At 39.0% G+C, this 115343-nt stretch carries 107 protein-coding genes, 1 pseudogene and 3 other annotated features (1 of these 111 running past the window's edge); of the genes and pseudogenes, 23 read left to right on the top strand and 85 right to left on the bottom strand.

Going from position 1 to position 115343, the window contains the following annotated elements:
- The 5 genes from ACERJO_RS10490 to ACERJO_RS10470 form a co-directional block, all read right to left on the bottom strand.
- On the bottom strand, positions 1–130 hold the beginning of the coding sequence (locus ACERJO_RS10490) for a CvpA family protein (RefSeq protein ID WP_247104778.1). The gene continues 410 nt to the left of window position 1, outside the view; 130 of the gene's 540 nt are visible here — the first part of the coding sequence; its start codon is at positions 128–130; the stop codon falls past the left edge of the window.
- Between the two features lies 1 nt (position 131).
- Positions 132–407 carry a cell division protein ZapA gene (gene zapA, locus ACERJO_RS10485; protein ID WP_035342554.1) on the bottom strand — a complete coding sequence of 92 codons (276 nt, stop codon included), beginning with the start codon at positions 405–407 and terminating at the stop codon, positions 132–134.
- A 542-nt stretch (positions 408–949) separates the two neighbouring features.
- Positions 950–3376: a phenylalanine--tRNA ligase subunit beta gene (gene pheT / locus ACERJO_RS10480; protein ID WP_373647407.1), complete on the bottom strand. Its 2427-nt coding sequence runs from the start codon at positions 3374–3376 to the stop codon at positions 950–952.
- A gap of 13 nt (positions 3377–3389) precedes the next feature.
- Positions 3390–4424, bottom strand: a complete 1035-nt coding sequence (gene pheS / locus ACERJO_RS10475; RefSeq protein WP_247104775.1) for a phenylalanine--tRNA ligase subunit alpha — start codon at positions 4422–4424, stop codon at positions 3390–3392.
- 60 nt (positions 4425–4484) lie between these two features.
- Positions 4485–4695, bottom strand: a binding site (T-box leader).
- A gap of 58 nt (positions 4696–4753) precedes the next feature.
- Entirely contained in the window at positions 4754–5509 is a 756-nt protein-coding gene (locus ACERJO_RS10470) for a TrmH family RNA methyltransferase (protein WP_247104773.1), read from the bottom strand.
- Positions 5510–5629: 120 nt separating this feature from the next.
- Between ACERJO_RS10470 and sspI the strand changes: the two genes are divergently transcribed.
- A complete protein-coding gene (sspI, locus tag ACERJO_RS10465) occupies positions 5630–5836 on the top strand; it encodes a small acid-soluble spore protein SspI (RefSeq protein ID WP_247104771.1) in 207 nt (68 codons plus the stop codon).
- A gap of 342 nt (positions 5837–6178) precedes the next feature.
- On the opposite strand, the gene ACERJO_RS10460 is transcribed toward sspI, so the two are convergent.
- A complete protein-coding gene (locus ACERJO_RS10460; protein ID WP_247104769.1) occupies positions 6179–7258 on the bottom strand; it encodes a M42 family metallopeptidase in 1080 nt (359 codons plus the stop codon).
- A gap of 76 nt (positions 7259–7334) precedes the next feature.
- Entirely contained in the window at positions 7335–7826 is a 492-nt protein-coding gene (locus ACERJO_RS10455; protein ID WP_247104767.1) for a dUTP diphosphatase, read from the bottom strand.
- Between the two features lie 123 nt (positions 7827–7949).
- On the opposite strand from ACERJO_RS10455, the gene ACERJO_RS10450 reads away from it, so the two are divergent.
- The gene (locus tag ACERJO_RS10450) at positions 7950–8327 is read left to right on the top strand and encodes a sigma-w pathway protein ysdB (protein WP_247104766.1); all 378 of its coding nucleotides are present in this window, start codon (positions 7950–7952) and stop codon (positions 8325–8327) included.
- A gap of 117 nt (positions 8328–8444) precedes the next feature.
- Here the strand turns inward: ACERJO_RS10450 and ACERJO_RS10445 are convergent, their stop codons facing one another.
- The 34 genes and pseudogenes from ACERJO_RS10445 to dnaE all read right to left on the bottom strand — a co-directional run bounded on the left by ACERJO_RS10445 (position 8445) and on the right by dnaE (position 46052).
- Positions 8445–9014, bottom strand: coding sequence for a TVP38/TMEM64 family protein (locus tag ACERJO_RS10445; protein WP_247104764.1), 570 nt, complete (start codon positions 9012–9014; stop codon positions 8445–8447).
- A 21-nt stretch (positions 9015–9035) separates the two neighbouring features.
- Complete coding sequence (locus ACERJO_RS10440; RefSeq protein ID WP_247104763.1) at positions 9036–9308, bottom strand: DUF1294 domain-containing protein; 273 nt, start codon at positions 9306–9308, stop codon at positions 9036–9038.
- A gap of 210 nt (positions 9309–9518) precedes the next feature.
- Positions 9519–9878: a 50S ribosomal protein L20 gene (gene rplT, locus ACERJO_RS10435; protein ID WP_247104762.1), complete on the bottom strand. Its 360-nt coding sequence runs from the start codon at positions 9876–9878 to the stop codon at positions 9519–9521.
- A 38-nt stretch (positions 9879–9916) separates the two neighbouring features.
- A complete protein-coding gene (gene rpmI, locus ACERJO_RS10430) occupies positions 9917–10117 on the bottom strand; it encodes a 50S ribosomal protein L35 (RefSeq protein WP_035342523.1) in 201 nt (66 codons plus the stop codon).
- Between the two features lie 35 nt (positions 10118–10152).
- The gene (gene infC / locus ACERJO_RS10425) at positions 10153–10659 is read right to left on the bottom strand and encodes a translation initiation factor IF-3 (protein ID WP_247104800.1); all 507 of its coding nucleotides are present in this window, start codon (positions 10657–10659) and stop codon (positions 10153–10155) included.
- A gap of 78 nt (positions 10660–10737) precedes the next feature.
- Positions 10738–10852, bottom strand: a sequence feature (ribosomal protein L20 leader region).
- 114 nt (positions 10853–10966) lie between these two features.
- Positions 10967–12901 (bottom strand): threonine--tRNA ligase, encoded by a 1935-nt coding sequence (thrS, locus tag ACERJO_RS10420; protein ID WP_247104799.1) that lies wholly within the window; start codon positions 12899–12901, stop codon positions 10967–10969.
- Positions 12902–13283: 382 nt separating this feature from the next.
- Entirely contained in the window at positions 13284–14144 is an 861-nt protein-coding gene (gene ytxC / locus ACERJO_RS10415; protein ID WP_247104761.1) for a putative sporulation protein YtxC, read from the bottom strand.
- 541 nt (positions 14145–14685) lie between these two features.
- Complete coding sequence (locus tag ACERJO_RS10410; protein WP_373647406.1) at positions 14686–14952, bottom strand: transposase; 267 nt, start codon at positions 14950–14952, stop codon at positions 14686–14688.
- Positions 14953–15019: 67 nt separating this feature from the next.
- Positions 15020–15291, bottom strand: a pseudogene (locus ACERJO_RS10405) (transposase); the annotation flags it as partial.
- 383 nt (positions 15292–15674) lie between these two features.
- Positions 15675–16784 carry a cyclic dehypoxanthinyl futalosine synthase gene (gene mqnC / locus ACERJO_RS10400; protein ID WP_247104760.1) on the bottom strand — a complete coding sequence of 370 codons (1110 nt, stop codon included), beginning with the start codon at positions 16782–16784 and terminating at the stop codon, positions 15675–15677.
- Positions 16785–16879: 95 nt separating this feature from the next.
- Positions 16880–17815: a primosomal protein DnaI gene (gene dnaI / locus ACERJO_RS10395; protein WP_247104759.1), complete on the bottom strand. Its 936-nt coding sequence runs from the start codon at positions 17813–17815 to the stop codon at positions 16880–16882.
- Between the two features lie 11 nt (positions 17816–17826).
- Positions 17827–19263, bottom strand: coding sequence for a replication initiation and membrane attachment family protein (locus tag ACERJO_RS10390; protein ID WP_247104757.1), 1437 nt, complete (start codon positions 19261–19263; stop codon positions 17827–17829).
- 185 nt (positions 19264–19448) lie between these two features.
- Entirely contained in the window at positions 19449–19907 is a 459-nt protein-coding gene (gene nrdR, locus ACERJO_RS10385; RefSeq protein ID WP_035342509.1) for a transcriptional regulator NrdR, read from the bottom strand.
- A 69-nt stretch (positions 19908–19976) separates the two neighbouring features.
- On the bottom strand, positions 19977–20378 hold the full coding sequence (locus ACERJO_RS10380) for a DUF1499 domain-containing protein (RefSeq protein WP_247104755.1): 402 nt from the start codon (positions 20376–20378) through the stop codon (positions 19977–19979).
- Between the two features lie 264 nt (positions 20379–20642).
- Positions 20643–21023 (bottom strand): adenosylmethionine decarboxylase, encoded by a 381-nt coding sequence (gene speD, locus ACERJO_RS10375; RefSeq protein WP_252120695.1) that lies wholly within the window; start codon positions 21021–21023, stop codon positions 20643–20645.
- A 241-nt stretch (positions 21024–21264) separates the two neighbouring features.
- The gene (coaE, locus tag ACERJO_RS10370; RefSeq protein ID WP_247104753.1) at positions 21265–21873 is read right to left on the bottom strand and encodes a dephospho-CoA kinase; all 609 of its coding nucleotides are present in this window, start codon (positions 21871–21873) and stop codon (positions 21265–21267) included.
- A 13-nt stretch (positions 21874–21886) separates the two neighbouring features.
- Positions 21887–22525 (bottom strand): sporulation membrane protein YtaF, encoded by a 639-nt coding sequence (ytaF, locus tag ACERJO_RS10365; RefSeq protein WP_247104751.1) that lies wholly within the window; start codon positions 22523–22525, stop codon positions 21887–21889.
- 62 nt (positions 22526–22587) lie between these two features.
- Entirely contained in the window at positions 22588–23412 is an 825-nt protein-coding gene (gene mutM, locus ACERJO_RS10360) for a DNA-formamidopyrimidine glycosylase (RefSeq protein ID WP_373647405.1), read from the bottom strand.
- 12 nt (positions 23413–23424) lie between these two features.
- Positions 23425–26052 (bottom strand): DNA polymerase I, encoded by a 2628-nt coding sequence (gene polA / locus ACERJO_RS10355; RefSeq protein WP_373647404.1) that lies wholly within the window; start codon positions 26050–26052, stop codon positions 23425–23427.
- A 128-nt stretch (positions 26053–26180) separates the two neighbouring features.
- Positions 26181–27116, bottom strand: a complete 936-nt coding sequence (gene hflC / locus ACERJO_RS10350; protein WP_247104746.1) for a protease modulator HflC — start codon at positions 27114–27116, stop codon at positions 26181–26183.
- Positions 27109–28071 carry an FtsH protease activity modulator HflK gene (hflK, locus tag ACERJO_RS10345; RefSeq protein WP_247104745.1) on the bottom strand — a complete coding sequence of 321 codons (963 nt, stop codon included), beginning with the start codon at positions 28069–28071 and terminating at the stop codon, positions 27109–27111. The genes hflC and hflK overlap by 8 nt, the downstream gene beginning before the upstream one ends.
- Positions 28072–28543: 472 nt before the next feature.
- Positions 28544–30316: a two-component system histidine kinase PnpS gene (pnpS, locus tag ACERJO_RS10340; protein WP_373647403.1), complete on the bottom strand. Its 1773-nt coding sequence runs from the start codon at positions 30314–30316 to the stop codon at positions 28544–28546.
- Positions 30309–31022, bottom strand: coding sequence for a response regulator transcription factor (locus tag ACERJO_RS10335; protein ID WP_035342483.1), 714 nt, complete (start codon positions 31020–31022; stop codon positions 30309–30311). Before ACERJO_RS10335 ends, pnpS begins: the two co-directional genes overlap by 8 nt.
- Before the next feature lie 325 nt (positions 31023–31347).
- Positions 31348–32292 carry a malate dehydrogenase gene (gene mdh, locus ACERJO_RS10330; protein ID WP_247104742.1) on the bottom strand — a complete coding sequence of 315 codons (945 nt, stop codon included), beginning with the start codon at positions 32290–32292 and terminating at the stop codon, positions 31348–31350.
- A gap of 188 nt (positions 32293–32480) precedes the next feature.
- Positions 32481–33749: an NADP-dependent isocitrate dehydrogenase gene (gene icd, locus ACERJO_RS10325; RefSeq protein ID WP_247104741.1), complete on the bottom strand. Its 1269-nt coding sequence runs from the start codon at positions 33747–33749 to the stop codon at positions 32481–32483.
- Positions 33750–33836: 87 nt separating this feature from the next.
- The gene (gene citZ / locus ACERJO_RS10320; protein ID WP_247104740.1) at positions 33837–34955 is read right to left on the bottom strand and encodes a citrate synthase; all 1119 of its coding nucleotides are present in this window, start codon (positions 34953–34955) and stop codon (positions 33837–33839) included.
- Between the two features lie 193 nt (positions 34956–35148).
- A complete protein-coding gene (locus ACERJO_RS10315; RefSeq protein ID WP_247104739.1) occupies positions 35149–35544 on the bottom strand; it encodes an FxsA family protein in 396 nt (131 codons plus the stop codon).
- 134 nt (positions 35545–35678) lie between these two features.
- Positions 35679–37433, bottom strand: a complete 1755-nt coding sequence (gene pyk / locus ACERJO_RS10310) for a pyruvate kinase (protein ID WP_247104738.1) — start codon at positions 37431–37433, stop codon at positions 35679–35681.
- A gap of 179 nt (positions 37434–37612) precedes the next feature.
- Entirely contained in the window at positions 37613–38572 is a 960-nt protein-coding gene (gene pfkA / locus ACERJO_RS10305) for a 6-phosphofructokinase (RefSeq protein ID WP_247104796.1), read from the bottom strand.
- Positions 38573–38851: 279 nt separating this feature from the next.
- Positions 38852–39829: an acetyl-CoA carboxylase carboxyl transferase subunit alpha gene (gene accA, locus ACERJO_RS10300; RefSeq protein WP_247104737.1), complete on the bottom strand. Its 978-nt coding sequence runs from the start codon at positions 39827–39829 to the stop codon at positions 38852–38854.
- Positions 39819–40682 carry an acetyl-CoA carboxylase, carboxyltransferase subunit beta gene (gene accD, locus ACERJO_RS10295; RefSeq protein ID WP_247104735.1) on the bottom strand — a complete coding sequence of 288 codons (864 nt, stop codon included), beginning with the start codon at positions 40680–40682 and terminating at the stop codon, positions 39819–39821. The genes accA and accD overlap by 11 nt, the downstream gene beginning before the upstream one ends.
- A gap of 34 nt (positions 40683–40716) precedes the next feature.
- Positions 40717–41358 (bottom strand): FadR/GntR family transcriptional regulator, encoded by a 642-nt coding sequence (locus ACERJO_RS10290; RefSeq protein WP_373647402.1) that lies wholly within the window; start codon positions 41356–41358, stop codon positions 40717–40719.
- Between the two features lie 17 nt (positions 41359–41375).
- Positions 41376–42617, bottom strand: coding sequence for an NAD(P)-dependent malic enzyme (locus tag ACERJO_RS10285; protein WP_247104732.1), 1242 nt, complete (start codon positions 42615–42617; stop codon positions 41376–41378).
- 99 nt (positions 42618–42716) lie between these two features.
- A complete protein-coding gene (gene dnaE, locus ACERJO_RS10280; RefSeq protein WP_373647401.1) occupies positions 42717–46052 on the bottom strand; it encodes a DNA polymerase III subunit alpha in 3336 nt (1111 codons plus the stop codon).
- A 178-nt stretch (positions 46053–46230) separates the two neighbouring features.
- Here dnaE and ytrH point away from each other — a divergent pair, with 178 nt between their 5' ends.
- Together ytrH and ytrI are read left to right on the top strand one after the other, a co-directional pair.
- The gene (gene ytrH / locus ACERJO_RS10275; protein WP_247104728.1) at positions 46231–46578 is read left to right on the top strand and encodes a sporulation membrane protein YtrH; all 348 of its coding nucleotides are present in this window, start codon (positions 46231–46233) and stop codon (positions 46576–46578) included.
- 11 nt (positions 46579–46589) lie between these two features.
- The gene (ytrI, locus tag ACERJO_RS10270) at positions 46590–47084 is read left to right on the top strand and encodes a sporulation membrane protein YtrI (protein WP_373647400.1); all 495 of its coding nucleotides are present in this window, start codon (positions 46590–46592) and stop codon (positions 47082–47084) included.
- A gap of 18 nt (positions 47085–47102) precedes the next feature.
- Here the strand turns inward: ytrI and ACERJO_RS10265 are convergent, their stop codons facing one another.
- Complete coding sequence (locus ACERJO_RS10265; protein WP_247104726.1) at positions 47103–48041, bottom strand: DHH family phosphoesterase; 939 nt, start codon at positions 48039–48041, stop codon at positions 47103–47105.
- A 109-nt stretch (positions 48042–48150) separates the two neighbouring features.
- Here ACERJO_RS10265 and ACERJO_RS10260 point away from each other — a divergent pair, with 109 nt between their 5' ends.
- Positions 48151–48432 (top strand): YtpI family protein, encoded by a 282-nt coding sequence (locus tag ACERJO_RS10260; protein ID WP_373647399.1) that lies wholly within the window; start codon positions 48151–48153, stop codon positions 48430–48432.
- Positions 48433–48622: 190 nt separating this feature from the next.
- On the opposite strand, the gene ACERJO_RS10255 is transcribed toward ACERJO_RS10260, so the two are convergent.
- From ACERJO_RS10255 to ACERJO_RS10230, 6 genes are all read right to left on the bottom strand, one after another.
- Complete coding sequence (locus ACERJO_RS10255; protein WP_247104724.1) at positions 48623–49930, bottom strand: DRTGG domain-containing protein; 1308 nt, start codon at positions 49928–49930, stop codon at positions 48623–48625.
- 198 nt (positions 49931–50128) lie between these two features.
- On the bottom strand, positions 50129–50812 hold the full coding sequence (locus ACERJO_RS10250; RefSeq protein ID WP_247104723.1) for a metal-dependent hydrolase: 684 nt from the start codon (positions 50810–50812) through the stop codon (positions 50129–50131).
- A 181-nt stretch (positions 50813–50993) separates the two neighbouring features.
- Positions 50994–51365 (bottom strand): YusW family protein, encoded by a 372-nt coding sequence (locus tag ACERJO_RS10245; RefSeq protein WP_247104722.1) that lies wholly within the window; start codon positions 51363–51365, stop codon positions 50994–50996.
- Between the two features lie 116 nt (positions 51366–51481).
- On the bottom strand, positions 51482–51637 hold the full coding sequence (locus ACERJO_RS10240) for a hypothetical protein (protein ID WP_247104720.1): 156 nt from the start codon (positions 51635–51637) through the stop codon (positions 51482–51484).
- 55 nt (positions 51638–51692) lie between these two features.
- Positions 51693–53081 (bottom strand): argininosuccinate lyase, encoded by a 1389-nt coding sequence (argH, locus tag ACERJO_RS10235; protein WP_373647398.1) that lies wholly within the window; start codon positions 53079–53081, stop codon positions 51693–51695.
- Entirely contained in the window at positions 53081–54292 is a 1212-nt protein-coding gene (locus tag ACERJO_RS10230; protein WP_247104716.1) for an argininosuccinate synthase, read from the bottom strand. Before ACERJO_RS10230 ends, argH begins: the two co-directional genes overlap by 1 nt.
- A 239-nt stretch (positions 54293–54531) precedes the next feature.
- Between ACERJO_RS10230 and ACERJO_RS10225 the strand changes: the two genes are divergently transcribed.
- The gene (locus tag ACERJO_RS10225) at positions 54532–54828 is read left to right on the top strand and encodes a radical SAM protein (protein WP_247104795.1); all 297 of its coding nucleotides are present in this window, start codon (positions 54532–54534) and stop codon (positions 54826–54828) included.
- A gap of 80 nt (positions 54829–54908) precedes the next feature.
- On the opposite strand, the gene ACERJO_RS10220 is transcribed toward ACERJO_RS10225, so the two are convergent.
- The 5 genes from ACERJO_RS10220 to tpx all read right to left on the bottom strand — a co-directional run bounded on the left by ACERJO_RS10220 (position 54909) and on the right by tpx (position 59970).
- Positions 54909–55736 carry an EcsC family protein gene (locus ACERJO_RS10220; RefSeq protein ID WP_247104714.1) on the bottom strand — a complete coding sequence of 276 codons (828 nt, stop codon included), beginning with the start codon at positions 55734–55736 and terminating at the stop codon, positions 54909–54911.
- Positions 55737–55743: 7 nt separating this feature from the next.
- Positions 55744–56688, bottom strand: coding sequence for a 3'-5' exoribonuclease YhaM family protein (locus ACERJO_RS10215; RefSeq protein WP_247104712.1), 945 nt, complete (start codon positions 56686–56688; stop codon positions 55744–55746).
- Between the two features lie 123 nt (positions 56689–56811).
- Complete coding sequence (locus tag ACERJO_RS10210; protein ID WP_247104711.1) at positions 56812–57999, bottom strand: acetate kinase; 1188 nt, start codon at positions 57997–57999, stop codon at positions 56812–56814.
- A 241-nt stretch (positions 58000–58240) separates the two neighbouring features.
- A complete protein-coding gene (locus tag ACERJO_RS10205) occupies positions 58241–59230 on the bottom strand; it encodes a class I SAM-dependent methyltransferase (protein ID WP_247104710.1) in 990 nt (329 codons plus the stop codon).
- A gap of 239 nt (positions 59231–59469) precedes the next feature.
- Complete coding sequence (gene tpx / locus ACERJO_RS10200) at positions 59470–59970, bottom strand: thiol peroxidase (RefSeq protein ID WP_247104709.1); 501 nt, start codon at positions 59968–59970, stop codon at positions 59470–59472.
- A 94-nt stretch (positions 59971–60064) separates the two neighbouring features.
- On the opposite strand from tpx, the gene ACERJO_RS10195 reads away from it, so the two are divergent.
- Complete coding sequence (locus ACERJO_RS10195) at positions 60065–60376, top strand: hypothetical protein (protein ID WP_373647397.1); 312 nt, start codon at positions 60065–60067, stop codon at positions 60374–60376.
- Between the two features lie 46 nt (positions 60377–60422).
- Here ACERJO_RS10195 and ytfJ read toward each other — a convergent pair whose 3' ends face one another.
- The gene (ytfJ, locus tag ACERJO_RS10190) at positions 60423–60872 is read right to left on the bottom strand and encodes a GerW family sporulation protein (protein WP_247104708.1); all 450 of its coding nucleotides are present in this window, start codon (positions 60870–60872) and stop codon (positions 60423–60425) included.
- A gap of 15 nt (positions 60873–60887) precedes the next feature.
- Positions 60888–61547 (bottom strand): DUF2953 domain-containing protein, encoded by a 660-nt coding sequence (locus ACERJO_RS10185; RefSeq protein ID WP_247104707.1) that lies wholly within the window; start codon positions 61545–61547, stop codon positions 60888–60890.
- Between the two features lie 133 nt (positions 61548–61680).
- Between ACERJO_RS10185 and ACERJO_RS10180 the strand changes: the two genes are divergently transcribed.
- Entirely contained in the window at positions 61681–62472 is a 792-nt protein-coding gene (locus tag ACERJO_RS10180) for an NAD kinase (protein WP_373647396.1), read from the top strand.
- Positions 62473–62538: 66 nt separating this feature from the next.
- Here ACERJO_RS10180 and ACERJO_RS10175 read toward each other — a convergent pair whose 3' ends face one another.
- The 5 genes from ACERJO_RS10175 to ezrA form a co-directional block, all read right to left on the bottom strand.
- Positions 62539–64140 (bottom strand): amidohydrolase, encoded by a 1602-nt coding sequence (locus tag ACERJO_RS10175; RefSeq protein WP_373647395.1) that lies wholly within the window; start codon positions 64138–64140, stop codon positions 62539–62541.
- 225 nt (positions 64141–64365) lie between these two features.
- Entirely contained in the window at positions 64366–64566 is a 201-nt protein-coding gene (locus ACERJO_RS10170) for an alpha/beta-type small acid-soluble spore protein (protein ID WP_247104702.1), read from the bottom strand.
- Positions 64567–64667: 101 nt separating this feature from the next.
- Entirely contained in the window at positions 64668–65873 is a 1206-nt protein-coding gene (gene thiI, locus ACERJO_RS10165) for a tRNA uracil 4-sulfurtransferase ThiI (protein WP_373647394.1), read from the bottom strand.
- Positions 65870–67009 carry a cysteine desulfurase family protein gene (locus ACERJO_RS10160; RefSeq protein WP_373647393.1) on the bottom strand — a complete coding sequence of 380 codons (1140 nt, stop codon included), beginning with the start codon at positions 67007–67009 and terminating at the stop codon, positions 65870–65872. The genes thiI and ACERJO_RS10160 overlap by 4 nt, the downstream gene beginning before the upstream one ends.
- A 299-nt stretch (positions 67010–67308) precedes the next feature.
- Positions 67309–68994: a septation ring formation regulator EzrA gene (ezrA, locus tag ACERJO_RS10155; RefSeq protein ID WP_373647392.1), complete on the bottom strand. Its 1686-nt coding sequence runs from the start codon at positions 68992–68994 to the stop codon at positions 67309–67311.
- A 188-nt stretch (positions 68995–69182) separates the two neighbouring features.
- Between ezrA and hisJ the strand changes: the two genes are divergently transcribed.
- The gene (gene hisJ, locus ACERJO_RS10150) at positions 69183–70019 is read left to right on the top strand and encodes a histidinol-phosphatase HisJ (RefSeq protein ID WP_247104696.1); all 837 of its coding nucleotides are present in this window, start codon (positions 69183–69185) and stop codon (positions 70017–70019) included.
- On the opposite strand, the gene refZ is transcribed toward hisJ, so the two are convergent.
- Positions 70016–70642: a forespore capture DNA-binding protein RefZ gene (gene refZ / locus ACERJO_RS10145; RefSeq protein ID WP_247104695.1), complete on the bottom strand. Its 627-nt coding sequence runs from the start codon at positions 70640–70642 to the stop codon at positions 70016–70018. The genes hisJ and refZ overlap by 4 nt on opposite strands.
- A gap of 162 nt (positions 70643–70804) precedes the next feature.
- Between refZ and ACERJO_RS10140 the strand changes: the two genes are divergently transcribed.
- Positions 70805–71296, top strand: a complete 492-nt coding sequence (locus ACERJO_RS10140) for a GAF domain-containing protein (protein WP_373647391.1) — start codon at positions 70805–70807, stop codon at positions 71294–71296.
- Between the two features lie 93 nt (positions 71297–71389).
- On the opposite strand, the gene ACERJO_RS10135 is transcribed toward ACERJO_RS10140, so the two are convergent.
- The gene (locus ACERJO_RS10135; RefSeq protein ID WP_373647410.1) at positions 71390–73630 is read right to left on the bottom strand and encodes a sensor domain-containing diguanylate cyclase; all 2241 of its coding nucleotides are present in this window, start codon (positions 73628–73630) and stop codon (positions 71390–71392) included.
- Positions 73631–74102: 472 nt separating this feature from the next.
- On the opposite strand from ACERJO_RS10135, the gene rpsD reads away from it, so the two are divergent.
- Positions 74103–74705 carry a 30S ribosomal protein S4 gene (rpsD, locus tag ACERJO_RS10130; RefSeq protein ID WP_247104694.1) on the top strand — a complete coding sequence of 201 codons (603 nt, stop codon included), beginning with the start codon at positions 74103–74105 and terminating at the stop codon, positions 74703–74705.
- Positions 74706–75093: 388 nt separating this feature from the next.
- Here the strand turns inward: rpsD and ACERJO_RS10125 are convergent, their stop codons facing one another.
- The gene (locus tag ACERJO_RS10125) at positions 75094–76071 is read right to left on the bottom strand and encodes an Ltp family lipoprotein (protein ID WP_373647390.1); all 978 of its coding nucleotides are present in this window, start codon (positions 76069–76071) and stop codon (positions 75094–75096) included.
- A 56-nt stretch (positions 76072–76127) separates the two neighbouring features.
- Here ACERJO_RS10125 and ACERJO_RS10120 point away from each other — a divergent pair, with 56 nt between their 5' ends.
- Positions 76128–76286, top strand: coding sequence for an AraC family transcriptional regulator (locus ACERJO_RS10120; RefSeq protein ID WP_373647409.1), 159 nt, complete (start codon positions 76128–76130; stop codon positions 76284–76286).
- Between the two features lie 334 nt (positions 76287–76620).
- On the opposite strand, the gene ACERJO_RS10115 is transcribed toward ACERJO_RS10120, so the two are convergent.
- Together ACERJO_RS10115 and ACERJO_RS10110 are read right to left on the bottom strand one after the other, a co-directional pair.
- Positions 76621–78453, bottom strand: a complete 1833-nt coding sequence (locus tag ACERJO_RS10115) for a coiled-coil domain-containing protein (protein WP_247104691.1) — start codon at positions 78451–78453, stop codon at positions 76621–76623.
- Entirely contained in the window at positions 78453–80513 is a 2061-nt protein-coding gene (locus ACERJO_RS10110) for an efflux RND transporter permease subunit (RefSeq protein ID WP_247104689.1), read from the bottom strand. Before ACERJO_RS10110 ends, ACERJO_RS10115 begins: the two co-directional genes overlap by 1 nt.
- Positions 80514–80654: 141 nt before the next feature.
- Between ACERJO_RS10110 and ACERJO_RS10105 the strand changes: the two genes are divergently transcribed.
- Positions 80655–81221 carry a TetR/AcrR family transcriptional regulator gene (locus ACERJO_RS10105; protein ID WP_247104688.1) on the top strand — a complete coding sequence of 189 codons (567 nt, stop codon included), beginning with the start codon at positions 80655–80657 and terminating at the stop codon, positions 81219–81221.
- 630 nt (positions 81222–81851) lie between these two features.
- Here ACERJO_RS10105 and tyrS read toward each other — a convergent pair.
- Positions 81852–83093 carry a tyrosine--tRNA ligase gene (gene tyrS, locus ACERJO_RS10100; RefSeq protein ID WP_373647389.1) on the bottom strand — a complete coding sequence of 414 codons (1242 nt, stop codon included), beginning with the start codon at positions 83091–83093 and terminating at the stop codon, positions 81852–81854.
- A 52-nt stretch (positions 83094–83145) separates the two neighbouring features.
- Positions 83146–83356, bottom strand: a binding site (T-box leader).
- Positions 83357–83493: 137 nt separating this feature from the next.
- Between tyrS and ACERJO_RS10095 the strand changes: the two genes are divergently transcribed.
- Both ACERJO_RS10095 and ACERJO_RS10090 read left to right on the top strand, forming a co-directional pair.
- Positions 83494–86346, top strand: a complete 2853-nt coding sequence (locus ACERJO_RS10095; protein ID WP_373647388.1) for a transglycosylase domain-containing protein — start codon at positions 83494–83496, stop codon at positions 86344–86346.
- A 387-nt stretch (positions 86347–86733) separates the two neighbouring features.
- Positions 86734–86946 (top strand): transposase, encoded by a 213-nt coding sequence (locus tag ACERJO_RS10090; protein ID WP_373647387.1) that lies wholly within the window; start codon positions 86734–86736, stop codon positions 86944–86946.
- A gap of 82 nt (positions 86947–87028) precedes the next feature.
- Here ACERJO_RS10090 and acsA read toward each other — a convergent pair whose 3' ends face one another.
- Entirely contained in the window at positions 87029–88744 is a 1716-nt protein-coding gene (acsA, locus tag ACERJO_RS10085; RefSeq protein WP_373647408.1) for an acetate--CoA ligase, read from the bottom strand.
- Positions 88745–88910: 166 nt separating this feature from the next.
- Here acsA and ACERJO_RS10080 point away from each other — a divergent pair, with 166 nt between their 5' ends.
- Genes ACERJO_RS10080 through ACERJO_RS10070 form a run of 3 tightly spaced genes read left to right on the top strand, consistent with a single transcriptional unit; the run spans position 88911 to position 91394 of the window.
- The gene (locus ACERJO_RS10080; RefSeq protein ID WP_247104681.1) at positions 88911–89543 is read left to right on the top strand and encodes a GNAT family N-acetyltransferase; all 633 of its coding nucleotides are present in this window, start codon (positions 88911–88913) and stop codon (positions 89541–89543) included.
- 43 nt (positions 89544–89586) lie between these two features.
- Entirely contained in the window at positions 89587–90222 is a 636-nt protein-coding gene (locus ACERJO_RS10075) for an acetoin utilization AcuB family protein (RefSeq protein WP_373647386.1), read from the top strand.
- Between the two features lie 5 nt (positions 90223–90227).
- Positions 90228–91394: an acetoin utilization protein AcuC gene (locus ACERJO_RS10070; RefSeq protein WP_373647385.1), complete on the top strand. Its 1167-nt coding sequence runs from the start codon at positions 90228–90230 to the stop codon at positions 91392–91394.
- 218 nt (positions 91395–91612) lie between these two features.
- Here ACERJO_RS10070 and ACERJO_RS10065 read toward each other — a convergent pair whose 3' ends face one another.
- From ACERJO_RS10065 to ACERJO_RS10045, 5 genes are all read right to left on the bottom strand, one after another.
- Entirely contained in the window at positions 91613–92311 is a 699-nt protein-coding gene (locus ACERJO_RS10065) for a 5'-methylthioadenosine/adenosylhomocysteine nucleosidase (protein ID WP_247104678.1), read from the bottom strand.
- A gap of 68 nt (positions 92312–92379) precedes the next feature.
- Positions 92380–93165: a flagellar motor protein MotS gene (gene motS, locus ACERJO_RS10060; RefSeq protein WP_373647384.1), complete on the bottom strand. Its 786-nt coding sequence runs from the start codon at positions 93163–93165 to the stop codon at positions 92380–92382.
- Positions 93152–93952: a flagellar motor protein MotP gene (gene motP / locus ACERJO_RS10055; RefSeq protein ID WP_247104676.1), complete on the bottom strand. Its 801-nt coding sequence runs from the start codon at positions 93950–93952 to the stop codon at positions 93152–93154. Before motP ends, motS begins: the two co-directional genes overlap by 14 nt.
- 32 nt (positions 93953–93984) lie before the next feature.
- Complete coding sequence (ccpA, locus tag ACERJO_RS10050; RefSeq protein WP_247104675.1) at positions 93985–94986, bottom strand: catabolite control protein A; 1002 nt, start codon at positions 94984–94986, stop codon at positions 93985–93987.
- Between the two features lie 424 nt (positions 94987–95410).
- Positions 95411–96487, bottom strand: a complete 1077-nt coding sequence (locus tag ACERJO_RS10045) for a bifunctional 3-deoxy-7-phosphoheptulonate synthase/chorismate mutase (RefSeq protein WP_247104673.1) — start codon at positions 96485–96487, stop codon at positions 95411–95413.
- Between the two features lie 213 nt (positions 96488–96700).
- Here ACERJO_RS10045 and ACERJO_RS10040 point away from each other — a divergent pair, with 213 nt between their 5' ends.
- Positions 96701–98848, top strand: a complete 2148-nt coding sequence (locus ACERJO_RS10040; protein WP_247104671.1) for a cell division protein FtsA — start codon at positions 96701–96703, stop codon at positions 98846–98848.
- A gap of 101 nt (positions 98849–98949) precedes the next feature.
- Here the strand turns inward: ACERJO_RS10040 and ACERJO_RS10035 are convergent, their stop codons facing one another.
- The gene (locus tag ACERJO_RS10035) at positions 98950–99381 is read right to left on the bottom strand and encodes a YtxH domain-containing protein (RefSeq protein WP_247104670.1); all 432 of its coding nucleotides are present in this window, start codon (positions 99379–99381) and stop codon (positions 98950–98952) included.
- 2 nt (positions 99382–99383) lie between these two features.
- Complete coding sequence (locus ACERJO_RS10030; protein WP_247104669.1) at positions 99384–99815, bottom strand: DUF948 domain-containing protein; 432 nt, start codon at positions 99813–99815, stop codon at positions 99384–99386.
- Positions 99816–100030: 215 nt separating this feature from the next.
- Here ACERJO_RS10030 and ACERJO_RS10025 point away from each other — a divergent pair, with 215 nt between their 5' ends.
- Positions 100031–101146 (top strand): aminopeptidase, encoded by a 1116-nt coding sequence (locus ACERJO_RS10025; protein WP_247104668.1) that lies wholly within the window; start codon positions 100031–100033, stop codon positions 101144–101146.
- 154 nt (positions 101147–101300) lie between these two features.
- Here ACERJO_RS10025 and murC read toward each other — a convergent pair whose 3' ends face one another.
- The 9 genes from murC to ACERJO_RS09980 form a co-directional block, all read right to left on the bottom strand.
- Positions 101301–102611, bottom strand: a complete 1311-nt coding sequence (gene murC / locus ACERJO_RS10020) for a UDP-N-acetylmuramate--L-alanine ligase (protein ID WP_247104791.1) — start codon at positions 102609–102611, stop codon at positions 101301–101303.
- A 159-nt stretch (positions 102612–102770) separates the two neighbouring features.
- Positions 102771–103868 (bottom strand): nicotinate phosphoribosyltransferase, encoded by a 1098-nt coding sequence (locus ACERJO_RS10015; RefSeq protein ID WP_247104667.1) that lies wholly within the window; start codon positions 103866–103868, stop codon positions 102771–102773.
- A gap of 86 nt (positions 103869–103954) precedes the next feature.
- Positions 103955–106135: a DNA translocase FtsK gene (locus ACERJO_RS10010; RefSeq protein WP_373647383.1), complete on the bottom strand. Its 2181-nt coding sequence runs from the start codon at positions 106133–106135 to the stop codon at positions 103955–103957.
- A gap of 162 nt (positions 106136–106297) precedes the next feature.
- Positions 106298–107095: a DUF1444 domain-containing protein gene (locus tag ACERJO_RS10005; protein ID WP_373647382.1), complete on the bottom strand. Its 798-nt coding sequence runs from the start codon at positions 107093–107095 to the stop codon at positions 106298–106300.
- Between the two features lie 242 nt (positions 107096–107337).
- Positions 107338–107664 carry a thioredoxin family protein gene (locus ACERJO_RS10000; protein WP_247104665.1) on the bottom strand — a complete coding sequence of 109 codons (327 nt, stop codon included), beginning with the start codon at positions 107662–107664 and terminating at the stop codon, positions 107338–107340.
- Positions 107665–107678: 14 nt separating this feature from the next.
- A complete protein-coding gene (locus ACERJO_RS09995) occupies positions 107679–108701 on the bottom strand; it encodes a PTS sugar transporter subunit IIC (protein WP_247104664.1) in 1023 nt (340 codons plus the stop codon).
- An 11-nt stretch (positions 108702–108712) separates the two neighbouring features.
- Positions 108713–109321 carry a hypothetical protein gene (locus ACERJO_RS09990; protein WP_373647381.1) on the bottom strand — a complete coding sequence of 203 codons (609 nt, stop codon included), beginning with the start codon at positions 109319–109321 and terminating at the stop codon, positions 108713–108715.
- A gap of 99 nt (positions 109322–109420) precedes the next feature.
- Complete coding sequence (locus tag ACERJO_RS09985) at positions 109421–109936, bottom strand: DUF84 family protein (protein ID WP_247104662.1); 516 nt, start codon at positions 109934–109936, stop codon at positions 109421–109423.
- A gap of 74 nt (positions 109937–110010) precedes the next feature.
- Entirely contained in the window at positions 110011–111084 is a 1074-nt protein-coding gene (locus ACERJO_RS09980; RefSeq protein WP_247104661.1) for a M42 family metallopeptidase, read from the bottom strand.
- A gap of 152 nt (positions 111085–111236) precedes the next feature.
- Between ACERJO_RS09980 and ACERJO_RS09975 the strand changes: the two genes are divergently transcribed.
- Positions 111237–111545 (top strand): PepSY domain-containing protein, encoded by a 309-nt coding sequence (locus tag ACERJO_RS09975; RefSeq protein ID WP_247104660.1) that lies wholly within the window; start codon positions 111237–111239, stop codon positions 111543–111545.
- A gap of 107 nt (positions 111546–111652) precedes the next feature.
- Here the strand turns inward: ACERJO_RS09975 and trmB are convergent, their stop codons facing one another.
- Positions 111653–112297 carry a tRNA (guanosine(46)-N7)-methyltransferase TrmB gene (trmB, locus tag ACERJO_RS09970; RefSeq protein ID WP_247104658.1) on the bottom strand — a complete coding sequence of 215 codons (645 nt, stop codon included), beginning with the start codon at positions 112295–112297 and terminating at the stop codon, positions 111653–111655.
- A gap of 115 nt (positions 112298–112412) precedes the next feature.
- Between trmB and ACERJO_RS09965 the strand changes: the two genes are divergently transcribed.
- Positions 112413–112664 (top strand): YtzH-like family protein, encoded by a 252-nt coding sequence (locus ACERJO_RS09965; RefSeq protein WP_247104656.1) that lies wholly within the window; start codon positions 112413–112415, stop codon positions 112662–112664.
- Positions 112665–112808: 144 nt separating this feature from the next.
- Here the strand turns inward: ACERJO_RS09965 and ACERJO_RS09960 are convergent, their stop codons facing one another.
- Positions 112809–113603 carry a phosphotransferase family protein gene (locus ACERJO_RS09960; protein WP_247104790.1) on the bottom strand — a complete coding sequence of 265 codons (795 nt, stop codon included), beginning with the start codon at positions 113601–113603 and terminating at the stop codon, positions 112809–112811.
- A gap of 523 nt (positions 113604–114126) precedes the next feature.
- Between ACERJO_RS09960 and purU the strand changes: the two genes are divergently transcribed.
- Positions 114127–114993, top strand: a complete 867-nt coding sequence (gene purU, locus ACERJO_RS09955) for a formyltetrahydrofolate deformylase (RefSeq protein WP_247104655.1) — start codon at positions 114127–114129, stop codon at positions 114991–114993.
- Positions 114994–115343 lie beyond the last annotated feature (350 nt).

The raw sequence follows: 115343 nt of genomic DNA, 5'->3' as shown, positions 1-115343 counted from the left end.
TAAAATACGAATAAGCAACATATAACGCAGCTACAAAGCTAATTAAATGAATGAGCTGTAAAATAAACCCCCGTCTTCGTCCAATAAAGAAACTACAAATTAATATAAATATAATTAAAAAGCTAAGCATTTTACTCGTCTCCCGTCGTGCTCCGTTCGCTCTTTTGTTTTAATTGTTCTAATTCTTCTAAAACTTTAAAATAATCATCCACGACATTCACCGCTGTCAAAACAGCTAATCGTGTTGTATCTAAGTAGGGATTATGTTTTTTCACTTCTCGCATTTTCTGATCAACTGCTTTTGCAACTTCTTTTACATAGGCCGGAGACTCTTGACCGACAACCGTATACGGTTGACCATAAATTGAAACTGTGATCCGTTGTTTGTTGTCTTTTTGGTCAGACACAAATATAGCCTCCTATCTCCTCTAAGTGTAAAAATTCCAACTTCTATCTTAACATGAAGTCAACGTGTTGGAAATCCTTTTCTAAAAGTCCCACACATTCCGTACTTTTTTCATTTTCATTTTAAATTTTCATTCACATCCACCTTTCATTCAATAGAAAAAGCGATATCGTTTGTTTGTCATCTCACTTCCAAATCTAGAGGTAAAACGGGCAGATTTATATGATTATTCTTAAACATAAGGACACTTCCTTCTGATTGGATTTTGTGTGGTAACTTTCATTTATCAAAAGTTGTCCTTTTTTATTGTGAAAAATAAACTGTTTTTATAAAGATTGTCGTTCTGACGATGGATTATTCTCATAGTGGAATAGAGCAGAAAGCGAGTGGCTGGAGCGCAATGGAACGCACCTGTGAGAGCCCATTACTTTAAAGAGTAAGAAATAATGAAAGTCGGTGAAATTTTACTTATCGTAAAATTCCACCGACTTTTTCATTTCAGAGGAGGGTTTTGTCCCAGCCTCATCTATCATTACTGAACGACTAAGCTCTTAACGTTGCTCCCATTTGTTCTTCTAGTGCTTTCAAAACACGTTCATGAACGTTTGTGACTTCTTCATCTGTTAACGTTTGTTCCAAATCTAAATACGTTAATGAAAAGGCAAGCGATTTCTTGCCTGCTTCCATATGCTCTCCTTCATATAAATCAAAGAGCTTTACAGACCTTAATAACCGTCCACCTGTCTGCTTAATAACGGCTTCAAGCTCTCCAGCTGAACGAGCTTGATTGACAACTAGAGCAATATCGCGAACAATAGCAGGGAATCGTGGTAACTCCTCATAAATAATCGGTTCAGTCTCAAATGTCAGGAGCGCTTCTAGATTAAGCTGATATACATACGTTTCCTTTAAATCAAGTTCCTTTTGCTTCGTTGGGTGTACTTGACCGATGAAACCTACTTCCTCATCATTTAATTTCACTACAGCCGTTCTACCTGGATGAAGATCCGGTAACTGCACTTGTTCAAACGTAATTTCTTTCTCAAGCCCTAACTCATGAAATAACCCCTCAAGAATTCCTTTTGTGACAAAGAAATCAACTGGCTTCCGCTCTCCTTGCCAAACATGTTCATGCCAAATCCCTGTTAAAGCACCTGCAACCATTTCATGTTCACGTGGCTGCTTTGTTAACGCTTCTTCCTCGCTTAAGAAGATTGAGCCAATTTCATAAACATGAACATCTGTATTCTTTCGGTTCAAATTATAGCTCAGAACATCGAATAAATGAGGGATTAAGCTTGTTCTCATCGTACTACGATCTTCACTCATTGGCATGGATAAACGTACATCACGTAAATGATTTGATTGACCAGCAAACCCTTGGGATTTTTCTGGGCTTGTTAACGAATAGGTAATCACTTGCGACAACCCTGATTTCTCTAAATTTCGACGAACACGTCGACGCTTCTTTTGATAAGGAGAAAGTCCACCTTGAGTCGTTGATCCAATAGGTAAGGTGGTCGGAATATGATCATAGCCATAAAGGCGAGCAACCTCTTCAAACAGATCCTCTTCTATTTGAATATCCGCTCGTCTCGTTGGAGCCGTCACATACAAGACGGAACCGTCCTGCTCATACGTAAACCCTAAACGCTCCATAAAGCTAATTACTGTCTCAATCGTCAGCTCCATACCAAGACGTTCATTTAATCGATTGAGATCTAACTTAACAGTAGCAGGCTCTGTTTGAAGCTCATTCACTTCTACAACTCCTGAAACAATCGTTCCACCTGCAAGCTCCGCTATTAAGCCGGCAGCTCGTTTTCCGGCTTCAAGAACACGAGTCGGGTCTACTCCCTTTTCGAAGCGAGCGCTCGCTTCACTGCGTAAGCCTAAGTCTCGTGCTCCCTTTCGTACGGTGACAGGGTTAAAATAAGCAGCCTCTAATAAAACCGTTGTTGTTCCTTCATGAACCTCAGAGTTAGCTCCGCCCATCACACCTGCAATTGCCACAGGCTCTTTCCCATTTGTAATGAGTAGGTGGTCGCTCGTCAACGTCCGTTCCTCATCGTCTAACGTTACGATCTTCTCCCCATCCTTGGCCCGACGTACAACGACCTCATTTGAACCAAATCGCTCAAAATCAAAGGCATGCAACGGCTGCCCGTACTCTAGCAACACATAATTCGTTGCATCAACAACATTACTAATCGGACGAATTCCTGCAGCCATTAATCGATTTTGAAGCCACAATGGTGAAGACCCAACTTTTACATCTTTAATCACGATCGCTCCGTAATAAGGGTTATCCTCAATTGAGTCAACATGAACAGAAATAGAATCAGCAGCTTGCTCGTCATTCATATTCAATTGCAATTGCGGAAGCTTTACTTCCTTCTCATATAATGCGGCAACCTCATAAGCCACTCCAAGCATATTCAAACAATCTGAACGATTCGGAGTTAAATCTAGCTCTAATACTTCATCATCTAAATTAAGAGCAGCTAATGCATCGCTACCAACTTCTACTTTATCACGAAACACATAAATTCCTTCCTGGTACTCCTTCTGAACAAGCTTCCCTTCAATCCCTAATTCTTGCAAGGAACAAATCATCCCCTGTGAAACCTCACCGCGCAGCTTCGCTTTTTTAATTTTAAAATTGCCTGGTAAGACGGCACCCACCTTTGCTACCGCTACATGCTGGCCAGCTGCTACATTCGGAGCCCCACACACAATTTGTACGGGCTCTTCATCCCCAACATCAACAAGACAAACGTTCAACTTATCAGCGTTCGGATGCTGTGAACATTCTTTGACATACCCGACAACAACATTTTTCACACCTTCGCTCAGCTTGTGAACGAAGTCAATCTCTATTCCACCACGTGTCATTTTTTCAGCGATATCTCGTGCAGACAAATCTGAGACATCGACGTAATCCTGTAACCATTTATAAGAAACAAGCATGATTTTTCCTCCTTTACGCTCGTGTAAATTGTTTTAAAAAGCGAACATCATTCGTGTAGAAATGGCGTATATCATCGATATCATACTTCAGCATGGCTAACCGCTCTACGCCCATCCCAAAAGCAAATCCGCTATATTTTGCTGGATCAAAGCCACTCATTTCTAGTACTCGAGGATGAACCATTCCAGAGCCTAGTACTTCAATCCAACCAGATTGCTTGCATACCCGGCAGCCTTCGCCATTACATATCCCACATGAAACATCTACTTCGACAGACGGCTCTGTGAACGGGAAGAAGCTTGGTCTTAAACGAATCGAACGATCCTCACCGAAGAATGACTTCGCAAATGATTCTAGCACCCCTTTTAAATCACTCATGCGAACCTTCTCATCGACATATAGGCCTTCTATTTGCATAAATTGGTGTGAATGAGTTGCATCATCATCATCACGACGGAATACCTTACCTGGACAAATAACTTTAACAGGTCCCCTTCCTTCATGCTGTTCCATCGTACGTGCTTGAACAGGTGATGTATGTGTTCGAAGTAGTAATTCCTCAGTAAAATAGAATGAATCCTGCATATCCCTTGCTGGATGGTCTTTAGGTAAGTTCAATGCTTCGAAATTATAATAATCAACTTCCACCTCTGGGCCTTCGGCAACAGAGAAACCTAATCCGGTAAATATATCTTCTAGCTCTTCCACGACATCTGTTAAAGGATGTGACGTTCCCACTTGAGTAGGTCGACCAGGTAACGTCACATCAATTGACTCTTCCGCTAGTTGCTTTTCGATCGCTTCTTGCTCAAGCTTTGCCTCTTTCGCTTCGACATGAGCTTTTATTTCATCACGCACTTCATTAGCCAATTGCCCTACTTTTGGTCGTTCTTCAGCTGATAACTTCCCCATACCTCTTAGTACTTCTGTAATAGGGCCTTTCTTTCCTAAATAAGAAACGCGAACATCCTGTAATGATTTCATATCTGAAGCTACTTCAATTTTCTCCAACGCTTCAGTCTTCAACGCCTCTAAACGTTCTCGCATCATACTTCCTCCTTATTCGTTTACAAATGTAAAATCAACACAAAAAACCCCCATCCCCATTAAAGGGACGAAGGTTCGCGGTACCACCCTTATTGCTGTATAAAAATACGACAGCATCTTCATTGAACTAACGGTCTAAACCGGAACACCTTTTTTAGTGTCTGCTCCAGAGTGAATTCAATCAAGCCATTCCAAAAAAGTGCTCCCAGTCTATGGCACCTTCTCCCTAATTGGTGGATTTTGACCTACTACTCTCTTTCTTTGCATTTACATTATAAACATTTGTTTGTTTTACTATTATAGTGAAAGTTCCTGTTCGTTGCAACTGCTTATCGCCTTAAATGATATAAAAGGATTCCTGTTGCAATCGCTACATTTAACGACTCTGCCTTTCCATAAACCGGTATATAAACATTTTGATCCGTTTGTTCCAGAAGGTCTTGATCGACTCCTTCACCTTCATTCCCAACAATAAGTGCAAAGGCTTCCTGTGGTTCTATCGCCGAATAAGAACTAGCGTTTTGCAAAGCAGTTCCAATAACAGGGACTTTCGCTTCCTTAAAGGCTCTCACCCATTCTGTCAGTGATCCATGATAGATCGGAAGGTGAAATAACGAACCTTGTGTCGAACGTAAGACTTTACTATTATACGCGTCAACACAGCCATCACCTAAAATCACACCGGTCATCCCTGCTGCATCAGCTGTACGAATAATTGTTCCTAAATTGCCTGGATCTTGGATGCGGTCAACAAGTAAAAAACAACCGTTCCTTTCATCGGTGGTCTCATCTTTCGGTAGCTCACAGATTGCGATAACTCCTTGTGGTGTCATTGTATCAGATAGTTCCTTTAAGACAGCTATATGCACTTCAATTCGTTCTGCATCGCCTATTTGCCACTCAGTCGGCCACTCTCTTTCTTCTTCAAGAAGAATGTGTTGAACAACGACGTTTGATTTTAACGCCTCTTCGATTAAGTGAAAGCCTTCAATAAGAAATTGGTTGGCCTTTTCTCTACCCTTTCTTGAATGGAGCTTCTTCCATTGCTTTATTCGTTCATTTTTGACTGAATCAATCCGTTTCATATTGTTCTCCTTTAACCAATAACCGTTTCATTCATCATACCGATTTTTTTGCGGATAATCTAGTAGGAGTTGACGCATAATAACAGCATGAATAAGAATACTATATAGGAGTGATCAACAATGGGATTTAACTTACGGAGTGCTATTATGTCCAATATTAAAGGAAGCTCAGAACAAGATGTTGAGGCGACTATTACAGATGCGATTTCTCGCGGAGAAGAGAAAATGCTCCCAGGGCTTGGCGTGATGTTTGAAGTATATTGGCAGCAAGCATCTGAAGAGCAAAAAGATGACATGTGTGAACAAATCAGTCAAGGACTTCAATGAGAAACACGCAGTAGGAAGGGCACTGAAAAAGTTAAACAACAAAGGCCACTGAAAAAGTTTGGTTTTAACTTTTTCAGTGGCTTTGAAGTAATGTGCGTAGCCGTTGCCCGATTTTGAAAGCCTTGCAATGAGTGGGTTTTTCATAGCAAGGCGCGCAACGAGCGGAGCCATTACTCTTCCTTGAGTTACTAGAAAGGACTTTTTCAGTGACCTCGAACAACAAACTTTTTCAGTGCCCTTCGCATTAGAAGTCTCTCTTAATTACGTCGTACGCAGTCTTTTGAGCTTATCCGAAAGTGCCCTCCCTTTCAGATAAGCGTGTAACGTACAGAATGTAATGAATCAATAATCAAACGTAATCGCTTTTACCGTGTCATGATCAAGCTTTTTAATCACTTCAACTATAAGCTTAACTGCATTTTCGTAGTCATCGCGATGAAGAATTGCTGCGTGGGTATGGATATACCGCGTTGCAACCGTAATAGATAAGGCAGGTACACCATTTGCTGTTAAGTGGATAGCTCCTGAATCCGTTCCACCCCCGGCCATCGCATCAAATTGATACGGGATCGATTGTTCATCCGCTATATCAGTCACAAAATCTCGTAATCCTTTATGGGAAATCATCGATGCATCGTATAAGACGATTTGTGGACCTTCCCCCATTTTGGCTAACGCTTCTTTTTCTGTTACTCCTGGCGTATCTCCAGCAATCCCAACATCAACACCAAAAGCAATATCAGGCTCAATTAAATGTGCCGATGTACGTGCTCCTCGTAACCCGACTTCTTCTTGTACTGTACCGACTCCATAAACGACATTAGGGTGCTTAACTCCTTTGAGCTCTCGTAGCACATCAATCGCTATAGCACAGCCAATTCGATTATCCCAAGCTTTCGCCATTAAGTATTTTTCATTTTTCATTACCGTAAACTCACAAACAGGAACGACCGAATCTCCTGGTCGAACACCAAATTCTAACGCTTCTTCCTTACTTGATGCACCAATATCAATAAACATATCCTTCTTATCCACTGGCTTCCTACGAGCTTCAGGTGGTAAAATATGTGGTGGCTTTGAACCAACAACACCTGGCACATTGCCTTTGTTCGTCATAACCGTCACACGTTGGGCAAGCATAACCTGCTCCCACCAGCCACCGACTGTTTGAAAGCGAAGAAAGCCTTTATCATCAATGCTTGTCACCATAAAACCAATTTCATCTAAGTGACCAGCAATCATAATTTTCGGTCCATTTTCATCGCCTACTTTTTTCGCTACAAGACTTCCTAATCGATCTTTTGTTACCTCATCAGCATATGGAGCAATATGCTTCGTCATGACATCGCGAACTTCCTTTTCATTTCCGGGAATTCCATTCGCATCCGTTAGTTCTTTTAACATGTTTAATCGTTCATCCATTATGTAAGCCTCCTTTTTCTCAGCTATCAATCATGCCCTTTAAGTATACAGAAGCCTTTTTCAGACTACAAAACATTTAATAGCCTTCATCCTGTCTTTGGTGATTCACTTTATTTTTTTCTAAATAGGCTTGCTCGATATCAGCCATCGTAAAGCCTAGCGTCACCCCTAGTGCTACATATGCCTGAAATAATTCATTATATGTATTAATATCCCTTACACCCTCAAGCTGATGAGTTAATTTCATCACAGTGAGAAATTGCTCCGTTAACGAGCCTTGACTAGAGGGAGCTGCATCATTCACTTTAATATCGGTATAGCCTAGTGCTAACCCGATTGTCAATAAAAAGTGAACGCCATCAACATACTCTTCTAATATTACCTTCTGTTCAGATGCACCCTTTCGACTCCAATATTTAAAGCATCTTGTTTCATTAGCTAGCTCACCTATTTCAACAACAAAGGCGAGTAATTGCTCCTGAAATAAGTCGTTCTCTACTAGCTGATGCTCCGCCATAATTCGGTCATTTAATTTCTTTTGAATGGTAAATAATGTTTCAATATTCATCTGTTCTCTCCCTTCTTCATGTATTATAGCAGTTTTTATTAAATAAAATGAAACCTCCTGCTAGTTGATTCGTATATGTAGGAAAGTGTACACTAATTGTATCGAAGACAAGGAGGAGTCTCTATGGTTTTTTTAGTTCGCTTCTTGATCCTTGCAGCTCTCATTATTTTAGCTTATACCGCCGTTAAATATTTATTTCACCCCCGTCGCAAGCTTGAACAAGCACATGAAAAAAAACACTATTACTTTTATGATGATGAAAAAGATGTTCGAAAGAATTTCTTTATCACATATAAAGGCGTCATGTTTGAAGGAGAGAAATATTTAGGCACAACAGATGAAGCATTTGATATTATCACCATCTATGTTTGGGTAAAGCAGCCAGAAAAGCTCGCAGGTTTAAAGAAAGAAGACTTTCAGTTCATTGCTGAAGACATTTACTTACGGTATCCAAGTGCCAAATTAGAATGGAAAAGTCCGATAAAGGAATTTTTGAAATAGCTTGCTGCGATTCCGTCTTGCTAAGAAAGGAGCGGAATCATTCAGTATAGAAGGTCACATCACATGTGAGGCTAGGAAAGGTCAAAAACACCAAAGGCTTCTCCTAAGGTGTTCATGCTATCGCTTCTGAAAAAAAGTATCCCATGAAATGGTCGTTTCTTTCTTGCGTAATACAAGCATTATCAGTATTAAAAATATGACAAACACAACCGTTCCGGCTAAAGGTAATTCATGAATCATATCACCAAATGCTGTATAAACGATGGCAGGTGGCATACTTGCAAGAAAAGACCTTTCCGTATACTGCCTAAACGATGACGTCGTCTTAATTAAATAAAACGAAATGATGTGAAAATGTACAAATGGCATAATTCTCAATACCATCAACTGAGCTAAATTAAGCTGGTGCTTCCCCTTCAATACCTTCTCTTGCAAGCGATTTAACCTTTGACGAAACGACGGGAATAATCCAATCACCCCATAAAATAAAATACTGACTAACGTTAAGCCGACAATCGAATAAATCGACCCATAGAACGTCCCAAATAAATACCCACCTAATAAGCATACGAGTAAAACTGGAACGAAGAACATTTGGCGAAACACGTGCAGAAGAATAAAGACAATCGGTGCTAACAAACCTGATTGCTCTATCATTTGTAGCGATCTTTCTAAAAATTCTTCCATCTTACTCGCCTCCGCTCTATTCTATGCTTCAATGGACAGGAAAATGATGAAGATTGCGATGACTTGGATGATCATAATAAGCGGTAATCCTACAAAAAAACGGCGTTTTTTCGTCTTATGCCGAAAGTTCTTCATCCCAAGCCAGACTCCGAGACTGCCTCCTAACCATGCAAATGTAAATAACGTTCTCTCAGATATCCGTCTTTCCCCTGTTTGAGCACGTTTTTTATCTGCCTTCATCACAGCATACGAGAATACTGTCCAGAATGTGATATACAGTAATAGAGCTATCATTCATTCATCCCCTCCGCTCAAATCATGAATAGAGCTTGGGATAAAAGTGTTTTAATGAATGAAAATCTGAACAAACTCATTGCATATACATCGCTACGTTCAATACTAAACACTTTCGTTATATCCCATCCTCTATAAAAAAATGGTATCTTAAAAGGCTATATTTCAACCTTTCAAGACACCATTTAAAAGCTCATTCATTTGCTTTTATTAGCCATTTAAGCTTTGCTTAGCTTTATCAGCTAGCTGAGCAAAAGCTTGTTCATCATTCACTGCAAGATCGGCTAGGATCTTACGGTTCACATTGATTTCAGCAAGCTTCAAACCATGCATAAAACGGCTGTAAGAAAGACCATTCATACGTGCAGCTGCATTAATACGAGTGATCCAAAGCTTACGGAAATCACGTTTCTTTTGACGGCGATCACGGTATGCATAAAGCAATGACTTCATGACTTGACCTTGTGCTGACTTAAATAATGTATGTTTTGAACCGAAATATCCTTTAGCTAACTTTAAAACCTTCTTACGACGACGACGAGCGACATAACCGCCTTTTACTCTTGGCATCGACGTTCCCTCCTTCTTTCTATCTCAAATCAGATCAGTTATTTTTTGTACGTTAACATTGAACGAATACGTTTGAAATCTCCAGAATGAACCATTCCAGCTTTACGAAGCTTACGCTTTTGCTTTTGTGATTTATTCTTGAATAAGTGACTAGTAAATGCGTGTGAACGCTTCAGCTTTCCAGATCCAGTCTTCTTGAAACGCTTAGCAGCGCCACGGTGAGTTTTCATTTTTGGCATAACTTAGGTCCTCCTTTAATCTTGTTTCTACTCTCCTACTTCGTTTCCGTTCTAGGAGCTAACATTAGAAACATACTTCTGCCTTCCATCTTAGGCATCGATTCAATAACAGCAATATCTTCACATTCTTTTGCTAGACGTTCTAAAACCTTACGTCCAATTTGAGAATGGGTAATCGCACGGCCACGGAAACGGATTGCTGCTTTTACCTTATCTCCCTTTTGAAGAAATTTACGAGCATTACGAAGCTTCGTATTAAAGTCATTATCTTCAATTGTTGGGCTCAAGCGAACCTCTTTCACATTAATGACCTTTTGCTTTTTACGTGTTTCCTTATCTTTCTTTTGTTGTTCATAACGGAACTTTCCGTAATCCATGATTCGACACACTGGTGGTTTTGCATTAGGCGCGACACAAACAAGGTCAAGATTAACATTTTGCGCCATTTCAAGCGCTTCTTGCTTCGCCTTCACACCTATTTGATCACCATTCGCTCCAATAAGACGAACCTCACGTGCACGAATCCCTTCATTGACCAACATATTGTCCTTACTAATAACGAGCCACCTCCAAAGGATTTTGACAAACCAAAGCAACGATCATCTACCCATGCTCTCATGCAAAATAAAAAAGTGAGGGCATACTACGCCCCCACTTTGTCCATCTAACATGAAACGTTCATACCTGCCAACCATTTGTCGATCAGGTGAGAAGCGGGCGCTTCTTCTTGCCTAGTTCGTAATGATTCAATTGATCACTGATATACCTTACCATACAATCGTGTAGGTGTCAATGCTTTTAGTAAACGACTATATTAGTGTACATGTTCAGTAATAGAAAATCAACCGTTTATTTTTTTACTTCTTTTGACAAATCATTAACGAAAGCATCCAATGATTGGGATGTTGAATCCTTTTGACCATACTTACGTACATTCACTTCCAAAGCTTCCATTTCTTTATCACCAAGTACGAGCATGTATGGGATCTTTTGCATTTGCGCTTCACGTATTTTATAACCTAACTTCTCATCGCGCACATCAATTTCAACACGAATTCCTGCAGATTGTAGCTTCTCTTGTACGCTCTTTGCATAATCCATATGCACATCAAGCGACACCGGAATGACTTGTACTTGTACAGGTGCTAACCAAGTTGGAAAGGCTCCTTTGTACTCTTCTAACAAGAAAGCCACAAAGCGTTCCATCGTTGAAACAACTCCACGATGCACAACGACTGGGCGGTGCTGTTTGCCATCCTCACCCACATACGTTAAATCGAAGCGTTCTGGTAGTAGGAAGTCTAATTGAACAGTCGATAACGTCTCATCTTTTCCTAGCGCTGTACGTACTTGTACATCAAGCTTTGGACCGTAGAAAGCAGCTTCTCCTTCTGCTTCATAATAGTCAACATCCCCAAGCTCATCCATCGCCTCTTTCAACATCGTTTGAGCCTTTTCCCACATCGCATCATCATCAAAATACTTTTCCTTATCTTCAGGATCACGATAAGATAGACGGAAGGAATAATTGCTTAGACCAAAGTCTTTATATACTTCACGAATTAAATGAACGACTCGGATAAATTCCTCTTTTATTTGATCAGGTCGACAGAAAATATGGGCATCATTTAACGTCATTCCACGAACACGCTGCAAGCCAGAGACTGCGCCTGACATCTCATAGCGATGCATCATACCAAGCTCAGCAATCCGTAAAGGCAATTGACGATAGCTTCTCATATCCTGTTTGTAGACCATCATATGGTGTGGGCAATTCATCGGGCGAAGAACAAACTCTTCATTGTCACGCTCCATGACTGGAAACATATCATCCTGGTAATGATCCCAATGTCCAGACGTCTTATAAAGCTCTGAGCTTCCTAAAATAGGTGTATACACATGTTGATAACCGAGACTCTCCTCTTTATCAACAATGTAACGTTCAATTATACGACGGACAGTGGCTCCTTTAGGTAACCAGAGCGGTAAGCCTTGTCCCACTTTTTGCGAAAGGGCAAAGATACCAAGCTCTTTTCCTAGCTTACGATGATCACGTTCCTTCGCTTCTTCCAATAAACGTAAGTGCTCCTTTAACGCTTCTTTTGAGAAGAAAGCTGTACCATATATTCGTTGAAGCATCTTATTGTTACTGTCTCCACGCCAATAAGCTCCTGCAAGACTAAGCAGCTTAAATTCTTTGATTTTATTCGTAGAAGGGATATGCACGCCTCGGCATAGATCAAAGAATTCTCCTTGCTCATAAATCGTGAGCATTTCTCCTTCAGGAATCGCTTCGATTAATTCAAGCTTGTACTCATCTCCGATATCTTGATAGCGCTGAATCGCTTCTTCACGAGTAACTTCAATCCGCTTCACTTCTAAATTTTCTGATACTATTTTCTTCATTTCTTTTTCAATCTTTGGTAAATCTTCTGGTGTTAACGATTCTGGTGAATCAATATCATAATAAAACCCGCCCTCGATCACTGGTCCGACTCCAAGCTTCACATCTCTATATAAACGCTTAACCGCTTGAGCCATCACGTGAGCTGTACTATGTCGAACGATTTCTAATGCTTCATCTGAATCAGGTGTAATAATGGCGATCTCACCATCTTCTGTAATAGGTGTACGTAAATCAAGTAACTCACCATTCACTTTCCCAGCGAGCGCCTTCTTTTTTAGTCCTGGACTAATGGATACCGCAATTTCTTCTGTCGTCGTACCACTTGAAAATTCCTTAACAGCTCCGTCTGGAAATGTCATTTTTATTTGATCCATAATGTTCTACTCCTTTACCGTTCAATATCATTTCGCCCACCTTTTTTAGGACATCGATTTCAGCATAAAAAAACACCCATCCCTCCAAAAAAGGGACGAGTGTGGTTTCGTGGTTCCACCCTTACTTCCCACTACGCTTATCGTAGTGGCTCTGCACAATAACGGTTGTGTTACCGACGTTCGATACTCCACAAATCTTGTGTTTCCCTAAGTAGTTCAGAGGTGGTAAGAATCTAAATCCTGCTAAGAAGCTTTCAGCAAACGCTTCTCTCTCTGTAAACATTCATGTAGATCTCATATCCTCATCATGACTTTTCATTATCTAGAATTTCTATTATGTAGTATTATAGGGAGCACAAATAAGAAAATCAAGTCTATTTCAAAATTAACGCCATTCTTTTTCATACACTTTAAGAGGATAGACATGTAATCGTTCTTGAAAAATCGATTGAATCGACATAATTACGCCATGATCTGGATCATCAGAAAAGATATGAACCGTCTTTGGTAGCATACTTACAAGTGGGCTAATGACCATTTCTTCTATTTCAATCTCTTGTTCAAATACGATGTCATCATTCAAATAAAACAATAATTCATCACGAGTCAGCTTACGAAATTGTTCATCCAAAAATGTGAAGGATTCATTATGAATGAGATATACAATATCCATTTTCGCTTTATGATCCTGTACGTAATGTCGGAATCCCTCTATCATATTCTGATACTCTTGCTCAAGCATGTATTCATCAATCGCTAATTCAATACAATCAATTAAACATTCTCCATACTCTCTAAGTCGAAACGTGAGAAACGGCTCATAATAAAAATCCGTCTCTTCCTCTAAATGAGTAGCAAAAGCTTCATAAATGAGCGAACGCCTATTCACTAAATCGTTTACTCTAGGCAAATCCTTACGATCCCCTTCTAAAATTGCATTGGCAATACTAACAATTTGACGCTTCTCTTCCTCATCTTGAAAATAGAACATCGTTTCAATGATATCAAGCAGCCACTCTTCCTCCTGAGAGTCAATAACATAATCTGTTAAAATTGAAACAATAAACGGATGAAACGCTTCATAGAAATCGACTTCCTTTTGCTTGTACTCAATGAGTAGGGAGTAAGTATCATCGATCCTGATCGAACCTCCTAATCCAATCATTGAGAACTTTTGAAAATAATATTCAAACTGATCATACAGTGCTTTACAATCTTCCTCTTCTTCAAAATGAATAGCAATCAACACTTATTCCCCCTTACAATAGCTTTCAGACAGGCTCTACTCCCATCGTATGAAGGAGTAAGAGGGAACATGATAAGAAAATTCTCATTTGGCGCTTGAATTTTTGCCTATACACGAAAAGAGTAAAAGAGAAGTACTGAAAAAGGCTTATTTATAATTAGAGAGCATAGCTATGTTACGTCGCTTCGAATCCGCTACCGGGATGGGGGGCACGCTTTCCGCAGGGAGGGCGTGGAACTAACCGGCTACGCCGGTGGATTTCCTCTTCCCTCTCCTCCTGCAGGAGTCGGCCCTCCCATCCCGACCGCTTTTTTTTTAGTGGAGAAATCGGAATCTACTTATTCTTCATCCGTCCCTTATATTAAGCAAATTGAGAACAGCTATAGGTTTTTCTCTATCCTAGAATGAAAACTAGACTTTGATGGCTCGGTCATGATGTCAAAAAAAATAGAAGATAAGCGGATACAAATGGAGATGGTCTGGATTGAAAAGCTAATAGGCCATCTTATTCGTAAATATGATCCATCTTTGGAGTTTGTCTTCACCTACGAATTCTTCTGACATGGAACCTAATAAATAGACGAAATAACGTAAAAGAGGCTGGAACAAAACTAGTTTCTAATAGTGAAAAAGGTGAGTTGGCAGTGAATTTTCTTAAATTCACTGCCATTAACGCGAAGCCCATTTCGTTTTCCACCTTCGATTTTCCTCTTACAGAAAATCGAGTGAAACCCAAATTAGCCTTCAAATATCCAAAAACTGGTTCCACATCGATTTTGCGTTTTTTGCTTCGGGTATTTTCTCTCACTTCTTAACACTATACGTTCTGCCACATCTGATGTGGCTTCTATCTTTTGGTCATAGTCGGAAATGCTTGCGCTAAACATCATACGAATACTGTCTGTTAATAAGGCTTCAATCTTTCGCCCCCGAAAAGACCGATTGCGTGTACGCACATAAAATAAATTTAAGCATCATACGTGGATGATAGGCAGGACAGCCCTCATTTCGCAGAAATAGTTCCAACGCCTCATTAGGGATACTTTCAACCAAATGGTATACATGAAAAAGCAGTATCGTTTCATTGTAATCTCACTTCTAAATCTAAAGGCAAAACTAACTGATTCATGTTATAATTTTTAAACATAAGGACACTTCCTTCTGATTGGATTTGGTGTGGTAACTTAATTTTATCAGAAGTTGTCCTTATTTTATTGTAAAAACAAACTTTTTTTATAAAGATAGTGGCTCTGAACGGTGGGTTATTCTCATAGTGAAATGGAGCGGAAGTCACTCGACTCCTGCGGGAAATAGAGGTAAGGGCGAGACCCCACAGGCAAAGCCGAGGAGGCTCGGCACCTCCCCGCGGAAAGCGAGTGGCTGGGGCGCAATGGAACGAACCTGTGACTGCCACTTATTTATAGAGTAAAAATAAGTAAAGCCGATGAAATTTTACATATCGTAAAATTTCATCGGCTTTTTCCATTCAGAGGAGGGTTTTGTCCCAGCCCCTTCTTTTTGCTCCACTAATTAATTTTGCATCACAAAATCCTTATCGGCGGTCTCGTCTTCATGATACACTTTTAAAATATTGTATCCTGTATCTCGTTGGGCTGGAATCTTACCAGCTTCACGAATTAATTGTAACGTTAAATTTGTATTTACTTTATGTGTGGCTCCTGCTGCTGATACAACGTTTTCTTCCATCATCGTGCTACCGAAGTCATTACATCCATACTGCAACGACAATTTACCAATTTCTGGACCCATTGTTACCCACGATGATTGAAAATTAGCGATGTTATCTAAAAACAGCCGTGAAATCGCCACATTTTTCAAATAATCTCTAGGTGCTAGCTTCTTTGTCTTATGCATTCCCGTATTCTCTGGCTGTAATAGCCATGAAATGAAAGCTGTAAAGCATTCCGTTTCATCTTGGGCATCCCGAACACGTTGTAAATGGAGAGCTCTTTCTTCAAAAGATTCTCCAAACCCTATGACCATTGTCGCTGTTCCATGCATTCCAACCCGTTTTGTCGCTTTCATCGCTTCAATCCATTGTTCCCAAGTAACCTTCAAACGACTAACACGTAAGCGAGTCTCCTCTGTAAGAATCTCAGCACCTCCACCAGGCATACTGTCTAAGCCAGCTTCATGCAATTCACGCAACACAGCTTCAACAGACATATCTGAAACCTCTGCAATTTTCCAAACTTCAGCAGGTGAAAAGGAATGCATCCATATGTTGTAGCGCTCCTTTATCTCCTTAAGCAAATTCGTATAATAGCTAAGAGGCAAGTCAGGGTTTGTTCCACCTTGCATTAAAATCTCCGTGCCACCAACTTCTAGTGTTTCCTCTATCTTCTTAAAGATCTCTTCATTACTTAATACATAGCCTTCTTTATGTCCTGGTGCACGATAAAACGCACAAAAACGACAATACGTATCACAGAAATTCGTATAATTTACATTACGTCCGATGACAAATGTGGTAATGGGATCAGGATGCCACTTTAACATAACCTGATTAGCTGCTTCTCCGATCTTTTCTACTTCATCACTTTCATATAAAGCAACCGCATCCTCCATCGATATACGCTCTCCATTGACCGCTCTTTCTAAAATTTCATCTATGCTCATGACGTAACCTCCGTACTCTAGCAATATATGATTTCATCGTATCATAGTTAAGCATAAACGGAAAGAAAAGAAGTTCGTCAATGGAATAACTTCCATTATGAACGTTTGCGTCGATTCGCCCCTTCCACCTTTACAAATGAGGTGAAGTGCTTAACTCGCTCCATAATCCTCTTTGCTTTCAATTCTTCAATTCCACCCTTATCTGAATAGGATAAATGACGTTCTAATTCGTCATAATCATAATTAGACGTAAATAAAGTAGGGAGCTTTTCTAGCATTCGATATTGCAAAATAACACCAAGCACATCATCTCGTACCCAAGCAGAAATCGTTTCTGCACCAATATCATCTAAGATTAATATGGGAGCTTTTTTAACGATATCTATTTTCTCTTGAAACGTTCCATCACCAATCGATTGCTTCATTTCCCGAAAAAAATCAGGGGTATAAACAAGAAATGAAGAAACACCGCGGTCCTTCAATTCATTGGCAACAGCACCCATTAAATACGTCTTACCGACACCAAATTTACCATAGAAATATAAGCCATGACCATCTTCCCCAGGATTAGCCTCTAGCGAAAAGGATAGCGCTAAACGACTTGCTTCTTCACGGCTAGGTTCATGCTCTAGCGTATCAAAAGTCGCTGAAAGAATTTCTTTGGGAACGTAAAACGACTTAATCATCTCACGCTGCTTACGGTCTTGTTCTGCTGCCACCTTCTTCTCACATGGATGGTAGGACAGCTCAATTGTTTGACGAACGACAGTTAGCTTAGGCTGATAGCCCTTCATCATATTGGGACAGGCTGTTAGCCCTGGGCATTCTCCGCAATGATAACGTTCCTTTTTGTATTCATATAAATTCACGAGCGCTCGTTCAATCATATCTTCTGTAATAGTAGCTTCCTGCGCCTCTAAAGCTTGACGAACAATCGGATCTTTTACTAATGTATTTCTAGCCTCTTTTAATCGATCTTGAAGCTGCTTATTCTCAGTCCATTGTTTAAGGGATTTTTGAATCGATTCCATCGGTTTCCCCCCTATTCCTTTCGTTTATTACGCTCTGCTAATAATTCAGCAAAGCTCTTCTCTTGCTTTTGTACCCGTTCTGCTTTCGGTTTCAATGATTGATCATTCGCGTCATTTTTCTGCTTTTCTTGCTCTTCCAATAACCATTTAGGCAATTGATCTCGGCGACTGTTCGTTTTTCTTTGGCCATGTGCACGTTTTATAGAAGTTGATTGACTATTAGATTGCTTTTTCGTTTTTTCTTGCTCTTTTAAAGCAATCGTCATCGCTTCTTTTACAGTTTGTACCTTTTTTCTTGACCAATGCCCTCCTATTTTATCAACTAGTGCCTTCGAAAGCTTCATATCCTGACTCCATAATATAAAATCGAGCAAGACGTTGACAACACCCGGATGTAACTTATGATCGAGCATTAACGATTCAATAATTTTCACATCAGCTAATGGTACCTTCGCTCCACCTGAACGGATTTCAAGCAATGAGAGCGGAGATGTATTTTCGTAAAATTGGATCGTACGCTCTTCCTCCGTTAGCGCTTGGCGATTATTCATTGTTCGCTTATTCATTGGCTGTGTTCTTAATGCCAAGCCAGGTGGCTCCGTACCATGCTCTACCTTATACCATTCTTGAGTTTTTTTTCGTAATTCATCTATATCGACATAGTCATCATGTAATAATGCTTGTAATAAAATACTACTCATTTCTAACGGTTCGATGCGGTAGACAAAGGCAAGTCGAACAATCGCTTGCCTAACATCAAACGTTAATATTTGATCTGCATTAATTGTTGACGTTAAGCTTTTTTCTAATAGCTCAAAATCAAAATCCTCACCATTCATTTTAAAGTCATTATGTTCTTCCTTCGTAATGACCTCTTGACCTTCTTTCTTTTTGAGGTCATTACCATCCTCTGACTTCAAACTAGAGACCATCTCAGAGTGATGAATCGACGTAAAAACTTCATCAAAAGCGTAGGTCACATCTTGAAATTGCTGTGAATGTAACGTTTCAATAACAAAACGATCTCTTAACTGACGATAATGCGTTTTACCTAGCCGATTAAATAAGTACACACTCAATACATCATTTTCAAAAAAATGTTTAGGCGTCATAGGTGGCTGTATGTCATAAATGTATGTACCGCCATTGTCGTCTGTCGCTTTATGTGTCTTTAATAATCCAACTGCTTCTAACTTCTTTCTCTCCTCATAAATAATTTCAAGAGAGGTTCCAAGAACGATCATCAGTTGACGATGAGTATATTCCTTACTCCAGTATTGTTCTTTCTCTAAATGAGAGAGTAACGTCACATATAAACTATTGGCAATGGCACCTATAAGTGGTTGGTACAATAATGTTATCGTCTGTTTGTCTTCCTCTGTAATGTATTGTTCAATACGCACAGAATATCGATCGACCGGTACTAGCTTCTTCCAATGCCATGTCATCCTCAGGACCTCCCTTTCTCCCATCTACAGCTATTTTGATTTATCTCTAAAAGAGCATGTTCAAAAAGCACCAAAAATGATGGCAATTACATCGAGGTCATTCAAAAAGGGGAAAACAGCCCTTTTCGAACAACCTCTTAAAAGAGTAAAAAGAGCTTGCAGCATGAATTGCTTTAAGCTCCTACTCAATCACTCTTATTCATTAATTCTGTCAATTCCTTAATAAATACATTAATATCTTTAAATTGCCGATAGACAGATGCAAAGCGGACATAGGCTACATCATCGACATCTGCTAGACGTTCCATTATAAGCTCCCCAACATCTTGACTGTGAACTTCGCTCTTCCCTAAATTACGTAGCTCACGTTCCGCACTATTGACAATATCTTCGAGCGTCTCTAATGCAACAGGGCGCTTCTCACAAGCTCTAATTAAACCTCTTAACAGCTTTTCACGATTAAATTCTTGACGTGTCCCATCCTTCTTCACGACAATCAATGGCACCTCTTCAACCATTTCAAATGTTGTGAATCGATGATGGCATTTCTCACATTCTCGTCTACGTCTAATCGAACGACCTTCATGACTAGGCCGTGAATCTAATACTCGTGTTCCATTGTATTGACAGGCTGGGCATATCATGAAATCATCTCCACTACTATCATAACATTGATCCTATCATATCTCATATCAATAGCGCCTGACAAGTCATTACAACAGTTCATTTCCTAAGCTCGAACCTATATAAGTAAGCTCTCGGTCAATCTTATTATAAACATCAACGACCACTTTACGGCTATGACCAAAATCAGTCGGTAAGACGGTATCCGTTGAACATGATAAATCTACTGCTGTCTTAAATGGTTTGACCGTAATAATCGTTAGCACGAGCATTTTTCGCTTGCCCTTTTTCATATTGGCGACAATTTCCCCACGTTCTTCTTCAGATCTCGCAATTTCCCATCCTGACTGAATTAAAACGTTCTCAATCGTTTGCATGGCTTTATCTTTTGTCGTCTTATAATACCTTGTTTGTAATTCCTTCAGTTCATTACCTTCCGTCGTTTCTGTACGGATACTAAAAAATCGTTTTATACTACTTAATGCTCCCATCTTATCTTCACCTTTCCACCTATTCTATTACTTCTATCATACCATAGAAACGATTCAAACTGTAAGAAAATCGCGTATCCTCTTTTGAACCGTTTTCGCACATATTTTTTTATGGATATGTTACGAAACGTAGGATGCTTCCAAATGTGCTATCAATTGTTTTCATTGAGATGAAAAGTGATTAACAGAGCTACTAGCTTCTTATATTTCAAAAGGGCTATAAGAATCCCAGTATCATAACAGAGAAGCTCATAGCCCTTTCACTTATAGTGACTTAATCATTGACTTTTCAATTTTAACAGGGCCCATTCCTCTTGGAACCTCAATCACTTCACTTGTTGATGCTTGTAAGGAATCAGCAATGAAATTAGATGCAACAGTCGGATCAAGATCTCCACACGTATATACATCAATACTTGCATAACCATGTTCCGGAAAGCTATGGATTGTTAAATGCGACTCAGAAATAATCACAACCCCACTTACACCATGAGGCGCAAACTTATGAAAGGCAACTTCACGAACCTCAGCCCCTGCCTTTAATGCAGCATCTACAAAAACTTGCTCAATAAAACTCATATTATTCAACTTATGTTCATCACAGCCCCAAAGCTCCGCAATGACATGACGACCCATAGTGTCCATCAGTTGAATCCCCCTTTACAAAAAAGATCATGCCTTCTCAAGCATGTAGGAATGCTTTGTTACACGGGGGAAAGTTAGTCCAAAGAGGTCCTAACCCAGTATGCAAAAAATCACTCCTAATTTGCTGTAATTGAAGTTCACGAAAATCAGTATACTTTGTTTAGTTTATGATTGCAACTATATTTTTTACGATAATCATGATCTCAATCCACCTTCGAATTAGAGGGATCTTACAAATCTGTTATCTTCTTTCATTCAAAGGAACATACCAATTTTGTAAAATGGAAATAAGCTGATCATTTGTCTCAGCTAATGTACTTGTATTATCAATAATCGCATCTGCACGGTCTTTTTTTTGCTCAAGAGACATTTGTGATTGAATTCTTTCCAACGCTTCTCGTTCACTTAGCTGATTTCGTTTCATTAATCTCTTTAGCTGTGTATCTTGGTCAACATATACAAGCAATACTTTATCAACTAAGTGAAATAGCTCACTTTCATATAATAACGGGATATCGTACACTATCGTCGATTTCCCCTCTGCTAGTAGCTGTTCTTTTCTTTCATTCATTCGCTCTCTAATAAGTGGGTGAATCAGAACATTAAGCTGAGTTCTCTTCGTTGGATTAGCAAAAATGATCTGACCAAGCTGAGCACGATTTAACGTACCATTCTCAGCTAAAACGACCTCGCCAAATTTTTCAACAATTAAGCTCAATCCAATCGAATTCGGCTCAACGACTTCACGCGCGATCAAGTCAGCATCTATAATTGGAAGACCCAATTCCTGCATCATCTTACTGACGGTCGACTTCCCACTAGCAATTCCACCCGTTAAACCAATAAACATAACGTTACCCCTTTTACGTAAAGCTAAATACACCAATCATCATCAAAAGCGCACCTGGAATAAAGGCAAACCGCTTGATAAGTAATGATCCCGAAAAGAACCGTCCACTCTTCATTCCTAGCGTTACAAAGAGTGCACTCATGAATGCTACACTAATTGCCATCCAAACAGGTGAAAACCCTATTAATGACGCTCCAATTCCCGCTCCAAAAGCATCAAGTGACAAAGCGATTCCTAGTAGCATCGCTTCTCTTCCCGTAATCGTGCCAGAATTATCAATATCAGCAACCATAGGCTTTCGTAATATTTGAATAACAATTCCTAACATCTTAATTTCAAACTTAAATACCCATTCCTCTTCTTTTGTTTTTTCTTTTGTTTCTGCTGGTTTATACGCTTGGTAGATCGCCCATCCTCCAATAAAAAGGAGAATAACACCTCCTATTGCTTCAGCGATAGTTGCTGGTAAATATGAGAGGAGCCAACTTCCAAACAACATCGCTATAAGAATAGACGTCCCCGAGCAGCCTGCTATGAATAATAATGACCGCCAAGGCAATTTCATATTACGAAGGCCATATGTTAATCCGACACCAAAACTGTCGAGACTTACTGCAAAAGCAATGGTTACTAGTGAAAGTACACCTATCATATTACATGCCCCTTCCATACAACGTTACGATAGTATATGGAAAGGACTCATCCAATGTACGATTATTTTTGACAGTTTACACAGTAATGAGTACCTCTACCGGCAACAACCTTTTTTGAAATGACTGTTCCACACGAGACGCAGGGCTCATCTTTTCGACCATACACAGCAAGCTGTTGCTGGAACATGCCCATCTCACCTTGTCCATTGACATATGACTTAATCGAACTCCCACCTAATTCAACAGCTTCCTTCAGCGTTTCAACAATCGCCTTGTGTAACAATTGTAGCTCTTGCCCTTGAATCGACGATGCCAAGCGAGTCGGTAAAAGCTTAGCACGGAACAGAGCTTCATCCACATAAATATTTCCAAGTCCAACGACAAGCTTTTGATCCAATAATACAGCTTTCACCGCTCGGTTCGTTCGTTCGAACACAGTCTGCATTAACTCAATTGTAAATTCCTTCGAAAACGGTTCAACACCTAGTTGCGACAGGGGAAGCTCCTCCTCTTCCTTACCCTTTTGGAAAATATGCATCGTCCCAAATTTACGTACATCTTGATACCGCAGCTCCGTCCCATCTGTAAATGTAAACAAAACATGCGTATGTGGTTGAAGCTGATCGTGTTGTTCAAATAGACCATAGCGCCCTTCCATCCTTAAATGAGAGACTAAACTTAATTCGTCTAATTGAAATATAAGAAATTTACCGCGACGATGAATGTCTCGCACGGATTGACCGATTAATACTTGTCCAAATCGCTCAGGGTCAGCAGGCTTTTTAATAATATTCCCCCAATGAACGGTTACATGTGAGATTGTTTTGTTTAGCACAAGTTGTTTTAGCGTACGTCGAACCGTTTCGACCTCTGGTAATTCTGGCATTCTCTTCTCTCCTTACTTTGCATCGTACCACGTATCACCATACGAAATATCCACTTTCAAAGGTACATCAAGAGATACAGCTTGCTCCATTACTTCAGGGATTATCTCCATCATCCGATCAAGCTCATCTTCCGGTACCTCAAATATTAATTCATCATGAACTTGTAGGAGCATTCGACTTTTCACTTGACGCTTTTCCATTTCCTCTGACATCTGCACCATCGCTTTTTTGATAATGTCGGCGGCAGTCCCTTGAATAGGTGTGTTCATTGCCGTACGTTCAGCAAAGCTTCTCTTATTAAAATTTCGACTTGTTAAGTCTGGTAAATATCGTCTTCGCTGGAGTAATGTCGATACGAATCCTTTTTTACGAGCATCTGCCACTGTTCGATCCATATATTCCTTTACCTTCGGATAACTATTGAAATAACGCTCAATAAACTCCGCAGCTTCTTTACGGGTAATATTCAAGTTTTGTGATAATCCATAATCACTTATTCCATATACAATCCCGAAATTGACCGCTTTGGCACTTCTTCGCATTTGTGATGTAACATCTTCTTCTTTCACATGAAAAACATCCATCGCTGTTATCGTATGAATATCCATATTTTTATTAAATGCTTCGATTAATTTTTCATCCCCAGCAATATGTGCCAGGACTCGTAATTCAATTTGTGAATAGTCCGCAGCAACCATTTTCCAGCCCTTTGTCGCCGGTACGAAGGCTTTACGGATTTTTCTTCCTTCCTCCAAACGGATCGGTATATTTTGCAAATTAGGGTCAGTGGAGCTTAAGCGACCTGTTTGCGTTAATGCTTGATTGTACCTCGTATGAATTTTACTCGTATCCTTTTTAACAACCTTAGATAATCCTTCAATATAGGTTGACTTCAATTTTCCTAACTGACGATAATGCACAATATACTCTGCAATTTCATGTTCAACAGCCAATTTTTCAAGAACATCTGCTGAGGTTGAGTAACCTGTTTTCGTCTTCTTTACAGGAGGTAATCCAAGCTTCACAAATAATATCTCTCCTAATTGCTTCGGAGAATTAATATTAAATGACTCGCCAGCTAAGGAGTGAATGGTTTTCTCAAGCTCAGCTAACCGCTCTTCTAAATCTTCGCCCATCTTATTCAACATGTCTTGATCAACTTTTACACCATGCTTCTCCATATGACCTATAACAATTGAAAGAGGCATTTCAAGCTCACGATAAAGCTTGTCCTGTTCATTCGTGACTAACTCTTCTTCAAGCTCTGATTTTAAACGATAGACAGCCTCAGCCTTTCGGACAATATGTGATGCAAGCTCCTCATCTTCCGGTAGCTTTTGCTTTGCTCCTTTTCCATACACAACCTCATCCGCCTGAACAATCGCCTTTCCTTTTCGACTCGCCACATCATGAATGTCATGAGAGGATAGCGAAGGATCGAGTAAATAAGAAGCCATTTGGACATCAAAGTCCACCCCATTCATAAAGGCTCCCTTCCACGCTAGAGCAACGACGCTCTTCTTCGCATCAAACACCCACTTCTTACAATGATCATCCTCTAACCACTCAAGAAACTCCTCTGATGCCAACGCTTCTTCAGCCTTTATAAACAATCGCTTTTTCTCGTTTACGATGGCAATTCCAATAATTTCAGCTTGATGATAGTGCTCTTCTAATACTTCTACTAAAACAGCTGACTCTTCCCCAAGGTCTTCTTTCTTCACTTCATGAACAATGGCATAGTCTAATTCCTCTACTTCGTCCTGTTCGACTTCAACATCTAGCTTCTCTAACAAAGAAGTAAATTCTAACTCCTTTAATAAATGGACAACTTCATTTGTTTCAAACTTCCCAAATTCATATTGATCTAAAGCTTCTTCAATAGGAACTTCCAAGAAAATAGTTGCCAATTCTTTACTCATTAACGCTTGTTCACGGTTTTCTTCTAATCGTTCCTTCATTTTCTTTCCAGAAATCTCATCAATTGATTGCAGGACCTTCTCCACCGTTCCATATTGCTTCAATAGCTTAAGGGCTGTCTTTTCACCGATTCCAGGGACGCCTGGAATATTGTCAGAGCTATCTCCCATTAATCCTTTCATATCAATAATTTGTTTAGGTTTAATGCCATACTTTTCTTCGATCATCTCTAGGTCATATGCTTCAACATTCGTAATTCCTTTTTTCGTTAATACGACTGTCACGTTATCATCTACTAATTGTAGTAAATCTTTATCACCGCTATATACTTTCACTTCCCACTTTTTTTCTGCAGCTTGTTTTGCTAACGTTCCGATAATATCGTCAGCCTCATATTGCTCAGCCTCATATCGAGAAATCTTATATGCATCTAGTAGCTCTCTTAGGAGTGGGAATTGCTCTGATAACTCTGGAGGGGTTTTCTGTCTTCCACCTTTATACTCCTTATATGTCTTATGGCGAAATGTTGTTTTCCCTGCATCGAATGCTACAAGCATATGAGTCGGTTGTTCTTCCTCAATAATTTTCATTAACATCGTCGCAAAGCCATATACCGCGTTTGTATAGACGCCTTTTTGATTATTTAACAATGGCAACGCAAAAAAAGCACGATATGCAATACTATTTCCGTCAATTAATACAAGTTTACTCACACTCATTGCCCCTCTCTACACGTTCATTATTCCCTTTATTGTATCATAGTTATTATATTTCATAGCACGGTTACACATTAAACGAAAAGAGAGAAAATCACACATCATGATTTCCTCTCAACGTAACCCTTTCTTTATTCAATATATCCTAATAGTATGCGTGCATACGGAGAATCAGCAGGAAGAACGATAACTGTTTCATCATTAATCGTCGTTTCATAAGATTGTAACGTTCGATATAACTGATAAAACTCGGTATCTTGGCCAAATGTCTCATTATAAATACTAGCAGCATCGGCTTCCCCTTCACCAATAATTTCATTTGCATCAGCATTAGCTGTCGCAATCATCTCCTGTACTTCCCGATCCGTCTCAGACTCAATTCGATTTGCTTCCGCTTCACCCTGTGACAAATATTCTTGAGCTGTCGATTCACGCTCAGAAATCATTCGACGATAGACAGCTTCCTCATTTTCAGTAGGTAAATCCGTACGCTTCATTCGTACATCTGTGATACTAATTCCGTAATTTGAACGTTCAAGTGCTTCATTCACACGATCACGTACAAGCTCATTAAAGCTACCACGTGACGATTTCTCTTCATTAATAATTTCATCAAAATCAAGCTGTCCTAGCTCTGCTCGAATGGCGGAAAAAATTTGCTCCCCCATAATAGCTTCTGCACGCTCAAGTGTGACCGCCGTCGAAATCATCGCTTGTGGGTCATCGACTCGCCAAACGACATAATGATCAGCTAACATTCGCTTTTTATCCCGTGTATTAATTTCAGCCGGAGGGATATCATAGATCATTTGATACTTAGGAACAGAAGTGACTGATTGAATAAATGGAATTTTGTAGCTTAAACCGGGATCCTCTTCAATACGTACCACTTCTCCAAACTGTCTAACAACTTTGTATTCGCCTTGCTCTACAATAAATAAATTACTTATAATCGTCACAACAATCACAATAAGAAGAACTAATACTGCACCTAACTTCAAATAACGGCGCCATTCCTCGCCAGATTTCTTCTTTTCATTAAGGTCAACAATATTTTCATCACTCATTATTTGTGCCTCCTTCCGCAGCTGGTGCCTGTTGCTGCTGACGCTCAAGAGGGCGAATAGGTAAGTAATTCACCGTATCATTTCCGTCCATGATGTAAATTTCAGTGTCAGGTAACACTTGATCGAGTGTCTCTAAAATGAGTCGTTGTCGTGTAACTTCCGGATTAACGATATATTCATTATAAAGAGCATTAAACTTAGCAACATCACCACGAGCAGTTTCAATTCTTTCCGTTTTCGTTCCTTCAGCACGAGAAATAATTGCGTCAATTTCCCCTTGCGCTTCATTCACTTCCTGATTACGATATCGTTCAGCTTGGTTAATTCTCGTTAATCGCTCCTCACGAGCGTCTGTCACCTCTGTAAAAGCACGTCTTACTTCCTCAGTAGGTAGCTCAACATCTTGAAGCCTAACATCTTGAATACTAATACCAATATCATAGATTTCAAGTAAATCGACTAGGTTGTCAAATACCTCTGCCTCAATTTCTGGTCGTTGGTCTGTTAGTGCTTCGTCTACAGTCGAACTCCCTATAACACCACGTAATGAAGCAGAGGTCGCATTATATAATAGATCCTCTGGTTCTTTTGTACTGAATAAATACTTTTCAGGGTCGGTAATGCGCCATTGTACAGCCAAATCAGCAAATAGAATATTCTCATCTCCTGTGATCATCTTTGCCTCATCTGTAAATTCAATGACCTCACCGCCATCCTCCTCATAACCAACTTGTAAGTTATACGTTCCACGTGACAATATTTCGACCTTCTGAATCGGCCATGGTAATTTAAAGTTTAGTCCAGGCTCTGTCACCGTATCCTCAACTTTACCAAATGTAATAACTGCTGCTTGCTCCGACTCATCAACGATATACCAGCCGGTCACTAAAAATAATACGAGTATAGCTGCTGCTATAGTGGAAACAAAACCTATAATGATTTGCTTTACCGTCATCTAACCATCCTTTCTTTCATCGTTTACCATTTTAATATACGTGTGACTAAAATCATAGGTTTCAAACAATTAAACTTTTCTATTTTTTATGTTCATCTTATAGAAGCGGTGTTCCTTTTTTGAATAGCCTTAAGTGATAAGCGTAGTCGCCACATTTTTTAAAAGTCTTGTGGTGAGTGGATTTCTGACCACAAGGCGCTTATCGAACGGGACCATTGTTACATAGTATAGAACCCTTTTTAAACATGCTCTTATAGAAAAAGAGTTTTTAACAAAAAAATAGAACGAAAGCAACTGGGAAGCTTTCATTCTTAATGGGGATATAAATCCTTTGTAGCAGCTTGTTCCACAAAGGAAACTAACCGTTCATTTAACAGTATAGCTCCTATATGTAAACTACAAATGAATATCATGTAAATTTTGTGTAAATCGGTTAATATCCGAAGTAAAAACATGACTTCACACGTCAAATTTAAGAATTCTTCTCTCTTTTTTTATTAAAGATAATCGAAAAGGTCGTTCCTTTTCCAAGCTCGCTTTCCACATTGATTTTCCCTTCATGTGCTTCAACTAAATGTTTCACAATGGCAAGGCCTAAACCAGTTCCTCCCGAATGACGACTTCTCGCAGGATCTACTCGGTAAAAACGCTCAAAAATCCGTGGCAATACGTCTTGACTAATTCCAACACCTGTATCACAGACTCGAAGCTGAACTACCTCTTCTGTACAATTGACCTTAACATTAATACTACCGCCGTTTGGTGTATACGTAATCGCATTATGAATTAAATTAATAATAATTTGCTTAATTCGCTCTGGATCACCCTCAAATTCACAATGCTGTTCACTTACAAATTGAAGATCAATCTGTTTTTCCTTTGCTTTTTCTCTTAGAAGCTGAGCCACATCATCAATAATGTTATTTAAATCAACATCTTGCCAATGTAACTGAAAGACATCTTTTTCAATTCGTGAAAGCTCTAATAGGTCATGAATAAGTCGTTGTAATCGGTCGCTTTCCTTATTAATAATATTCAAAAACTTAATCCGTAGTTCCTCGGATTCCATCGCACCATCTAGAAGTGTTTCAGTAAATCCTTTTATTGAGGTAACAGGAGTTTTTAATTCATGCGACACATTTGCGACAAAATCCTTTCTGATTTGCTCTAGTTTCTTCAACTCAGTAATATCATGTAAAACGAGAGCTATCCCCTTCAATCTCCCATGATTACTAATAATCGGTGCTCCATGAACATCAAAATGCCTCATTTCATACAAAACAGGGAAGCTAACTTGCTTGCTTTGCTTCTGCTCGGTAATAAAAATGTTTTGAATAACGCGAATTAATTCTTTATGCTTAATAACATCGTGATATAGTTCATTTAACCATACATCGGTACGTTCCCCGAAAATCTCATCGCATGTCCGATTAATTAAAGAGATATCTCCCCTCATTCCAATTAGCAATAAGCCACTCCCCATATTTTCAATTAATGTTTCCATATGTTCTTTTTGTACTTGGTGACGTCGTGTCAGCTGCTCTAAATTATAAGCCAATACATTAATTGATTTAGTTAGTAAACCGATTTCATCATGTTTACTTTCATATGTCCTCGCTTTAAAATTACCCTCAGCCAATTCAATCGCAACGTTCGTAGCATTTTCAACCGGCCTAATCATTTGGTCAGCAATGCGATATGTAATATACACCATTACGAAAAAAGCAATTGTAAAACACACGAGAATAATCGTCCAAATGGTGCCACTCATTCCATGAATATCACTTGTCGACAATCCTAACCTCACATAGCCAGCAACATTATCATGTTCCATAATTTCGACTGCATAATAAAGTAATTCATCTTGCACGGTATGACTAAAACGGATCTCTGTTCCCTCGTCACCGACTAACAAACCTTGAATTTCTGGCCTTTCCAAATGGTTATCCATCATTTCAGGATCAGTAGCTGATTCACCTATTACTTCACCGTCTGGAAACAAAATCGTTACTCGTGCTTCAAGTTTATTGGAAATTTTCTCTGCCAAAGTCTGCGCTCTTTCTCGACTTAACGGTTCTTCCTCTAACATATAAGCAACTAATTGTGTCTCTTTTTCAATACGTTCCTTTACATGGTTCATATAATAATTTTCATATATTTGACCAATCACAAACGCCAAAGAAGCCAATACACATAAAATGACGAGTAGAACCGAAAATACGAGTTTATAGCGAAGCTTATGCATCTAGTTGTGGCTCCTCTAATTTATAGCCTAAGCCACGAATCGTTTTAATATATATCGGTTTTTTCGTTGAAGGTTCAATCTTCTCGCGTAAATGACTAATATGAACATCGACAATACGTGTATCCCCAACAAATTCATAATTCCAAACAGCATTTAATAATTGATCTCGTGTTAAGACACGTCCCTTATGATTAAAAAGATATAGTAAAAGTTCAAACTCTTTTGGCGTGAGCTCTAATGATCTTTCCTTATAAAATACTTCATAGTTATCAGGGTATAGCTTTACATCACCACATACTAAATAGTCGTCACTAGCTTCAGCTTCATCAACAATTTTCGTTTGCGCTCTTCTTAAAATCGCTCTTACTCTAGCAACGACTTCACGAGGGCTGAAAGGCTTGGTCATATAGTCGTCTGCCCCTAGTTCTAGCCCTAACACCGTGTCAAATTCATCATCCTTTGCCGTAAGCATTAAGATCGGAATTTGCACCTTATTCTCTCTAAGTTGTTTACAGACATCAAGACCATTCACCTCAGGTAGCATTAAATCAAGTACCATCAAATGAAATGACTCAGCTTGAGCAATTTGCAATGCTTTAGCACCATCATTTGCCGTCACAACTTCATAACCAGCTTGCTCTAAATTAAATTGCAACAACGTTACAATCGATTCCTCATCGTCCACTACCAAAATACGCTGGCTCATACATTCTCCTCCAAACTCCAACAAACTTAGATTGTAACGGTTAGTGATATCCCATTTTTCTTCTCTATTTACCCATTATTCTACTACTTCTGTGTGAAGAAAAGCAACCGTCTATCGTTTCATGTGAAAACTCTGCCTATAACGGTGTTCTTCCTTATCTAGCTCCAGCAAAAAGTATGATTCCTTCACCCAAATTGTTGTCCTACTCTTTTCAAAACCCCCTTCGCATAAAGCGTGGCCACTGAAAAAGTCCAAATTAATTAAAAAGTTAAAAACCCAACTTTTTCAGTGCTCTTGCATAAAGCAAAGGGGGGCTGGAAAACCTCTATTCTTTCGGTAAAGCCTTCATGACATTCCGGACTGAATCAACTGATTTATCTAACGCCAATTTTTCATCTTCGGTTAAATCTAGTTCAATCACCTTTTCTATTCCGTCACCACCTAGAACAGTTGGTACACCTAAGTACAGATCTTTATAGCCATATTCACCTTCCAGATACGCAATCGTCGGTAAGATACGCTTCTTATCCTTTAGAATAGCTTCAACCATTTGTGTCAGTGAAGCAGCCGGAGCGTAATATGCACTTCCATTCCCTAACAAGCTAACAATCTCACCGCCCCCTTTACGTGTACGTTCAACGATTGCATCAATTCGATCTTTTGAGATAAGTTTATCAAGAGGAACTCCACCTGCAAAGGAATAACGGATCAACGGAACCATATCATCACCATGACCACCTAGAACAAACCCAGTAATATCTTCAACCGAAACTTGTAATTCTTGTGCAACAAAAGTACGGAAACGAGCAGTATCTAGCACTCCAGATTGTCCGATAACACGATTCTTCTGGAAACCAGATTCTTTATAGACGGTGTATGTCATAGCATCAGCAGGATTCGTTAATACAATGATATAGCAGTTGGGTGAATACTTAACCACCTGCTTCGTAACAGATTTCATAATTCCAGCATTCGTACTAACGAGGTCATCTCGACTCATTCCCGGCTTCCTTGCAATACCTGCCGTTATGACGACCACGTCTGAATCCTTCGTTTCTTCGTAGCTAGATGTCCCAATGATAGTAGAGTCCGTTCCTGTAACAGGTGTTGACTCAAGCATATCTAATGCCTTTCCTTTTGTTGAATCTTCATTTTGCGGGATATCTACTAATACAACATCTCCTAATTCCTTTTGGGCCACCATCAATGCAGTAGTAGCTCCAGTGAAGCCCCCACCGATAACAGAGATCTTTCTACGTTTAATCGCCATGCTTTGTTCCACTCCTCTTCATTAAATTAGAAAAAACACGCAACAGTAGAGCATCGAGATAACATTCTCCACTATTAACTTACGTATTCAAAGTGAAATATTGCATCATTTTTATGAAAGAAGCAGCTCCAAAAGGGGGTTACCCAATTGGAACTGCCAAGCTTTTTAAGAGCTTTTCAACCACGCTCTTAAAGATTTTTAATTAATTCATTAGCAAAGCCTGAGCATGATACTTCAGTCGCTCCATCCATTAAACGAGCGAAATCGTATGTGACAACTTTACTTCCGATTGTTTTATCCATTGAATTCATAATAAGATCAGCGGCTTCATTCCAACCTAAGTGACGAAGCATTAATTCCCCTGAAAGAAGAACAGATGAAGGGTTTACCTTATCTAATCCCGCGTACTTAGGTGCAGTACCGTGAGTCGCTTCGAAAATAGCATGTCCAGTGTCATAATTAATATTAGCACCTGGTGCAATTCCAATTCCACCTACTTGAGCAGCAAGTGCATCAGAAATGTAGTCACCATTTAAGTTCATCGTTGCCACAACATCGAACTCTTTAGGACGAGTTAAGATTTGTTGCAAGAAAATATCAGCAATAGAATCTTTCACGATGATCTTACCCGCAGCTTCAGCTTCAGCTTGTGCTTTATCAGCCGCTTCACGGCCTTCAGCCTCAACAATCTCATCATATTTAGCCCATGTAAATACTTTTCCACCAAATTCACGCTCAGCCACTTCATAGCCCCAAGACTTAAATGCACCCTCCGTAAATTTCATAATGTTACCTTTGTGCACAAGTGTAACACTCTTACGTCCTTCATCAAGTGCATATTGAATAGCTGCTTTCACAAGACGTTCTGTTCCTTCTTTTGAAACTGGCTTAATACCAATACCAGATGTTTCAGGGAAACGAATTTTCGTAGCACCCATTTCATTTTGTAAGAATTCAATCACTTTCTTTGCTTCATCCGTACCTTCTTGGAATTCAATTCCTGCATAGATATCCTCTGAGTTTTCTCGGAAAATAACCATGTTCGTATCCTCAGGACGTTTAACTGGTGAAGGAACACCTTGGAAGTATCGTACTGGGCGTAAGCACGTATACAAATCCAACTCTTGACGTAAAGCAACATTTAATGAACGAATCCCACCACCAACAGGAGTTGTTAAAGGGCCTTTAATCGCAATAATATATTCACGAACCGCTTCTAATGTTTCTTCAGGTAACCAAGAGCCCGTTTCGTTAAATGCTTTCTCACCAGCAAGAATCTCTTTCCACTCAATCTTCTTTTCACCGTTATATGCTTTTTCAACTGCTGCGTCAATAACACGTGAAGCCGCTGCCCAAATGTCAGGACCTGTCCCATCTCCTTCAATAAATGGAATCACAGGATTATTTGGTACGTTTAACACACCATTATTTACTTTAATTACTTCTCCGTTTGCCATAATTACTTTCCCTCCTAATAATAATTAAGCCTATCCAACTTTTAATCTATGTACAGAGGGAGACAATAGCTCCCTCTCCGTACTCCATTATGAACGTTGAGCCAGTGGTACATAACTTCTTTTTTCGGGACCAACATATTCCGCACGTGGACGGATGAGACGATTATTGCTGTATTGTTCTAAAATGTGAGCCGTCCAACCAGACGTACGACTTACAGCAAAAATTGGTGTGAATAAATCACTCTTTATCCCTAAACTATGGTACACGCTTGCTGAGTAAAAGTCTACATTCGGCAGTAAACCTTTTTCAGTTGTAACCATTTCGTTAATCTTTGCTGACATCTCATACCACTTTGTTTCACCTGTGATTTCAGTGAGACGTCTTGACATTTCCTTCAAGTGTTTAGCACGTGGATCGCCATTTTTGTATACACGATGACCAAAGCCCATAATCTTCTCTTTATTATCTAGTGCTTTGCGTATATAAGGTTCCACATTCTCTACTGTTGCAATTTCCTTTAACATGTTCATAACGGCTTCGTTTGCGCCACCATGCAAAGGTCCTTTAAGAGCACCAATTGCAGACGTTATACCTGAATACATATCAGATAAAGTCGCTACACAGACACGTGCAGTAAACGTGGATGCATTTAACTCATGGTCAGCATGTAGAACTAAAGCCTTATTGAATGCATTAATGGATATCTCATTTGGTTCTTCACCAGTGAGCATATAAAGGAAATTAGCAGCAAATCCTAAATCCTTACGAGGTGACACAGGTTCAAGGCCGTCACGCACTCGAGAAAACGCTGTCACAATCGTAGGAATCTTTGCTTGAATCTTAATCGCCTTCAAACGATTTGCTTCCGCATCCATTACATCAGCATCTCCATCGTAAAGAGCTAAGCTTGAAATAGCAGTACGCAAAGCTGCCATTGGATGAACCTTATCAATTGGATAAACCTTAAATTGATTAATTAGCTCTTGAGGAATAGGTGCATGGTTACTTAATTCTGTTTGCAACTGACGCAATTCCTCTTCATTTGGTAAATGACCGTTCCATAATAAGAAGATAACCTCTTCAAAGCTAGCATTATCTGCTAAATCATCAATGTCATATCCTTGGTACGTTAAGACACTTTCGATAATCGAACTAACACTTGACGTCGTTGCTACAATACCCTCTAGACCACGAGTAGTACTCACGTTAACCTCTCCTTTTCTCCTTTGTTGTCTTAGCCTCCACAAACTAGTAAATGCTTACATTTCTCATCATATTTACAATGGATTAAGCATCTTTTATGTACTAGAAATAACTCACATGTTCCATTATAACGATTATTCACTATTTTGTGAACGTTTTAGCTCAAACTATTTCTTTGAAGATTAATTTATCCTATTACCTTCTAGTCATAATTATAAAATTCCCATTACGAATCATCTTTTGAATGATTCTTGTAAGGAAGGCCTTCACATAGCCTCTTGTTTTAGGTATAAGCAAGAAAAAACCAAATGCATCTGTTAAAAATCCAGGCGTTAACAACACGACTCCACCTATTAAAATACAAAGTCCATCCAACATCACATTATTAGGTAGCTGCCCCTGCTGCATTTGCAATTGCGCAACCTTCAGCGCCTGTAACCCCTCTCTCTTAGCTAACCATGCACCTAAAACACCCGTCGCAATAATTAGTATAATCGTTGGCCATATTCCTAATGCATAACCGGATAAAATTAATAAACCCACTTCAAATGCCGGTACTACAATTAATAGTAAAATTAGAAATCGAAACATAATCGTTCCCTTCTTTCATTTAGCTATATATTCATTCTACCTCTAAATAGCCCTAAAATGGAAGAGAAGGTGTTCCAAAAAAGGTTACATTAAAAACCTCCTGGAACACCTCCTCCATCATAATTTGTTATTTATTATAGTACACTCGTATGTCCGCGATAAATATCACCACGGGAGCTATCTACGGTAATTTCTTCTCCCTCTTCAAACAAGCCTAAAGCTCCTTCAACTCCAACGATAACAGGAGTACTTAAATCAAGGCCAACAACTGCCGCATGTGAAGTTAATCCACCTTCTTCTGTAATAACAGCTGCTGCTTTTTCAAATGCAGGTATCATGTCCTTATCTGTGCTAAACGTAATAAGAATCGAATGTTCAGTTGTTTTTTCATTTGCTTCTTCTGCATTTCGAGCGATAACCACACGCCCCGCTGCTGTACGACGTCCTATACCTTGACCTTTAGCAACCACTTCACCAATAAGGTGAACCTTCATAATATTCGTCGTTCCAGGCTCATTAATTGGAACTCCTGCTGTAATGACGACAAGATCACCTTGCTTGATTTCACCTGTGTTCATCGCAAAGTCGATCGTTGATTCAAACATTTCATCTGTAGAAGCAGCCGATTTTCCAAGTACAGGCTTGACTCCCCATACAAGATTCAGCTTACGAATGACCTTGTCATTACTCGTTACTGCAATAATAGGAGACAACGGACGATATTTCGATACGATTCGTGCTGTATGTCCACTTTCTGTTGCTGTTAAAATCGCAGCGGCTGAAAGATTCGATGCTGTATGGGCAACTGATTGACCAATCGCACTCGTGATCGATGTTTGTGCCTCCTTTGTCTTCTTACGAAGGATCGCATCATAATTCAATGCGCTTTCTGTTCTTGTTGCAATGTTGTTCATCGTTTCAACCGATTCAACTGGATAATCACCCGCAGCTGTTTCACCTGAGAGCATAATGGCATCTGTACCATCAAAAATCGCATTAGCCACATCACTTGCTTCTGCACGAGTCGGACGTGGATTGCGCTGCATTGAATCTAGCATTTGAGTTGCCGTAATAACGGGCTTTGCTACCGCATTACAGCGTTTGATGAGCTCTTTTTGAACTAATGGAACATCCTCAGCAGGGATTTCGACTCCAAGGTCTCCACGAGCCACCATTAATCCGTCGGAGATTTCAAGGATTTCCTCGATATTATCTACGCCCTCTTGATTCTCAATCTTAGGGATTATATGAATTTCACTACCGCCATTTCCATCTAGAAGCTCACGAATTTCAAGAACGTCGGATGCACGACGTACAAATGAAGCGGCAATAAAATCGACACCTTGTTCAATACCAAATTTAATATCCGCAATGTCCTTTTCAGTAATCCCTGGCAAATTAACACTTACATTCGGTACGTTAACTCCCTTTTTATTTTTTAATAGACCATCATTTAAAACCTTTGTCACAAGTTCATTATCACGAACTTCCTTCACTTCAAGACCGATTAAACCATCATCTAGTAAAATCTTAGAGCCTGATTCGACATCTTGAACAAGATTAGGGTAAGTAACAGAAATCTTTTCTTTGTTCCCTACTACTTCTGTCATTGAAATAATCAGCTCTTGTCCAGACACTAGTTCAGCTGCTCCACCTTCAAGTGTTTGTGTGCGAATTTCTGGACCTTTCGTATCAAGTAATATCGCTACTTCTTTCCCCGTACGCTTCACGGCTTCACGAATGTTCTTAATTCGGTTACCATGCTCCTCGAAATCCCCATGCGAAAAATTAAGACGAGCCACATTCATACCAGCTTGAATTAATTGTTCAAGCTTTTCTACTGATTCACTTACAGGTCCTATCGTACAAACAATCTTGGTTTTACGCATAATTGCCTCCCATTATCTTATTCCTATTTTTTATTTTTATGAGGTGATTCAAAAAGGACGGTTTTTCCTTTTTGAATGGCCTCGAAGTAATGAGTGTCATCGCTACATCTTTTAATAGTCTTGTGGTGAGCGCTTATCTCGCCACAAAACACGTAGCAAACGGCCCCATTGTATGCTCTTTAGATTGATAATTCTTGAGATAGAGTGTACATTCCTAGGTCAATCGTATGCTTACGAGAAAGAGCTTCATCAATGTCATGGTACACTAGCTCATTTTTCTCAATTCCTACAGTGATGCCTGCCTTACCAGCAAGTAAATGGTCAACCGCTTTCGCCCCGAGTCGGCTGGCTAGCACGCGATCAAATGCTGTTGGAGAACCTCCACGTTGTATATGCCCTAATACGGTAACACGCGTCTCTAGGTTCATTTCCTGCTTAATGCGTTCTCCAAATTCAAAGCCACTTCCTACACCTTCGGCTACAACGATAATACTATGCTTCTTTCCACGATCTTGTCCACGCTTTAGGCGTGCAATTACGTCACTCATTTCATAGTCTGCTTCTGGAATGACAATCGTTTCAGCACCATCAGCTAAGCCTGACCACAATGCCAAATCACCGGCATGGCGCCCCATTACTTCAACTACGTATGTACGCTCGTGAGACGTCGCTGTATCACGAATCTTATCAATTGCATCAATGACTGTATTCAATGCTGTATCAAAACCAATTGTAAAATCAGTTCCAGGAATATCATTATCAATTGTACCAGGAACACCAATAGTCGGGAAACCATGCTCTGTTAGCTTTTGTGCGCCTCTAAATGATCCATCGCCCCCAATGACGACTAGACCTTCAATGCCAAATTTATTTAACTGCTCAATGCCTTTCTTTTGACCTTCGAGCGTCTTAAATTCTTCGGAACGAGCTGTATACAACATCGTACCACCACGGTGGATAATATCACCAACTGAGCCTAATTCCATTTTTTTAATGTCGCCATCCATTAAGCCAGCATAACCATAATAAATCCCGTATACCTCTAGATTATGATAAATTCCTTTACGAACAACAGCCCGAATAGCAGCATTCATTCCTGGCGAGTCACCACCACTTGTTAACACTCCAATTCTCTTCATATTCACACAAACCTCCTCTAATCAATCATCATATATTGCGAAAAGTTCCACAAAGCTTCTTGCTTGTGTACTTTTACCCTCAATTTTATTACACGATAACTTAACAAAATCATATCATTTTATTCGTTATAAAAACAGATCGGTTCAATATTACTATTGACATGAAGCAGGAAGCTCAAACGTATCCCGTTCTTAAAAATAACACTTTCGTTGCATAAATACAATACAGAACCTACCAATTAGAAAAACTACACCCTCACGATAGGGTGTAGTTTTTCTTTAATTTATAGGGATGGTATCGGTTACACTTGAATATTGTCCAATTTTTTTGTATTTTTGATACCGTTGTTCAATAAGGTCATCTTCACTAAGATGGCTCAATACAGAAAGTGAGCGTTCAATCACTTCATCAATCGCTCCTGCTTGTTCTTTAGTATGACGATGCGCGCCACCCTTGACTTCACGTACAACTTCATCAATTACACCTAATTTTTTTAAGTCAGGAGCAGTGATCTTCATCGTCTCTGCTGCCTTTTGAGCGAGTGAGGCATCTTTCCATAATAAAGCAGCCGCACCTTCAGGAGAAATGACGGAATACGTCGAGTTCTCAAGCATATGCAAATGATTTCCTACACCTAATGCCAATGCGCCTCCACTTCCACCTTCTCCAATGACAATACAAACAACAGGGACGGATAAACCAGCCATCTCTAGTAGGTTCCTAGCTATCGCTTCACTCTGTCCTCGTTCTTCAGCTGCTTTCCCTGGGTAAGCACCCTTCGTATCTATAAAACAAATAATTGGTCGTTTAAATTTATCAGCCTGTTTCATTAGTCGTAACGCTTTACGATAGCCTTCTGGGTGTGGCATGCCAAAATTACGATGAATATTTTCTTTTGTATCTTTACCACGTTGGTGACCAATAACGGTTACAGGAGTCCCTTTGTATTTCGCAATCCCACCAACAATCGCTGCATCATCGCCATATAATCGATCGCCATGCATTTCGAGAAAATCTGTAAATAAGTGCTCAATATAATCAAGAGTCGTAGGGCGGTCGTTATGACGAGCAATTTGAACACGTTCCCAAGGCTGTAAATTTCCGTAAATATCTAGTTCTAGCTGTTGAAGTCTCTTTTCTAATTTTTTTATTTCATCAGTTAGATCGATTTCCTTTTCTTCTGTAAAGGAACGAAGCTCGTTAATTTTATTTTTTAATTCCACAATCGGTTTCTCAAAGCCTAAATTAGTCGCCATTGGTTCCACCTCCTTGATGTAAATCTAGAATCGTCGTTAATGTCTCTTTCATTTCATTTCGTGGAATAACCCGATCAAGCTGACCGTGCTTTAATAAAAATTCAGCTGTTTGAAAGTCTTCAGGTAACTCTTGTCGAATCGTTTGTTCAATAATTCTTCGACCTGCAAATCCAATTAATGCTTTTGGTTCAGCAAAATTGTAGTCACCTAATGAAGCGAAGCTAGCTGAAACACCACCTGTTGTAGGATGAGTCATAATCGAAATAAATAATCCACCTTGTCGGTTAAGCTTCTGCAACGCAGCGCTCGTCTTAGCCATCTGCATTAAGCTTAAAACACCTTCTTGCATTCTTGCCCCACCTGAAGCTGAAAATAATATAAACGGAATTCCTTTTTCAATCGCATATTCAACAGATCTTGTAATTTTTTCACCGACGACAGAACCCATACTTCCCATTCGAAAACGTGCATCCATTACGGCCATTACAGTAGGTAAACCATTGATCGTACCATGACCTGTTACAATTGCTTCATTCAATTCCGTTTTCTTGCGGTCTGATTCTAATTTTTTTTCATATGTTGGGAACTCTAGTGGATTCTTACTAAGCATGTCCCGATTTGTCTCAACGAAAGACCCTTCGTCCATTAAACTAGCAATTCGCTCAGGTGCTGTCATTCGATGATGAAACCCACAAGAATGGCAGACAAGTAAATTCTTTTTTAATTCCTTCGTATACATAATAGTCCGACATGAAGGGCATTTTGTCATTAAGCCTTCGGGGACCTCTTGCTTTGCTCGTTCAGACGGAATCGTTGCATATTTACGCTTCTTACTCAAAAAATCTTTAAACATCTTAACACCTCACTGCTTCATCATTCTATTTATATTAAAAAGGGCTTTTTTTTAAGTGCTTCTTTAGTATATTAACAGCCAACCCATGATCTTCCTTCACTAAGGCGTGAATGATCTGTTTATGCTCAGCACTATGCTTGACCGGATCAATTGATTGAACAGCTCGTGTCATAGCAGCTTTATTATATTGGACAAGTGAATCCCAAATGTTAGTTAATAGACGATTTTGACTATTCATAACAAGCTCTTTATGGAAGGCGTAATCATCACTTGGCATCCTCTCTCTCTGCTCAGATGATTCTGCTAATTGACTTAGTCTTTCAATCTGCTCTTGTCCCATTCGTTCACACGCCAATTTAAAAGCTTCAATTTCAACTATTCTTCTTGTTTCTGAAAGATCCTGCTTCGCTTTTTCATTTTTTAAAAGAAAAGATAATAATAACTCGACTAAACGATAGCTATTCGCTGATTTCATAAACGTTCCTTCACCACGACGAGTCTCAATGAACTCTAACAATTCTAATGCCCTCAGCGCTTCTCTAACAGAAGATCTAGCGACCCCTAAACGTTCACTTAACTCACGTTCAGAGGGAAGCCGATCTCCTTCTGAAAGTTGATCAGCCTCGATGATACCTTGAATTTGTGTAATAATTTCTAAATAACGCTTTGACTGCATCGACAAGAGCCCCTCGTTTAGTTCATATCAGGCTGTATAATGGCCATTTCTGCTGTTCTCTTCGCTACTTCTTTGGGATCAGTGTGGACGGTGGCCACGCCACTATCTATGGCTGCTTTAGCAACAGCAGCTGCAACAGCTGGTGACACACGTTTATCAAACGGTGCGGGAATGACATAATTAGAGTCAAGCTCCCCTTCAATTAAGTTGGCAATTGCATAAACAGCCGCAGCCTTCATTTCTTCATTTATATCAGTTGCACGTACATCTATAGCACCACGAAACACACCTGGAAAAGCGAGCACATTATTAACTTGATTCGGATAATCGGAACGACCTGTACCAATCACTTTTGCACCTGCTACTAATGCGTCTTCAGGTGCAATTTCAGGGTTTGGATTAGCCATTGCAAAAATAATGGGCTCCGGATTCATCCTTTGAACCATTTCTTTTGTTAGAACCCCTTCAACTGAGACACCTACAAAAATGTCCGCGTCCTTTACGACCGATTCAAGCTTTCCTTTTTGCTGAGTAGGGTTTGTGAACGTTGCAACTTCTAGCTTCTGCTTATTCATCCCCTCTTGACGGCTTTTGTAAATCGCTCCGCGTGAATCACATAAAATCGTCTGCTTAGCCCCCATACTTCTTAAAAGCTTGATGATAGCTATACCAGCAGCTCCAGCACCATTGACGATTATTTTCGCTGTCTCAAGCTTTCTTCCTGTCAGCTTACACGCATTTAGTAAACCAGCTAATGTCACAATTGCTGTTCCGTGCTGGTCATCATGAAAAACAGGAATATTCATTTCTTCCTTCAAACGCCTCTCTACTTCAAAGCAATGCGGCGCAGCAAAATCCTCCAAGTTAATTCCAGCAAATGTCGGCTCAAGCTGCTTCACAGTCATGACAATTTCTTCAACCTGCTTTGTCTTAATACATAATGGGAATGCATCAACCCCAGCAAAAGACTTAAACAAGACAGCTTTCCCTTCCATAACAGGTAAAGAAGCTTCAGGCCCAATATTCCCAAGACCAAGAACAGCTGTCCCATTACTAACAACTGCGACAAAGTTCCCCTTCATCGTATATTCATAAACCTTTTCTCGATTACGATGAATTTCTTCGCAAGGATCTGCGACACCAGGAGAATAGACTAAACTTAAATCATGTGCATTCTGTACTGGCACCTTTGCTTTTGCTTCTAATTTGCCACGGTGCTTTCGATGAATTTTCAAGGCTTCATCTTTAAATGATGTCACAAGCGAACACTCCTTTTCTCATGATCGTCCATATTGGTCTGACCACCTCGAAAAACTTCTCTAATTATATATAAACTTTTCTCATTAGCCAAGTAACAATTATGGACGAATCTTAACATTATCTTTACCTAACAGTTGATAAAGAGCATGAAGACAAGCATCTGAAGAGTTTACTAAGTATTCCTTCGACAAATATTTTGTTTGATTTGTTTTTTCATAATACAAAATAATCGGGATGTCTCCGGGATATTGTTTCATAATCCTTTTTAACTGGTTTAACCGTTCTGGATCAGCGTCATTCATAATTCGTAAATAAAGTCGCTGACTCGCTTTCTCCTTCAATGTAGTGACAGAATAAAGTCGTTCCACCACAAGTGATTTTCGTTGCTGAGAAAAGTCTGTTCTGCCTTCTAGTACGTACATCTCTCCTTCTATTAGTAAATCACGCACTTTTGACCAAACAAGCGGAAAGAAGGTTGCATTGATTGTTCCTGTTTCATCAACAACAGAAGCAAATGCCATAGCATCGCCCTTTTTTGTCCGAATTCGCTTAATCGATTCAACCTTCCCTGCTAGAATAACAGAGCCTACTTTCGTGAACGCTTCTATAATTGTCACTCGACCAATAGAAGCGAGTTTCTCACCATACTTCTCTAACGGGTGTCCAGATAAATAGAAGCCGAGCACTTCCTTTTCAAATTCCAATCGTTCATGCTCTGTAAATGGTTCTACCTGTTGGTAGAGTGGAGCTTCCATATCTAATGTAAACAGCCCTTCTGTCTCTTCTTGAAATTCCTTCACATTCTGAGCAAATTCAATTGAATCATCTACCGAAGCGAGTAATACGGCACGATCTTCATCCATATAATCCAAGGCGCCAGCTTTTATTAAAGATTCAAGCGCCTTCTTGGACAAGCTTGGATAAAGCTCAATCGTCAATTGAAACAAATCGTTTATCTTCTTTTTATTTCGAATAGTCATAATCTCTTTAGCAGCTTGAACACCAATATGAGAAATCGGTAATAAACCAAATCGAATCGATTGCTCTTCGATTGAAAATAACCACTCACTTTTTAACAAAGATGGTGGACGTATGTCTAAACCTTTTTCCCTGCTTTCCTGAATGAAGCTATACAATTTATCTTGTTGATTCCAAGCTGAAGACAGTAGAGCTGTATAGAAAGGTAACGGGTAATGTGCTTTCAAATAAGCAAGACGGTAGCTAATTAAACTATAGGCTACAGCATGACTTCTATTAAATCCATAATCAGCAAAACGTTCAATTAAGCTGAATACATTTGCCGCTACATCTTCTGAATAACCCTTTCTTACTGCCCCTTGAATAAACGTTATTCGTTGTTCTTCTAAATCATTCTTCTTCTTTTTACTAATCGCCCTTCTAAGTAGATCCGCTTCCGCTAGTGAAAAGCCTGCTAATATTGATGCCATTTGCATAATTTGTTCCTGATAGATAAGAACACCATATGTCTGTTCGAGTAACGGCTTTACATCTGAATGTGGGTACGTAACCTCTTCTTGCTTATATTTTCTTTTTATATACGTTTGTATATATTCCATTGGTCCCGGTCGATACAAAGCATTAACAGCAACAATATCTTCAAATTCAGTTGGCTGTAGCGATGATAATACCCGTCTCATGCCATTTGATTCTAACTGAAAAACCCCCGTTGTATCAGCATCACTTAATAGTTGAAAGGTTTTTCGGTCATTTAATGGAATTCGCTCGACATCAAGCCATGTTCCTGTTTGTTGTTCAATATAATAGACAATACGTTCAAGTAATGTTAAATTACGAAGTCCCAAAAAATCAAACTTCAACAAACCTAATTGCTCAACTACATCCATCGTTGCTTGGGTTAAAGAAACATTCGTTGTACCAGCTTGAAGAGCAAGTACATTTGTAAGTGGCTCAGCGCTTATGACAACACCAGCAGCATGAGTAGACGTATGTCGGGGCAGTCCTTCTAACTGTGTAGCAATTTCCCATAATCGCTTCGCCTCCACCGACTCTGCAAGCAGTGACTTTAATTTCTCACTACTTTCCCACGCTTTGTCCAATGTCATCCCTGGTGATACTGGTATTTCTTTCAATAGCTGATTCATCATATAAGCTTGTACACCTAATACTTTAGCGACATCACGTATGACCGCACGAGCCGCAAGCGTCCCAAATGTTAAAATATGTGCCACACGATCACGTCCATATTTTTTTTGTACATATTCAATAACCTCATCACGCCGATGATCGGGAAAGTCAATATCAATATCTGGCATTGAAACCCGCTCTGGGTTCAAGAATCGTTCGAACAATAAGTCGTATTGAAGCGGGTCAACATCTGTAATCTCTAATAGATATGCGACAAGCGAGCCTGCTGCTGATCCCCGACCAGGACCTGTCATCATCCCGTTTTCTTTTGCATAGCGCATGAAATCCCAAACGATTAAAAAGTAATCGCTATATCCCATCTCATAAATAACGGTAAGTTCTTTTTTTAATCGTTGTTCTATTGCTGCTGTTACATACTCATAACGTTGCTTACATCCTTGCAAACAAAGCTCCTCTAGCTGTTCATCTGCGCTTATACGATCTGTTGGATAGGTTGGTAATTGAATCTTATTCAACTCTATCTCGACATTACACATCTCAGCTAGCTGAGATGTGTTTTCTAAAGCTTTCTCCCAGCCCCGAAAGTCTGCCGCCATTTCACTAGGATCCTTTAAATAATAATGGCGTTCTTGCGTGAGTAGCTCTGTTTCCTCTAGTTTTTTCCCATCTCGAATCGCTCGTAACACATGATACGCATTGACATCAGATTTCTTTAAATAGTGACAAGGCTGTGCAGCTATTAAACGGATTCCTGTTTGATCTGAAATTTTCTGTAAATGTTCAAGATATTGATCATTCTGCCCTTCATTAGAATGGATCTCAATAAATGTATGACTAATCGCTCGTTTAGGAATCCATTCCTCTAACCAAATCATCGCCTTATTCCAATCACCATTTCGAACAGTATTAGTGATTGGACCATACTCAAAAGGTATGACGATGACCACATTCTCCATGGAGCTTGTGATCTCTTCTTTAGTTAAGAAGCGATCCTCTCTTTCTTTATGATGCCACCTTGAAGAAAGAAGCATTAATTGCTTATAGCCCTCATTGTTTTTCGCATATAATCTCATATTTTGAACCGAATCAGCTTGAACTTGAACCGATATGTCCAGTCCGATAATTGGTTTAATTCCTCGTTTTTTACATGCTTGATAGAAGGGAACAGCACCATACAAAACATTTTTATCTGTTAATGCTAGCTGTTTATAGCCTAATACGTGAGCATGCTGTATAAGCTCTTCAATTCGATTTGTTGAAGAAAGAAGACTATATTCACTTAATACGTGAATCGGTACAACTTCCATTGTTCATCCTCCCCCTCTATTGAATGCTTGTCATAACTTTCATTCAATCTGACTATATATAGAAATAAGCTTTGCCAGCAGAATAGAAAAGCTACTACGTTGAACACATGAACACAGTCTCATTTAACACATACCTTCAGCAAATTTTTCTTTGTTTAGAATCATTTATGTAGAAAGGATGAGCCATTTGCTAAATCGTGAGCTTCTCGCTACGTTAATTATTGATTTTTTCGTTGCCTTTGGTGTCATTATCGGTGGTGCACTAATTGGAGGAATCGGCGCATTCTTAATTGGTAAGCCACCACTCTCTGTCATTCATAATCTTGCAGGGAACTTAAAAATCTGGGCTATTGTTGCAGCTATAGGCGGTACATTTGACGCTATTTCAAGTATAGAGAGAGGGCTATTTGAAGGAATTCATGATGATATAGTCAAAACAGGCCTCATGATCTTTGCTGCATTATGCGGAGCTCAAACAGGTATAACCGTGATTCAATGGCTTGTTGGGGAGTCTGTTTCCTCATGAGAATCCCACCGTTGTATAAACGTACCACATTTCAACGTTTTCTCGCTGGATTCATAATCGGTGTCCTTTGTGGGTGGTTTTTTTTTCTATTTCAATATGGACAACTTTATAATGCATTAATGATCCAGCTTTCCGAACAACGCTCGACGATTATCACATTAGAAGCCCGAATTGCTGAGCTAAATAGTGAGCAAACCAAATTGAATGAAGAGAATCAAAAGAAATTGACGATTCAATCAATTGAGGTTGAGTTAAGTAATGCCCGTCGATTACGCTTGAACCAATTAACACAATTAGAGTTACGCACACAAATTATTGAAGAACTCCAACATTTAGAACGAGAAGACATTGAAACTGTTGCGAGTATGAAGGATTTAATGATTCGTGCCCTTGAAAATAAAGTATTTAACGTTGACGATAATGAATTCCAGGTTGATGTGCAAGAAATTTACCTTTTCACGACGCTAAGAATTGAACTTGCAATTATACCAGCAAGTAGCTCATGACCACTTCGAAATCACGAGCTACTTCTCGGCACCTGTTTTGCTAACACGAATAAGCTTTTCTATAATATCATCCGTTTCATCCCATGAAAATGCTGTTGCCCCAGAAGCTTTTGGATGCCCTCCACCATGATATTCAACTGCAATATCATTAATCGTCGGTCCCTTTGATCTTAACCTCACTCTAATTCGATCCTCTTCTTCAACAAAGAAAACCCATGTTTTTAAGCCTTCTACATCCGAGAATAGATTAACAAACTGTGAAGATTCATTTGACGTGACCTCAAATGAATCCAGAATGTCTTTTGTTAAATACATCGCACCAACACAGCCTTCGATCACTTTAAAGTTTTGCAAAATATACCCTTCTAGACGGAGCATTCGTAGATCTTTCTTATGTAGCTGTGAATAGAACTCATTCCGATCAAAAGGATACTCGAGCAAGACACTCGTTCTTCGTAACGTATCTGGTGTTGTATTATCAAAACGAAACCTCCCCGTATCACCAACAATCCCAGCATATAGTGATTCCGCTATCTCTTGATCAAACTCCCAATTGTACTGAAGCATCCATTCAACAATCATCTCACAAGTTGAGCTGTACGTTGGATCGACCCAATATACATCACCATAAGGCTCGTCATTAGGGTGATGGTCTATTTTTATTAAATAGGAGCCTTTCTTAAACCTCGAGTCAGAAATACGTTCAACATTCGCGGTATCACAAACGATGACAGCAGCACCTTCGTAAATGTCATCCTCCACTTTATCCATCTCACCTAAAAAGCGTAACGACTCTTCTTCTTCACCTACTGCATAAACGTTCTTTTTTGGGTATTGATTTTGAATCGCCTTTTTCAATCCTAACTGCGCTCCAATTGCATCTGGATCAGGACGAACATGACGGTGAAGAATGATCGTCTCGTGTTGCTCTATTTTTAATTTTATCTCATTATTCATTGAATTCTCCTCTCCTCATTTCGTTCACGCTTCCTTCACTAGCATCTTTCACTTGTTAACGTTACAATAGATGGCATAAGTGAATTTAATGTACATGCAGGAGGAACGAATGGAAAAACTATTTATTATTATCATTGTCTTATCAGTCGTATTTTTCCTTTACAATAGGATCAAAGCATGGCGCCAATCAGAACCACTTTTAAAACGTATTTATCAATCCAAATCCACATTAAGCCTTGGGATTTTCTTAGCAGCATTTGGTGCTAATTTGTTAATATCACCGCGGAACACCATCGATTGGGTTGTTGGGATTGTTTTCCTCATTTTCGGTATTGCTAATCTCATTTATGGCTTTCGAGCACGAAGCCATTACATCAATCAATTACCATAAGAAAAACGCTGCGCGTCTTTTCTTATGGTAACTTCACAGAAATACATACTTAACCGTTAAAGTTGGCAGCACACTTTAACGGTTTTTATTATAAAATAATGTACTTATACATTCATACTTGCTGTATCCACTTCCATGTCCTTTGATTTCAAAGTATAACTTTACCTATTATGCTCGCTAAAATAACCTGCTAATCGATCAGTTGAGCCATCATGAGGGCTTTTCCGACGATTTTCGTATCATGATAAAGCTCAACGTCAATCTTTCCATGCTTCCGACCCATCTCCAACACTTTCGGTTCGATTCGCAGTATACTTTCCATTTGTACGGGCTTTATGAAATATAATGTAATATTTTCAACGACTAAATCACCTTTTTTATATGTACGGAGTACTCTTCTTCCTATCTCTGTCACTAGAATCGTAAATACACCGTAAGATATTGATCCTAATTGATTCGTCATCTGTGGTGTTACTTCACAGGAAAATTGAAACCGCTCTTCTGTAGAACAATCTTGTAATCTTCTTGTGACAATTTCTTCAATCGTCTCACCTACATGTGGCTGTCTTTGAACCATTTGTAGAGCCTTTAATACATCCTGCCTACTCACAACACCGATAAGCTTCTTCGCTTGGTCAATAACTGGCAATAATTCGATCCCTTCCCATACTAATAAATGAGCAACAGTTGCAATTGATGTTCGTTCATTAACGGTAATCGGGTCAGTCGTCATCACTTTTTCAATTCTCGTATGAGAGTCAACCCCGACTACATCCTTCGCCGCAATCATCCCTTGTACCTTCATCGATTCATTAATAACCGGGTATCGACTATGTCCTGTTTCTTTATTTAAATGATCCCATCGTTTAACCGTATCATCCGTTTTCAAATAGTATGTATTGGCAAGTGGAATTAATATATCATCAACAAGTACAATTTCTTTCTTGATTAATTGATCATATATGGCTCGGTTAATCATCGCCGCCACCGTAAATGTGTCATAGCTCGTTGAAATAATAGGCAATTCCAGTTCATCTGCAAGTCTAATGACTTCATCACTTGTAGAAAAACCACCAGTGATTAATACGGCTGTTCCAGATTCAATCCCGACCTTATGAATTTCTTCACGATTCCCGACAATCAGTAAATTCCCGACCTCCATATACCTCATCATCGCATCGACCTTCATAGCACCTATAACAAATCGATTTAATGTTTTATGTAAGCCTCGTCTACCTCCAAGCACTTGCCCTTCAACAATGTTAACGACTTCTGCATACGTTAACCGTTCAATATTTTCTTTACGCTTTTTCTCAATCCGAATCGTCCCAACACGTTCGATTGTACTAACAATTCCTTGATTTTCGGCTTCTTTAATAGCTCGATACGCTGTTCCTTCACTAACGATTAGAGCCTTAGCAATTGAACGAACAGAAATCTTTTCACCTATTCGCAGTTTTGTAATATAATTAATAATTTGTTCGTGCTTCGTAGCCACTTTTTTCCTCCACTTTTAACGACCTCTACTATGTATAACCATCATAAGTATACGTGTTCTCTCCCATTCGAGCAAGAACACATATATGGATGGTCATCCTTTTTAAAGGCTTATCGGTTCACGATATTAGTGCTATGTTCGTTAAATCCCTTATTCTTCTTAAAAAAAGGTACCTCTCAAAAGAAGTACCAATTGCTCCTATAATTCGATTCCTTCACCAACTTTAAGAGCCAGCCCCTTCTTTCCTGATAAATGCTCAGCATACTCATTAGGATCTTGTTCAATAACCGGAAATGTATTGTAATGGATTGGAACAACTCGTTTCGCTTGCAGCCATTCTGCAGCCAACGTAGCATCTTCTGGCCCCATCGTGAAATTATCTCCAATCGGTAAAAATGCCAGATCAATCGTATTACGCTCCCCAATTAGCTTCATATCACTAAATAATGCAGTATCCCCAGCATGAAAAATCGTTTTTCCTTCAACCGTTAACAGAATTCCTGCTGGCATCCCTGTGTAAACTATTCTCTGATTATCTTCCTCGGTATAGGATGATCCGTGAAAGGCTTGTGTTAATTTAACTGTCCCGAATTCAAATGTATGCGCACCACCGATATGCATCGGGTGGCACTGTATACCTTTCCAACCTAGATATGTTGCTAATTCAAATGGGGCGATCACTAACGCATCATTCCTTTTTGCTAACTCGACTGTGTCACCTACATGGTCATTATGGCCGTGGGTTAATAGAATTACATCTACTTCGAGTGAGTCAGCATTTAAATCCGTTAAACCATTGCCAGTAATGAATGGATCAATAATAATTTTCGTTCTTTTTGTGTTAATAAAGACAACTGAATGTCCATGGTAGCTTACGTTCATCTTTACACACTCCTTCTTATAATCTTCTTAATCTTTATTCATTCGATATAAGAGGTTCAATTCCCTTTTATTGAATTATCAAAACGTATGAGTGTAAAGAGCACATAAAGGGAAGCCTTAAAGGAAAGGGCACTGGAAAAGTTAGAATTAAAACTTTTTCAGTGCCCTTCTTCCTTATTGCTCATTCCTCATTCCAAACCCAAGTAAACAACTGACCATCCTCATTCATATAGCGAATGTCTAACTTTGATAAACGAGGATATTCTGCTTTCATATTGTCCACGTACTCGTCAATTGATTGATTTTCACTTATCTGTAAAAGCGTCACAATTGCTTCCACCTGCTCCTTCGCTTCATTTCCCTTCATCACTTGTGAACCTTTTTCGAATTCATATTTTCTCGGACTGTCATATTCCCATTCATAATCTTGACCATCCACTATAGCTGATATGCGAAGAGAATAAGCACTCATCAATTCTGTTCCACTAGCTGCTACATCAGTTACTTTAAGTATGCTTAACATAACGACGAAAACGATCATAAGCTTTTTCATCTCATCACCTCTGCATTAGCATGAGGCAAATATTGGTATATTATACATTGATCTACGCAATTTTAAAAAGGCCAAAAGCAAGCACAGCAACAGCATGCTTACCTTAGACCTTTTTGTTATTTTTCACTTTTTTCATAGTGCTCGTACGTCTTATTTTCATCTAAGTGCCTTTGCTCATATGTACCACAACTATATGAGTCAAGCAACTGTTGATGGACAACGCGCTCGCCTTGTTGATCATACAAACCATTCGTTAACTTATGCTCCTTCACAGCCTAAATGCCTCCTCCTAGACTTCATATTACAAGCCTAGTATGGAGCAATAACCTATGATTTATGTGAATTCGCCAAAAGTTGCTCTGCCTTTTGTAAAGAGACACGCACTTGTTCAAATCCTGTTCCACCAGCGCTATTTCGGCGTGCAACAACAGTCTTTGGATTAAGCACTTCGTAAATATCTTTTTCAAAAAGCTCACTCGCATCTTCGTAATCAGAGAATGGTAAATCTAGAAGGAAGACACCTTTTTGAATCGCAACTAATACAAGCTTTCCAACGACTTCATGTGCCTGACGGAAAGGCATTCCTTTTGTTGCTAAGTAATCGGCTAGCTCGGTTGCATTAGAGAAGTCATGATGAACCGCCTTTTCCATCGTATCAACGTTCACCGTCATCGTCTCAATCATACCAGCAAAAATATTCAAAGAGCCTTTAACCGTTTCAACCGTATCAAACATTCCTTCTTTATCCTCTTGCATGTCTTTATTATACGCAAGAGGCAACCCTTTTAATGTCGTTAATAATGAAAACAAATGACCATACACTCTTCCTGTTTTCCCACGAATCAATTCTGCCATATCAGGATTCTTCTTCTGCGGCATAATGCTGCTTCCAGTTGCAAATGAATCATCCATTTCAATGAATTGGAACTCTTGTGTTGACCATAAAATAAGCTCTTCACAAAGACGTGATAAATGCATCATAATCATTGAGGACGCATTTAGAAATTCAACAATGAAGTCACGGTCACTAACAGCATCTAAACTATTGTGGTAAATATCGTCAAACCCTAATAATTCAGCAGAATAGTGACGATCAATCGGGAATGTCGTCCCTGCAAGCGCACCTGCACCAAGAGGTGACACGTTCACCCGCTTCAAGCTATCCTCCAAACGCCCATAATCCCTTTCAAGCATCCAGAAATAAGCAAGCAAATGGTGTGCAAACGAAACCGGTTGAGCACGCTGCAAATGCGTATAACCAGGAATCAATGTTTCTACATGCTCATTCGCTTGCGTGACAAGAGCTTGCTGTAGCTTCTTTAAGCCATCCATAATTTCGTTCGTTTGGTTACGCAAATAGAGATGCATATCCGTTGCCACTTGATCATTTCGACTACGACCTGTATGGAGCTTTCCACCGACAGGGCCAATTTCATCAATTAGATGCTTCTCTAAATTCAAATGGATATCTTCCTGTTGAACAGAAAACTCTAGTTCACCCATTGCCGCTTTTTCGCGAAGAGCTTGAAGGCCATTCTTAATTTGTTCAACCTCATCCTTTGGAAGAACGCCACATTTACCAAGCATCGTTACATGGGCAATACTTCCTTCTATGTCTTCATTCACTAATGCTTGATCAAAGCCGATCGATGCACCAAAGGCATCGACCCACTCCTCAGCTGTTTTCGTAAAGCGTCCACCCCAAAGCTTCGACACTATTGATTGACCTCCTTTTGCTCTTTATTGACTTTACTATTTACCTTCGTTGATAATCCCCATAATGAAATGAAACCAACTGCTGCACCGTGATCAAATTCATCGTCTGTTGAATACGTTGCAAGCTTCTCATTATATAAAGAATATGGTGATTTACGTCCTTCCACTATTGCATGCCCTTTAAATAATTTCACACGTACGACACCTGTTACTGTTTTTTGTGTTTCTAGTAAAAATGCTTGAAGCGCATCACGAATCGGCGAGAACCAAAGACCATTATAAATAACCTCTGATAATTTTTGTGATACAACTGGTTTAAAATGAGCAACTTCCTTGGTTAATGTAATATCTTCAAGCTCCTTATGTGCTTTAATCAAAGTCATCGCACCAGGACACTCATATACTTCACGCGATTTAATCCCAACTAGACGATTCTCCACATGATCAATACGTCCAACACCATGCTTACCAGCAATTTGATTTAATTCAAGAATTAAATCATCTAGTTGATAGTTCTTTCCATTAATAGAAACAGGCACACCTTGTTCAAAAGCAAGTTCTACATACTCTGCTTCATTTGGCGTATCCTCAATCGCTGCCGTTAGTTCATATGCTCCTTCTGGAGGAGTTGCCCAAGGATCCTCTAGAATTCCACACTCATTTGCACGTCCCCATAAGTTTTGGTCAACAGAGTATGGATTATCAAGATCAATAGGGATTGGCACATTATTCTTCTTCGCATATTCAATTTCCTCATCACGCGACCAACCCCACTCACGTACAGGAGCTAATACTTTCAAATCTGGGTTAAGAGCTTGGATTGACACTTCAAAACGAACTTGGTCATTCCCTTTTCCGGTACATCCATGTGCAACCGCTGAAGCACCCGTTTGCTCAGCAATTTCAACGAGTTTCTTTGAAATAAGCGGACGTGACAATGCTGAAACTAGTGGATATTTATCCTCATACATTGTATGAGCTTGTAGCGCTGGTAACACAAAATCTTCAGCAAATTCCTTCTTTGCATCAATTGAATATGATTCAATTGCACCAACATCAAGAGCTTTTTGCTTAACAAAATCTAAATCCTTTCCTTCACCTACATCTAAACCAACTGCAATCACATCATATCCTTGATCTGCTAACCATTTGATCGCAACTGACGTATCTAAACCACCCGAATAAGCTAATACTACTTTCTCTTTACTCATCTTCTCATTCCCCCAATGAATATTAATACTTAATATATTATTTTTATACATTGTTATTCAAAAAAAGAGTGCTTTTATTTAGCGCACTATTCATGCATAAATCTAACTGCATTTCTTATTAATATTCATTACTTTAACAGGCAGCGCTCAATTTGGCAAGTGTTTATTGCATCTTTTTTGAATGATTTTACTTTCAAATATAGCAATTTTCGATATAATCAATGTCAGAGGTGATCCAATTGCATGTGAAATTTATATACGATCTGCGGTTAGGGATAAGCGTCCCCCATATCGAACAAGAATGGGATACTCTAGATGAGCAGACGAAAGTAAACACTCTTAACAAATGGGAACAAATTCGTGGTACGATTCCGGACAGAGTCAAACAAATGGAAAATCAAATTCACTCTGTTCATGAGCACCTTTCAAATGAGGAAGATTTCGAGAAATCCTGCCGACTGAATGAAGAAATGGCTGAACTCGCTTCCATTATTAATGACCTCTGGATCCTATATAGACTAGCACCTTCCTTATAAATAAGAATCAGACAATGAGGCTAGGGCATAATAATGTCTCCTAGCCTAATGGACGAGAATGATTAGAATGTTCCCCTTTATTACGTCATACGATCAGAAGCTAGGTCTAATAGTCTTCTTTTCAAATAAAAATGTTGTCCAACCTCAATCACTTGTTTCGTTAACGTGTAATTCATTCCTGCTCCAACAACCATCCCGATTAATGGAACAAACTGTACAGTCTTTCGGCGTAGTATTGTAATGAGGAAGCTCTTTGCTAATTGAGGAGTAAATCGCTGTAACCATTCCTCTTGAATGATCGAATCGTCCCCTTCATAGAAAATCGCTTGTTGATGAGCAAGACTTTCCTCTAATAGCTTGTCCCATTCTGCCTTTTGATATTGTTTCGGTAATGTTGCCAAATGATAGAGCTTTAGCATAACGATCTGCTCCATTGGATGGCGACAATCATAGCCATATACAAATGCTAATTGCTGTAATGAACGCAATTGAATGGCCATCAGAGCAGGTAGATCAGCAGCAAGAAAGAAGAGACCACCTAAGCCTGTTATCCCTCCTTGACCTACCGACAAGAGCCTTTGTTTAGCCATAAGCTGATCAGCTAAGTAATTCGCTTGTTCAATTGAAAGTTGTCTTAATGCTTCCGCGCTTGAAATGGTAGGATGAAAGATCCTTGCATGCGTATAGACACGTTTCTTCGTGTCTTCAAATGAACGACTATGTAGCAAGCCTGCCTGAAGGTGAACAAGGCAATTATCTAATAAAGAAAGTACTTGTCGCTTTCTTTTCTGATTTAATGATTTTAGCCATTTTTCTTGCCACTGATTGTACAAAATTCCAAGATCTGATTGTTCTTTTTCAAAATAGCGTCTTTCCCATTGTTCAAGCTCATCCCAGTGATGTTCCAATGTCCATCTACTCCTTTTCTTTTTTAGTATACACACGTCTTTTAAACAGTGGAGAATACGTCCAGTCTTCAACTGATTGCTCCTTCAACATCGACATGTTATTTAATTGACTATTTAAATGTTTTAATGAAGAAAAGAAAATAGCTTCCTCTGTTTTAGGAGAAGCAGCACTTCCAAAACCTTGGCTCACTTCACCTAATTGACTTGCTATGCAATGCCTTACATGTGTGATATCTGAATGATCTAAGTCCAATCCGGCACTGTAGGCTGCCTGCGTGATCATGTCTAGGCTAACTGAAACATGACCGAAAAATTCACCTTCTGTTGATAGCTCTGGAGCTGTAGCATCTAAAAAGGATTTAGTCTTACCTATATCATGTAACAAACATGTCGTAATGACAACATCTTTATTTAAATTTGGATAGACCTGAAATAAATGCCAAGCACTCCTCGTTATTTCTACTACATGCTCAAGTAAGCCTGCATAATAGGCATGATGATACATTTTCGCAGCAGGCATCGTTGTAAAGCGTTCACGAAATGACTTCTGACCGAAGATGGTCTTAATCATTGTTCTAAGCACATCTGATTGTATTTCTTCCATATACAATCTCAATTCCTGCCACAATTCTTCTCGATCGACGCCATCTCGCGATAATAAGTCTGCAACCTTTACTTGATCTTCTTTCGTCACCAGACGCATTCGCTGAATTGATAATTGCTTCTGTCCGCGATACGAACCTACTGTCGCTTCTACCTTAACAACTGCATGCCGTTCAAATTGTTGAGCTTGTTCAGCAGTCAAATCCCAAAGAATAGCTTGTATTCGCTGAAGGTTCCGTTCCAATACGAAGGTTGCATAATCACTCCCATTTGCAGCATGCTTCACTTCTCTTTCACGAATATAAAAGAAATGAACAATAACCTCACCTTCATTCCAATTAGATATCATACTAACTCCCCCTTAAGTATGAATCAGCTTTTCCTTTCTATTGTATGTAAAAGTTTGCAAAGAAAGAAGGGGTTATATGAAGAGTATTCGTTAACTCTTCATATAACCCCTTATCGAACATGATTATTTTGCTAAACGAACCGTATCACGAGCAAGCATAACTTCTTCATTTGTTGGAATAATTAACACTTTAACCGGTGAGTGAGGATAATTCACAAACGCTTCTTGACCTCTCACTTGATTTAAAGCTGGGTCCCAATATACTCCCATAAACTCTAATCCTTTTAACACTTGCGCACGAATGACATCACTATTTTCACCAATTCCAGCTGTGAAAATAATCGCATCCACCCCACTCATTCGCGCAGCATACGAACCGATATATTTATGAATACGAGAAGTAAAAACATCTAAAGCTAATTGCGCACGAGCATTTCCTTCTTCCGCTTTATTCACAATATCACGTAAGTCGCTTGAAAAACCAGAAACTCCTAACAGCCCGCTTCGTTTGTTAAGTGTATCTAGCACTTGATTTGCATCTTGATTCGTTTTACCCATAATGTATGGAATAAGAGCAGGATCAATGTTCCCTGAACGAGTACCCATCGTTACTCCAGCAAGCGGAGTGAAGCCCATTGATGTATCGATCGACTTACCACCCTCAATCGCGGCAATACTCGCACCGTTTCCTAAGTGACAAGATAATAAACGTAGCTGTTCAATGGGTCTCCCTAACAACTCTGCTGCTCTATTAGAGACGTATTTATGAGAAGTTCCATGGAAGCCATATTTACGAATTCCATACTCTTTATAATATTCATATGGCAAGCTGTAAAGGTAAGAAGATTCAGGCATTGTTTGATGGAACGCCGTATCAAACACAGCAACCGCTGGCACATTTGGTAATACTTCTTTAAATGCTTTAATTCCGACAACATTGGCAGGATTGTGTAAGGGAGCAAGCTCAGAAACCTCTTCTATACCTTTTAAGACTTCATCTGTAATTAAAACGGAATCATTAAACTTCTCCCCTCCGTGGACGACACGGTGCCCAATACCATCAATCTCATTTAATGATTGTATAATTCCAAGTGACGTTAATTTATCTAATAGGATTTTGACCGCTTCAGCGTGATCAGGAATTTTTAATGTGTCTGATTGCTTCTCTTCATTTACTTCAATTGTAAATACTCCTTGGTCTAGCCCAATACGTTCAACTAACCCTTTTGTCACAACTTTTTCTTGTGGCATTGTTAACAGTTGGAATTTTAAAGAAGAACTCCCTGCATTAATTGCTAAGATGTTTGACATTCTTATAACCCGCTCCTTTGTAAATAGATCATCTTACATTTAAGCACCGAAACAAGCTTATTTCAAGTAAAAGTGTCGATTTCTCCCATATTCGAACAATTCAGAAATGAATACTCTTACAAAGAACATTCACATCGTTTTCATCATTCACTTACATCTACCTTGAGTAAACACTCCAGTACATTAGATTTTTTTACCTCTTAAAAAATAGCCTAACCTTTTTTTGAGGTCAGGCTTATGATTATAAGATTCCCAATTCGTCAGCAAACCATTTATTAATCCTCTGTATCATGTCTGCTAAGGCTTCCTTTTTCGAAAAAGATGGCAATTCGGCTAATAACGCTTGACTCGGTGATTTAGTTCCGTTTCCTTTCTTTTGAATTACGAAAATGCTTTTACCGAACTGTTCCGATGAAAACATCGATTGTGGTAATTGCAGCAAAGACAAAATGTGCGCATGCTTTTTTAAATACTCATGTAATGCCTTTGATTGCTCACTTTCAAATAAGAAGTTCGGCACTAAGAAAAGAAGAAATCCACCGTCTTTCACTTGGTTCAAGCCTTGTTCAATCATTAAATGATGGATATAAGAATGCCCTTCTCCCGCTTTTAGCTCATATTGACTGGCAACATCGTCTTTAGGATAATAACCAACAGGAAGATCCGTCACAACTAAATCGACTTTTGGGGTTGATAATCGTTCAACACTGTCTTGATGATATAGGTTGACTTCATGATGCTGTAAGTTTGCACCAATGTACGCTAATTTTAATAATGTCTCATCCACTTCAAAAGCTTGTGCACCCAAAGAGACTTTCGATTGATTCAAAAGCGTATACAATAAATTACCAGATCCTACAGCCAAATCAAGAACCGTAGCCTGCTGCTTTTCTCCAAGCAACTTTTGAAATAAATAATGGACAAATAAACTTACTGCCTCAGGTGTCATGGAATGATGTGGCTGCACCGCACCTTTCATCCCCTTCAATACAGCGAGCTGAAGCGCCTTCCTTACGTCCTCGCGTTCATACTCTAATTCAGCTACATTATTTAACAGCCGTTTTAATATTGCTTGATCATCATCTGATATCTGTTGTACAATTTGATGTTGAAATAAATTCTCTCCTGCTTCTGCTAACCCTTCTAAATAAGTGTTCAGGCCATTTTTCTCTAAATAAAGTGCACACTTGTCAAAGTAATCATATAATTGTTCTACTACCATAGCATTCATCCCTACGTCTTTTCATTTCTTTTCAACCTTGTTACAGTTATCCAACGAATAAATTTATTTATCGTCTCCTAAGCATTGAGAAAGAGGCTGGGCAAAAAGTGTTTTCCTAAATGGAAATCCGAACAAATACACAGGCGTGCAAATAAAACGTTACTGAAATACACTTTGCACATTGTTCAGATTCTCAGCTAAACACTTTCGTTATGTCCCAGCCTCTTCTTCTCTGCCAATCAATTCTTTTATTTTGCTGCTTTAGCAGCTTCAATTGCTGCTTCATAATCCGGATGGTTTGTTGCTTCAGAAACATACTCTGCATATACAACCGTATCAGATGAATCAATAACAAACACCGATCTTGCTAGCAATCGAAGTTCTTCAATCGCTACACCATAAGCTTGTCCAAAAGAAAGATCGCGATGATCAGATAACGTTTGTACATTTTCAATTCCTGCTGCTGCGCACCAACGTTTTTGTGCAAATGGAAGATCAACACTTACCGTTAATACGTTCACATTATCTAACGAAGCTGCTTCTTCATTAAAACGGCGAGTTTGTTGATCACATACACCCGTATCAATTGACGGAACGACACTAATCAATCTAACAGTTCCTTTAGAATCAGCTAATGATACTTCAGATAAATCATTTGCTAGCACCTTAAAATCTGGAGCCTTTTCCCCAACCTTTACTTCAGTGCCGAGCAGTGTAACTGGATTATTCTTAAACGTAATTTCTGCCATCATTCATCCTCCTCATAATTTATGTCACATCAATGCTATTGTACATGACCACCCTTAATATGGCAATTAATATGGACGACGAAGAGGTTTTTGAATGACGACACAGACAGAAAGCTACTTCAACTACTCAGAGTACACTGAAAAAGTACAAATCACGAGGTCACTGAAAAAGTCCTTTCTAGTAACTCAAGGAAGAGTAATGGCTCCGCTCGTTGCGCGCCTTGCTATGAGAAACCTCCTCATTGCAAGGCTTTCAAAATCGGGCAACGGCTACGCACATTACTTCAAAGCCACTGAAAAAGTTAAAACCAAACTTTTTCAGTGGCCTCCAAATCACCTTTTTCTGTACTTGATTTTTACTATCAATCGCTTCACTCGTTGCTTAAAAGGGCACCGAAAAAGTTAAAAACCAAACTTTTTCGGTGCCCTTGCTTCTCGGAGTAGCTTTTTACCTACATAGTTGTATTTGGGGGTGGGGGTGGCGGCGGGTTCCCTGCTACATACGGATTGCCTTTTTTCTGGTCAGATTGCCCAATCATCTCTTGAATTTTATCAACAACTTGTGGTGCAAAATCGAGAAGTTTTTCGTATAAATGAGTATTGCTATCAAGATGAACCATCTTCACACCTTTGCTATTCACAACAAGAAACGCAATTGGTGTAATGGACACCCCACCACCGCTTCCTCCTCCGAAAGGATGTTTATGTTCTTCATCATGATGATGATCAATGATAAACTCACTACCACCTGCTGCAAAACCAAATCCAACCTTCGACACAGGCATGATGACACTACCATCCGGAGTTTCAACAGGATCTCCTACGATCGTATTTACGTCTACCATTTCCTTTAGATTTTCCATTGCCGTTTTCATTAAACCTTGAATCGGATGATCTCCCAACGTAATACCTCCCTATTAAATATTTTCCTCAACCGACTGAGCTTTCTGATTAGACGGTTTTCTTCGCCAATGCTTAACTAACATTAGGCCTGCAAGGATAGCTTGCCCGAGACGAAACGAAATCATGCAGGAAAGCTTCGTATGAGAATAAAATATTTGATAACGTGGCTCTACTGTCATTTGAGGAGTATCCTCAAGTCGAGTATAATGTGAGACCATTCCAAAAATAACACTCTTCAAGGCCCATACAGCACCAGCTAGTTGAGCTGTATGGGCCGCATCTTGGATACCAAGTGCTGAGTGCCATTTCAACTGTTTGACACGCACCTTTTTTAAAAAGCGACGGACAATCTTATGCAAACCAACAACATGCTGCAAAAAATCACGAAATAGACGTAAGTCTTCAATAAGCTTTTTAGGCGTCAAAACATCTTTTTTCTCCTTCTGATTCATTGCAACCTTTTGCTTTTCTTCTACTTCTAAGGATAGTGTCTCCACATTGAATTTAATCACTGGAGCTGAAAATGAGTATACTTTCATCCACCATATATAGACAGTTACCTCAAGCTGATCATCATCCATTTCATGATAGTAGTGAATTTGAATCTTCAATTTCAATAAAAGTAGCAACACGAACAGAATGATACATCCCCCAAGTATATAAACCCAAACCACTAAGAACCCCCTTCTTTCCTCATGTTTCCATCTAGTTTCACCTTAATTAGCCATCAATAAACGTGACACATTGTCATGAACCGTTCCATGATTTAAACTAGAATCAACTAAACGATGAAGAAAGGACGATTTGATGCAGAAAATTTACCTTTTTTATAAGAAGACAAGTGAAATGGATACATACTCTAAGCTTTTTCGATCTAAAGCGAAAGAACGTAATATCCCCATTGTTGATCATCTAGAAGATGCTACATTTATCGCGAGTATTGGAGGAGACAACGCTTTCCTCCAAGCAGCACAAAAGACCAACTTTAGCCCGCAACATACGTATATCGGGATTACTCCTGATCCAACAACAGGCTTTTATACCGATTTCACGATGAATGATCTCGATCTCGCCTTTCAAATGATGACAAATGAACATCAATCCATTCGAAGCAATCCGATTTTACAAGTTATTATCAATGACGAAACTCCATTTTATTGCTTAAATGAATGTACAATCCGTTCTAATGTCATTAAAACCTTTGTCTTAGATGTCTATATTGATCAGTTTCATTTTGAAACCTTCCGTGGTGATGGAATGATTATATCAACCCCATCTGGAAGCACAGGATACAGTAAATCTGTTAGGGGGGCAATTATTGACCCTACTTTATCGTCGATCCAAGTAAGCGAGATCGCCTCACTCAATAACAACCATTATCGTACGTTGGGGACGTCGTTTGTACTTAATGCAGATCGTATACTCACTCTAAAAGTCATCCAAGATGGGAACGATCATCCGATTATTGGTGTTGACAACGAGGCATTAAGCATTCGTCACGCTAAAGAAGTCTCACTCTCACTCGCTGACCATCAAATTCACATTCTTCAAAAGGATAATTATCATTTTTGGCGCAACGTTCAGCAAAATTTTTTCTAAAAAAACACGGCAGCGAAGGCCACAGCAAAGGTCTAAAACGAATGATAACCGTTTTAGACCTTATCATCAAGAAGGCTCATGATGAACATACATGACTGTATTATCAACTACCGTCATCAAAACGGTCGTCGATAAGATTTCATCAGGAGCAATATGAAATAGATCCTGATCTAATACCGTGAAATCAGCGCTATACCCTTCAGCAATGAATCCTCGACTATGTTCTTTCCCGATAGCATAAGCACTGCCCTTCGTAAATAATTGGATCGCTTCAAAAGGTGATAATTTTTCATGTGGCAAATAGCCTTCATGCGTTTCACCACGATTTCGTCTAGTCACTGCTGCATGAATACCTAATAAAGGATCAATCGGTTCAATTGGTGCATCAGAGCCACCTGCACACGCTAATCCAGCATCGAGCAATGTTTTCCATGCAAATGAGTAAGCCATTCGATTCTGTCCAAGTCTCTCTATGACCCAAGGGAAATCTGAAATAACAAACCGTGGTTGTATATCTAACGCTACGGGTAATGATTGCATTCGCTCAATTAATGATTCGCTAGCAACTTGCACATGAATCAGTCGATCTCTACCTTGATTAAGTGGATATTGTTCGATTACATCTAATGCCATCTCCAATGCCCCATCGCCAATTGTATGGATCGCAACAGGTTGCGAACATTCTCTAGCTAATTGAACGATCTTTTTTAGTGAATGCTCTGAATGAATCGCAACACCAGAAGTCGACGGATCATCTGAATATGGCTTCTTTAAGAGAGCGGTGCGTCCACCTAGTGCTCCATCAGCAAATAATTTTACTGCACCTAACTCGATAAAAGGAGTCAGCTCTCCAAACGAATACTGCTTCTGCTTCATTTCATCTAGCGCCTCATGATGTACGAGTAAATGCGCGCGAAACTTCCTTCGATGCCCATCTATCACATTCATAAATTGGCTTAATGTTTTCTCAAAGCCACCATAGTAAGCTAAATCCTCTGTATGTCCTCCAACAATTCCTTTGCTTAACAAATCGTCTACCGCTAGCTCCAATGCTTGGCGAATATAAGCTTCACTTACTTCCGGTATGACATCCTTCACAAGCTCAGTTGCTGCATCTAACAAATACCCTGTCGGTTCCCCTTTATGATCTCGGACGATCACTCCTCCTTCAGGATCATTCGTTTCTAAATGTATCCCCGCTAATTCTAGCGCTCGACTATTCACTAGCGCTGCATGACGACAAATTCTTGTTATATAGAGAGGGTGATCAGGGCAAATCTCATCAAGCTCATCACGATGTAAAATATTGCGATCAACAAAATGATTCTCATTCCATCCTTCAGCTAATAGCCATTCTCCCTCATGTAATGTTGTAGCTTTATCTTTTAATAGCCGCTTTATTTCTTGAGCAGAGGTAACATTTGATAAATCCAAGCGGATCTTCGTTTCACCGTGTCCAATCATATGTAAGTGACTATCAACAAAACCTGGATAAACATAGCCGTTATTAACATCTTTCACTTCTTCCAACTCATCTTTAAATGCACGCTCTAGTTCACGTCTTGAACCTAACGCCACAACGATCCCGTTTTCTACAAAAACCGCTTCAATCGCTTGACCTTCTTCCTTCATTGTATAGAAAGTACCATTACACCATAACGTACCCACCTCAATCACTCCTCCTATTTTCTCTATATCGTGACAGAACCAATCAAAACTTGCAATTTAGAAGCGCTATACGAATAAATAGAGCTCTTTAAGATCGTACAAATCAGCTACTTCCTATATTCTTTATGAAAATAGATTTTTTCAGTGGTCACAATCTGAAAAGAGTCGCCCTCTAAGGAGAACATTCCTTAAAGCAGCGACTTCTTCAATCCATCATTTATTTAATTACCGTTGACCACCCATTTGTTGTTCCGCCATCTGAACAAGACGCTTAGTGATTTCACCACCTACAGAACCATTCGCACGTGAAGTTGCATCAGGTCCAAGTTGAACGCCAAATTCAGAAGCAATTTCAAACTTCATTTGATCTAGTGCTTGTTGTACACCAGGTACGACAAGTTGGTTTGAGCTGTTATTATTAGCCATGTCTCTCACCTCCTTTGTACTCATAGAATGAGTCTGAAGGATGAAAAACATGCACACTCATTGTTGGTAATTGTTGAGAGTAACAAATAGAATACAATCACTTAAAATAATAAATCCATTGTCTTTTGATCTCTCATTTTTTCACTTATGACTATTTTCTCCGTACGATTAACAGCGTCTGCAACATAGTGGTCTATATGGACATATTGCTCAAATTTATGTGCCTGATCACGTCTTGGCTTTGTTTTAGGATCATCCGATAAGAAGATCGTACAGCAATCCTCATATGGCAAAATGGAAATATCATAAGTACCAATCTTTTTTGCGATATCCATCACTTCTAATTTATCCATCGTAATGAGTGGGCGTAATACTGGCAAATTAGTCACTTCATTGATCGTATGAATACTATGCAACGTTTGACTTGCAACTTGACCTAAGCTCTCCCCTGTCGCAATTGCTAATATTTGTTCGTTATTGGCAATTTGTTCGCTAATACGTAGCATCACTCGACGCATAATGGTCATTTGGAAATTACTCGGTACTTCCGCTCTAATATGTTTTTGCACCTCTGTAAAAGGGACAAGATGAATGGTTATATCACCCCCAAATTTCGTTAACGTCCGAGCTAAATCCAATACTTTTTGCTTCGCTCTTTCGTTCGTATAAGGAGGACTATGAAAATGAACAGCCTCTAGCTTCGCTCCACGCTTCATCGTTAAGTATCCTGCAACAGGACTATCGATGCCACCAGATAGCATCATAAGCACCTTCCCACTCGTTCCAACTGGCAAACCACCAGCACCAGGGAATGAACCCGCTGTAATAAAAGTTGCTTGTTCCCGAACCTCCACATTAATATTTAAATCAGGGTTATGAACGTCTACCGTTAAATCTTCTGTTTGTGATAAGACAAAGCCACCAACTTTCTGATTCAATTCCTGAGAGGAGACAGGAAATGATTTATAAGCTCGTCTCGCAGAAATTTTAAACGTCTTTGTTGTTTCTTGATGCTCATGAAAGACATGAAGGGCTCCTTCTTGTATAGCATTCACATCATTTTCTACTTTCAACGCTAGACTAAAGGAATGAATACCAAAGATCGTCTTTAATTTTTCAATAACTGGTTCATGCTCCTGACCATTTAAATGAACAATAATACGGCCAAAAGTTCGTTTCACCTTAACATCTTCAAACGTTCCCATTACACTTCGAATATTTTGAACTAATTGTTTCTCAAAAGAGGAACGGTTCTTCCCTCTTAAAGCGAGTTCTCCAAAGCGAACCAAAATATGATTATATATCATGATTGAGCTACCTCCATAAGTTCAGGAATTAACTGTCGAAATTCCATTAAAAATCGATCTAATTCTTCTTTCGTCGTTTGAACAGAAAGACTTATTCGAATCGCACTTACTGTTCTCTCATTCGTTAAGCCCATTGACTTCAGCACATGACTAGGCTCACTTTCCTTCGAAGAGCATGCCGACTTCGTTGATACATAAATGTCTTTTTCAGCTAACGCTTGTACGACCACTTCTGGCTTAATTCGAGGTAGCGACACATTGATAATATGTGGTGCTCCTTCAAGTGGACTATTTAATATAACAGCTTCAATTTTTTTCAATTCATTAATAACATAGCCTCTAAGTGATTGAAGTCGTTTCAACTCACTGCATCTCTCCCCCATAAGTCGTAAAGCCTTGGCTAAGGCTACCGCTCCAGCTACATTTTCCGTTCCCGTTCGAACGTTAAATTCTTGATTTCCTCCATGCTGTAAAGGAGAAATATTCGTTCCTTTTCGCTTGTAGAGAAAGCCAGTTCCCTTTAAACCATGAATTTTGTGCGCTGAGCCTGTGCAAAGGTCAATATGTGCATCATTTAATGAGAGCGGGACTTTCGACAAGCCTTGAACGTGATCAACGTGAAACATCACATTTGGCCAAGCTATTAAACGTTTACCGATATCTTCAACTGGTTGAATGGCACCTATTTCATTATTAACATGGTGAATCGAGACGACAACTGTATCCGTACGAATGGCTGCCATGACAGACTCCACTGAAACAAATCCTCTTGAATCAAGATCAATATATGTAACCTCAAATCCTTCCGCCTCTAATGATTGACACGTTGCTAACACAGACGCATGCTCAGCTGCTGTCGTCACGATATGCTTCCCGCGATGTTTTCTTGCCTTTGCAGCGCCTTTAATCGCTAAATTATTTCCTTCAGTCCCACCCGATGTAAAGATGATCTCCTTCGATGAAACACTTAAATAAGTGGCTACTCGATTACGAGCCTCATTCAATAACCTTTCAGCTTCTACCCCTAACGTATGAAGAGAAGAAGGGTTTCCAAAGAAACCGAGAGATGCCTTCATATATGTTTCAACAACTGATGGATCTGGTCGAGTTGTTGCGCTATTATCTAAATAAATCATCATTTTCACCTCTTAAACCTGTCGACATTTCACTATGTTAGCATAGGTTTAGAAACTTAGACTAGTCTATTGTCCCCTTTTTATATATTGAAAACCCCGTACATCTATATTTTCCTTCATTCCTACCATGTAACGGACGAGGTCTTCGTACCCACGAAGCGCTACATACATCCTTTTCTTACTTCTCTTCTAAGAAGGAAAAGTTAATTTGCAGGGTACCTATCCATACTTATACCACAAAGAAAAAGATGCCTCACATAAGAGAATTGTGGGCACCTTTTCTTTATCCTTCTTAGGTATTAAGCGGAAATATGTTCTTCAACAATTGTGACAACATTAGGCTCAAACTCTTCTACAGCATGTACAGCACAATCAAGAGCCTCTTTATACTGAAATTGTCTAAACAATTGCTCAGCTTCAATTAATTGACTCTGAATATTGTCTGAGCGACTTCTAAATCGATTTCCATATTGGATCACTCGTTCACTTAACTGTGCTAAATAGACAAGATCATGCACTTCATTATGAGTCTCATCAATTAATTCATCGGCTTCCGATACGAGTTGATTCACGTTCTCTAGTTCAAGAGGAATTTGATCTAATAACGCAAATGATTCAAGAAGTTTCTGTTCAGCTAATTCTAATTTCTCAAGGTAAACAGTAGGTAACCCTGGAATATTGCTTCTCTGTATCAATCGTTTCGTATCAAAGAGCATGGCCCTTAAAGAAATCAAACGCTCTTTAGACTGGTTTTCTTCCTCTCTCATAGAGAACATCGTTTCTTTTTCTTCCATAATTTCGTTTAATGCTTGCTCGATATCCTGTAACCAATCCTGTATTAATTCTCTAATAGAAGTAAAGCTTTGCTTTTTGTTTTCAATTAAATCAATAATGACAACGAGCTGGCTCGATAAATCCTCAATTCGTTTTTGCATTTCTTTTTGCTGATTCAGTCGTTCAATTGAGATTAGGTAGCTTTCTTGAATCGCTATCGTTTCACTCAGAAGAGCTTCTACTTCTTTTTCACCTTTTTCAATGACTGTTTCCAAATCGGCCATTTTATTATAGACGATCGTCTTTGATTCCACTTCATATTCTAAAATTGAATATAGCTCTTCAAGCCTTTTTACTTCTTCCTTCACCGCTTCTTCAACTTCATTAAACTCCAATGTCACAACGCGTTCTCTTAACTCCTGTATTCGCTTTTCTATTTCTTCTAATTTTTTTGGAATGGCAAACGACTCCAATTGATAGCCGTCCTTTTTCATATCCTCGATTCCTTTTCGTATTTCTTTAATCTCTCCAGGCAATACGACGTCGACCTGTACAAGAAGCTTAGGAAACTCTGCCATAAGCTCCTCGAGAGTTTGCGTTAACTGCGCTGCGTCGGTTAAATGCTCACGCGCCTCTAAATAACTTCCATTTCCAGTTGCTTCTTCAAACGTCGTCAGCTCATCATTAATTCCCTGTAACCGTTCATGAAAGAGCGGATATGCTTCTGCCAGTGTCCCTTTTTTTTCAGAAAGGTTATGTTCTAACGTTTCGTATTTCTCTTGAATCGAAGCTATTTCTGTTCGATTTTGCTCCTCGCTCTCAATTAGCTTTTGAATATCGGCAAGCATCACCTTTAATTGCTCCTCGATTCCTGATAACCGATTTTCTGTCATCACTAATAATTGCTTAGCTTTATTATATCGATTTTTCGCAGCATATTCTTCAATATCGAACAGCTTCTCTTCAATATCAGGTAAGATGACGCCAACGATGTCATCCCACTCCATTCTCCACGTTTCAAACTTCTCCTCCGTCTCTCCAGCCATCGTCAATTTTTTTACTTTTCCGATTTCATCTGGGATCGACCGATGTAAAATATCATTTTTCCAACTCTCTAATTTATCAACTCGCTTATAAACTCGCTTTTTCATATAAGAGCTTCCTACAAACAATAATACCAAAATAATAAGAGCCAAATAAATTAAGTTCATACAAGACTCCTTCCATTACGACCAACGTCTAGTTTCTAAATTTATTTTTAATTTCCAAAAATATCATATGTAAATTTCAAAATGGAACCAGTTAAAGGTCTCCTCATTTTACTTCCATTATGATACCATGAAATTGCTAATTTTGTCCCATAATTTTAGACTCTATCTTTATGAGAGGTGAAAAGATAATGAATATACATGATGGACACGTCCATACGCCCTACTGCCCACATGGCACAAAAGATTCTCTAGTAGCCTATTGTGATGAAGCGATTCGACTCGGCCGTTCAGGCATAACATTTGCTGAGCATGCTCCACTACCCACATCTTTCATAGATCCTACCCCTGATCAGGATAGTGCTATGAAGCAATCTGAGCTACACACATATATAGACGAAATTCAGCAATTGAAAAAAGAGTACCGAAACCATTTAACCATTTATTTAGGTTTAGAAGTCGATTTTATTACTGGATTTGAAGCAGAGACGAAAGCTTTTTTAGAGGAGTATGGTCCGTATTTAGATGACAGCATTTTATCTGTACATTTTATACAAACCGGGGATCACTACGTATGTATGGATTACAGTCCAGATTCCTTTTCACTAGCCTGTGATCAGCTTGGCTCTATTGATGCCGTACACAGCCTTTATTATAAGACTGTGTATCAATCGGTTTCAGCTGAATTAGGAACGTACAAGCCACAACGGATTGGACATATGACATTAGTACAAAAATTTCATAAACGCTTCCGAACGAATACAACACACTTAAAACAGATTACAGCTATTTTAAATAAAATAAAGGCAAAGGGTTATATGCTTGATTACAATGGAGCTGGGGTTATCAAGCCGTTATGCAAAGAGCCTTACCCATATGCCACTGTGGTCCATCAAGCCAAACAAATGAATATTCCACTCGTTTATGGGTCAGATGCGCATCAAGTAAAGGAATTAAACAACGGCTATGACTCATTAGAATTTCATGAACAACTTCTGACATCAGTAAACTTGAATCAAGTCCGTTAAGCAGAAGAGTGAGATTCTATAGAAGAACATAACCAACGTTTAATGACTCTCTTAATGTGTTCCAAATAGCGATCGATAAAGTGTCGATCACTCGGATTCAATTGATACACTTCTTGGAAGTAATGAGGAGACATATAAGGCATTGTGATAAAAGAGCGAATTTGAATGACGATATACTGCACGGGTTGCTTTTGAAACTCTCCTCTTTTCATTCCAAGCTTCACTAGACGCTCTAATTGATACATTTCTTTTCGTAAATAAGTTGCCATAATTTCACGCACAAATGTCGAATCATGCGTCAATTCGCGATGTACCATCCTCGCAATGAAAAGGTTTTCCGTTTGATAAGCAAGCAATTGGCGAATTAATAAATGAAGTCGTTCTGCTACGGTCTCACATTCTCCTTCTAATGAACGATCAACAATTTCAATATACCCTTCGAAAAATGGAATACTCAATTGCTCAAACAACTCTTTCTTCCCACCAAAATGATAGGAAATTAATGCCCCATTCACATTTGCCCGAGCAGCTATTTCTCTAACCGTTGTTCCATTGAATCCATTCATATGGAATAACCAAGCAGCTGCCTCTACAATCTTTTCCTTTGCCATTCCTCTTTGCATGACTCTCACCTCATTGTAACCATCCTTCAGTTAGTTTCGCTCTTTCTTCGCTGAGTCCTTTATAATCTCTTCGACATCGTCCATTTTTCATTTGACAAATTTCTTGCAACCTTTTCCTGTTCTTGATATACTACATTTTTTAAAATGATGGAGGTTATGAGCATGTTTCAATCAATGACTTACAAAGGCACATTAAGTGAGCAATATAATCTAGTAACTAATCAATTGAAAGCGTTAATAGCAGGTGAACCTAATACAATTGCAAATTTAGCAAATGCAAGTTCATTGCTGAATCAATTTCTCCCTGACGTCAACTGGGTTGGCTTTTATCTTGTTGAGGGCGAAGGGCTTGTGTTAGGTCCTTTCCAAGGAATGCCAGCATGTGTACGCATTCCATCCGGTAAAGGAGTCTGTGGAACCTCCCTTGAAAAGAAGCAAACGATACGAGTAAGTAATGTTCATGATTTTCCAGGACACATTGCTTGTGATGCTGCATCACAATCTGAAATCGTCATTCCTCTTATTGTACATGGGCGCATTTTCGCTGTACTTGATATCGATAGTCCTCAGCTAAACCGTTTTACAGAAGAAGAGCAAATTCATCTAGAACAGTTTGTGAATGAATTAGCAAAAGGGATAGAACGTTCGAACTAGGAAAAAGGTAGAAATTAACCTAAACATTATTTGGAGCACCAATAAAGGTATGGCTCGATCGTTTAGCATCAAGCCATACCTTTACACGATTGACTATTCATCCGTTACAAATTTGTTCTTCCCCGTTTCCTTCGCTTCATATAATGATTGATCAGCCCGTTGAAAAAGTTGATTTAAATTTGAGGAATCACCAAACTCACCCCAATACGAAATTCCTATTGAGACTGTAACAGAAGGGTTCGATTCTTGCTTAATACGAACGAGCATCTTTTTAGCTAGTTGACGACCGTCTTCTAGGGTTATTTCTGGCAAATAGAGAGCAAGCTCCTCTCCTCCCCACCTTGCAGCAATACCTCGATCAGTCGTCATTTCTTTTAAAACATTGGCCACTTGAATAATAACCTGATCACCAACCTGATGACCATACGTATCATTAATATGTTTAAAGTCATCAATATCAATTAATAGAAAGGTCCCCTCCCGATCCTTCTCCATCGAGCTTTGAACTTGCTCATCTAAATAGTTTCGTGAGTAAAGCTCTGTTAAATGATCGGTTATAACAAGTCGCTCTAACTCTTCATGTAGCATCGAATTCGTCATCGCTAATGTCGAATGTCGAATCATAGATTGAAATAATTTAAAGTGTCCAAACGTAAAGTGGTAAGGTTCATGATGAAGAGCAATGACCATTCCTGTAAGCTTTTGGTTATGAATCATCGGTACAGCCAACAACGATTGAAACCGAGGGATCCTCCCAATATCGTATACCTCTAATTCACCAATATATATAGGCTCCTTCTCCACTTTCATCTTAGCAAACAAAGGTGACAACTGTGCACTGGTGAGCCGTTCATGAAATAAGCCGGTACTCCCTTCCAACATACGTACTTCATTGTCCTCTTGAAACAAAATAAAACCAACTTCTTCTGCACCAAAAGATTCAATAATTTGACTCGTCATATAATGAACGGTGTCAGTCAGACGTCGATGTTCATTTAGCTGATGTGTTGTTTCATTAATGAGTTGTAAATCTTGGATAAGGTGACGAGACTGTTGATACAGCTCTGCATTTTCTAACGCATTACCACCAGTATCTGCAAGCATTTGAATAAATTCAACCTCCCCTTTCGGAAGTTGGTAGGTATGCGGAGCTTTAATTTCCATCACTCCATATACACCTTGCTTTCCTCGGAGTGGGACAAATAACGTTAACTTGTCTTTTCGTTTGACAATTTGGATTTCACCAGTCACATAAGCATGCTCTACTACTTTACTTCCTACTTCATTTCCATAAAGCAGCGGCTTAATTGGTATCCCATCCTTCCCTTTCCATTCTTGAGAAAGTAATAAATATACGAAGTAACCAGGAAATGCCTCGTGTATGGCTTCCACGATCTCATGTAACACGTCTTCACTCTTCATCGTGGAATGAAATTTCTTCATAACTTGTAATAAAATTTCACGACGCTTGCTTTTATGCTTTTTTCGTTCATATACATATGATTTTTGTAGTAAAGGAATAAATGGCTCAAACCAATGTTTATAATCGTCAAGACTCATATTAGTATTTTCCACTACAAATGGAAAAAAGAATACTAGAATTAATTCTCCATTCAAGTAAACCGGATACATAATATAGGACTTATCAGAGGAAGCAAATAAAGCTTCTCCGTGAATGAAGCAACATGATTCATGATTCGTTTGCTGAATCGCTGTTCCAAATTCGCTCAATTCGATAATTGAAGGGATTGTCACATTAGACGTTAAGGCATACAGGTGATCATCTTGACGCTCATACACTAAAATAGAACGATTACAAGTCCTCTCATAATAGGACGAAAAAGTATCGACTAATGAATGCAATTCGATGTCAAAAGCGGAGTCATTCAATAGATCCATAACAGAAAAGGGCGTAAACAGCTTCTTTGGCTCTTGATAATAAAACAACATCGCTAACCCTTTTATGAAAGAATTTAGATCTAAACCGTTTGATGAATTCAGTGGCGTCACCATTCCTAAATACAGATCATCACTAGAATTTGCAGTAAGTCTATTTGGCAACTTAACCATGTTCTTTTGAAAATAATCATTACATTCGTACAGCCTCTGATGAGGATTAGCTTCTACTAATGACCTGGCGAACCGTAATTCTGTTTCAGACATGTCTCCTGCTTTTTCTAAAAGCAAGAAGGTTAGATTCTTTTCAGTTAAAAAAAATAATGCAGGCCAACCGACTTCAGTTTGTTCTTGATAAACGGTAGCAATTCCCTTTAACCGTTGCTCGTATTTCTTCAATAGATTGTTATCAACAATTACATTCGCCACTTTTTTCATCACCACACAGCCTTCATCCCTTGTAGTAAATTCGACTTATCCTAGTGAACAAAAAACGTCAAAAATTAACTGAAACTACTTACAAAACAACCAAATATTAGAATAGATATAAATAAAAAAAGAATATATAGGACTTTATACATTCCTATTATAAAACAATTATCGTACGAAAACTATCCTATTTGTATATAATTTTTTCATATTTCAAAAAATATTTACGTTGATGGCAATCAAGGATAAACATTGACATACAAGTATAAAATGAATATAATGTACTTTGTGTGAAATAAGACAGCCAGCGTAAGCATGCTTTGTTTTCATTTTGTTCCTCACAGCGGCTGATACGGTTGAGGTGCATTGCGTAACTTCTAGCTGTCGAAGTGAAGATGCATGAAGACAAAATGAACAAGGGATGAGATTACGAATACGGTTGTTATTTTGCAACATCAAAATAACAAGGAGGAGTCACATTATGGCTCGTTATACAGGTCCATCTTGGAAATTATCACGTCGTTTAGGAATCTCTTTAAGCGGCACAGGAAAAGAATTATCAAAGCGTCCGTATGCTCCAGGGCAACACGGTCCAAACCAACGTAAGAAGCTTTCTGAATATGGGTTACAGCTTCAAGAAAAGCAAAAGCTTCGTCATATGTATGGAATGAATGAGCGTCAATTCCGTAACACTTTTGATACTGCTGCTAAAATGACAGGAATTCACGGTGAGAACTTCATGATTCTTCTTGAGTCTCGCTTAGACAACTTAGTGTACCGTATGGGTCTTGCTCGTACTCGTCGTGCAGCTCGCCAATTAGTTAATCACGGTCACATTACAGTTGACGGAAACCGCGTAGATATCCCATCATACCGAGTTAAGCCAGGTCAAGAAATTGCTGTACGTGAAAAATCACGCAACCTAAACGTTCTTAAGGAATCACTTGAAGCAACGGACTTCGTTCCAGCTTACGTAACATTTGATGCTGAAGCATTACAAGGTTCGTACACTCGTTATCCAGAGCGTTCTGAGCTTCCTGCTGAAATTACCGAAGCTCTTATCGTTGAGTTCTATTCACGTTAAGGAGTATGACTTGAATAAAGGATACAGAAAAGCCTTAGAATCGTTGTTATATCAACGATTCAAGGCTTCTTCTTTTTTTTTACGGACTTTGCAATGAAATACATAGAAATGCACGTATTTCCGGTTGATTTTTCGGTTCAAAAAACAAATTGCGTGGGCAGACGTATGTGAAGGGAAAAATCTTCAACAATTTCCACCAACACAAAAATACATTCTTTTATTACATATGAGGACTATCCAAAAATGAATTCTCTTATTTGTCTTCTTTCTGTTGTTATGACCTGGATGACAAGGTTATTTCTTCTCCCACCAATATTTTACTCATACGTAGTTAGCGTAGCTTAGAAAAGGTAAAAGGCACCTGTCGTTTGACAGATGCCTGTATCTTTTAAAGTCCTATTTCATCTACCGCATTAGTAGCCTGTTCATTACTAAAGCCTTCATACTCTAATTGTTCAATTAATCCTACTCTCGAAAAGCTTGTGTAGTCTAAATAATCTTGAGCCATTATGATTGCTTGTTCTTGCCAATCAACATTAATATTGTTTACTGCGTAAGTTGCATCATCATTATCAAAGCCTTCATATTCTAATTGTCCTATTAGTCCACTCTTAGAAAAAGCTGTATATGCTAAATAGTCTTCAGCCATAGAAACAGCATTTTGTTGTGCTAATGTTTGTTCTGGTTCTGATACTTCAACAGGTTCATTTTCTTTTTGGTCCGTAGAAGCGATGTCTTCATTCTCGTCGTCAGTATCTTTCACTAGTGTTTCTTCCAACTCAACTCTTTTCATATCACCTGTTTCAGAAACGCTATCACCCTCTATGTTTTCTCCCATTTCACCAAATACCTCTATAATTTCATCAGGTTGATGAACGGACGTTCCAAGAATGGTCTGAAAAGCCACCCAAACTACAATTTCACCATCAGGCCAATCACCAATAGAAACTTCTTCTTTATAATTGCCGTCCTTAACTTCAATACTTCCCTCTACAATATGGTCAAAATCTTCATCGTGCCAAATTTCATATGCAATTAATGTCCTGTCTGGTAGATTGGTTTCACCCTGAAAACCTAATACATCATCATTCAATTCAGCATTTAATGTTAGTTCAACTACTGTCGAAGTCTCTTCTTCATTACTTGCTTCCACTAAGTCTTCTTGATCTACTGGCTCTGCAGTTTCTTCTATTGGTAAAGTTACAAGTATAAAAAACAAAAGTGCAACAACAGAAATTATAAGGTTCGGAATCACCTTATAGTGTTTATTGATAAATAATAGAATAATACCCACTGGAGCAAACAAAATTAACATGACAATAGTAAACCATTTCTTGTTATAAAACTTTTTCTTTTTTTCTTTCATGACCTAACCCCCACATCTTACTATGTCTATTATCCTAGAGGTGGTTAAATCATGCAATACAAAAGTTGTCATTCTTTACTTCTATTTCATCTTATTATTCTATTTCTGACATATCCATGCTCCTGCAATTTAGTGACCAAAGTTATTTTACAAGTTCATTCAAAAAATTTACCGGACTTACACCAAGTCAATACCATAAAAAACCACAAAATTAAAGAGTAGTAATATGACGGTAGTGGTCTTTCTTAACAGCAAATTGAGAAGCACAGTGCAATCCTGCTCACAGACAACCCTTGCAAATGTTAAAAAGGCTCATACGGATTCCATTACAACTTAAATGAAGGTCACTGAAAAAGTCTCATCAACTTTTTCAGTGACCTTATCAAGCTCTAGTCTTTTCAGCGGCAAAACACACCCTGCATCAATCATAAGTCACCCGTGGAAGGTGAGGACACGACCAGAACAGGAGGCTCATTCTCATTTTTATTGATCTTCTACGTTCAAAAAGATACTCTTCGCTTTTCCTCCACCTCTTCATCAGTAAAGACATTATGATACAAATAAGCTAATTAATCTACTCCAAAACCCTTCCTCCTGCTGCTCTTCTTCTTCAACTAGTTCCTCTTCTTCTAAAGAAATAGCCGCTGTTTGCATGATAAATTGGACAGAGTCGACATGTTCATTTTGTTCTGAGACGAAAGAGACAACGTCTAAGTCTGATTTGTCATATCCGGCAATCATTTCATTGATTTCATCTTCCATTTGTTCAGGGAGGTCACTTGTCGCTTCATGTAGCTCTTCTGTTCCCTCTTCAAGCTCACGAACCCCACTTTCAAACTCTGCTGTTCCGTCAGCTAGCTCACCTATCCCTTCATGCAGATCACTGTAGGAATGAGCAAGCTCGCCAATTCCATCCATATAGCTTACGAGTCCATTATGGAACTCGCCATACTGACTTGCCATTTCATCAAGTCCCGTCACTAATTCATCTAATGCTTCCAATTGCTCAAAATCGGAGAGTGAGCTAGACAGCCCATTTGAAATAGTGGTCAACGCGACAGCCATCTCCGTTAATGAACTAGACATCAATGGAAGGTTGTCGTCCACTGCACGTAATCCTTCGTTAACAGCATTGTATGTGCCTTTAACCGTTAATGAAGCAGAATAGCTTTCAACTAACTTATTCACAACCCCCACATCGGCTCCGCTCGCATAGAGCTTAGCAATATCATCCTCGGAAATAGCATGATCCGGTATCTCACTAATCGCTTCATCTAAAGTCGCCAGAATCCGTTGATAATTATCATGTAATTGCGTCAATCCTTCTGCACCTTCATCTAATCCTTTTCCAATTTGCTTTAATCCTTCAGATAGCTCAGTCAATCCATCTAAATCGCTATCGAAGGAAGGGTTATTTAGTGCACGACTTATTTGTTGAAGCGACGAATGAATCGTCACTGATGCCTCTAGCAAATCATCAGATGCTTCTGACACTTCATTTATACCACCATGAAATTGAGAAGAACCTTCTTCTAAGCTAGTTGTCCCTTCATGTAGCTCACTTGCACCAGTTCTTAGGTCAGCGACACCATTATTTAATTCTTCAATCGCATCCGTCAATGTTCTCATTTCATCTGTTAGTTCATTATCGGGAACATCGATCGCCATCGATGGTGGAATCGCAGCTATTTCAATGCCATCCATTTCAAAATCGATCACATCCGCTGCCACCGTTAAATCAGCATCTTGCTCTGGCATAACCGTAAACGTTAATTGCTGATTCTTCCCAGCATTCGCTACTGTTGCTCCTTCCGCTTCAGTGACCTTTGCTAAGTCAGAGTCAAACGTAATGGTTATTTGCAACAAATAATTTTCATAAAAAAGCGAATCAACCTGTTCATTCGCTGATGTTTCAATTTCAATACTTAGCTCTCCCTCTACCCCTGCAAGCTGATCAGCTGTAACAGATTCCCCATTTAACCAATAAGAAACTGTCACATTCCATGGTAGTGGTTTATCTTGTAGATACCCTTGATAATAAAAGGCACCTTCGTCTGCTGTGAATTCAACCTTATCAGCATCAAAGGAAAGGTCTGCTAGGTCAGTTAAATTCTTGACACGTTCATAAGTCCCGTAATCATAAATGATCCCACCCTCTACCACATCAAAAATATTAACCACATACATATTCTCCAGCATACCTGTAGCATTTAAATTGGCATAAATAACCTCGTCTTTTCCATTACTCACGCCAGCTTCACTATCATGGTCACTAGTAGAAGGGGCAGATTGTTCTTCCTCGCCTATATTTGCATAGCCAAGGAAAGGAAACAACATCAGTATAGCTACTAACAAAATCGCTACCCATCGCTTTCGTCTCATTATTCATTCTCCTTCATAAAATTTGCTCTCCACGTTGTTTTATCTATGAGCTTATCAAATATGACTAAAACAGCCGGTAAAAAGAACACAACTAGTAGAAACGCTAATAAAGCTCCACGCCCTAGTAACAATCCAATTGAACCAACGATCGGATTAGAAGACGTCATCCATAAAATAAACCCAACACTTGATAAAATCGCTGCTGAAATGGAAATCGAGAACGTTTTTTCATTTAATGTTTTCTTAATAGCTTCCAGAGCTGAATGCTGTTTGCGATTCTCTTTGTAACCTTCTGTTAACAAAATCGCATAATCAACTGTAGCAGCTAATTGAACGGTACTAACAATTAGATAGCCTAAATAATCTAATGTCATATTCGAAAAATAAGGGACAGACAAGTTAATCCAAACGGCTGCTTGAATCGTTAAGATCAGGACAACCGGAAATGAAATCGATCGGAATGTAACGAGCAACACAGTAGCAATCGCCAATACCGTCAAGAGATTAACTATCATGTTATCTTTTGAGGTGATCTGTTTCATATCATATAACGTCACACTTTCCCCCAAAACAAGTACATCCTCACCGTAATACTGTTCTGCCTTCTCTTGTACTTCTTCTACTATTGAAAAGGCAAGATCACCTTCCGCAGCCGTTTCTTTATTAATAATCATTCGACTATAATTTTCTGAAAAGAATTCATCAGTTATCGATTCATCCAAATATTCTGGTGGAATAACTGAGCTAACAGCTTCAGAATAAGAGATGACACTTTTGATTTCATGTATCTCATCTAACTCTTGAATGAGCTCCACTTCTCTTACCAGCTCGTGACTTGGAACGAGCAAGACCATCTGTGTTAATTCACCAAATGCTTCTTTTATTTCACGTGAATCATTTCCTGCTCTAGTCGATTCAGGCTGTTCCCCTAATCCATATGTGAAAACCGTATTATTTTGTGCTAAAAATGCCGGGACCATTATTAGAAGAACAAGAATAAGAACCGGAAATCGTGCTTTCATAACACCTGATCCAATATTGCGAAATGGACGAATTAAAGGCTTATGCTGTGTGCGATCAATCCACTTATAGAAACATAAAGTGAGAGCTGGTAAAAACACCATCACACTAATGAAGCTAAGCGCAATTCCTTTCACCAAATTAAAGCCAAGATCAGCTCCAATTTCAAAGCTCATAAATGTTAAAGCGATAAAACCAAAGAAGGTCGTTGCCGCACTCGCCGAAATAGCTGGAAACGCCTTTTTGATCGCGAGCTTCATCGCTTCTACTGGTTCGTAGTTGCGTTCACGATAATCAGAGAATCGATGGAGCAGAAAGATCGCATAATCTAATGAAACAGCAAGCTGTAAGATTGGACTAACAGATTGTGTAATAAATGAAACCTCTCCGATGAATAGATTCGTACCTAAATTAATCAAAACAGATACGCCAATAGCCGTAAGAAAGAAGACAGGCTCTATCCATGAATTCGTTGAAACGACGAGGATCAGAATAATAATAGGGACTAATAATAGTGCTGCGTATAACGATTCAGATCCTGCCATTTGCTGAGAAACAGCTGTGTCTACCGCTTCCCCTTCCATCGCATTCTCTTCTCCGATTAATTCGTAAATCTCGTTCGTAATTCTTACCTCTTCTCCTTCTTGAATACGAAGGGTCATAAGAGCACGTTCGTTCAAATAATAAGATTCAACGACATCCTCATCGATGATTTCAATCGGTATTTTCAAATCAATGACATCATCTAACCACATAACATCTGAAACTCCGTTGATTTCTTCTAAATGATCTTTATATACTAATGCTTCTTGAATCGTTACGTCATTTATTAACACACGGGCATTCGGTACTGCTCCATCAAACTCTTCATTCATTATGTCTATTGCCGTTGTTGATGGTGCATCTTCAGGTAAGTAATCAGCCATATTGTAATTGACAGCTACAAAAAATTGCGCAATCGCACAAATGAGCGTAATGATAAGAAAACTCGTAACGATTCGTTTTCGATATGTAATAATCAGGTCTGCTATTCGATCCAAGCTGATTCCCCCTTGATTTAACCTCACCACCAAATTATAATAACACTGTGTTGATTAATCAACATACAGTTTATTAAAAGACGTTCAATATCCAACATGTAAGCATTTACTTGTTGTGCATAAAGAAAGAGGAGATAAAAAATGAGTGAAAAGCTTGATCGCAGAAAGCAATACACACGTATGGTATTAAAGAATAGTCTCATTGAATTATTACAAGACAAGCCAATCAACATGATTTCTGTGAAAGAAATTTGTCAGATGGCAGACATAAACCGTTCTACCTTCTATGCTCACTACACAGATCTTTATGACCTCCTTAAGCAATTAGAAGAAGAGATTATTCAAGATATTAAGGGAACATTAACAAGTTACACATATACAAAAGAAGAAGATTCATTAGCGGTTACAATCAAACTGTTAGAATATATCGCTGAGCATAGTAATAGCTGCCAAACGTTATTCAGTGAACACGGTAGTCCCTCGTTTCAAAATGAAGTCATACATATTGCTCAAGACTGTGCAATTGATCAATGGGTAACATATAATAACATCCCCTCTCACATTGCAGAATATATTAGTTTGTTCATGGTCAATGGAAGTATTAGAGTTATCCAGCAATGGCTGAAAAATGGGATGGACCAACCACCGAAGGAGATGGCAGAAATGATTCATGAATTTTCGGAAAGAGGAATCTCAGCATTTACGTAAGAAAGATCGCGGTAGTAGGGCACTGAAAAAGGTTGGTTTTATACTTTTCAACGCCCTTTGACCAATGAGCGAACCGTTATTTTTTTAAAAAAGCTTGATATGATTCGATTTTTCCTATTAGGCTAGCAAAAGTGAAGCCATTGCGATCAAATCAAAGCCACTAAATAAACGGCTTTTTCAGTGGATACCGCGGAATCGATCTTTTCTCCATTGAGTTGTGCTGAGCCTACTGCACTGAATACGCCTCTCCAATGAATTCACTTTCATCCATTTTGATGGAACCTCATTCCGCTATTCGAACCATTAAGAGCTTTTTTACGGTCCGTCCGGAACCTCATTCCGCTATATAACCATTTGCGCTTCGCTTTGCTGTTATTTTGGCGTATTAGCGGAATGACGTTCCACTTCGAACTCAAATCGGCTTATTTTATCCACTTTACGGAATGAGGTTCCGATTAGCATAAGAAAAACACGATACCGATCTTTTCTTAATACATTGTGCGAAGCCAACCTTAGATCTTGCCAATATTCTCTAAGTTTTCCCTGCAATTCCTTCCACGAATGTTATAATGCTTATTCTGTATAAAAACGCTTGAAGGATATAGATTCCTTCAAGCGCTTGTTCTCTCATTACTTTATGATTTTAACAAACTTCCTCTTCCCAACTTGAATGACAAGTCCGTCCTCAAGCTCTACTTGTAGCTGGACATCGCTAACCTTTTCCTCGTTAATCTTCACACCACCATTTTGAATCATTCGTCTAGCTTCACCTTTAGATGGCATCATCTTCAGTACAACTAATAACTCAACAATCCAAATCGGGGATTCGCCTTCCCACTTCACTTCTGGAATATCAGTCGGCAATGAACGCTTTTGGAAGACCGTTTGGAAGTACTCCTTTGCTTGCTGTGCAGCTTCGTTGCCATGATACATTTCAACAAGCTTAGCCCCAAGGTTCATCTTTGCATCTCGTGGATGAGTAGAACCGTTCTCTAACCCTTTTTCTAATGATTCAATTTCTTCCATAGGAAGATCAGTCGCAAGCTTGTAGTACTTAACCATTAGTTCATCTGGAATGGACATCGACTTTCCAAACATTTCATTCGGACTTTCATCAATTCCAATATAATTTCCTAATGACTTGGACATTTTCCGTTCACCATCTAATCCTTCAATTAATGGCAACGTAAGAGCCACTTGCTTTTCTTTTCCGTATGCATCCTGTAAATGCCGCCCCATTAATAGGTTAAACTTCTGGTCTGTTCCCCCTACCTCTATATCTGACTCTAACGCTACCGAATCATACCCTTGCATGAGGGGGTAGAAAAATTCGTGTACGGAAATGGCTTGACCTGACTTATACCGTTTTTCAAAATCATCTCGTTCAAGCATTCTTGCTACCGTCATATTACCTGCTAATCGAACAACATCCTCAAAAGTGAGTGGCTTTAGCCATTCAGAATTGTAGTAAAGCTTAGCCTTATCCATATCTAAAATTTTACCGTACTGTTCCACATATGTTTCGGCATTTCTCTTCACTTCTTCATCTGTTAATTGCTTTCTCGTTTCTGACTTCCCCGTTGGGTCACCGATTCGCCCAGTGAAATCGCCAATTAACATTTGAATCTCATGACCGAGTTCTTGAAACTGACGTAATTTATGTAAAACGACAGTGTGCCCAATATGGACATCTGGTGCAGATGGATCCATACCGAGCTTAATTTTCAACGGTTTACCTGTTGTAACCGACTTTTCAATTTTTTTGCGAAAATCTTCTTCTGGAACAATCTCAACAACTCCACGCTGTAAATAAGCTAATTGTCGCTCTACTTCAGTCTTCTGTTCTGCAGTCAATATAACTTCCTTTTCCATGTAATCAGCTCCTTTAAATATTTTGACACAAAAAAAAGATCCCAACCCCTTAAAAAGGGACGAGATCCTCGCGTTACCACCCTTGTTGCTACACTTTTGCCAATGTATAGCCACTTCATTTTCATAACGGCAAAAACCGTTCTTTGTTCACAAAGAAAGCTCCAGGCTGTAATTCATCCAAGACTTTTGTACTGATTCCCACCAACCATCAGCTCTCTATCTCCAGGGAAGTTTGGATTACTAAGACCGTTCAACGCTATCATCACTATTTATTTGAATGATCCATTTTTATCATATTCTTCACATGTATGTCAAGATGAATGAGACAAAATCAAACATTTCATATCGTCACTCGACGGCTTGTGCTATAATATATCATGAATTTAGGAGGTAAACAAACATGGAAAAGGAAAACTCGACTTTCTTAGAAAAGATAAGAGGTTTCTCCAAGGTCCTACATCAAAGAACGTTATTTCGAACAATCGGAATTACGTATCAAGTCTTTTGGAATTTATTTCTTATTTTTCTTGTCTTAATATGCATGATGATCTTTTTTGCTGGTGGAGCTGCTGCTGGTTATTTCGTCTCACTTGTAAAAGACGAACCTCTTCTATCTGAAGATGAAATGCGAACAGCCGTCTATGACTATGACGAAACGAGTCAAGTTTTCTTTGCTAACGATGTCTATTTAGGTGAATTACCTTCAGATATTGAAAGACATGAGGTTAGCTTAGAAGATGTTTCTGAACATGTCATTCAAGCTATTATCGCAACAGAAGATGAATACTTCTATGAACACGAAGGCATCGTCCCAAAAGCGATCATGCGTGCGATGTTTCAAGAAGTCGCCAACTCCTCCCTACAAACAGGAGGAAGTACGCTTACACAGCAATTAATCAAAAATCAAATATTAACGAATGAAGTATCCTTTGACCGTAAAGCATCCGAAATTTTATTTGCTATGCGCTTGGAGACTTACTTGGAGAAGGACGAAATTTTAGAAGCCTATTTAAATATCGTTCCGTTTGGTCGTAACGCTTCTGGTCGACAAATCGCAGGTATTCAAGCAGCAGCTCAAGGTATTTTTGGTGTCGATGCTTCGGAATTATCAATTCCTCAAGCTGCATATATTGCTGGTTTACCACAAAGTCCGTTTGGCTATACACCGTTTCGCAATGATGGGTCGATAAAGGATAGCATTGATCCTAGTATAAACAGAATGAGTACGGTCCTGTCTAGAATGTACGAAGCTGGATATATTACGGAAGAAGAACGTGCTGAAGCATTAGCATATGATTTAGAAGAGAACTTCGCTGATTTTACACCTTCACCTATTGAAGAGTACCCTTACTTGACGTATGAAGTACTCCGAAGAGCGATTGATGTTTTATCCAAGCAGCAGATGGAAGAAGATGGCGTTGATCTATCAGAATTAGATCAGGAAGAACAGCTTGAAATGAGACAGCGTTATCAAGAAATGGTGTCGCGGGACCTTCGAGGAAATGGTTACCGCATTCATACAACCGTTGACAAAGATATTTATTTATCGATGCAAGAATCGATTCAAGATGATCATCTATTTGGTCCAAATAAAGAAGGTAAGCCTGAGCAAGTCGGGGCTGTCTTACTTGAAAACAGTACAGGAGCGATAAAAGGGTTTGTCGGTGGTCGTACAGAAGGTAGTGACGATCATTATAACCGTGCAACACAAGCATATAGACCGAACGCCTCTACAATGAAACCATTAGTGGCGTATGCACCGGCTCTTGAAATTGGTGCTGTTCAACCAGGAATTGTGATTCCTGACACGATTGATCACTACCCAAGTGGGAAGGAAATAACTAACTTTGACAACCAGCATTTAGGTCTCCTTTCAGTAAGAGAATCAGTAGCACGATCACGAAACGTACCAGCCGTTCGAGCTTATCGAATGGTGCCGTTTGAACAAAAGCGACAAACGTTACTTGACTTAGGATTCGTCTTACCATCAGATGCGCCTTATGAATCATCTCCACTTGGTACAAACGATGTAACCGTAGAGCAAAATACAAATGCCTACGCCACGTTTGCAAATGGAGGAACGTATGTGGAGTCTTATATGATCGAACGAATTGAAACCGCTGATGGTGAGTTGATCTATGAACATGAAACGGAAACAAGAGACGTCTTCACACCGCAGACTTCTTATCTTATGATCGATATGATGAGAGATGTATTACGCGGAGTTGGAACGGCATCGTCGTTACCAAGCCGACTATCGTTTTCAGCAGATTGGGCTGGGAAGACAGGTACTTCTGGTGAGAACCGAGATTCATGGTTTGTAGCATCTAACCCTAATGTCACGATGAGTGTTTGGATTGGTTATGATGACCAACGTCATGTTATTGAAGGGCGTACCGGTCCAAAAACACAACAAATTTGGGCAAATTTAGCTAATGCAGCTTATTCAGTTGACCCTGATTTACTAGCGCCTAGCAACCGGTTTGAAGCGCCAAGTGGTATTGTGAGTCGTTCCATTTGTAGCTTAACAGGTATGCTTCCTTCTACAGCATGCCAAGAAGCAGGATATGTGACGACAGATTTATTCAACTCGAAATTTCTCCCTTCTGAAGAAGATGGTAGCCTTGAAAGCACACGTTATGTCACCATTAGCGGCAAAAATTATATCGCATTAGATTCAACACCATCAGAATTTACAGAAGAAGGAATAAAACTTTCTGAAAGCTTTTGGGATATTGACAATATCGGACAATATTTACCTGACTCTATGAGAAATATTGTACGAGATGATGAGGCACCAAATAACGGGCGTGTTCCTCGAGATGTAGAAAACGTACGAATTAACGGTGACGAGTTACGATGGTCTGTTCACTCAGATAATGACATTATCGGCTACCGTGTATACCGTGCAGCAAACGGAACAACAGACTTTGAAGCTATAGCCAATGTAGTGGGGAATGAAACAACCTCTTATTCAATTAGCGGAAATTCAAATTCCTACTATGTTACAGCGATTGATACAGCTGGACGCGAGTCAGCACGTTCATCAATTGCTGAAGGCGAAGACTATGTTCCAGAAATCATTGAAGAGGAAGAAGACGAGGAAGAGGAGCAGGAGGAGGAAGAGAGCAACAACTCCTCTAATGAACGGCAAAATGGAAATGCTAACGCCAATAGCAACAACAATTCCAATAACGGAAACAGAGGAAACAATAATCGAAATGACAATGATGAAGATGAAGATGAAGATTAAACCTTTTGACATTCGCATTCGAAATTACCTCGTTTAAAAGTAAAGAGGCTGGGACATAACTAAAGTGTCTATCTGGAAACCCGAACAAAAGATGAACGTAGCGGATGAAATATACGTAGACTCCTGCGGGATGAAAAGCCAAGGGTGAGACCCCGCAGTGCGAAGCACGAGGAGGCTCACCGGCTTCCCGCGGAAAGCGAAGTATATTTCAGGAGCGGTTTACGTCCACCATCTATCATTGTTCGGCTTTTCTTTTAGTTAAACCACTTTTGTCCCAGCCTCTTTTGCTAGAGATTTGCCACAATCTAGCGCTTCGAACCCACTCCCTGGTAGGGGATTTATTTAGTGGAGAAATAGATATCTATACATTCCCTAATCAGAAACGACTTGAATTTCAAAATCATTAAGTCCGTACTGATCGAACAGATTTCCGAAGAAGCTTCAATCTATGAATGCGAAGGTTGTTCAGGGTGCCCATTCCGTTCATCATGTACAAAAGTAAAAGAAGGCACCCACCGAAAACGAAAGCTTCGCGTTAATGGCAGTGAATATAAAACACTGCCAACAACTAAGAGAATAGAAGAATTACACGTAAAATAGGAAAAGGTGAATTTGAGCTACTTTGATTCACCTTTTCCACTATTAGACGCTAGTTATGTCCTACCTCTTTTCGTCATTGTGATTAATCTTCCATTGTCGATAAATCACCGGTTGGCAAGTCTAGTTCCCATGCTTTTAAAACACGTCGCATGATTTTACCACTTCTCGTCTTCGGTAATTTTGCTCTGAATTCAATTTCACGAGGTGCAGCATGGGCTGCTAATCCTTTCTTCACGAATAAACGGATTTCTTCCTCCAGCTCCGCTGTTACCTCATACCCATCACGTAAAGCAATAAATGCCTTAATGATTTCTCCTCTAACGGGATCCGGCTTACCAATGACACCTGCTTCAGCGACTGCTGGATGCTCAACAAGCTTACTTTCTACTTCAAATGGGCCAACACGTTCACCAGCCGTCATAATGACATCATCTATACGGCCTTGGAACCAAAAATAACCATCCTCATCCATATAAGCTGAATCTCCTGAAACATACCAGCCTTCTAACCGAAAATAACTATCATACTTCGGCTTATTATTCCATACCGCTCTCATCATGGACGGCCAGCCGACTTTTAATGCTAAATTCCCCATACGATTTGAAGGTAATACATTACCTTGGTCATCAATAATGGCTGCTTCAACACCTGGAATTGGCTTACCCATTGAACCTGGTCGAATTTCCATCGATGGATAGTTACAAATCATTTGTGCTCCCGTCTCAGTCATCCACCATGTATCGTGAATTCGTAAATTGAAAACATTCTTTCCCCATTTAATTACTTCTGGATTTAATGGCTCACCGACACTCAAAATATGCCTTAATGAAGATAAGTTATACTTCTTCACTATTTGATCTCCAGCACTCATTAACATCCGAAACGCGGTTGGCGCACTATACCATACCGTAACTTGATACCGTTCCAACGTTTCATACCAATCTTGTGGACTAAACCGACCACCACGTATAACATTCGTTGCTCCTGCTAACCAAGGACCAAAAATCCCATAGGACGTTCCTGTCACCCATCCAGGATCTGCTGTACACCAATATATATCATCCTCTTTTAGATCTAATACCCATTTTGCTGTTTGATAGTGCTGAATCATTGCATTATGTACATGTAGGACACCTTTAGGCTTTCCTGTTGACCCAGATGTATAATGCAAAATAAGCCCATCTTCACGATCTACCCATTCAATATCGAACTCTGAGCTAGCTTCATTTAATCGTTTTTTGAAATCCAAATAAGAATCCTGCTCAGTAAACTCATCATCGACAATAAAAACCGTTTCGAGATGAGGAAGATCTGCTACTGGCACACGCTCTAATAAAGCAGGGGTTGTGACTAACACTTTAGCTTCACTGTCCTCCAAGCGATCTCTTACTGCGCCTTCCATAAAGGCTTCAAAAAGCGGTCCAACAATTGCCCCGACCTTTAGTGTACCTAGAAAGGCAAAATAGAGCTCTGGGGAACGTGGCATAAAAATAAACACACGATCGCCCTTTTCCACTCCAACACTTTTCAATACATTTGCAGCCTTGTTTGACTGTTCCTTTAATTGTATAAACGTGTATGATTCATCTCTTTTTGCATCACTGTAATAAAGAGCTATTTGATCAGCCTTTCCATTATCAACATGGCGATCAATCGCTTCATAAGCCATATTAACAAGTCCTGTTTCAGCCCAACTAAATGTTTCTTCAGCATCTTTCCAATTAAATGATTGGTTAGTACCCTCATAGTTTGTAAGATTAAATGTTCCTTTTTCAGACGGAAGCGCTTGCATTTTCATCACACATCTTCCCCTCTATTGATAAGTTTTCAATTTACATTATAATAGTAACTGAAAACGTATTCAAATTCAAACTGTAAACCTTGACTTCTTATGAGAAAATATTCCTGAAATTCTTTTCTCAAAATATCGTTGTTTACTCGTTTTTAATAAGGTGGTTACAAACATGCAGCATTTTAAAACCTACTTTTCTATGAATCTCCCCTTCCATGGAGACGAAGTACTAATTGAAGGACCAATATCACCCAACCGATTAAAGGAGTTAGATTTCCATGAAGATTTAACATCCTTTCGTCCACCATTAGAGCAAAAAGAAGCACTAATTGAAATTGCCGAGCTTCCTGAAGGACGAATTAATGTCATTTGTGATAATCAAATGATCATCGGCTATGTCACTTTTGTTTATCCAGATCCCCTTGAACGCTGGTCAGAAGGGCAAATGGAGAACTTAATTGAGCTTGGAGCGATTGAAATAGCTCCAAAATACCGAGGTGCTAAGCTTGGTAAGCATTTACTACAGTTTTCAATGAAAGATGAAGCTATGGAAGATTATATTATTATAACAACTGAATATTATTGGCATTGGGATTTAAAAGGTAGTGGACTTGATGTATGGGAATATCGAAATATGATGGAGAAGATGATGAACGCCGGTGGCCTCATATGGTATGCAACGGACGATCCTGAAATCTGTTCACATCCAGCGAACTGCTTAATGGCCAGAATTGGTAACCGTGTCAGCCAAGAGTCGATGCAACAATTTGATCAGATTCGCTTTCAGAATCGCTTTATGTACTAAGTCGTCTAACCGTGTACGAATTGAGATAGAAAGGTTGTTTTCAATGTTAATTAATCAAATAATGAAAGAAAACGTCATTACGCTAGAAGAAGATGCTACGATAAAAGACGCTATGCAAACAATTGAGTTAAGACAAATTAGACATATACCGATTGTAAATAAATCCAATCAGCTTGTTGGAATTATCTCTGATCGAGATATACGAGATGCTAGCCCTTCCATTTTCCATTCAACTGATCATTTGGAAGATTTCCTAAAACCTCTCTCTTCTATCATGGCACGTAATGTCATTACCGCACATCCTCTCGATTTTGTAGCTGAAGCGTCTATTTTATTCTATGAGTATCACATCGGCTGTCTACCAATCGTTCAAGTTAATCAACTAGTAGGCATTATTACAGAAACTGATATCCTCCATACACTAGTTCAATTAATGGGAGCCCATCAGCCTAGTTCACACATTGAAGTAAAAGTGGAGAATATTACAGGGAAGCTAGCTGATATCGCTAGCATTTTTAAAGAGAGGAAAGTTCCTATTACTAGTGTACTCGTCTATCCTTATCCTGATCCTCAATTCAAGGTATTAGCATTTCGAGTACAAACGATTGATCCAAGGCGTATTATTAGAGAAATTGAGAAAAGTGGCTACCATGTCATTTGGCCAAAAGGACCAGAGTGAGCTTGATGAAAAAGGATAGTATTTATATTTATTCAAATAAACAGCTCGGTTATCGTTTTAATAAGAATCATCCTTTCAATCATATTCGCCTTGAATCAACATTTGATTTATTGCAACACCTGGATGCCATAGACTCGAACGATGTCATTCCACCTCGAATAGCCTCAGATGAGGAGATTGCTTTGATTCATCAGGAGGATTATATCGAAGCTGTTAAAAAAGCGAGTAAAGGGGAATTAAAAATGGCAGAACCGTTCGGTTTAGGAACGGAGGATACTCCCATTTTTCCTGACATGCATAACGCTGCAGCCTTAATCGTCGGAGGAACGTTACAAGCTGTTGATGAAGTAATGGAAGGAAGAGCACAACATGCCTTACATTTAGGTGGTGGCCTCCATCATGGCTTTAGAGGGAGGGCATCGGGCTTTTGCATTTATAATGATAGCTCCATTGCGATTGAATATATGCGTAAACACTACAAGGCACGTGTGCTCTATGTAGATACAGATGCTCACCATGGTGATGGTGTTCAATGGACCTTTTATGATGATCCTGATGTATGTACACTAAGCATACATGAAACAGGTAGATACTTATTCCCAGGAACAGGTCAAGTCCATGAAAAAGGAAGTGGTCAAGGATACGGCTTCTCCATTAATGTACCTATTGATGCCTTTACGGAAGATGAATCTTTTTTAACATTATACGAAACAGCCTTTAGAGAAGTAATCGATTTTTTTAATCCTGATGTCATACTCACTCAAAATGGAGCCGATGCCCACTTTCTAGATCCACTCACCCACCTTTGCTCTTCTATGAAAACTTATAAAAGAATTCCACAAATTGCACACGAGTTAGCTCATCAGTTTTGCAACGGTAGGTGGATTGCTGTAGGAGGTGGAGGTTATGACATTTGGAATGTTGTACCACGAGCTTGGTCATACATTTGGTTAGCAATGACGAACCAATTGGACAATTTACCAGAAGAATTACCAGAGAAGTGGATTGAACGTTGGAAGCAGCAGTCAAAAACGCCTCTACTCCGTTCATGGATAGACAATCCGGACACGTTTCCAGACATACCACGTCGAGCAATTATAACAGAAAAAAATTCAACCATACTCGACCAAGCACTATATCATATTCGAAATGAAAACAAGAGAAAAAAATAAGAAATATTCATAATACTAGAGAATTGAAAATATTGGTTTTCTTTTTCAGTATCCTTAAAGCAATGGACGAAACCGGTCCCTATTTTAAAAAGCCATTGCTAGGCAAATTAAAGAGCACTGAAAAAGTTGACTTGTACTTTTTCAGTGCTCTTTAAAACCAAGCTTTTCAGTGGACTTAGACCAGTTCACTTTTTTGAGTCCCTATTAACGAATAGAGATCATGACATGTTCTTAATCATATTTGAAACAATTAAACGAGATTGCTCACTCGCTAGTTCAGTGAATTCTGTAAAACTCATAGAAGCTTCACCATTAGCTTTATCAGAAATCGAACGAATGATAACAAATGGAATGTTATTTAATGTCGCCACTTGAGCTACTGCCGAACCTTCCATTTCGACGCATACTGCATTAAACGTATCTCTTAAATCTCTAACCAATTCCGCATTTGCAATGAACTGATCGCCACTGACGACACGTCCCTTTAGTACTTTACGATGCACACTTGCTGTAGAGCTCTCTTCCGCTAGCTTGATAAGCTCAGTGTTTGCTTTAAAGTCGGATGATATAGGAAACATTGGAATCTCACCTCGTTTAAAGCCTAATGGGCTTGCGTCAATGTCGTGTTGCATCGCACTCGTTGAAATAATAATATCGCCAACCTCTAATTGTTCTTCAACAGCCCCCGCTACTCCTGTAAAGAGAATATGCGTTACTTGGAAATGGTCAATTAGAACTTGTGTCGTTAAAGCCGCATTGACTTTGCCGACACCCGATTGACAAAGGACTATATCCTTTGTAGACATTTTTCCTTCATAAAATTGAATGAGAGCAACCTCTGTTGATTGATGTATCGTCATTTCTTCCTTTAAAGCTGTGATTTCTTCTGCCATTGCCCCTATAATTGCAATTTTCATTTTAAATCGTCTCCTTACGCAAGATGTCCTATGAGTTCTTTATTAACCTCATAGGACATCTCTATCAATTAATACGTATAGCCATCATCGTAAGACGGATCTGAGATGACAATAACAACACGCCGATTCTGACTCATATTTTCTGCCGACGTATTATCAACTACTGGACGAGTATCACCATATCCAGTAGATATGAAGCGATTCGGTTCTAAATCATACTCATCAATTAAATAACGAATCACACTACTTGATCTTGCACCAGATAGCTCCCAGTTAGATGGATAACGAAAGGTTGAAATCGGTCTACTATCTGTATGCCCTTCAACTTTCACGATATTAGGAATAGCTTCTAATAATGTTCCTACTTTATTTAAGATAAGCTGAGCCTCATCTAACAACTCCGCTTCACCTGATTCAAATAACGAGCGTTCTTGCAAAACTAATACGACACCACGATCATCTCTTGTTGCTGATATTAAATCATTTAAATCATTTTCATTAAGAAATTCATTGACCTCCTCTAACAGCTCGTCCATCTGTGCCTCGTTTGGAACATCATCTTGTTCTTGAGGGTCATCAGTACCTTGCTCGTCAGATTCCATATCTACATCAGCATCTCTTAACTCGTGGTCTCTTATTTCATTCGGATCTTGAAATTCAATGGCGGATGGCATGAAATCAAAAATTTGGCGCTGTTGAAATGATTCAGCAATCGCTCGAAATTTTTGCGCATCGACAACGGACATTGAAAATAATAGAATAAAAAAGACGAGAATCAACGTCATCAAATCAGAAAAAGTAACCATCCATTTCGGAGCGCCTTTTTCCTCCTTTTTTCGCCTACGATTCAACATTTTCTTCTCCTGTTTCTTCTTTTTTATCTTTTTCACTAATAAAAGCACTGAGCTTTTCTTTTAAGATCTTAGGATTTTGTCCTGATTGTACTCCAATAACACCTTCAATAATAATTTGCTTAACAAATACTTCTTCATCGGTTTTATTATTTAGCTTATTTGCCATTGGAATAAACACTAAATTAGCAAGTACAATTCCATACAAAGTCGTTAACAAAGCAACTGCCATATTAGGTCCTAATGTTGAAGGGTCATCTAAGTTTTGTAGCATGAGGACAAGACCAATCACGGTTCCAATCATCCCCCATGTAGGTGCGAAATCTCCCGCTTTTTCTAAAAGAGCTCGTCCTTTTCTATGACGTTCTTCCATTGCAACTACTTCAGCCATCATAATGTCTTTAATAACATCTGGTTCAATTCCATCGACAGCTAGTAACACACCTTTACGAATAAATGGATCTTCTACTTCATCAGCACTTGCCTCAAGAGATAACAACCCCTCACGCCGTGCCTTACCTGAAAGATCAACAAATGTATCAATTAAATCATTTAAATCATGATTGTGTGAATGAAATGACTCCTTTAATACTTTTGGTATAACTTTGAGTTCTTGTAATGAGAACGAAATAATAATTGCGGCTGTTGTACCTCCACCAACAATTAGTATGGAAGCAATCTGGATAAAAAAGACAACCCCTCCAGCACCCGCATTATTAAAGATAGCTAGTAATAGGACAGAAATCCCCAAGAATATTCCTATTACTGTCATCAGATCAAATTTCTTCATATTCCTCTCCCTATCTCTCTAAACGTATCTACTTATGATTTTGTTGATTGTCTAAGCTCAATACGATGAGGTAATACGACCGTATGTTCACTCACTTCCTCTTTATTCATATACTTCGTCAATAAACGCATAGAAACTGCGCCTATATCATAAATAGGTTGAACAACAGTCGATAGTGTTGGTCTAATCATTGTTGCAAGTCTTGTGTTGTCAAAACCAATTACTTCAATATCTTCAGGAATGCTTAATCCACGGTCTTGAGCACCATGAATAACGCCCAAAGCCATTTCATCAGTCGCTACAAAAATAGCACTTGGCTTTTCGCCAGAATCAAGGAATTGGTTCATTGCCTCAATCCCAGAGTCATACGTGTAATCACCAATTTTCACTAAATTTTCATTAAATGTTAAACCAGCTTCTTCAATGGCCCTACGGTAGCCTATGAATTTTTGGTACCCATTAACAGGGTCATCTAGAGTTCCTGTTACCATACCAATATTCTTATGCCCATTTTCGATCAAATGAGTAATGGCATCAAATGCAGCTTGTTGATAGTCAACATTAACGGAAGGCACTTCCAATTCCTTATCGAAAGTAGCAGCTAATACAATTGGAACAGGTGAACGTTTAAAATCTGTTACATGATCTTCTGTTATCTGACTTCCCATAAAGACAATTCCATCCACTTGTTTTTCAAGCAGTGTATTAATTAAATGAATTTCCTTTTCTTTATTTTGATCAGAATTACATAGAATAATATTATACTTATACATCGTTGCAATGTCCTCAATACCTCGTGCTAACTCAGCAAAGAAGATACTTGAAATATCAGGGATGATGACTCCAACAGTCGTCGTTTTCTTGCTCGCTAAACCTCGCGCTACAGCATTAGGACGATATCCTAATCGCTCAATTGCCTCAAGTACCTTTTTTCTTGTTGTTGGTTTTACATTTGGATTACCATTAACAACACGTGATACGGTTGCCATAGATACTCCTGCTTCTCTTGCTACGTCATAAATAGTCGTGTTCACTGTTATCCTCCTTATTTTTCATTCCTAATTATAGTTATCATACGACACTAAGTAGACGTTCGCAATGTCTTATACTACTTATATCGACAAGGAATGAAAATATTTTCATTATATTTTCATTTTTTTCAATAGTATATCCTTCCATACAGACAAATTAACGGTTCTTTCAAAAAAAATTGAAAGACAACACAATGAATACAATGCCAAAAAGGACTCGATATCGAGACCACTGAAAAGTACCAATCAACTTTTTCAGTACCTTTGATTTGACTAGCAATGACTTCACTCGTTACTCACTTGATACGAGAAACCCACTTTCAAACTTCTCAAAATAGGAAACGGTTTCGGACATTGCTGAAAGGGCACCGAAAAAGTTGAAAATCAAACTTTTTTCGGTGCCCTTTTGGCATTTAAGATGATCCAATTAGCGCTTATACAATCCAGAAGCTTGTAATTCATTTACAAACGTATTAAATTGGTCAATGTCCATTTGTTGTGCCGAATCAGAAAGAGCTACAGCTGGATCTGGATGAACTTCAGCCATAACCGCGTCTGCCCCAATCGCTAGTGCCGCTTTCGCACATGGAAGTAACAAATCACGACGACCTGTTGAATGCGTTACATCAACTAATACAGGTAAATGAGTCTCCTGCTTTAAGATTGGAACTGCAGAAATATCAAGAGTATTACGTGTTGCCGTTTCATACGTACGGATACCTCGCTCACACAGCATCACTTGGCTATTTCCCTTTGAGACAACATATTCAGCTGCATGAATGAATTCTGAAATCGTACCGGATAACCCTCTCTTAAGTAAAACAGCCTTATCAACTGAACCAACCGCATTTAATAATTCAAAATTTTGGGCGTTTCTTGCACCTACTTGAATAACATCAACATACTCTAACGCCATTTCCACATGCGCTGGATTAATAATTTCGCTAATGACAACCATACCTAGCTCATCAGCCACTTTTCTTAAAATTTGCAATCCTTCTTCTCCAAGACCTTGGAAATCATATGGAGATGTCCGAGGCTTAAAAGCTCCTCCACGTAATAACGTAATGCCACGCTCTTTTAATGCCTTAGCAACGGTGTACACTTGCTCGTAGCTTTCTACTGCACAAGGTCCCATAATCAAACGTTGCTCCCCGTCACCAATTGTCTCACCTTTTAAGTTTACAATTGTATTTTCTGGATGCTTTTTACGAGAAACTAGTAATGCTTTACTATTATCTTCTTCTTGTAGCTCAAGGCTAGCTTTGAAAATTTGTTTGAAAATATGTTGCAATGTTGAGGTCTCAAATGGACCATTATTATTGGCAGCAATATGATCAAGCATACTGCGTTCTCTCACAGGGTCGAAGCGATTGACACCTTGCGTCCCTTTAACTTTTCCAACCTCTTGTACAAGGCGTGCACGTTCATTAATTAAATCAAGAAGCTTCAGATTCACCTCATCTAATTCTGATCTCAACAAATCTACTTTCTCGTTACTCACTATACTCCACTCTCCCTTTATCTTTGGCTTCTTTTTAAGAATTTAACGTTATTATATCGGAAATCGACAAGAATGTCACGAATTTTTTCTTTATTAATTAAACGCTTTTAAGCGCTAAAGTGCTATTTATATCTTTTTCCTTACGTTTTCTTGAAATCTCTAGTAAAATATAAGGATATAATCGACAAAATACGGTTGAAGGTGTGGATCTTCATGACAACAAATCAAACAAACTCTCCTCTTTTTGCCTTAGATATAGGTACACGGTCTGTAGTAGGACTATTATTGCAACAAGAAGAGGATACTTTCTCACTGCTAGAATCATATACAAAAGAACATGACGAGCGCGCCATGCTTGATGGACAAATTCATGATGTTCCTTCTGTCGCTAAAGTGATTGAAATAATTAAACAGAAATTAGAAGAAAAACACGGACCACTAAAGAAGGTTTGTGTGGCAGCAGCAGGACGTTCATTAAAAACAATACGAGCAAAGGTGTCAATTAATATCGACGCAAAGCCCATGCTGACTCGCGATGATTTATTACACCTCGAATTAAGTGCCGTTCAACAGGCACAATATGAGCTTGCAAATGAACGAACAGATTCTAGTACTGATTATTATTGTGTCGGCTATTCCGTTTTAGCCTATTTACTTGACGATGAACCAATTGGAAGCCTAATGGATCAAACAGGTACAGAAGCCTCAGTGGAAGTCATTGCAACATTCCTGCCAAAAGTGGTTGTTGAATCTCTTCTCGCCGCCTTGTCTCGAACGAATTTAGAGCTAGAAGCATTGACGTTGGAGCCAATTGCTGCCATTAATGTGCTGATTCCTCATTCGATGCGTCGACTAAATGTCGCTTTAGTTGACATTGGAGCAGGTACATCTGATATTGCACTGACAGAAGAAAATACCGTCACTGCTTACGGTATGGTTCCCGTTGCAGGAGACGAAATAACTGAAGCGATTAGCGATCACTTCTTACTCGATTTTCCTGACGCAGAAAGAGTCAAACGCGAACTATCGACTGAAGATGCTGTAACGATTACAGATATTCTTGGAATGGAAACCGTTCTTAATCGTGATGAAGTCGTCTCACCAATTGACGATGCGATCCGTCAGTTAGCTCAATCCATTAGTGATGAAATCCTCCGTCTTAACGGAAGATCACCAAAAGCAGTCATGCTAGTTGGTGGTGGGAGCTTAACACCGAAGCTCCCAGAGTACATCGCTTCAATTCTCGGGTTACCAGCGAATCGAGTTGCTATACGTGGTGCGGATGCGATAAAGCAATTGCAAAAGAATGATCAACAAACATACGGACCAGACCTAGTAACACCGATTGGCATTGCAATAGCAGCCAAAGAGAACCCAATTGAGTACATAAGTGTGACGATTAATGATCGTACATTAAGATTATTTGATGTCAAAACGTTAACAGTTGGCGATGGACTACTTGCTGCTGGAATTGATATTGCAAAATTGTATGGAAAGCCAGGATTAGCCAAAATGGTGACAATACAAGGGCGACTCATTTCAATACCAGGTGAACATGGGACACCACCTCGTATTTTGAAAAATGGGGAGAGCGCCAGCTTAGATGATTCTTTAAAGCCGAATGATTGTCTAACTGTTGAAAGAGGACAAGATGGGAAAGAGGCAACGATTACGATTGCTGAATTAGTAGGCGAAGACCCGACAGTCGTGGTTCATTTAAACGGTGAAAAGCAGGAGCTATTAGCTAAGATTAAACAAAATGGTCAGTTTGCATCCTTAGCAGCATCTGTTAACGATCGTGACCATATTGTCATTGAACAAGTAACGACCGTTCAAGAATTACTAGAACAATTTGGACATTCATTACAAGCCTTTCACCCATTCGAAATTGAATTAGATGGTAAGAAAATGTCTTTTACAAATCATATTCCTACTATCACCGTAAATGGAAAAACAGCAACATTACAATCAATACTGCAGCAATATGACAAGGTTCATGTTGACTATCCAACAAATGAAAGTAGCATTTATACCGTTCAAACGATGATCACTCTTCATCAGTTAGATGCCATGCAACAAATAACCGTTTCCTTTAATCAAAATCAGGTCCAATTAGCTAAACCTTTGTTATCCTTTATCCGAAACGGACAAAAGCTCTCTTTAGACGATGTGCTTGAAAACGGGGACACACTTAAAACGGCCCTGCAACAAACGGAACCGTTTATTTTACAAGATATTTTCTCAGTTGTGAACATTGAGCTATCTAGCTTATCTGGTAAATCATTTTCCATTCTGCTTAATAATGAAAAAGCATCCTTCACAAGTGAAATCAAACACGGTGATCACATTGAAATAAAATAATCTATTAAACAACGATTTCAATCGATTTCTATGTTGAATTAAAACTAAAAAAGAGACTACGAAACAACTAACTATTAGTTGCCGTAGCCTCTTTTTCACTATTAAGATTTCACTTCGCTTACTTCTTTCGCTACCTTATCCTTAACGTCCGCAGCCTCTTTTTGAACATGATCTTTGACCTCGCCATGTGCAGATTCAACTGTTTCTTTTAAATCATCTGCAAGCTCTTCTCTTGAACTTTGAACTTGATTGGCAACGTCCTTTACTTTCTCTACTACTTGATTAGACTGGTCTGATACGACCTTTGCAATAGAGGAAGATTTATCCTTCGCATATGAAGCCCATTCGCTCCCTTTATCATATGCAGTTGATGTGAATTGACTTGTTTTTTCTTTTGCTAATTGTGCTTGTTCTGTTAAATCACTACGTAATTCTTTACCTGATTTAGGAGCAAGAAATAAAGCGGCTGAAGCCCCAACAATTCCTCCGATTAACGTTCCAATTAAAAAATCCTTCGTATTCATGTCACCCATCATTATTCCTCCTTCATATTTTTCGCGCTCTTCTTTTCCTTGTATCTAGTATAAAGATCAAGAGCAGCATTGCCCCATTGAATCACTTGAGCAACTTGATCTGACTGCCTATTCGCTTGATTGGAAATCGTCGTCGACATATGACGAATCGTATGTGTAAATTGTCCAACAGAATCCCCTAGTTCGTTCACAGAAGTAAATACAGCGTTAATCGAATTCGACTTACCTTGAATATCGTCTGCTAATCGATTCGTTCTCTGTAGTAGTGCTTCCGTTTCTTTCGTAATGCCATTCATTTGAGTTTCAATTCCAGCCATAGTATTTGCTACATGCTCCAACGTGCGATTAGCTGATTTCAACGTACGAACTAAATAAATAACAAGTACTGCAAAAGCTATTGCAACAATTAATGCGCTTATGTACAAAATGATCACCTTCGTCTTTCACCTCCTGTACAATGCATTGTTATAATGTCTAATACCCATAATTGTAACATTCTAAACATGAATCACAACAATAAATTCGAAATCCATGAATTATTTTCCTGTTCATACATATAAATAGGAGTTGTATGTTAAATAGTTTGATACAATTAATAGAAGAAGAATAGCAATATGTTAATAAATCTAACATAAAAAAGGAGAATAGTATGAAAGATCCTCGTATTCAACAATTAGCCCATAACCTTGTTACATATTCCATTAATGTTCAAAAAGGAGAGCGTATCCTTATTGAAAATTTCGGCTTACAAGGAGAGCTTGTAACAGCAATCGTACGAGAAGTATATAAAGCAAAAGGACATCCCTTTGTCTTATTAAAAGATCATCAAGTAGATCGTTCACTTCTCATGCAAGCAACTGAAGAGCAGCTGACTTTGCAAGCGAGCTTCGAAGCAAATATGATGAGCCATATGGATGGTTATATCGGTTTAAGAGCTGGTGATAACATTTCTGAGCATAGCGATATTCCAAGTGAACAATTAGCATTGTATAATCAAACAGTTGGAACAAAAGTCCATCGTGAAATTCGTGTACCAAAAACGAAATGGTGTGTCTTACGTTACCCTAACTTCTCAATGGCTCAACTAGCTAACATGAGCACTGAGGCATTCGAAGATTTTTACTTTAACGTATGTAACTTAGACTATCAAAAGATGAGTCGAGCCATGGATGCACTTGTCGAACTCATGAATGAGACGAATGAAGTATTCATTACAGGACCTGGGACGGAATTACGCTTTTCCATCAAACAAATCCCTGCTATTAAATGTGCTGGAACGTTCAACATTCCAGATGGTGAGGTTTTCACAGCGCCGATTAGAGAATCGGTCAACGGGACGATTACCTTTAATACAGCCTCACCTTACCAAGGATTCACTTATGAAAACATTTCATTTACATTTAAGAACGGGAAAATTATCGAGGCTCACGCTAATGACAGTGAACGCCTTAATCAATTACTTAATACAGATGAAGGTGCACGTTATATCGGAGAGTTTGCAATCGGAGTAAACCCGTATATCCAACACCCTATGAAAGATATTCTCTTTGATGAAAAGATCGATGGAAGCTTTCATTTCACACCTGGCCAATGCTATGAACAAGCATCTAATGGAAACCAATCAGCTATTCATTGGGATATTGTTATGATTCAACGTCCTGAATACGGTGGTGGTGAGATTTATTTTGATGGGAAGTTAATTCGAAAAGATGGTCGATTTATTCCAAAATTATTACAACCTTTAAACCCTGAGAATTTGACTTAATAGACATTCCTCTTTGTAGAAGGTCACTGAAAAAGTACAAACAACTATTTCAGTGGTTCTAAATTTATGAAAGGGCATGGCGAAAGTTGAAAAATCAAACTTTTGCCATACCCTCCTTTACAGAACCCCTTTTCCACTTCATTGGCTATTAAGTTTATGAATGTCTAGCCCCTAAAGTGTCCTCGTATGCTCTTTGGAATTTCTGAACATCCCCAGCACCCATAAATAATAAAATACTACTTTCATGCTGACGTAAAACTTCAATTGATTCTACCGATATTAATTGCGCACCGGGAATTAATCTCTGCAAATCCTCAATTGACAGTGTACTGTTTTGTTCACGTGCAGACCCAAATATATCACAGAGATACACATAATCAGCAGCATGCAAAGAGTCTGCAAACTCTTGTAAAAACATTTCAGTTCTTGTAAATGTATGAGGCTGGAAAACCGCTACAATATCTTGCTTCGGATACTTTTGCCTCGCTGATTCAATCGTTGCAGCAATTTCAGTAGGGTGATGAGCATAGTCATCAACCAACACTTGTGTTCCGACTGCTTTTTCACTAAACCGTCTTTTAACTCCTTGGAATGTTACAATATGTTCCGCTGTCACTTCGACAGGAACTCCTTCATAGTGACAGAGAGCAATGACAGCTAACGTATTTAGAATATGATGATTCCCAAAGCGATGAATCGTAAATTTCCCATAAAGATGATTGCGAATATAAACGTCAAAATGAGTTCCTTCACTAGATGTTTCAACATGACGAGCTTGAAAATCATTTTGTTCACCGAAACCATAATAAACGACCGGGACATTCGCTTGAATACCTTCTAAATATTGATCATCACCACAAGCAACAATCGCCTTCTTTACTTGCTTCGCCATTTCCTGAAAAGCTAAGAACACATCATCTACGTCCTGAAAATAATCAGGATGATCAAAATCGACATTCGTCATAATACAATAATCAGGTTTGTAATTTAAAAAATGCCTTCTATACTCACATGCTTCGAATACGAAATAACGAGAATCCTCTTCGCCTTTTCCAGTACCATCCCCAATTAAATACGAAGTAGGAAACGCTGCGCCTAATACATGAGATAATAAGCCTGTCGTTGATGTTTTCCCATGCGATCCTGTAACAGCTACACTTGTAAATTGTTGAATGAAATTCCCTAGAAACTCAGGGTATTTCTGCACATTCAATTCAAGCTCTCGTGCCTTCTTCATCTCTTCATGGTCTTCACCATAAGCAGCAGACACGACTACCTGTTGTCCTTGTTGAATATTGCTTTGATTAAATGGTAATAATGCTATTCCTTTTTGTTCTAGAGGCTTTTGTGTAAAAAATGTCTTTTCGACATCAGAACCTTGCACAGAAAGCTTCATATCATGTAGTACTTGTGCCAGTGCACTCATACCTGAACCTTTTATTCCTATAAAATGATATGTCATAATTGGACCTCCGTCACTCACATGGTATTGTTGCGCCATGGACGCGCTTTACTTCATCCTCCAAATCGACGCGCTTAATAACAGTCATTTACGCTGCACTTCTTTTCATCCAATAGTATATGTAAAAAGTGTCAGAAAAGACCCTTTACAGCTAATCCTGTCTTAATCAACTAAAGTTAGTCGTGGATTATCCCTAAATCTTCGGCCCGCCTTAGCCTCATGTTCTCCACCTATTCGCACATTATCACCAGTAAACCCAATATTAATCTTCAGTAAGCTGCCACCTACTCCATAAATATCGATAGGTACACCAGCCTCCTCGTATTTTCGTATACGATCAGCATTAAATCCACCAGTTGCAATGATTTTGACGTGCTGAAAGCCTTCTTTATCTAGTGCTTCACGCAGCGCAAATAAAAGAGTTGGATTGGCTCCTCTGGGATCGAACGTTCCCATCACTTCTGGATTTCGACAGAAAAATTGGTCAACCATCATAGCAGAAGTATCAACCCGAACCCCTTTCAGATCAGCACCAAACTCTCTCGCCACTTTTAACGAGTCCGTGATAACATCATTATTATAATCAACAAGTGCCATTAGGTCATCTTCAGGATACGTTTCTTTATAGGCTCTCGTTGCCTCAACAATATCTCCTTCAAAAAGCTGTATAAGAGCATGTGGCATCGTCCCCATCCCTTTTTTCCCCCACCATTCATTCATCGCATGAGTCGCTTGGGCTTTTGATCCGCCAATAAACGCTGCATAACCGTCACCTGCTTGTTGAGTGAAATGATCATCACGATCTCCCATAAAAATAACCGGCTTCTGAAAGCCTGACTTACGAGCGGCCTTGACAACATTATAAACATTCGTTGCCACAGATGTTCTTCTCGCAAAGATCCCATCAATGATTCCTTCTAAATAACCAAAATCCTCATAGTTACCAGTAATAGTAAACACTGTTTCATAAGGCTTTATTTTATCGCCATCTTCTAAAGACCGAAGCTCTAATTGCTCTGGATTATTCGCAAACGTTTTAATCAATGCAATCACTTCATCTGTTCCACAAAGAACAGAATGTTCCTTTTGAAAAAACTGCATCGTGACGGCACGGCCTGGGCGATACCTTTTCACGATTTCTCGTGTTTTCAAGAAATAGACAGCGGAAAACCAGCCATCCTTAATACGCTCATCAAATTTAAACGTTTCATTCGTTAACCGTTTAATTTCTCCATTTAGTTTAAGTGTGATTTCTTTCATAAGATTGAGCTCCTTGTTATTCCTCAACTATTCTCCATATCTATATATCATATAGAACCTTGATCGTGAAAACAAGTTCAAAATAATTATGTCGATTCATGATATAAGACCTCTTCTAATTGAATCGAATCAACAAGGATATGACGCGGCTTACTGCCCATTGCTTCAGATACGATACCAGCATCCTCCATCATATCAATTAACCTCGCTGCTCTGTTGTAGCCAATTCGATACTTTCGTTGTAGACTTGAGGCCGAAGCACCACCTTGCTCGACTACATAATAGCAGGCTTCTTCAAATAATTCATCATCTACATCATCTGTTTTTGCTACTTTCATTAATTGCTCTTGTTCAAGTAAATACTCAGGCTGGCGTTGCTTTTTCACAAATGATACAACTTCTTCAATTTCTTCATCAGACACAAAGGTTCCTTGTACACGAATCGACTTCGGTGAACCATTTTCGTAGAAAAGCATATCTCCCCGACCTAATAAGCGTTCTGCACCACCAGAATCTAAAATCGTTCTTGAATCGGTTTGACTAGAAACTGAAAAAGCAATTCGTGTAGGGATATTTGCTTTAATAAGACCTGTAATGACATCAACAGAAGGCCTCTGTGTTGCAAGTAATAAATGAATCCCACATGCTCTCGCTTTTTGCGCAATCCGACAAATTGAGTCTTCTACATCCTGTGGTGAAACCATCATTAAATCAGCAAGTTCATCAATAACAACCAACATATACGGAAGTGCCGGTTTGTCAGGTGATTCAGAGTATAAGTCATTATATCTCTTCACGTCTCGTACACCATATTGACTAAAGAGCTCATATCTTCGTTCCATTTCCTCAACAACCCACTTCAAAGCAATCGTTGCTTGTTTCGCATCCGTTATGACTGGCGTTACGAGATGAGGTAATTCATTGTATGGTGCTAGCTCAACCATCTTCGGATCAATGAGCATAAGCTTGACTTCATCAGGAGTCGCTTTATATAAAAGGCTAATTAATATTGAATTAATACAAACACTTTTCCCCGATCCTGTGGCACCCGCCACTAACCCATGAGGCATTTTTTGCAAATCCGTCATAATCGGTTGCCCTGAAATATCTAAACCTAGCGCAACCGTTAATGGTGAGCTTTCTCTTATAAATAAATCTCTTCGCAACAATTCTCTTAAAAAAACCGGAGCTGATTGCTGATTGGGAACTTCGATTCCGATCGTATTTTTCCCTGGTATCGGAGCCTCAATTCGAATGTCCTTTGCAGAAAGAGCTAGCTTCATATCATCGTTAAGTCCTGTTACCTTCGTAACCTTCACACCTTTTCCAGGTTGAATTTCAAACCGTGTCACAGAAGGGCCCTGTGTGACATGAACAACCTTTGCTTCAACATTGAAACTATGTAACGTCTCTTCTAAAATGTACGCCTGCTGATGAAGCCATTCTTGATTATCCGCTTGCTTCTTCTCAGGGAAACGCAAGAGTTGAATCGAAGGAAATGTATACATGAACTGGTCTTCCTTCTTACTTTCCTTTTCCTCTACTTTGTTATTTGTCACTCTATCTTTTGGTAACATCATGACATTATAAGGAACCGTTTGTTCTTTTTGCTCCTGATTCGTTTTTGCAGTCCGTTGCTCAAGCTTGCGACGCATTCGTTCTTGATGATTTCTACTTTTCCCTTCATCTCCCATACTACCCGTTGCTGACGACCATTCATCTTTTACTTGCTCATGATCCCCGGTTAATTTTTCTTTACCTGTCATTCCTTTATGAACAGAGTCATCAGCTGACTCATTCACTTTTTCACGTTTAACAGTCTCCTGTTTCGTAGCAATTGACTCAACCCTTTTCTCGCGTTTGCGTGAGGTTAGGTCATTCGTTTCTATTAATTGTTCAGAATGCTTTAATTCAATATTCGGTTCCTTTTTACTTTGCTCAACAGATTTCTGTTGGTCCTTGTAACCGTATATAGGAGATGGTGTGATCGTCCATTTATAATCATTTTTTGGAGTCGGTGTTTCACGAGATTCATAAGGAACAAAATGTTCTTCATGATTATCAACGGTTTCGGTTTGTTTTCGCACTTTATCCTCAATAACAGGAAAACGAAATTTGCCCTTACTAGGGTAATCGTACTTTACTCTAGCATTATTATTTGATTGCTCTGTTGAATAATGATACGAACGGCGCTCCTGTTCTTCTTCCATCATCTGCTCTTTTTCATCAAATAATTGTTTTATTTTTCTAACCCAGTGACGTAACATGCCCACTTTGTTCACCACTTTCTTTCAATGACATGTAAGAAGAGTTGCTCTTTAAATGAGAACAACTCCTCTCTTCTATTCAGGTCAACTTTATCATTTAGACCAATATATTGTTTTTTATTATATCATGTCCAAATGATCCTGTTCCGGTTTTTTTAAAAATCACGACTTTGGTTTACGCTGCGCTAAAATAAATGTCGGTTCTAACTCTCCATCTTCATACATAAATGGTAATGCTGTTACAGGGACGCGTCCTTCACCAAAGAATTGCAAAGCAATTTGTGCTAATACATCATAGCCTCTTTCATTTACTAAATCAGCAAAAATAAGCACATCCTGATGCGGTATCGAAACACCTAACTGTCCTACCGCTTGACGATTCATTTTCTCCAATAACGATTGGTCAAGGACTCTACTGGCATCGTAGCCATCCTTTGCACGCAGAAAATAAAACTTATTTCCTGCCACCTCGTCCTCTTTCAGAGGCTGATCTAATGAGCGAAGGTTAAATGTCGCCATTTCTCTAATCTTCGTTTTCGTCCACGATGTTTGTTCGAGTAATTGCTCATGAATAAGAGTATAAGACTCTCCTAGATCAATGACATAGTAAATCCTTGTCTCTGCTGTATGCTCGTCAAATAAAAGGACTTGCCCTTCTTTAGTCTCAGTCGGGAACGATGTCGCACGAATAATAGGAAAGATATTTCTCTCATTTCCATCGAGCATTGGCTTTGTACGCATTGATTCAAGCCCAACTTCTACATACCTAACGACCTCATCAATCGAATCAAATTCCTTCCGTTCCCACTTTGCTAACAATGGCTTTAAAGCTAAAGTGACCCCTTTTTTAATTTCTGTATCTTCAATGCGTAATGTTGCTTCTTTATGATCATAAAAAAGAGTCCATCCGTCTTTTTCTAACATTTGTTCAATCTTTTTACGGAATTCTCTCATTTCCATTTTCCATCACTCCTACTATCACTTGAATTCCTATTCAATCATGTTTCGAACAGAATCGCAACCTTTCTACTTAGTATAAAGCAAAGGCTCTTCTTAATTACGTCACGCGTTGTCGTCACAAGAACTTGAGCTATTCTGAATTGGAACACACTCTATCATGATTAAATGTCTAAGAAAATAATAAATTCTTTCTTAATTAAAAAGAAGGTCACTCTTATTTCATCACGAGTGACCTTCTTAACTCAACCGATATGCGCTTCTGCTTTCGTTAAAAATTCAACAATTTCTTCCTCGCTTTTGCGTTCCTTGCTAACAAAGCGCTCGACTTCTTTTCCATCCACATATGCAAGAAAGCTCGGAATTCCTAATATGTCTAATTCTTGACACAAGTCAATACATTCATCACGATCAACATAATAAAACGTGAAGCTCGGGAAATCCGCCTCAATACGTGGCAATAAAGGTTCAATCACCTTACAATCAGGACACCAATCGGCTGAAAAGACAAATACAGCTGACTCCTTAGTTGATATTTCCTTAAACTGTTCTACTGATTTAATCGATTCCATCTCTTTCTCTCTCCTTATTGGTCAATTTTCATATCACCAAAACGAATAAGACCCTTCTTCCTCATCCATTCTGACACAAGCAAGCTTATAACAGCTGGTCCGACAAAATGAAGCAATCCGATCGCAACGATTACATTGGTCGTTAAGCCCATCTCAGAAATGGTTAAAATCGGCCCAACTAATCCACTTGTTCCCATTCCAGCACCAGCGGCACTGTTTGACATTTGAAACATAACAGTTGCAAAAGGGGCTAGGATCGCTCCAGCTATAACAGGTGGTATAAGAATAAGTGGGTTCTTCATCACGTTAGGTACTTGTAGCATCGATGTTCCCATGCCTAAAGCGACCAAGCCTGACAAACGATTCTCACGATAGCTACTTACAGCAAATCCAATCATTTGAGCTGCGCAGCCTACTGTCGCTGCTCCAGCAGCCATTCCATCTAGCTCAAGCATGATAGCTAATGCAGCACTCGAAATTGGTGCTGTTAATGCTAACCCCATTAATGTCGCAACAACAATGCCTAATAATATTGGTTGTTGTTCGGTTCCCCATTTTATCAACTCTCCAAATTGTGTTAATGCCAATTGAATCCATGGTCCAATAAAATAGGCTGTAAGAAATCCTGAAACAATTGTAACAAAAGGCGTTACAATAATATCGATTTTTGTCTCTTGAGAAACGAGTTTTCCAATCTCAACGGACAGGACAGCAGCGATAAAGCTTCCAGCAGGTCCAGCAAGCTCAGCCCCAGCAGCTCCAGTAATAACAGCAGCAAATACGACTAGCCTCGGTGCTTTTAGACCATAAGCAACAGCCACACCAATGGCAGGACCCATTAAGCCCATCGCTAAATCTCCCATATCGACTAACAATGAAAATGCCGGAATATACGGTTCAATATTCTCTCCAGCCGTTTTCATAATCAAACCAATAATAAGAGAGGCAAACAAGCCTAATGCCATATAGCTAAGACCTGTAATAAAATATGTTCGCCATGAACATTCGATCCCTTTTCTTTTTAAGAACGCTCTCACGCATGCTCCTCCTATGACGATTCTTCAACATCAATTAATTGATAGGAATGAATCATTTTTGTCATTAGCTCAATATCTTCTACTAACTCCTCGTAAGTGGAAAGCGCAGATACTTTTACTCCACCTATCGAAACCAAAACAAATAGCTCTTCTGCTTGCTGTGATTCTTCATCACTTTCTATTTCTTGCACATTTCCGTCTACTTCATCCACTACATCAGCGTTATCCTTAATAACTAGGAAGGATAGATAATCATCTGTTTCAACCACCTCAAAGATAATAGCGTCTTCTTCTAACTCTCTCTCACGCTCTAGGTGAAAGGAGCTTGTCTTAGGCTCTGCTGGATCATGAAATAGTAAATAAACTTGATCACCTTGTTGATCCTCAATCAACATATTGAAAGGTGAACTTTCAGATACAGCTAGATGATTTGGTAAGTATAATGATACGCCTTCTTCTTCCATGTTCGTCTCATTAGGCTCTTGTTGGATAAGATCCATATACGTCTCATAGCCTAATTCAAGCGCTTCTTCGTCTGATACTGAACACCCTATAATCAACATCGTTCCAAAAAGCAAAAAAACAATTCCAACTCGAGTCAACCACCGGTTCACTTTCAAAATAAGGACACTCCTTTAAAAGAACTTAAAGATACCTCCTTTATCATACCTTTATCCTATAGGGCTGACAAGAACCGTTTACAGCTAACATGACAGAATTTAATGTTTCTCGCTCAAAAGATATTGTCCATAAAGGAGTTTTACAATATGAGAAAACATTTCTTTTCGATCAACAAATCCATGACTAAAAACGCCAATAGCCCCTTGTTTTTTTCGAACTTCTCGATCACCAACATACTCTGCCATGACATTCCCGAGCTCCTGACCGGTACGAAGTTGATTCGATATGTCTTCTGGGAGAGGAATTCGAGCCCCTCCGGCAATCCATTCTCTTCCATCCTGATGAAGAAGCACCCCCCAATTACATAACATAAGACCGAAGCGAGTCTCAATGACTCCACCTTCTAATCCGAAGGCCATTGTTGAAGTACTCAATTGTAGAAGAGCATCCTTCGCACGGTTTCGTGCACCTAGAATCGTCTCTTCGTCAGAAAAAGGTTGTGAGTCCACACTTGATTTAGCAGCTATCGGAATAAAGCGAATCTCTTCTTGAATAAGAGTAGCTTGAACAGCATGAACCTTTGCCGGATTTTTTGATCCAATTGCAACTATCATCTCATCCCTCCTTATTTCAATGGCACTGAAAAAGTTTAATTTTTAACTCATTTGATGTCCTCTTCTTCTCAAGGTTATACACTCTCTTGAATGGATCGGATTGTAGTCATATCTGTCGCTTTCACTAATTTCATTAACAGCTCCTTTGCAGCAGCGTAATCATCGACATGAATAATGGAAGCTGATGTATGAATATACCGTGCACAAATACCAATTACAGCTGATGGTACACCATCACCAGTCATATGAACTCGACCGGCATCCGTCCCTCCTTGAGAAATGAAATATTGATAAGGAATATCGTGTGATTCAGCTGTATCTAAAATAAATTCCCTCATCCCCCTGTGTGTAATCATCGAACGATCAAAAATACGCAATAACGCTCCCTTGCCTAGCTGACCAAAAGCATCCTTACCTCCAGTCGCATCATTAGCTGGACTTGCATCTAATGCATAAAAAATATCAGGCTTTATCATATTCGATGCAGTAGCAGCTCCTCTTAACCCAACCTCTTCTTGAACAGTCGCTCCTGAAAAAAGAATATTAGGGATTCTTTCATCCTTTAATTCCTTTAACAGCTCAATGGCAAGCCCAACACCATAACGATTATCCCATGCTTTAGCAAGAAGCTTCTTAGGATTTGCCATTTGTGTAAATGGGCAGACTGGTACAATTTGTTGTCCCGGCTTAATTCCGATCTTTACGGCATCATCCTGATTATCTGCTCCAATATCAATATACATGTGCTTCATTGCCATAGGTTTTTTTCTTTGTGCTTCGTCCAATAAATGAGGTGGCGTTGAACCGATGACTCCAATCACTGGTCCTTCTGCAGTTATAATTTGAACGCGTTGAGCAAGTAGAACTTGACTCCACCATCCACCTAACGCTTGAAATCGAATGAGTCCATTTTTACTAATAGATGTTACCATAAACCCAACTTCATCCATATGTCCAGCTACCATTACATTTGGGCCAGACTCATTACCACGCTTCACCCCAAAGATACTTCCTAATCGATCTTGAATAATTTCTTCTGTATAGTTCTCCAATTGCGTTCGAACATAATTTCGCACTGAATGTTCGAATCCTGGAGCACCTTGTAATTCTGTTAATGTCCGAAACATCGATAATGTATCTGAGTTCATCTCGAATCTCCTTTCTCTTTCTGTTCACTTCTATTCATTTTAGCTAACTTTTTTAAAGGATGCTACTTAGTTTGGTCAAATAACTTTTTTTATGTATACTACAATTGAACACAAGGAAGAATTGGACTCAATGAGAAGAAAGGAAGAAGAAAATGACCGTTAAACGCTTTTTACTTGGATTAGGTGTAGGGGTGTCTATAGGATTATGGCTCCAAAATAAAAAAAGACCTCAAAATATAACACCAGAAAACGCATTAAAAAAAGTCAAAAAAGCAATGCAACCGACGTATCACATTTCCGGCTCATGGATTCATATGGTTCCTGAAACAGTCACTCGTCAATCAATCGACTATCATGTCTATCGTGGTGGAATATCAACAGTTAATGATAATGGAACTGTTCAATATGAATTTCTCGTTGAAACGAACAGTGGCACAATTATCGAGTTAGAGCAATTGTAGCCTGAATGGTTCTCAGCACTCCATGAGAGAGATTTTTCATGGAGTGCATGATAATAACATCTTTGAATGCAACTAGACCAATGACACTGATCTAGATTATTTTATACTTACTCTTCTTTAAACATAGCTTCGCAGCGATAAATCCGCATTCCCTTTTTTGAAAATTTCTCTTCATATTCCGTCATGATATTTCCTTCAAACTGACTTTTATGTAGGTTAAGGCTAACATTTTTAACAATTAATCCAAACCTTGAGAAGCTCTCCAACGAATATTCAAACAAACCTTGATTGTCTGTTTTAAAATGAATTTCACCATCACTCTTTAACAATTGCTCATATAATTCGAGATAGTCCTTGTAAGTTAACCGCCTCTTTTCATGTCGGTTCTTTGGCCAAGGATCGGTAAAATTAATGTACACTCTACTTAAATCATCCTTTTCAAAGAATTGCAGCAAATCAATAGCATCCTCATTTAGAAATTTCAAATTGGGTAGCTTTAATGCTTTTGCTCGCTCTAAAGCGGTTAATAGGACAGTCTCGTATTTTTCAATACCTATAAAATTTACATTAGGGTACTGCTGAGCCATTCCGGTTAAAAATTGCCCTTTTCCTGTGCCAACTTCAATGTAGATCGGGTGACTGTTACCAAAAAGCTCTTGCCACTTCCCTTTATGCAACTCAGGGCGTTGAACCACTATTTCAGGATATTGGGCTAATTCTTCTTTCGCCCACGGCTTATTTCTTAATCTCATTTGCGTACACTCCTTAACGCGAAAATAACTAGATAAGTATATATTGTATACATTCGGTTACGATAACATTGTACATTGTTACGTTATTCATAAGATTGAAAGGAGTCTTTATAACATGCCGATTACTTCACAAACGAAGCTTCAATTATTAAAAGACCTCTTGCAAAACCAGGCGAATGAACATTATATGACAACTGATGAAGCAGCTCAAATTGAACGATTAGTGTCTAGCCTTTCAAATGATACTTCCTTAGCACCAGAACTACGTGCGACGCTTTCATCAATCCAACAGCTTCACACACTTAATCACCAGCCCTTTCCCGATGAAGAAGTCAGTCAATGGATGAACTCGCTAAACATCGAATAGTACATGCTCCATTCCCCCGGAAATAAGATGGTGAAATCTCAGTAATGTTATTTGTTCAAGTGGTTCTTAAGAGTGAACGAACAACCACTACTAATTGAGGGTGCCTTAAAGGTTTAAAAACCATTTAAAGCACCCTCGCTGTATTTAACTTAGTAATAAACTATTTAAATATACCTTCAGCTGTTCCACTTCATCTAATTGTTCACGTTCAAAATGCCAAATTAGTACAGAAATGGATTGCGATACAACATACCAGTGCATTCTCTCGCGCAAAGATTTATCTAACACTATTCCGTATTGCTCTAACCAAACGGCCCAATCTGATTCAGCAATATAAGAATAAAGTAACAAACCTAAGTCAATGGCTGGATCTGCTACTTTAGCTCCATCCCAATCAATTAAATAAAGATGCTCCTCATCATCAATCATCCAATTATTATGATTAATATCACAATGACATACGACGTAATGATGAAAGCGAACAGCTTCTAATTTATCAATTAAATACGTCATTGCTTGTTCAATTGTAGGATCTTCGAGGTGATGGGCTTGTAATTGTAATCGTAAATTCTCTACTATACGATAAGGAGTTAACGGTTCATTTCCAATTCGTTTAAACATATCGAGTAATTCACTAGAATTATGGATTTTTGCTAAAAGTGCTGCGACCCTATTTTCTTTCATTTCATAGGCTTTTAATTCTCGCCCACTTAACCAGCGCTGTGCTGTTACAACATCACCATTTTCAAGCCTTCTCGTCCATAGCAACTTAGGAACAATGCCTTCTGCCGAAAGAACAGCTAAAAATGGGGACGAGTTCCGCTTTAAAAAAACGGTTTGCTCACCTTGTTGAGCAATATATGCTTCTCCTGTCACTCCTCCGGCCGGCAATACCTTCCAGCCATCACCTAATAATTGTTCCACCCGATTCACCCTCATTTTCATTCACTGTCTTTTCCTATATGAGATCGAAGCTGAACGCTACATCGCTATCTTTCCTTCAAGTAAAAACATAAGTATTCTACTAAGAAAAGGCTTGAGCTCACGTTAATTGGTTATTTTAATAAAATGATCATCACTGTAATGGTAAGAAAAGATCACTTAACAATTAATAACCAACCTTTATTTATCAACTGTCTGTCTTCATCAAATCATTCGTTTTATTAATAAAGTGATAAAGCAGAGCTGCAACCGCCAGGCTCTGCTCACAAACATACGACACCTAATATAGTTTATCCTATCAGAGAAGCCTATGAACAGTCAATCTATAGTTACTATTATTTCTTTCCATCCGTTTACTATTCACAAATATCAAACGTTAAACTCATTAACAAAATCGTTTTTCTAATATGATTCATTGACAAAGAACCTAGTAATTTGCTTCAATATGTAAGATCCCTTTTACTTGTATATTGTATTTTCGTATAATGAAATGGATAGTAACAAATGTGGAGGACTTATAATGACAGTAAATAGCATATCGACGCAAGTTCGTTTATTAATTTCTTGTCACGATAAACCAGGTATTGTGGCAGCTGTTTCAGCTTTCTTACAAAAAAATGGAGCCAACATTCTTCAATCCGACCAATATTCAACAGACCCTTCAGGGGGTATGTTTTTTATGCGTGTTGAATTTGACCTATATGGCTCTTATCAATTAGAAGATCTTCGGCAATCATTCATTGAAATTGCGAATGAATTCTCAATGGATTGGCGTATGGAACCTGCTTCTAGAAAGAAAAAAATGGCCATTTTCGTCTCAAAAGAAGACCATTGCCTTCTTGAATTGCTTTGGAAGTGGAAAGCAGGTGAATTAAAAGCAGAGATTCCGTTAGTTATTAGCAATCATAAAGACCTGCAAAAAGAAGTTGAATCATATGGAATACCTTTCTTTTATGTACCTGTTACGAAAGAAAGTAAAGCAGAAGCAGAGCAAGAAGCAGTCAAACTTCTTCATAAGTATGAAATTGACTTCATTGTACTGGCACGTTATATGCAAATTTTATCACCGACCTTTGTTTCAACATTTCCTAAACGAATCATTAATATTCACCACTCTTTTTTACCTGCATTTATTGGAGCTAATCCTTATGCAAAGGCATTTGAACGAGGCGTGAAATTAATCGGTGCTACCGCTCATTACGTAACGGATGATCTAGATGAAGGTCCCATTATTGAACAAGATGTTTTACGTGTGAATCATCGTTACACAACCGATAAGCTCAAAATAGCCGGTCGTCAAGTTGAACGAATCGCACTTTCTAGAGCTGTTACATGGCATTTAAATGATCAAATTATCGTATATGGTAATAAGACGGTCATATTCTAAAATAACCTTTCAATCGTTGCTTAACACCTGAATAGACTTGAGGCTGTGTAGAAGTCCAATGAGGCTGGGACATAACAAACGTGTTTAGCTGTGAATCCGAACATTGTGCGAACGTATCGGGTCACATATACGTGACTCCTACGGGATGAAAAGGAGACAACTGAAAAGCAAAGGTGAGACCCCGCAGTGCCTAGCACGAGGACGAGGAAGCTCACCAACTTCCCGCTGAAAGCGAAGTATATTTCAGGAGCGTTATTTGTATCACTGTGTATATGTTCGGTTTCTCATTTATATAAACACTTTTGTGCCAAACTCTAAGCTTCTTAGATCTTTTATACATTCTTCTCTTT

Source organism: Halalkalibacter sp. AB-rgal2 (assembly GCF_041821005.1).
Lineage (GTDB): Bacteria > Bacillota > Bacilli > Bacillales > Bacillaceae_D > Halalkalibacter.
Note: the sequence above shows the minus strand (reverse complement) of the source record. Positions and strands in the feature narration are given on the sequence as shown.

Bases quoted from the DNA above. Each gene is read 5' to 3' on its own strand.
- pheT (WP_373647407.1), bottom strand. From the start codon at position 3,376: ATGCTTGTTTCTTATAAATGGTTACAGGATTACGTCGATGTCTCAGAT.
- pheS (WP_247104775.1), bottom strand. From the start codon at position 4,424: ATGCGAGAACGTTTAGAGGCGTTGAAGACTGAAGCGTTGGAGAAAATT.
- ACERJO_RS10470 (WP_247104773.1), bottom strand. From the start codon at position 5,509: ATGAAACGGATTGATTCAGTCAAAAATGAACGAATAAAGCAATGGAAG.
- sspI (WP_247104771.1), top strand. From the start codon at position 5,630: ATGGGATTTAACTTACGGAGTGCTATTATGTCCAATATTAAAGGAAGC.
- ACERJO_RS10460 (WP_247104769.1), bottom strand. From the start codon at position 7,258: ATGGATGAACGATTAAACATGTTAAAAGAACTAACGGATGCGAATGGA.
- ACERJO_RS10455 (WP_247104767.1), bottom strand. From the start codon at position 7,826: ATGAATATTGAAACATTATTTACCATTCAAAAGAAATTAAATGACCGA.
- ACERJO_RS10450 (WP_247104766.1), top strand. From the start codon at position 7,950: ATGGTTTTTTTAGTTCGCTTCTTGATCCTTGCAGCTCTCATTATTTTA.
- ACERJO_RS10445 (WP_247104764.1), bottom strand. From the start codon at position 9,014: ATGGAAGAATTTTTAGAAAGATCGCTACAAATGATAGAGCAATCAGGT.
- ACERJO_RS10440 (WP_247104763.1), bottom strand. From the start codon at position 9,308: ATGATAGCTCTATTACTGTATATCACATTCTGGACAGTATTCTCGTAT.
- rplT (WP_247104762.1), bottom strand. From the start codon at position 9,878: ATGCCAAGAGTAAAAGGCGGTTATGTCGCTCGTCGTCGTCGTAAGAAG.
- rpmI (WP_035342523.1), bottom strand. From the start codon at position 10,117: ATGCCAAAAATGAAAACTCACCGTGGCGCTGCTAAGCGTTTCAAGAAG.
- infC (WP_247104800.1), bottom strand. From the start codon at position 10,659: ATGTTGGTCAATGAAGGGATTCGTGCACGTGAGGTTCGTCTTATTGGA.
- mqnC (WP_247104760.1), bottom strand. From the start codon at position 16,784: ATGAGCATAGATGAAATTTTAGAAAGAGCGGTCAATGGAGAGCGTATA.
- dnaI (WP_247104759.1), bottom strand. From the start codon at position 17,815: ATGGAATCGATTCAAAAATCCCTTAAACAATGGACTGAGAATAAGCAG.
- ACERJO_RS10390 (WP_247104757.1), bottom strand. From the start codon at position 19,263: ATGACATGGCATTGGAAGAAGCTAGTACCGGTCGATCGATATTCTGTG.
- nrdR (WP_035342509.1), bottom strand. From the start codon at position 19,907: ATGATATGCCCAGCCTGTCAATACAATGGAACACGAGTATTAGATTCA.
- ACERJO_RS10380 (WP_247104755.1), bottom strand. From the start codon at position 20,378: ATGGGAGCATTAAGTAGTATAAAACGATTTTTTAGTATCCGTACAGAA.
- speD (WP_252120695.1), bottom strand. From the start codon at position 21,023: ATGGACACTATGGGTCGTCATGTCATTGCGGAGCTTTGGGGCTGTGAT.
- coaE (WP_247104753.1), bottom strand. From the start codon at position 21,873: ATGTTTATTGGTTTAACGGGTGGAATTGCTAGTGGGAAGTCGACCGTC.
- ytaF (WP_247104751.1), bottom strand. From the start codon at position 22,525: ATGATAGGTGTACTTTCACTAGTAACCATTGCTTTTGCAGTAAGTCTC.
- mutM (WP_373647405.1), bottom strand. From the start codon at position 23,412: ATGCCAGAATTACCAGAGGTCGAAACGGTTCGACGTACGCTAAAACAA.
- polA (WP_373647404.1), bottom strand. From the start codon at position 26,052: ATGAGTGTGAGTAAACTTGTATTAATTGACGGAAATAGTATTGCATAT.
- hflC (WP_247104746.1), bottom strand. From the start codon at position 27,116: ATGAGTGATGAAAATATTGTTGACCTTAATGAAAAGAAGAAATCTGGC.
- hflK (WP_247104745.1), bottom strand. From the start codon at position 28,071: ATGACGGTAAAGCAAATCATTATAGGTTTTGTTTCCACTATAGCAGCA.
- pnpS (WP_373647403.1), bottom strand. From the start codon at position 30,316: ATGCATAAGCTTCGCTATAAACTCGTATTTTCGGTTCTACTCGTCATT.
- ACERJO_RS10335 (WP_035342483.1), bottom strand. From the start codon at position 31,022: ATGAGCCAGCGTATTTTGGTAGTGGACGATGAGGAATCGATTGTAACG.
- mdh (WP_247104742.1), bottom strand. From the start codon at position 32,292: ATGGCGATTAAACGTAGAAAGATCTCTGTTATCGGTGGGGGCTTCACT.
- icd (WP_247104741.1), bottom strand. From the start codon at position 33,749: ATGGCAAACGGAGAAGTAATTAAAGTAAATAATGGTGTGTTAAACGTA.
- ACERJO_RS10315 (WP_247104739.1), bottom strand. From the start codon at position 35,544: ATGTTTCGATTTCTAATTTTACTATTAATTGTAGTACCGGCATTTGAA.
- pyk (WP_247104738.1), bottom strand. From the start codon at position 37,433: ATGCGTAAAACCAAGATTGTTTGTACGATAGGACCTGTAAGTGAATCA.
- pfkA (WP_247104796.1), bottom strand. From the start codon at position 38,572: ATGAAGAGAATTGGAGTGTTAACAAGTGGTGGTGACTCGCCAGGAATG.
- accA (WP_247104737.1), bottom strand. From the start codon at position 39,829: ATGGCGACTAATTTAGGCTTTGAGAAACCGATTGTGGAATTAAAAAAT.
- accD (WP_247104735.1), bottom strand. From the start codon at position 40,682: ATGTTTAAAGATTTTTTGAGTAAGAAGCGTAAATATGCAACGATTCCG.
- ACERJO_RS10290 (WP_373647402.1), bottom strand. From the start codon at position 41,358: ATGCAGTCAAAGCGTTATTTAGAAATTATTACACAAATTCAAGGTATC.
- dnaE (WP_373647401.1), bottom strand. From the start codon at position 46,052: ATGGAAGTTGTACCGATTCACGTATTAAGTGAATATAGTCTTCTTTCT.
- ytrH (WP_247104728.1), top strand. From the start codon at position 46,231: ATGAGCCATTTGCTAAATCGTGAGCTTCTCGCTACGTTAATTATTGAT.
- ACERJO_RS10265 (WP_247104726.1), bottom strand. From the start codon at position 48,041: ATGAATAATGAGATAAAATTAAAAATAGAGCAACACGAGACGATCATT.
- ACERJO_RS10260 (WP_373647399.1), top strand. From the start codon at position 48,151: ATGGAAAAACTATTTATTATTATCATTGTCTTATCAGTCGTATTTTTC.
- ACERJO_RS10250 (WP_247104723.1), bottom strand. From the start codon at position 50,812: ATGAACGTAAGCTACCATGGACATTCAGTTGTCTTTATTAACACAAAA.
- ACERJO_RS10245 (WP_247104722.1), bottom strand. From the start codon at position 51,365: ATGAAAAAGCTTATGATCGTTTTCGTCGTTATGTTAAGCATACTTAAA.
- ACERJO_RS10230 (WP_247104716.1), bottom strand. From the start codon at position 54,292: ATGAGTAAAGAGAAAGTAGTATTAGCTTATTCGGGTGGTTTAGATACG.
- ACERJO_RS10215 (WP_247104712.1), bottom strand. From the start codon at position 56,688: ATGATATCTAATTGGAATGAAGGTGAGGTTATTGTTCATTTCTTTTAT.
- ACERJO_RS10210 (WP_247104711.1), bottom strand. From the start codon at position 57,999: ATGTCAAACATCTTAGCAATTAATGCAGGGAGTTCTTCTTTAAAATTC.
- ACERJO_RS10205 (WP_247104710.1), bottom strand. From the start codon at position 59,230: ATGAATGCTATGGTAGTAGAACAATTATATGATTACTTTGACAAGTGT.
- tpx (WP_247104709.1), bottom strand. From the start codon at position 59,970: ATGGCAGAAATTACGTTTAAGAATAATCCAGTTACACTGCTCGGCACT.
- ACERJO_RS10195 (WP_373647397.1), top strand. From the start codon at position 60,065: ATGACGACACAGACAGAAAGCTACTTCAACTACTCAGAGTACACTGAA.
- ACERJO_RS10180 (WP_373647396.1), top strand. From the start codon at position 61,681: ATGCAGAAAATTTACCTTTTTTATAAGAAGACAAGTGAAATGGATACA.
- ACERJO_RS10170 (WP_247104702.1), bottom strand. From the start codon at position 64,566: ATGGCTAATAATAACAGCTCAAACCAACTTGTCGTACCTGGTGTACAA.
- thiI (WP_373647394.1), bottom strand. From the start codon at position 65,873: ATGATATATAATCATATTTTGGTTCGCTTTGGAGAACTCGCTTTAAGA.
- ACERJO_RS10160 (WP_373647393.1), bottom strand. From the start codon at position 67,009: ATGATTTATTTAGATAATAGCGCAACAACTCGACCAGATCCATCAGTT.
- ezrA (WP_373647392.1), bottom strand. From the start codon at position 68,994: ATGAACTTAATTTATTTGGCTCTTATTATTTTGGTATTATTGTTTGTA.
- hisJ (WP_247104696.1), top strand. From the start codon at position 69,183: ATGAATATACATGATGGACACGTCCATACGCCCTACTGCCCACATGGC.
- refZ (WP_247104695.1), bottom strand. From the start codon at position 70,642: ATGCAAAGAGGAATGGCAAAGGAAAAGATTGTAGAGGCAGCTGCTTGG.
- ACERJO_RS10140 (WP_373647391.1), top strand. From the start codon at position 70,805: ATGTTTCAATCAATGACTTACAAAGGCACATTAAGTGAGCAATATAAT.
- ACERJO_RS10135 (WP_373647410.1), bottom strand. From the start codon at position 73,630: ATGAAAAAAGTGGCGAATGTAATTGTTGATAACAATCTATTGAAGAAA.
- rpsD (WP_247104694.1), top strand. From the start codon at position 74,103: ATGGCTCGTTATACAGGTCCATCTTGGAAATTATCACGTCGTTTAGGA.
- ACERJO_RS10125 (WP_373647390.1), bottom strand. From the start codon at position 76,071: ATGAAAGAAAAAAAGAAAAAGTTTTATAACAAGAAATGGTTTACTATT.
- ACERJO_RS10115 (WP_247104691.1), bottom strand. From the start codon at position 78,453: ATGAGACGAAAGCGATGGGTAGCGATTTTGTTAGTAGCTATACTGATG.
- ACERJO_RS10105 (WP_247104688.1), top strand. From the start codon at position 80,655: ATGAGTGAAAAGCTTGATCGCAGAAAGCAATACACACGTATGGTATTA.
- tyrS (WP_373647389.1), bottom strand. From the start codon at position 83,093: ATGGAAAAGGAAGTTATATTGACTGCAGAACAGAAGACTGAAGTAGAG.
- ACERJO_RS10095 (WP_373647388.1), top strand. From the start codon at position 83,494: ATGGAAAAGGAAAACTCGACTTTCTTAGAAAAGATAAGAGGTTTCTCC.
- acsA (WP_373647408.1), bottom strand. From the start codon at position 88,744: ATGAAAATGCAAGCGCTTCCGTCTGAAAAAGGAACATTTAATCTTACA.
- ACERJO_RS10080 (WP_247104681.1), top strand. From the start codon at position 88,911: ATGCAGCATTTTAAAACCTACTTTTCTATGAATCTCCCCTTCCATGGA.
- ACERJO_RS10075 (WP_373647386.1), top strand. From the start codon at position 89,587: ATGTTAATTAATCAAATAATGAAAGAAAACGTCATTACGCTAGAAGAA.
- ACERJO_RS10070 (WP_373647385.1), top strand. From the start codon at position 90,228: ATGAAAAAGGATAGTATTTATATTTATTCAAATAAACAGCTCGGTTAT.
- ACERJO_RS10065 (WP_247104678.1), bottom strand. From the start codon at position 92,311: ATGAAAATTGCAATTATAGGGGCAATGGCAGAAGAAATCACAGCTTTA.
- motS (WP_373647384.1), bottom strand. From the start codon at position 93,165: ATGTTGAATCGTAGGCGAAAAAAGGAGGAAAAAGGCGCTCCGAAATGG.
- motP (WP_247104676.1), bottom strand. From the start codon at position 93,952: ATGAAGAAATTTGATCTGATGACAGTAATAGGAATATTCTTGGGGATT.
- ACERJO_RS10040 (WP_247104671.1), top strand. From the start codon at position 96,701: ATGACAACAAATCAAACAAACTCTCCTCTTTTTGCCTTAGATATAGGT.
- ACERJO_RS10035 (WP_247104670.1), bottom strand. From the start codon at position 99,381: ATGGGTGACATGAATACGAAGGATTTTTTAATTGGAACGTTAATCGGA.
- ACERJO_RS10025 (WP_247104668.1), top strand. From the start codon at position 100,031: ATGAAAGATCCTCGTATTCAACAATTAGCCCATAACCTTGTTACATAT.
- ACERJO_RS10015 (WP_247104667.1), bottom strand. From the start codon at position 103,868: ATGAAAGAAATCACACTTAAACTAAATGGAGAAATTAAACGGTTAACG.
- ACERJO_RS10010 (WP_373647383.1), bottom strand. From the start codon at position 106,135: ATGTTACGTCACTGGGTTAGAAAAATAAAACAATTATTTGATGAAAAA.
- ACERJO_RS10005 (WP_373647382.1), bottom strand. From the start codon at position 107,095: ATGGAAATGAGAGAATTCCGTAAAAAGATTGAACAAATGTTAGAAAAA.
- ACERJO_RS10000 (WP_247104665.1), bottom strand. From the start codon at position 107,664: ATGGAATCGATTAAATCAGTAGAACAGTTTAAGGAAATATCAACTAAG.
- ACERJO_RS09985 (WP_247104662.1), bottom strand. From the start codon at position 109,936: ATGATAGTTGCAATTGGATCAAAAAATCCGGCAAAGGTTCATGCTGTT.
- ACERJO_RS09980 (WP_247104661.1), bottom strand. From the start codon at position 111,084: ATGAACTCAGATACATTATCGATGTTTCGGACATTAACAGAATTACAA.
- ACERJO_RS09975 (WP_247104660.1), top strand. From the start codon at position 111,237: ATGACCGTTAAACGCTTTTTACTTGGATTAGGTGTAGGGGTGTCTATA.
- trmB (WP_247104658.1), bottom strand. From the start codon at position 112,297: ATGAGATTAAGAAATAAGCCGTGGGCGAAAGAAGAATTAGCCCAATAT.
- ACERJO_RS09965 (WP_247104656.1), top strand. From the start codon at position 112,413: ATGCCGATTACTTCACAAACGAAGCTTCAATTATTAAAAGACCTCTTG.
- ACERJO_RS09960 (WP_247104790.1), bottom strand. From the start codon at position 113,603: ATGAGGGTGAATCGGGTGGAACAATTATTAGGTGATGGCTGGAAGGTA.
- purU (WP_247104655.1), top strand. From the start codon at position 114,127: ATGACAGTAAATAGCATATCGACGCAAGTTCGTTTATTAATTTCTTGT.